The organism is Nocardioides soli (genome assembly GCF_014191495.1).
Taxonomy (GTDB): domain Bacteria; phylum Actinomycetota; class Actinomycetes; order Propionibacteriales; family Nocardioidaceae; genus Nocardioides; species Nocardioides soli.
Genome location: NZ_JACHWR010000005.1, coordinates 112,412 through 227,127, shown reverse-complemented (window position 1 = coordinate 227,127; position 114,716 = coordinate 112,412). Strand labels below are relative to the sequence as shown.

General features: G+C 72.5%; 101 protein-coding genes (2 of these 101 running past the window's edge). 49 read left to right on the top strand and 52 right to left on the bottom strand.

Going from position 1 to position 114,716, the window contains the following annotated elements; translation table 11 throughout:
* A protein-coding gene (locus FHU40_RS25270) for a N,N-dimethylformamidase beta subunit family domain-containing protein (protein WP_183595268.1) crosses the window boundary here: on the top strand, positions 1-4,556 show its 3' portion. 2,050 nt of this gene lie to the left of the window's left edge; only the last 4,556 of its 6,606 coding nucleotides appear in the window; its start codon lies off the left edge, out of view; the stop codon is at positions 4,554-4,556.
* Positions 4,557-4,572: 16 nt separating this feature from the next.
* Here FHU40_RS25270 and FHU40_RS25265 read toward each other — a convergent pair whose 3' ends face one another.
* Positions 4,573-5,121: a TetR family transcriptional regulator gene (locus FHU40_RS25265; protein ID WP_183595267.1), complete on the bottom strand. Its 549-nt coding sequence runs from the start codon at positions 5,119-5,121 to the stop codon at positions 4,573-4,575.
* Between the two features lie 120 nt (positions 5,122-5,241).
* On the opposite strand from FHU40_RS25265, the gene FHU40_RS25260 reads away from it, so the two are divergent.
* Positions 5,242-6,726: an MFS transporter gene (locus FHU40_RS25260; protein WP_183595266.1), complete on the top strand. Its 1,485-nt coding sequence runs from the start codon at positions 5,242-5,244 to the stop codon at positions 6,724-6,726.
* 126 nt (positions 6,727-6,852) lie between these two features.
* Complete coding sequence (locus FHU40_RS25255; protein WP_183595265.1) at positions 6,853-8,319, top strand: glycoside hydrolase domain-containing protein; 1,467 nt, start codon at positions 6,853-6,855, stop codon at positions 8,317-8,319.
* Positions 8,320-8,522: 203 nt separating this feature from the next.
* On the opposite strand, the gene FHU40_RS25250 is transcribed toward FHU40_RS25255, so the two are convergent.
* Genes FHU40_RS25250 through purS form a run of 3 tightly spaced genes read right to left on the bottom strand, consistent with a single transcriptional unit; the run spans position 8,523 to position 9,891 of the window.
* The gene (locus FHU40_RS25250; RefSeq protein WP_246391531.1) at positions 8,523-8,978 is read right to left on the bottom strand and encodes a DUF3817 domain-containing protein; all 456 of its coding nucleotides are present in this window, start codon (positions 8,976-8,978) and stop codon (positions 8,523-8,525) included.
* Entirely contained in the window at positions 8,975-9,643 is a 669-nt protein-coding gene (purQ, locus tag FHU40_RS25245; protein ID WP_183595264.1) for a phosphoribosylformylglycinamidine synthase subunit PurQ, read from the bottom strand. Before purQ ends, FHU40_RS25250 begins: the two co-directional genes overlap by 4 nt.
* A complete protein-coding gene (gene purS / locus FHU40_RS25240; RefSeq protein WP_183595263.1) occupies positions 9,640-9,891 on the bottom strand; it encodes a phosphoribosylformylglycinamidine synthase subunit PurS in 252 nt (83 codons plus the stop codon). The genes purQ and purS overlap by 4 nt, the downstream gene beginning before the upstream one ends.
* Before the next feature lie 106 nt (positions 9,892-9,997).
* On the opposite strand from purS, the gene FHU40_RS25235 reads away from it, so the two are divergent.
* A complete protein-coding gene (locus tag FHU40_RS25235) occupies positions 9,998-10,495 on the top strand; it encodes a YflT domain-containing protein (RefSeq protein WP_221200308.1) in 498 nt (165 codons plus the stop codon).
* A 156-nt stretch (positions 10,496-10,651) separates the two neighbouring features.
* On the opposite strand, the gene FHU40_RS25230 is transcribed toward FHU40_RS25235, so the two are convergent.
* Positions 10,652-12,250: a long-chain-fatty-acid--CoA ligase gene (locus FHU40_RS25230; RefSeq protein WP_183595261.1), complete on the bottom strand. Its 1,599-nt coding sequence runs from the start codon at positions 12,248-12,250 to the stop codon at positions 10,652-10,654.
* Positions 12,251-12,331: 81 nt separating this feature from the next.
* On the bottom strand, positions 12,332-13,228 hold the full coding sequence (locus tag FHU40_RS25225) for a phosphoribosylaminoimidazolesuccinocarboxamide synthase (RefSeq protein ID WP_183595260.1): 897 nt from the start codon (positions 13,226-13,228) through the stop codon (positions 12,332-12,334).
* Positions 13,229-13,299: 71 nt separating this feature from the next.
* Here FHU40_RS25225 and FHU40_RS25220 point away from each other — a divergent pair, with 71 nt between their 5' ends.
* The 4 genes from FHU40_RS25220 (at position 13,300) to FHU40_RS25205 (ending at position 19,742) form a co-directional block, all read left to right on the top strand.
* On the top strand, positions 13,300-16,848 hold the full coding sequence (locus FHU40_RS25220) for a fibronectin type III domain-containing protein (protein WP_183595259.1): 3,549 nt from the start codon (positions 13,300-13,302) through the stop codon (positions 16,846-16,848).
* Between the two features lie 66 nt (positions 16,849-16,914).
* On the top strand, positions 16,915-17,529 hold the full coding sequence (locus tag FHU40_RS25215; protein WP_183595258.1) for an HIT family protein: 615 nt from the start codon (positions 16,915-16,917) through the stop codon (positions 17,527-17,529).
* 204 nt (positions 17,530-17,733) lie between these two features.
* Positions 17,734-19,176: an MFS transporter gene (locus FHU40_RS25210; RefSeq protein ID WP_343058050.1), complete on the top strand. Its 1,443-nt coding sequence runs from the start codon at positions 17,734-17,736 to the stop codon at positions 19,174-19,176.
* Positions 19,173-19,742, top strand: a complete 570-nt coding sequence (locus tag FHU40_RS25205; RefSeq protein ID WP_183595257.1) for a carboxymuconolactone decarboxylase family protein — start codon at positions 19,173-19,175, stop codon at positions 19,740-19,742. The genes FHU40_RS25210 and FHU40_RS25205 overlap by 4 nt, the downstream gene beginning before the upstream one ends.
* Here FHU40_RS25205 and purB read toward each other — a convergent pair.
* The 3 genes from purB to FHU40_RS25190 all read right to left on the bottom strand — a co-directional run bounded on the left by purB (position 19,739) and on the right by FHU40_RS25190 (position 23,817).
* Positions 19,739-21,166, bottom strand: coding sequence for an adenylosuccinate lyase (gene purB, locus FHU40_RS25200; RefSeq protein WP_183595256.1), 1,428 nt, complete (start codon positions 21,164-21,166; stop codon positions 19,739-19,741). The genes FHU40_RS25205 and purB overlap by 4 nt on opposite strands.
* A 79-nt stretch (positions 21,167-21,245) precedes the next feature.
* Positions 21,246-22,511, bottom strand: a complete 1,266-nt coding sequence (purD, locus tag FHU40_RS25195; protein WP_183595255.1) for a phosphoribosylamine--glycine ligase — start codon at positions 22,509-22,511, stop codon at positions 21,246-21,248.
* 10 nt (positions 22,512-22,521) lie between these two features.
* Positions 22,522-23,817, bottom strand: coding sequence for an adenylosuccinate synthase (locus FHU40_RS25190; protein ID WP_183595254.1), 1,296 nt, complete (start codon positions 23,815-23,817; stop codon positions 22,522-22,524).
* 114 nt (positions 23,818-23,931) lie between these two features.
* Here FHU40_RS25190 and FHU40_RS25185 point away from each other — a divergent pair, with 114 nt between their 5' ends.
* Positions 23,932-24,861 carry a diacylglycerol/lipid kinase family protein gene (locus FHU40_RS25185; RefSeq protein WP_221200277.1) on the top strand — a complete coding sequence of 310 codons (930 nt, stop codon included), beginning with the start codon at positions 23,932-23,934 and terminating at the stop codon, positions 24,859-24,861.
* Between the two features lie 83 nt (positions 24,862-24,944).
* Here the strand turns inward: FHU40_RS25185 and FHU40_RS25180 are convergent, their stop codons facing one another.
* Positions 24,945-25,928, bottom strand: a complete 984-nt coding sequence (locus tag FHU40_RS25180) for a helix-turn-helix transcriptional regulator (protein WP_183595253.1) — start codon at positions 25,926-25,928, stop codon at positions 24,945-24,947.
* Positions 25,929-26,261: 333 nt separating this feature from the next.
* Between FHU40_RS25180 and lysS the strand changes: the two genes are divergently transcribed.
* Entirely contained in the window at positions 26,262-27,977 is a 1,716-nt protein-coding gene (gene lysS, locus FHU40_RS25175; RefSeq protein ID WP_183595252.1) for a lysine--tRNA ligase, read from the top strand.
* A gap of 335 nt (positions 27,978-28,312) precedes the next feature.
* Here lysS and FHU40_RS25170 read toward each other — a convergent pair whose 3' ends face one another.
* Complete coding sequence (locus tag FHU40_RS25170; RefSeq protein ID WP_221200276.1) at positions 28,313-29,305, bottom strand: YeiH family protein; 993 nt, start codon at positions 29,303-29,305, stop codon at positions 28,313-28,315.
* Positions 29,306-29,406: 101 nt separating this feature from the next.
* On the opposite strand from FHU40_RS25170, the gene FHU40_RS25165 reads away from it, so the two are divergent.
* Positions 29,407-30,303: a LysR family transcriptional regulator gene (locus FHU40_RS25165; protein ID WP_183595250.1), complete on the top strand. Its 897-nt coding sequence runs from the start codon at positions 29,407-29,409 to the stop codon at positions 30,301-30,303.
* Between the two features lie 45 nt (positions 30,304-30,348).
* Here the strand turns inward: FHU40_RS25165 and FHU40_RS25160 are convergent, their stop codons facing one another.
* Positions 30,349-30,780: a DUF3151 domain-containing protein gene (locus FHU40_RS25160; protein WP_183595249.1), complete on the bottom strand. Its 432-nt coding sequence runs from the start codon at positions 30,778-30,780 to the stop codon at positions 30,349-30,351.
* A 38-nt stretch (positions 30,781-30,818) separates the two neighbouring features.
* Between FHU40_RS25160 and FHU40_RS25155 the strand changes: the two genes are divergently transcribed.
* Positions 30,819-32,309: a DHA2 family efflux MFS transporter permease subunit gene (locus FHU40_RS25155; protein WP_252274807.1), complete on the top strand. Its 1,491-nt coding sequence runs from the start codon at positions 30,819-30,821 to the stop codon at positions 32,307-32,309.
* 89 nt (positions 32,310-32,398) lie between these two features.
* Here the strand turns inward: FHU40_RS25155 and fbaA are convergent, their stop codons facing one another.
* Complete coding sequence (gene fbaA, locus FHU40_RS25150; protein WP_183595248.1) at positions 32,399-33,430, bottom strand: class II fructose-bisphosphate aldolase; 1,032 nt, start codon at positions 33,428-33,430, stop codon at positions 32,399-32,401.
* Between the two features lie 108 nt (positions 33,431-33,538).
* Here fbaA and FHU40_RS25145 point away from each other — a divergent pair, with 108 nt between their 5' ends.
* Positions 33,539-34,045 (top strand): LOG family protein, encoded by a 507-nt coding sequence (locus FHU40_RS25145; RefSeq protein WP_183595247.1) that lies wholly within the window; start codon positions 33,539-33,541, stop codon positions 34,043-34,045.
* Positions 34,046-34,154: 109 nt separating this feature from the next.
* On the opposite strand, the gene FHU40_RS25140 is transcribed toward FHU40_RS25145, so the two are convergent.
* Positions 34,155-34,853 carry a TrmH family RNA methyltransferase gene (locus FHU40_RS25140; RefSeq protein ID WP_425490224.1) on the bottom strand — a complete coding sequence of 233 codons (699 nt, stop codon included), beginning with the start codon at positions 34,851-34,853 and terminating at the stop codon, positions 34,155-34,157.
* 57 nt (positions 34,854-34,910) lie between these two features.
* Here FHU40_RS25140 and FHU40_RS25135 point away from each other — a divergent pair, with 57 nt between their 5' ends.
* The gene (locus FHU40_RS25135; RefSeq protein WP_252274809.1) at positions 34,911-35,672 is read left to right on the top strand and encodes a DedA family protein; all 762 of its coding nucleotides are present in this window, start codon (positions 34,911-34,913) and stop codon (positions 35,670-35,672) included.
* Here the strand turns inward: FHU40_RS25135 and FHU40_RS25130 are convergent.
* Positions 35,623-36,294 (bottom strand): VTT domain-containing protein, encoded by a 672-nt coding sequence (locus FHU40_RS25130; protein ID WP_221200275.1) that lies wholly within the window; start codon positions 36,292-36,294, stop codon positions 35,623-35,625. The two genes, FHU40_RS25135 and FHU40_RS25130, sit on opposite strands and share 50 nt — an antisense overlap.
* On the bottom strand, positions 36,291-36,827 hold the full coding sequence (gene pyrE / locus FHU40_RS25125) for an orotate phosphoribosyltransferase (RefSeq protein ID WP_343058049.1): 537 nt from the start codon (positions 36,825-36,827) through the stop codon (positions 36,291-36,293). The genes FHU40_RS25130 and pyrE overlap by 4 nt, the downstream gene beginning before the upstream one ends.
* A 224-nt stretch (positions 36,828-37,051) precedes the next feature.
* On the opposite strand from pyrE, the gene FHU40_RS25120 reads away from it, so the two are divergent.
* Positions 37,052-38,206 carry a pyridoxal phosphate-dependent aminotransferase gene (locus FHU40_RS25120; RefSeq protein WP_183595246.1) on the top strand — a complete coding sequence of 385 codons (1,155 nt, stop codon included), beginning with the start codon at positions 37,052-37,054 and terminating at the stop codon, positions 38,204-38,206.
* Between the two features lie 13 nt (positions 38,207-38,219).
* Here the strand turns inward: FHU40_RS25120 and FHU40_RS25115 are convergent, their stop codons facing one another.
* Complete coding sequence (locus FHU40_RS25115; protein ID WP_183595245.1) at positions 38,220-39,236, bottom strand: hypothetical protein; 1,017 nt, start codon at positions 39,234-39,236, stop codon at positions 38,220-38,222.
* Between the two features lie 85 nt (positions 39,237-39,321).
* Positions 39,322-41,919: an ATP-dependent chaperone ClpB gene (gene clpB, locus FHU40_RS25110; protein ID WP_183595244.1), complete on the bottom strand. Its 2,598-nt coding sequence runs from the start codon at positions 41,917-41,919 to the stop codon at positions 39,322-39,324.
* A gap of 234 nt (positions 41,920-42,153) precedes the next feature.
* Here clpB and FHU40_RS25105 point away from each other — a divergent pair, with 234 nt between their 5' ends.
* Positions 42,154-42,939, top strand: a complete 786-nt coding sequence (locus FHU40_RS25105; protein ID WP_183595243.1) for an Ig-like domain repeat protein — start codon at positions 42,154-42,156, stop codon at positions 42,937-42,939.
* Positions 42,940-43,032: 93 nt separating this feature from the next.
* Here FHU40_RS25105 and FHU40_RS25100 read toward each other — a convergent pair whose 3' ends face one another.
* The 6 genes from FHU40_RS25100 to FHU40_RS25075 all read right to left on the bottom strand — a co-directional run bounded on the left by FHU40_RS25100 (position 43,033) and on the right by FHU40_RS25075 (position 48,780).
* The gene (locus tag FHU40_RS25100) at positions 43,033-43,470 is read right to left on the bottom strand and encodes a heat shock protein transcriptional repressor HspR (protein WP_183595242.1); all 438 of its coding nucleotides are present in this window, start codon (positions 43,468-43,470) and stop codon (positions 43,033-43,035) included.
* Positions 43,471-43,474: 4 nt separating this feature from the next.
* Positions 43,475-44,665: a molecular chaperone DnaJ gene (gene dnaJ, locus FHU40_RS25095; RefSeq protein ID WP_183595241.1), complete on the bottom strand. Its 1,191-nt coding sequence runs from the start codon at positions 44,663-44,665 to the stop codon at positions 43,475-43,477.
* Positions 44,666-44,707: 42 nt separating this feature from the next.
* Complete coding sequence (gene grpE / locus FHU40_RS25090; RefSeq protein WP_343058048.1) at positions 44,708-45,313, bottom strand: nucleotide exchange factor GrpE; 606 nt, start codon at positions 45,311-45,313, stop codon at positions 44,708-44,710.
* Entirely contained in the window at positions 45,310-47,187 is a 1,878-nt protein-coding gene (gene dnaK / locus FHU40_RS25085; RefSeq protein WP_183595240.1) for a molecular chaperone DnaK, read from the bottom strand. Before dnaK ends, grpE begins: the two co-directional genes overlap by 4 nt.
* A gap of 163 nt (positions 47,188-47,350) precedes the next feature.
* Positions 47,351-48,124 carry a TSUP family transporter gene (locus FHU40_RS25080; RefSeq protein ID WP_183595239.1) on the bottom strand — a complete coding sequence of 258 codons (774 nt, stop codon included), beginning with the start codon at positions 48,122-48,124 and terminating at the stop codon, positions 47,351-47,353.
* 5 nt (positions 48,125-48,129) lie between these two features.
* Positions 48,130-48,780, bottom strand: a complete 651-nt coding sequence (locus FHU40_RS25075) for a FadR/GntR family transcriptional regulator (RefSeq protein ID WP_246391530.1) — start codon at positions 48,778-48,780, stop codon at positions 48,130-48,132.
* Between the two features lie 146 nt (positions 48,781-48,926).
* On the opposite strand from FHU40_RS25075, the gene FHU40_RS25070 reads away from it, so the two are divergent.
* Positions 48,927-50,282, top strand: a complete 1,356-nt coding sequence (locus FHU40_RS25070) for an SLC13 family permease (protein WP_183595237.1) — start codon at positions 48,927-48,929, stop codon at positions 50,280-50,282.
* A 22-nt stretch (positions 50,283-50,304) separates the two neighbouring features.
* Here FHU40_RS25070 and FHU40_RS25065 read toward each other — a convergent pair whose 3' ends face one another.
* On the bottom strand, positions 50,305-50,736 hold the full coding sequence (locus tag FHU40_RS25065) for an NUDIX hydrolase (protein WP_183595236.1): 432 nt from the start codon (positions 50,734-50,736) through the stop codon (positions 50,305-50,307).
* Between the two features lie 608 nt (positions 50,737-51,344).
* Here FHU40_RS25065 and FHU40_RS25060 point away from each other — a divergent pair.
* On the top strand, positions 51,345-52,541 hold the full coding sequence (locus FHU40_RS25060; RefSeq protein ID WP_246391529.1) for a DUF222 domain-containing protein: 1,197 nt from the start codon (positions 51,345-51,347) through the stop codon (positions 52,539-52,541).
* Positions 52,542-52,680: 139 nt separating this feature from the next.
* On the opposite strand, the gene FHU40_RS28665 is transcribed toward FHU40_RS25060, so the two are convergent.
* The gene (locus tag FHU40_RS28665) at positions 52,681-53,181 is read right to left on the bottom strand and encodes a MarR family winged helix-turn-helix transcriptional regulator (RefSeq protein ID WP_183595234.1); all 501 of its coding nucleotides are present in this window, start codon (positions 53,179-53,181) and stop codon (positions 52,681-52,683) included.
* Between the two features lie 5 nt (positions 53,182-53,186).
* A complete protein-coding gene (locus FHU40_RS25050; RefSeq protein WP_183595233.1) occupies positions 53,187-53,681 on the bottom strand; it encodes a universal stress protein in 495 nt (164 codons plus the stop codon).
* Between the two features lie 40 nt (positions 53,682-53,721).
* On the opposite strand from FHU40_RS25050, the gene FHU40_RS25045 reads away from it, so the two are divergent.
* The gene (locus tag FHU40_RS25045; RefSeq protein WP_183595232.1) at positions 53,722-54,645 is read left to right on the top strand and encodes an EamA family transporter; all 924 of its coding nucleotides are present in this window, start codon (positions 53,722-53,724) and stop codon (positions 54,643-54,645) included.
* Positions 54,646-54,649: 4 nt separating this feature from the next.
* Here FHU40_RS25045 and FHU40_RS25040 read toward each other — a convergent pair whose 3' ends face one another.
* Both FHU40_RS25040 and FHU40_RS25035 read right to left on the bottom strand, forming a co-directional pair.
* On the bottom strand, positions 54,650-55,225 hold the full coding sequence (locus FHU40_RS25040; RefSeq protein ID WP_183595231.1) for a hypothetical protein: 576 nt from the start codon (positions 55,223-55,225) through the stop codon (positions 54,650-54,652).
* Between the two features lie 82 nt (positions 55,226-55,307).
* The gene (locus FHU40_RS25035) at positions 55,308-55,769 is read right to left on the bottom strand and encodes a nuclear transport factor 2 family protein (RefSeq protein WP_183595230.1); all 462 of its coding nucleotides are present in this window, start codon (positions 55,767-55,769) and stop codon (positions 55,308-55,310) included.
* A gap of 45 nt (positions 55,770-55,814) precedes the next feature.
* Between FHU40_RS25035 and FHU40_RS25030 the strand changes: the two genes are divergently transcribed.
* The 4 genes from FHU40_RS25030 (at position 55,815) to FHU40_RS25015 (ending at position 60,066) form a co-directional block, all read left to right on the top strand.
* Entirely contained in the window at positions 55,815-56,693 is an 879-nt protein-coding gene (locus FHU40_RS25030; RefSeq protein WP_183595229.1) for a TIGR03619 family F420-dependent LLM class oxidoreductase, read from the top strand.
* Positions 56,694-56,829: 136 nt separating this feature from the next.
* Positions 56,830-57,987 carry a hypothetical protein gene (locus tag FHU40_RS25025; protein ID WP_183595228.1) on the top strand — a complete coding sequence of 386 codons (1,158 nt, stop codon included), beginning with the start codon at positions 56,830-56,832 and terminating at the stop codon, positions 57,985-57,987.
* Entirely contained in the window at positions 57,984-58,835 is an 852-nt protein-coding gene (locus FHU40_RS25020; protein WP_221200272.1) for an SDR family oxidoreductase, read from the top strand. Before FHU40_RS25025 ends, FHU40_RS25020 begins: the two co-directional genes overlap by 4 nt.
* A 73-nt stretch (positions 58,836-58,908) precedes the next feature.
* Positions 58,909-60,066: a sulfotransferase family protein gene (locus FHU40_RS25015; RefSeq protein ID WP_246391528.1), complete on the top strand. Its 1,158-nt coding sequence runs from the start codon at positions 58,909-58,911 to the stop codon at positions 60,064-60,066.
* An 81-nt stretch (positions 60,067-60,147) separates the two neighbouring features.
* On the opposite strand, the gene FHU40_RS25010 is transcribed toward FHU40_RS25015, so the two are convergent.
* A complete protein-coding gene (locus FHU40_RS25010; protein ID WP_183595227.1) occupies positions 60,148-61,080 on the bottom strand; it encodes an AraC family transcriptional regulator in 933 nt (310 codons plus the stop codon).
* 86 nt (positions 61,081-61,166) lie between these two features.
* Between FHU40_RS25010 and FHU40_RS25005 the strand changes: the two genes are divergently transcribed.
* The gene (locus tag FHU40_RS25005; RefSeq protein ID WP_183595226.1) at positions 61,167-61,622 is read left to right on the top strand and encodes an anthrone oxygenase family protein; all 456 of its coding nucleotides are present in this window, start codon (positions 61,167-61,169) and stop codon (positions 61,620-61,622) included.
* Positions 61,623-61,798: 176 nt separating this feature from the next.
* Here FHU40_RS25005 and FHU40_RS25000 read toward each other — a convergent pair whose 3' ends face one another.
* Complete coding sequence (locus tag FHU40_RS25000) at positions 61,799-62,275, bottom strand: RrF2 family transcriptional regulator (RefSeq protein WP_183595225.1); 477 nt, start codon at positions 62,273-62,275, stop codon at positions 61,799-61,801.
* A gap of 100 nt (positions 62,276-62,375) precedes the next feature.
* On the opposite strand from FHU40_RS25000, the gene FHU40_RS24995 reads away from it, so the two are divergent.
* The 4 genes from FHU40_RS24995 (at position 62,376) to FHU40_RS24980 (ending at position 66,058) form a co-directional block, all read left to right on the top strand.
* Positions 62,376-63,095, top strand: a complete 720-nt coding sequence (locus tag FHU40_RS24995) for an SDR family oxidoreductase (RefSeq protein ID WP_183595224.1) — start codon at positions 62,376-62,378, stop codon at positions 63,093-63,095.
* Positions 63,096-63,171: 76 nt separating this feature from the next.
* Complete coding sequence (locus FHU40_RS24990; protein ID WP_183595223.1) at positions 63,172-63,459, top strand: DUF1540 domain-containing protein; 288 nt, start codon at positions 63,172-63,174, stop codon at positions 63,457-63,459.
* Positions 63,460-63,612: 153 nt separating this feature from the next.
* Positions 63,613-65,331 (top strand): MFS transporter, encoded by a 1,719-nt coding sequence (locus FHU40_RS24985; RefSeq protein WP_183595222.1) that lies wholly within the window; start codon positions 63,613-63,615, stop codon positions 65,329-65,331.
* Positions 65,324-66,058 carry a DUF2652 domain-containing protein gene (locus FHU40_RS24980; protein ID WP_183595221.1) on the top strand — a complete coding sequence of 245 codons (735 nt, stop codon included), beginning with the start codon at positions 65,324-65,326 and terminating at the stop codon, positions 66,056-66,058. Before FHU40_RS24985 ends, FHU40_RS24980 begins: the two co-directional genes overlap by 8 nt.
* Here FHU40_RS24980 and FHU40_RS24975 read toward each other — a convergent pair.
* Positions 66,042-67,439, bottom strand: a complete 1,398-nt coding sequence (locus FHU40_RS24975) for a cytochrome P450 (protein ID WP_183595220.1) — start codon at positions 67,437-67,439, stop codon at positions 66,042-66,044. The two genes, FHU40_RS24980 and FHU40_RS24975, sit on opposite strands and share 17 nt — an antisense overlap.
* Before the next feature lie 132 nt (positions 67,440-67,571).
* On the opposite strand from FHU40_RS24975, the gene FHU40_RS24970 reads away from it, so the two are divergent.
* Positions 67,572-68,372, top strand: coding sequence for a hypothetical protein (locus FHU40_RS24970; protein ID WP_183595219.1), 801 nt, complete (start codon positions 67,572-67,574; stop codon positions 68,370-68,372).
* A gap of 13 nt (positions 68,373-68,385) precedes the next feature.
* The gene (locus FHU40_RS24965; protein WP_183595218.1) at positions 68,386-68,844 is read left to right on the top strand and encodes a YbjN domain-containing protein; all 459 of its coding nucleotides are present in this window, start codon (positions 68,386-68,388) and stop codon (positions 68,842-68,844) included.
* 62 nt (positions 68,845-68,906) lie between these two features.
* Here the strand turns inward: FHU40_RS24965 and FHU40_RS24960 are convergent, their stop codons facing one another.
* The 15 genes from FHU40_RS24960 to FHU40_RS24890 all read right to left on the bottom strand — a co-directional run bounded on the left by FHU40_RS24960 (position 68,907) and on the right by FHU40_RS24890 (position 86,180).
* Positions 68,907-69,803, bottom strand: a complete 897-nt coding sequence (locus FHU40_RS24960) for an alpha/beta hydrolase (protein WP_215525538.1) — start codon at positions 69,801-69,803, stop codon at positions 68,907-68,909.
* Entirely contained in the window at positions 69,800-70,393 is a 594-nt protein-coding gene (locus FHU40_RS24955; protein ID WP_183595217.1) for a TetR/AcrR family transcriptional regulator, read from the bottom strand. The genes FHU40_RS24960 and FHU40_RS24955 overlap by 4 nt, the downstream gene beginning before the upstream one ends.
* On the bottom strand, positions 70,390-71,718 hold the full coding sequence (locus FHU40_RS24950; RefSeq protein WP_183595216.1) for a flavin-containing monooxygenase: 1,329 nt from the start codon (positions 71,716-71,718) through the stop codon (positions 70,390-70,392). Before FHU40_RS24950 ends, FHU40_RS24955 begins: the two co-directional genes overlap by 4 nt.
* A 145-nt stretch (positions 71,719-71,863) precedes the next feature.
* The gene (locus tag FHU40_RS29785) at positions 71,864-72,775 is read right to left on the bottom strand and encodes a sucrase ferredoxin (RefSeq protein ID WP_183595215.1); all 912 of its coding nucleotides are present in this window, start codon (positions 72,773-72,775) and stop codon (positions 71,864-71,866) included.
* The gene (locus FHU40_RS24940) at positions 72,772-73,887 is read right to left on the bottom strand and encodes a JmjC domain-containing protein (protein ID WP_183595214.1); all 1,116 of its coding nucleotides are present in this window, start codon (positions 73,885-73,887) and stop codon (positions 72,772-72,774) included. The genes FHU40_RS29785 and FHU40_RS24940 overlap by 4 nt, the downstream gene beginning before the upstream one ends.
* Positions 73,888-74,115 carry a hypothetical protein gene (locus FHU40_RS24935; RefSeq protein ID WP_183595213.1) on the bottom strand — a complete coding sequence of 76 codons (228 nt, stop codon included), beginning with the start codon at positions 74,113-74,115 and terminating at the stop codon, positions 73,888-73,890. It lies immediately after the preceding gene.
* 111 nt (positions 74,116-74,226) lie between these two features.
* Positions 74,227-75,159 carry an ABC transporter permease gene (locus tag FHU40_RS24930; protein WP_215525542.1) on the bottom strand — a complete coding sequence of 311 codons (933 nt, stop codon included), beginning with the start codon at positions 75,157-75,159 and terminating at the stop codon, positions 74,227-74,229.
* Between the two features lies 1 nt (position 75,160).
* Positions 75,161-76,252, bottom strand: a complete 1,092-nt coding sequence (locus FHU40_RS24925) for an ABC transporter permease (RefSeq protein WP_215525543.1) — start codon at positions 76,250-76,252, stop codon at positions 75,161-75,163.
* Positions 76,245-77,822 carry an ATP-binding cassette domain-containing protein gene (locus tag FHU40_RS24920; RefSeq protein WP_183595212.1) on the bottom strand — a complete coding sequence of 526 codons (1,578 nt, stop codon included), beginning with the start codon at positions 77,820-77,822 and terminating at the stop codon, positions 76,245-76,247. The genes FHU40_RS24925 and FHU40_RS24920 overlap by 8 nt, the downstream gene beginning before the upstream one ends.
* Positions 77,819-78,817 carry a BMP family protein gene (locus tag FHU40_RS24915; protein ID WP_183595211.1) on the bottom strand — a complete coding sequence of 333 codons (999 nt, stop codon included), beginning with the start codon at positions 78,815-78,817 and terminating at the stop codon, positions 77,819-77,821. The genes FHU40_RS24920 and FHU40_RS24915 overlap by 4 nt, the downstream gene beginning before the upstream one ends.
* A gap of 317 nt (positions 78,818-79,134) precedes the next feature.
* Entirely contained in the window at positions 79,135-82,089 is a 2,955-nt protein-coding gene (locus FHU40_RS24910) for an AAA family ATPase (RefSeq protein ID WP_183595210.1), read from the bottom strand.
* A gap of 79 nt (positions 82,090-82,168) precedes the next feature.
* Positions 82,169-82,339 (bottom strand): hypothetical protein, encoded by a 171-nt coding sequence (locus FHU40_RS24905; protein ID WP_183595209.1) that lies wholly within the window; start codon positions 82,337-82,339, stop codon positions 82,169-82,171.
* A gap of 111 nt (positions 82,340-82,450) precedes the next feature.
* Positions 82,451-83,605, bottom strand: a complete 1,155-nt coding sequence (hutI, locus tag FHU40_RS24900; protein ID WP_183595208.1) for an imidazolonepropionase — start codon at positions 83,603-83,605, stop codon at positions 82,451-82,453.
* A complete protein-coding gene (locus FHU40_RS24895; RefSeq protein ID WP_183595207.1) occupies positions 83,602-84,960 on the bottom strand; it encodes a formimidoylglutamate deiminase in 1,359 nt (452 codons plus the stop codon). The genes hutI and FHU40_RS24895 overlap by 4 nt, the downstream gene beginning before the upstream one ends.
* Positions 84,957-86,180, bottom strand: coding sequence for an allantoate amidohydrolase (locus FHU40_RS24890; RefSeq protein WP_343058046.1), 1,224 nt, complete (start codon positions 86,178-86,180; stop codon positions 84,957-84,959). The genes FHU40_RS24895 and FHU40_RS24890 overlap by 4 nt, the downstream gene beginning before the upstream one ends.
* A 22-nt stretch (positions 86,181-86,202) precedes the next feature.
* Between FHU40_RS24890 and FHU40_RS24885 the strand changes: the two genes are divergently transcribed.
* The 11 genes from FHU40_RS24885 to FHU40_RS29780 all read left to right on the top strand — a co-directional run bounded on the left by FHU40_RS24885 (position 86,203) and on the right by FHU40_RS29780 (position 95,774).
* Positions 86,203-86,850: a nitroreductase family protein gene (locus FHU40_RS24885; protein ID WP_183595206.1), complete on the top strand. Its 648-nt coding sequence runs from the start codon at positions 86,203-86,205 to the stop codon at positions 86,848-86,850.
* A 104-nt stretch (positions 86,851-86,954) separates the two neighbouring features.
* On the top strand, positions 86,955-88,280 hold the full coding sequence (locus tag FHU40_RS24880; protein WP_183595205.1) for a M20/M25/M40 family metallo-hydrolase: 1,326 nt from the start codon (positions 86,955-86,957) through the stop codon (positions 88,278-88,280).
* Positions 88,277-89,719, top strand: a complete 1,443-nt coding sequence (locus FHU40_RS24875) for an MFS transporter (protein ID WP_183595204.1) — start codon at positions 88,277-88,279, stop codon at positions 89,717-89,719. Before FHU40_RS24880 ends, FHU40_RS24875 begins: the two co-directional genes overlap by 4 nt.
* A 90-nt stretch (positions 89,720-89,809) precedes the next feature.
* Positions 89,810-90,403, top strand: a complete 594-nt coding sequence (locus FHU40_RS24870) for an apolipoprotein A1/A4/E family protein (protein ID WP_183595203.1) — start codon at positions 89,810-89,812, stop codon at positions 90,401-90,403.
* Between the two features lie 56 nt (positions 90,404-90,459).
* On the top strand, positions 90,460-91,017 hold the full coding sequence (locus FHU40_RS24865) for a DnaJ family domain-containing protein (protein WP_183595202.1): 558 nt from the start codon (positions 90,460-90,462) through the stop codon (positions 91,015-91,017).
* Positions 91,014-91,871 carry a 3-hydroxybutyryl-CoA dehydrogenase gene (locus FHU40_RS24860; protein WP_183595201.1) on the top strand — a complete coding sequence of 286 codons (858 nt, stop codon included), beginning with the start codon at positions 91,014-91,016 and terminating at the stop codon, positions 91,869-91,871. The genes FHU40_RS24865 and FHU40_RS24860 overlap by 4 nt, the downstream gene beginning before the upstream one ends.
* A gap of 100 nt (positions 91,872-91,971) precedes the next feature.
* Entirely contained in the window at positions 91,972-93,060 is a 1,089-nt protein-coding gene (locus FHU40_RS24855; protein ID WP_183595200.1) for an HpcH/HpaI aldolase/citrate lyase family protein, read from the top strand.
* Positions 93,057-93,926 carry an HpcH/HpaI aldolase/citrate lyase family protein gene (locus FHU40_RS24850; RefSeq protein WP_183595199.1) on the top strand — a complete coding sequence of 290 codons (870 nt, stop codon included), beginning with the start codon at positions 93,057-93,059 and terminating at the stop codon, positions 93,924-93,926. The genes FHU40_RS24855 and FHU40_RS24850 overlap by 4 nt, the downstream gene beginning before the upstream one ends.
* 10 nt (positions 93,927-93,936) lie before the next feature.
* Complete coding sequence (dtd, locus tag FHU40_RS24845) at positions 93,937-94,368, top strand: D-aminoacyl-tRNA deacylase (protein WP_183595198.1); 432 nt, start codon at positions 93,937-93,939, stop codon at positions 94,366-94,368.
* An 86-nt stretch (positions 94,369-94,454) separates the two neighbouring features.
* Complete coding sequence (locus FHU40_RS24840; protein WP_183595197.1) at positions 94,455-94,598, top strand: hypothetical protein; 144 nt, start codon at positions 94,455-94,457, stop codon at positions 94,596-94,598.
* Positions 94,599-94,658: 60 nt separating this feature from the next.
* Positions 94,659-95,774 carry a matrixin family metalloprotease gene (locus FHU40_RS29780; RefSeq protein ID WP_183595196.1) on the top strand — a complete coding sequence of 372 codons (1,116 nt, stop codon included), beginning with the start codon at positions 94,659-94,661 and terminating at the stop codon, positions 95,772-95,774.
* A gap of 111 nt (positions 95,775-95,885) precedes the next feature.
* On the opposite strand, the gene hutU is transcribed toward FHU40_RS29780, so the two are convergent.
* The 3 genes from hutU to hutH all read right to left on the bottom strand — a co-directional run bounded on the left by hutU (position 95,886) and on the right by hutH (position 101,261).
* Positions 95,886-97,610: a urocanate hydratase gene (gene hutU / locus FHU40_RS24830; protein WP_183595195.1), complete on the bottom strand. Its 1,725-nt coding sequence runs from the start codon at positions 97,608-97,610 to the stop codon at positions 95,886-95,888.
* Between the two features lie 393 nt (positions 97,611-98,003).
* Positions 98,004-99,611 (bottom strand): methyl-accepting chemotaxis protein, encoded by a 1,608-nt coding sequence (locus FHU40_RS24825; protein WP_343058045.1) that lies wholly within the window; start codon positions 99,609-99,611, stop codon positions 98,004-98,006.
* Between the two features lie 93 nt (positions 99,612-99,704).
* Positions 99,705-101,261: a histidine ammonia-lyase gene (hutH, locus tag FHU40_RS24820; protein ID WP_343058051.1), complete on the bottom strand. Its 1,557-nt coding sequence runs from the start codon at positions 101,259-101,261 to the stop codon at positions 99,705-99,707.
* 167 nt (positions 101,262-101,428) lie between these two features.
* Here hutH and FHU40_RS24815 point away from each other — a divergent pair, with 167 nt between their 5' ends.
* The 7 genes from FHU40_RS24815 to FHU40_RS24785 all read left to right on the top strand — a co-directional run bounded on the left by FHU40_RS24815 (position 101,429) and on the right by FHU40_RS24785 (position 112,135).
* Positions 101,429-102,724, top strand: a complete 1,296-nt coding sequence (locus tag FHU40_RS24815) for a choice-of-anchor P family protein (RefSeq protein ID WP_183595193.1) — start codon at positions 101,429-101,431, stop codon at positions 102,722-102,724.
* 75 nt (positions 102,725-102,799) lie between these two features.
* Entirely contained in the window at positions 102,800-104,011 is a 1,212-nt protein-coding gene (locus FHU40_RS24810) for an MFS transporter (RefSeq protein WP_343058044.1), read from the top strand.
* Between the two features lie 79 nt (positions 104,012-104,090).
* A complete protein-coding gene (locus tag FHU40_RS24805; RefSeq protein WP_183595192.1) occupies positions 104,091-104,459 on the top strand; it encodes a hypothetical protein in 369 nt (122 codons plus the stop codon).
* Between the two features lie 36 nt (positions 104,460-104,495).
* Positions 104,496-105,257 (top strand): IclR family transcriptional regulator, encoded by a 762-nt coding sequence (locus FHU40_RS24800; protein WP_183595191.1) that lies wholly within the window; start codon positions 104,496-104,498, stop codon positions 105,255-105,257.
* A gap of 162 nt (positions 105,258-105,419) precedes the next feature.
* Positions 105,420-106,346 carry an EamA family transporter gene (locus FHU40_RS24795; protein ID WP_343058042.1) on the top strand — a complete coding sequence of 309 codons (927 nt, stop codon included), beginning with the start codon at positions 105,420-105,422 and terminating at the stop codon, positions 106,344-106,346.
* 19 nt (positions 106,347-106,365) lie between these two features.
* A complete protein-coding gene (locus FHU40_RS24790) occupies positions 106,366-108,786 on the top strand; it encodes an amidohydrolase family protein (RefSeq protein WP_183595190.1) in 2,421 nt (806 codons plus the stop codon).
* Between the two features lie 145 nt (positions 108,787-108,931).
* On the top strand, positions 108,932-112,135 hold the full coding sequence (locus tag FHU40_RS24785) for a (Fe-S)-binding protein (RefSeq protein ID WP_183595189.1): 3,204 nt from the start codon (positions 108,932-108,934) through the stop codon (positions 112,133-112,135).
* A gap of 151 nt (positions 112,136-112,286) precedes the next feature.
* On the opposite strand, the gene FHU40_RS24780 is transcribed toward FHU40_RS24785, so the two are convergent.
* Positions 112,287-112,544 carry a hypothetical protein gene (locus FHU40_RS24780; protein WP_183595188.1) on the bottom strand — a complete coding sequence of 86 codons (258 nt, stop codon included), beginning with the start codon at positions 112,542-112,544 and terminating at the stop codon, positions 112,287-112,289.
* Positions 112,545-112,554: 10 nt separating this feature from the next.
* Positions 112,555-114,282, bottom strand: coding sequence for a sodium:solute symporter family protein (locus FHU40_RS24775; protein WP_183595304.1), 1,728 nt, complete (start codon positions 114,280-114,282; stop codon positions 112,555-112,557).
* 202 nt (positions 114,283-114,484) lie between these two features.
* On the opposite strand from FHU40_RS24775, the gene FHU40_RS24770 reads away from it, so the two are divergent.
* Positions 114,485-114,716 carry the 5' portion of a pilus assembly protein HicB gene (locus tag FHU40_RS24770; protein WP_183595187.1) on the top strand. 311 nt of this gene lie beyond the right edge of the window, so the window shows 232 of its 543 coding nt (coding positions 1-232); the start codon lies at positions 114,485-114,487; its stop codon lies off the right edge, out of view.

The following is a 114,716-nucleotide window of genomic DNA, read 5'->3' as shown; positions in this document are numbered from 1 at the left end:
GCATCCGCTACTACAAGCCGACCCAGGCGACCGGCACGCACGTCGGCACGCTGTGGACCGGCACCGGCACGAAGCTGGCGACCGCGACCTTCACCAACGAGAGCGCGAGCGGTTGGCAGCAGGCGAGCTTCCCGAGCCCGGTGGCGGTAACGGCGAACACGACGTACGTCGCGTCGTACTTCGCGCCGTCCCGCTACGCCGTGAGCTCGGCGTACTTCACCTCGGCCTTCACGCGGGGCCCGTTGACCGCGCTGCGCGACGGGGCCTCCGGCGGCAACGGCGTCTACCGCTACGGCAGCACCGCGGGGTCGTTCCCGACGGGCACCTACAACAGCGAGAACTACTGGGTCGACGTCGTCTTCGACAACGGCCCCGACACCACCAAGCCCACCGTGACCGGCCGCACCCCCGCCAACGGCGCCACCGGCGTCGCCGTGGGCGTGGCCCCCACCGCGACCTTCAGCGAGCCGGTGACCAGCGGCTCGATCGGCTTCACGCTGCGCAACGCCGCCGGCACCCAGATCACCGCCACCACCGCCTACAACGCCGGCACCCAGACCGCGACCCTCACCCCCAACGCCGCCCTCCAGCCGTCGACCACGTACACCGCCACCCTCACCGGCGCCACCGACGCGGCCGGCAACACCATGGACCCCACCTCCTGGAGCTTCACCACGGCCGCCGCCGACACCACCAAGCCCACCGTGACCGGCCGCACCCCCGCCAACGGCGCCACCGGCGTCCCCACCTCCGTCGGCCCCACCGCGACCTTCAGCGAGCCCGTCACCAGCGGCTCCATCAACTTCGTGCTGCGCAACCCCGCCGGCACCCAGATCACCGCCACCACCGCCTACAACGCCGGCACCCAGACCGCGACCCTCACCCCGAGCGCGGGCCTGCAGCCGTCGACGACCTACACCGCCACCCTCACCGGCGCCACCGACACCGCCGGCAACACCATGGACCCCACCAGCTGGAGCTTCACCACCGCCGCCACCTCGAGCGCCTGCCCCTGCACGATCTGGCCCGCGACGGCGACGCCGGCGGCGACGGACCCCGACACGGCGTCGGTCGAGCTCGGGGTCCGGTTCCGCACCAGCCAGGCCGGCTACATCACCGGCATCCGCTACTACAAGCCGACCCAGACCAGCGGCACGCACGTCGGCACGCTGTGGACCGGCACCGGCACGAAGCTGGCCACCGTGACATTCGCCGGCGAGACCGCCAGCGGCTGGCAGCAGGCCACCTTCGCCAGCCCCGTGGCCGTGCAGGCGGGCACGACGTACGTCGCGTCGTACTTCACCCCGTCGAGGTACGCCGTCTCCTCCGGCTACTTCAGCTCGGCCACGACCCGGGGCCCGCTGACGGCCCTGGCCAACGGCACCGACGGCGGCAACGGGCTCTACCGCTACACCGGAACGGCCGGGGTCTTCCCCAACAACACCTATAACAACGAGAACTACTGGGTCGACGTGGTCTTCCAGGAGACCGCGGCGGACACGACCGCTCCGAACCTGATCGACCGGTCGCCCGCACCCGGGTCGACCGGCGCCCCGACCAACGCGGTGGTGTCCGCGACGTACGGCGAGCCACTGCAGGCCGGCACCGGCACCGTCGAGGTCCGCAACCCGGCCGGCACCCTCGTCAGCGGCACCACGACGCTGGACTCGGGCGGCATGCGCCTGGTCTTCCAGCCCGCGCTGGCACTGGCGTCGTCGACGACCTACTCGGTGCAGGTCAGCGGGGCCGGCGACGCGGCCGGCAACGTCGCCCCGCAGACGACCTGGTCCTTCCAGACCGCCGCGCCCGCGCCGCCCGCACCCGACCAGGGCCCGGGCGGCCCGATCGCCGTCGTGACCAGCGCCGGCAACCCCGTCTCGACCTACCTCGCCGAGATCATGCGGGCCGAGGGGCTCAACGAGTTCGCCACGGTCGGCCCGGCCGCGCTCACGGCGAGCGGCCTCGCGTCGTACGGCGCGCTCATCGTCGGCGAGGTGCCCGTGACCGACGCCCAGGTGGCGGCGGTGACCGACTGGGTGACGGCCGGCGGCGACCTCGTGCTGATGCGCCCGGACAGCCGCTTCCTCGGGCTCGCCGGCCTGACGGCCCAGTCCGGGACCGTCGCCGACGGCTACCTGGCCGTCGACCCGGCGACCGCACCCGGCGCCGGCATCACCAGCGAGACCATGCAGTTCCACGGTCCGGCCAACCGCTACGCCCTCGCCGGGGCGACCGCGGTCGCCGCGCTCTACTCGTCGGCGACGGCGTCGACGGGCCTGCCCGCCGTGGCCTGGCGGAGCGTCGGCCCCAACGGCGGCCAGGTCGCCACCTTCGCCTACGACCTCGCGCGGTCCGTCGTCCAGACCCACCAGGGCAACCCGGCCTGGGCCGGGCAGGAGCGCGACGGCCAGGCGCCGATCCGCTCGGACGACCTCTACTTCGGCGGCAGCGGCACGTCCGACTGGGTGAACCTCGACAAGGTGCAGATCCCCCAGGCCGACGAGCAGCAGCGGCTGCTGGCCAACCTGCTCACGGTGATGCGCCGCGACCGGATGCCGCTGCCCCGCTTCTGGTACTTCCCCGACCGGCACAAGGCGGTCGTGGTCGCCACCGGCGACGACCACGGCACCGGCGGCACCGCCGGTCGCTTCGACGCCTACCTCGCCGCCAGCCCGGCCGGCTGCTCGGTGGCCGCGTGGACGTGCCCACGGTTCACGTCGTACGTCTACACGTCGACGCCGCTGAGCAACGCCCAGGCGACGACGTACCAGGGCCAGGGCTTCGAGGTCGGGTTGCACCACACGACCGACTGCAACGACTTCACCTCCCTCGCCAACCTGCAGAGCGGCTACAGCTCGCAGCTGAGTGCCTGGCGGTCGAAGTACGGCGGGGTCCTCGCACCGGCGACGACCCGCACCCACTGCATCGTCTTCAGCGACTGGAGCTCGCAGCCGAAGGCCGAGCTCGCCAACGGCATCCGCCTCGACACGAACTACTACTTCTGGCCGGGCAGCTGGGTGCAGGACCGGCCCGGCTTCATGAACGGCTCGGGTATCCCGATGCGGTTCACCGACACCGACGGATCGATGGTCGACGTCTACCAGACGCAGACCTTCATGACCGACGAGTCGGAGCAGAGCTTCCCGTTCACCCCGAACACGCTGCTCGACCGGGCCCTGGGCGCACCGGGCTACTACGGCGCGTTCACGGCCAACATGCACACCGACGCGGCGACGACGTTCGAGAGCTCGCAGCTACTCGCGTCGGCGCAGGCCCGCGGCGTGCCGGTGATCTCCGCCCGGCAGCTGCTCACCTGGACCGACGGGCGCAACGGGTCGTCGTTCGCCGACCTGGCATGGTCGGGCTCGACGCTGTCGTTCTCCATCCGGGTCGGCAGCGGAGCCTCCCGACTGACGGCGATGCTGCCGACCTCGGGACCCGGCGGGACGACGCTCAGCGGCCTGACGCGCGACGGCGCCGCCGTCCCCGTCACGCCGATGACCGTGAAGGGCCAGGAGTACGCCACGTTCGCGGCGTCGGCCGGATCGTGGTCGGCCTCGTACGCCGCCGGCGGCTCCGCGAGCCCCGCGGCGGCCCGGGTCGCGTCGACCACCGCCGACGGCACCACCGTCGCCTGGCGCACCGGCACCCCGGCGACGTCGACGGTGCGGTACGGCACCAGCGCCGGGTCGCTGGACCGGGTCGCGTCGACCGCCGATCGGACCACTCGCCACCGGCTGACGATCCCGGGCCTCGTGGCCGGGCGCACCTACCACTACCGCGTGGTGTCGCGGGCCCCGGACGGGCGGACCCGGGTCTGGCCGCGGGCGGGGCTGCCCCCGGCGACCTTCCGGACGGCGGCGCTCGACCGGCGCGCGCCGACGCCGTCGCGCGTGCGCGCGCTGTCGCTGCCGGACGGCACGGCGCGGGTGACCTGGTCGACCCGCACACCCGCCGCCTCCGTCGTGCGCTTCACCCAGCCCTCGACGCTGCGCGTGCGGTCCCGAGTCGACGACCGGCTGGTGCGGCGCCACGAGGTCGTGCTGACCGGGCTCCGGCCGAGGAGCACCTACTGGCTCACCGTCGGGAGCACCGATGCCCGCGGCCGGAGCGCGTCGAGCCGCCCGGTGGCGCTGCGCACCCGCGGCCCGGGGGTCGCCCTGCAGACGGCCCTCGACTTCCGGACCGGGCGGGTCGCCGGCGACCTGCGGATCGGCGACGCCGGGTTCGGACGGCTGGTGCTCCCGGCCGGCGGGTCGGGCACGTTCTCGTCGGCGGTACAGGACGCCCGCGCCAAGGTCCACTGGACCTCGGCGGTCGTCCAGCGTTCGGGTGCCGCCCGGCTGGTGCTGAGCGTGCGGACCGGCGACCGGCCGCGGCCCGACCACACCTGGTCGGCATGGCGCCGCGTACGGGCGAGCGAGCTGGACCGTCCCGGTCGCTACCTGCAGCTGCGACTGCGGCTGACCGCACCGGCCGGGGCGCGGGCCTCGGTCAGCGCCGTGGGGTTCGCGCACGACGGCGCGGCCCCCGCCCCGATCGGCGAGGTGTCGTAGGGCTCTCCGGGGCGGGCTACCTCAGCAGGCCGTCCGCGACGACCTCCAGCATCGGGCGTACGGCGGGGGCGTCCAGGTCGCCCTGGTCGGCGACCGTCGCGATCCCGCCGACCAGCCGGCAGACCTGGAGCGTCTCGATGTCCTCGCGCAGGGCGCCGCCCTGGCGCAGCCGGTCGATCACCCGCTGGTTCGCCTCGGCGAGCACCTGGCACTTGGTGATGATCGGGGAGTCGGGATCGCCCATCGCCGAGGTGATCTTGGCGGGGCCGCCCTTGTGCTGGCTGATCAGCGCGACGTACTCCTGGAACCAGTCGAGCAGCAGCTCGCGGTCCGGGCCCTCGTGGGCGAGCGCCTTGTCGGCGGCCTCGGTCACCCGGTCGACCCACGACTGCATAATCGCGTCGAGCAGGTTCTCCCGCTGGGGGAAGTGCCGGTAGAGCGTGCCCGGGCCGACGCCCGCGCGCTTCGCGACCTCGTCGAGGGAGGCGTCGTACCCCTGCTCGCGGAAGACCTCGCGCGCCACCTCGACGATGCGGTCGTAGTTGCGCTTCGCGTCGGCACGCACGGAAATCTCACCCAGACCCTTGCTAAACGGAGACTATCTCCGTATCGTCGTTCGGGAAGCGGAGCCACCCTCCGGATCTACTGTACCTCGGCCCATCCGGCCAGAACAGGACCACCACCCATGTCCTCTCGCCCCACCCTGCCCACCGAGCTCCCGCCGAACGCCGGCCGGGCCGCCACCGGGATCGCGATCGTCCTGGTCGCCCAGCTGATGATCGTGCTCGACGCGACGGTCGTGAACGTCGCCCTGCCCCGCATCGACGCCGACCTGGGCTTCGACCCGGCGTCCCTCTCGTGGGTCCTCAACGCCTACACCCTCACCTTCGGCGGGCTGCTGCTCCTCGGCGGCCGGCTCGGCGACGTCCTCGGCCGGCTCAAGGTCTTCGAGGTCGGCCTGGCCGTCTTCACCCTGGCCTCCGCGCTGGGCGGTCTCGCCCAGACCCCGGGCCAACTGGTCGCCGCCCGCGCCTTCCAGGGCGTGGGCGCCGCGCTGGCCGCACCGAGCGTGCTCGCCCTGCTCACCACCAGCGCCCCCGACGAGGCCGCGCGGCACCGCGCCTTCGCGCTGTTCGGCGCCGTCTCCTCCGGTGGCGCCTCCCTCGGCCTGCTGCTCGGCGGCGTGCTGACCGACGTCGGCTCGTGGCGATGGACGCTGTTCATCAACGTGCCGATCGGCATCGCCGTCCTGCTGATCGCGCCGCGCTTCGTCGACGAGACCCAGCGGCGCCCCGGCCGCTTCGACGTCGTCGGCGCGGTGACGGCGACCTTCGGCGCGGTGTCCCTGGTCTGGGCCCTGATCGGCACGCCGGAGCACGGCTGGCTCTCGGCCCGCACGATCGGCGGCTTCGCGCTCGGCCTGGCCCTGCTCGCCGTGCTCGCCGGCACCGAGCGCCGCGTGGCGCACCCGATGATCCGGCCGCACCTGCTGCGCAGCCGGAGCCGGCTCGGCGCACTGGCGGTGATGGCGCTGGTGGTCGGCGGCCAGTTCTCCATGTTCTTCCTGGTCGTCCAGTACCTGCAGACCGTGCTCGGACTCGGCCCCCTGGCCTCGGGCTTCGCCTTCCTGCCGCTGACCCTGGGCATCTTCGCGGTCTCGCGGGTCACCCCCGCACTGCTGGCTCGGTTCGGCCCGCGCACCCTGATGGTGGCCGGCACCGCCGGACTGACCGTCAGCTTCGCGCTGCTGAGCTCGGTCGGCACCGGCGACACCTACACCGGCGCCGTGCTGGTGCCGATGCTGCTCAACGGCGTCAGCGCCGGACTGGTGTTCATGCCGGTCACCGTGCTCGTCCTCGGCGGCGTCGAGCCCGAGCACGCGGGCGCCGCCTCGGGCCTGCTGCAGACCACGCAGCAGCTCGGCGGTGCCGTCGGTGTCGCGGCGATCGTGTCGGTGTACGCCGCGGGCGCGGTGCCCGGGCGGTTCGTGCCCGGCCTCCAGGCGGCCTTCCTCACCTCGGCGTCCTTCGCGGCGCTCGCCCTGCTGGTGTCCCTGGTCGTGGTGCGCACCCGACGGGGCCCCGCCCCGGCCGCTGCCCCCGCCCCGGAGCCCGCCCCGGAGCCCGCCCCGGAGCCGGAGGTCGAGGTGGCGGTTGCCGACGCTGCCTGAGCGCGACAATTACAGCGTTGTAGTTACCCAGGAGGCCTGTTACTCGTGTGATTCGTGAGGTTATGGTGACGTGGCCTCGCCGCGAGGCACCGCCGTCCTTCCCCTGGCTTTCTCTGGAGCAACCTCATGCCTCGCCCGGCCCGCACCGTCGCCCGCCGTACCTCTCGCCTCCGTGCCGCCGCGCTGGCGGGCGTGCTGGCCGCCAGCACGCTCGCCGTCGTCGCGGGCTCCGGCGCCGGATCGACCGCGGCGTCCGGCCCGGTCGTCTCGGCGGCCTCCGCCCCCGGCTCGAGCGCCCCGGCGCGGCAGGCCCGGAAGGCGCAGCGCCAGAACGTCGTGACGCCGGGCAACTTCACCGGCTACGGCTTCGACCAGTGCCACGCGCCCAACCAGGCGACGATGGACACCTGGCTGCAGAGCTCGCCGTTCCTGGCGGTCGGCATCTACATCGACGGGGCGTCGCGGTTCTGCCGCGAGCAGCCCAACCTGACGCCGCAGTGGATCAGCACCCAGCTCGCCAACGGCTGGAAGCTGCTGCCGATCACGCTCGGTCCGCAGGCCTCCTGCCAGCCGCGGTTCCCGCGGTGGGGCAACGACCCGACGATCGACCCGACGCGCGACCCGGCGACCGGCACGTTCGTCAACGCCTACAACCAGGGTGTCGCCCAGGCCACCCAGTCGGTCGGCGTCGCCGGCGGGCTGGGCATCGTGGCGGGCAGCACGCTGTGGTACGACCTCGAGGGCTTCAACATGGCGAACACGCCGTGCCGCGAGTCGGCGCTGTCGTTCCTCAGCGGCTGGAGCACCCAGATCCGTGCCCTCGGCTACGTCTCGGGCGTCTACTCCAGCGCCGGCTCGGGGATCAAGATGCTCGACAACGCGCGGGTCAACCGGCCCGCGGCGTACGCGCTGCCCGACCAGATCTGGATCGCCCGCTGGGACGGCGCCGCCAACACCTCCACGAGCTACATCCGCCCCGACGGCTGGGCGAAGGCCCGGGTGAAGCAGTACCAGGGCGGCCACAACGAGAAGTGGGGCGGCGTCACCATCAACATCGACCGCAACTACCTCGACCTCGGCACCGGCTCGGTCGCCGAGCGGGAGGTCAACTGCGGCGGCGTGCGGCTCGTCTCCCGCGCCTACGCGGCGCTGAAGCCGGCCACCGCGACGTACGTCCCGGCGCGCCGGCAGGTCAAGGCGCTGCAGTGCCTGCTCCAGCAGCGCGGCGTGTACGCCGGCACGATCCACGGCCGCTACGGCAAGGCGACCGTCGCCGCCGTCAACGCCTGGCAGGCCCAGCACGGCCAGAAGGTCCGCCCGGCCTGGACGAAGCGCAGCTGGGTCACCCTGCTCAGCGCCGGGGACACCCCGGTCGTGAAGTTCGGCTCGACCGGCCCGGCGGTCCGCCGTCTGCAGCGCGCCCTCGTCGCCGCCGGCCGGGGCCAGGCCGAGTTCCGCGCCGTGCGCGCCACCGGCGTCTTCGACCCGACCACCGACCGGGCGCTGCGCGCCTGGCAGCGCAAGGTCAAGGTCGAGGTCTCCGGCGTCGCCGGCACCCAGACCTGGACCGCCCTCCAGGCCGGCAAGCGCTGAGCCCCGCCACGGTGGTTGAGGTGCGAAGGCGCCCTGGCGCCTGAGCCTCGAAACCACCGTCTCCGCAGACGGGGCGCTTCATCAAGGGATGACGGTGGACCGACGCCTCCCCAGGTGAGCTCAGCCGGGGAACCGCGACGTCGCCCTCATCCCTTGATGAAACCCCGCCACGCCACTCACCACCGCCCGTGCCGGGTGCGGCGTCAGCTGGCGGGCGGACCGACCAGCAGCGCGACGCCGGTGAGGGCGACGACGGCGATCACGCCGGCGACCGCACCCCGGGCCGGGTTACGCAGCAGCCAGGACACCGGGCGGTCCAGGCCGCCCCGCGGCTCGGAGGCGGTGAGCCGCCAGGCGGTGCCGAGCGCGCCCCGCTTCTCGGCGTACCGGTCGAAGAGCACCGTGAAGAACGGCGGGACGGCGGCGGCCAGGCCGAGCAGGGCGCGACCCGCCGACCAGCGCTGGTCGACGGCGACGACCACCGTGGTCAGGCAGTAGGCGACGAACACCACGCCGTGGGCCATGCCGAAGATCCGGACGCCGAGCTCGGTGGTCTCGGTGACGTACTTGAGGAACATGCCGACGAGCAGCAGCGCCCAGGTGACGGCCTCGGCGATCGCGACCCGCCGGAAGAGGCGGAGCGGACTCATGGTGCTCATGCGAAGGCCGCCTCGACGAGGCCGGTGAAGAAGCCGAGCCCGTCGGTGCCGGCGCCGGTCAGCGACTCGACCGCGTGCTCGGGGTGGGGCATCAGGCCGACGACGTTGCCGCGGTCGTTGGCGATGCCGGCGATGTCGCGCATCGAGCCGTTGGGGTTGACGTCGAGGTAGCGGGCCACGACCCGCCCCTCCCCCTCGAGCCGGTCGAGAGTGTCGGCGTCGGCGACGAAGCCGCCCTCGCCGTTCTTGAGGACGACGGTGATCTCGGCGCCCTCGTCGTACGACGAGGTCCAGGGCGTGCGGTTGTTCTCGATGCGCAGCCGCTGGTCGCGGCAGACGAACTTGCGGTGGTCGTTGCGGATCAGCGCACCCGGCAGCAGGTGGGACTCGCAGAGGATCTGGAAGCCGTTGCAGATGCCGAGCACCGGCATGCCCCGGCCCGCCGCCTCGATCACCTCGGCCATCACCGGGGAGAAGCGGGAGATCGCGCCGCAGCGCAGGTAGTCGCCGTACGAGAAGCCGCCCGGGAGGATCACGGCGTCGACACCGCGCAGGTCGTGGTCGCCGTGCCACAGCGCGACCGCCTCGTGGCCGCCGATGACGACCGCGCGCTGGGCGTCGACGTCGTCGAGGGAGCCGGGGAAGGTGACGACGCCGACCTTCACGCCGTCTCCTCCACCCGGACCACGTAGTTCTCGATCACCGGGTTGGAGAGCAGGGTCTCGGCCATCTTCTCGACCTCGGCGAGCACCGCGTCGTCGACGTCGCCGTCGAACTCGAGCTCGAAGCGCTTGCCCTGGCGGACGTCGGTCACCCCCTGGAACCCCAGCCGGGGCAGGGCGCCGAGGACGGCCTTCCCCTGCGGGTCGAGGATCTCGGGCTTGGGCATCACGTCGACGACTACTCGCGGCACGCCGCCAGTCTACGAGGGCCGCCCCGCGCCGGGCGGCACGGGCTCGGAGCGGGAGGTACGGCGCGGGCAGGACACCGGGAACTCGGGCACACTGGGAGCCATGAGCATGTCGACCGGTGTCCCCGGAGCCAACCCGCTGCGACTCGAGTTCCCGCAGTCGTTGGCGGTGTACGACGACTACGCGGCCGCCCAGAAGACCGTGGACTTCCTCGCCGACAACCAGTTCCCGGTGCAGCACCTGATGATCGTCGGCACCGACCTGAAGCGGGTCGAGCGGATCACCGGACGGCTGACGACCGGCCGGGTGGCCCTCGGCGGCGTGCTGTCCGGCCTCTGGCTCGGGCTCTTCGTCGGCCTGATCTTCTCGTTCTTCGTCGACGAGAACGTGCTGGCGATGATCCTCTCGACCGTCGCCCTCGGCGCGGTCTTCGGCGTCATCTGGGCGCTGCTCGGCTACGCCCTGACCCGCGGGCGGCGGGACTTCTCCTCGATCACCCAGGTCGTCGCGACCCGCTACGAGGTGCTCGTCGAGCACAAGGTCGCCGCCCAGGCGCGAGAGCTGCTCGCCAAGCTGCCGGGGGCGCTGCCGAACCCGTTCGAGTAGACCGCCTGCGGTGGTTTCGAGACGGTTGCTAGCGCAACCTCCTCAACCACCGTGATCCACGTGTCCCGGCGCCTGTCTCGAAACCACCCGGTCCACGCTGGGGATCACGGTGGTTGAGGAAGGCGCCCTAGCGCCTGTCTCGAAACCACCGGCCCCCTACGACAGCTCGCGCTTGAGGATCTTGCCGGTCGAGGTCATCGGGAGCGCGTCGACGAAGGCCACGATCCGCGGGTACTTGTAGGCCGCCATCTGCTCCTTGCTCCAGGCGACCAGCTCGTCCTCGGTGATCTCGGCGCCGGGCGCCTTGATCACGACGGCCTTGATCTCCTCGCCGTGGCTCTCGTCGGGCACGCCGATCACCGCGGCGAGCGAGACCGAGGGGTGGCTCATCAGGACCTCCTCGATCTCGCGCGGGTACACGTTGTAGCCGCCGCGGATGATCATGTCCTTCGAGCGGTCGACGATGTAGTACCAGCCGTCCTCGTCGCGCCGAGCCAGGTCGCCCGAGCGGAACCACCCGTCGTCGATCGCCTCGGCGGTCTCCTCGGGGCGGTCGTGGTAGCCCTTCATGATGTTGTGGCCCTTGATCGCGATCTCGCCGATCTCGTCGGCGCCCTCGACGTCGCGCCACGCCCCGCGCGTCGACGCGGGGTCGATCAGCTTCATCTCGACACCGGGGATCGGCACGCCGATCGAGCCGACCCGCACCGGCTCGCCGTGCTTGGAGAACGACGCCACCGGCGAGGTCTCCGAGAGCCCGTAGCCCTCGAGGATCGTGACGCCGAAACGCTTCTGGAACTCCTTGTGCACCTCGACCGGCAGCGCCGACCCGCCCGCGACGGCGATCCGCAGGTTGTCGGCGAGCTGGGTCACGTCGAGGCCGTCGGCCTGGGCGCTCTCGAGCGCGCCGAGCAGGCCCCAGTACATCGTCGGCACCCCGGCGAAGAAGGTGATCCGCTCCTGCTTCATCAGGTCCAGCGCACCGCGCGCGTCGAAGCGCGGCAGCATCACGATCGTGCCGCCGTACCCGAACGGACCGTTCTGGCAGACCGTCTGGCCGAAGGAGTGGAAGAGCGGCAGCACGCACAGGTAGGTGTCCGGGCGGTCGGCGCTGGCGCCGAAGAGCGCCTCACCCGAGAGCGCGTTGTCGCGCATGTTGCGGTGTCGCAGCTCGGCGCCCTTGGGCTGGCCGGTCGTGCCGGAGGTGTAGAGGATCACCGCGGTGTCGTCCTCGTCGGTGGCGACCGCCTCGAACGTGGCCGGCTGGCCGCCCATCGCCTGGGCCATCGTCTCGACGCCCTCGATCGGCGACGGAGCCGCCAGGTCGGCGGTGATCACGAAGAAGTGCTCGCAGCCGTCGGCCTGCTGGAACCCGGCGTACCCCTCCTCGCCCATCGGGAGCTCCGGCGTGCCCTCGAAGCAGAAGTACGCCCGGGCGTCGGAGTCGCCCAGGTGGTAGGCGACCTCGCGCGCCTTGAGCAGCACGTTGAGCGGCACCACGGCCGCGCCGGCCTTGAGGATGCCGTAGTAGACGACGGTGAAGTAGGGCAGGTTCGGACAGGTCAGCGCGACCTTGTCTCCCGGACCGATCCCGCGCGAGACCAACAGGTTGGCGACCATGTTGGCGAACGCGTCGACCTCGGCGTAGGACAGCCTCCGGCTCGGCCCACCGGGAGGGGCGAACACGATCGCCGCCCGGTCCGGGTAGCTCGCCGCACTGTCCTCGAGGAGGCTCGCCAGGTTGTACGTCGTCATGCCGTCAACCTACTCACGAGTCACGAAGGTCGACCAGCACTCCGCCGACACTTCTCGACCCGACTCCTCCGGAGTCGGCTCCTACCAGCGCTGGCCGGTGAGCAGCTCGTACGCCTCGACGTACCGACTGCGGGTGCGCTCGACCACCTCGTCGGGCAGCGCCGGCGGCGCCTCGCCGGTGGACCGGTCCCAGCCGGACTCGGGCGAGAGCGCCCAGTTGCGCACGATCTGCTTGTCGTACGACGGCTGGGTGCGGCCCGGCCGCCACTCGTCGGCCGGCCAGAAGCGGGACGAGTCGGGGGTGAGCACCTCGTCGGCGAGCACGGTGGTGCCGTCGGGGCGGGCACCGAACTCGAGCTTGGTGTCGGCCAGGATGATCCCGCGCTCGCGGGCGATCGCCTCGGCGCGCCCGTAGACCGCGAGCGTGAGGTCGCGCAGCTCCGCGGCCCGCTCGGCGCCGATCGTCGACGCGACCGCGTCGTACGACACGTTCTCGTCGTGGTCGCCGAGCTCGGCCTTGGTGGCGGGGGTGAAGATCGGCTCGGGCAGGCGACTTCCGTCCTCCAGGCCCTCCGGCAGCGCGATCCCGCAGACGCTGTGCCCTTCCTTGGCCGTCGCGCGGTAGTCGAGCAGGCCGGAGCCGGTGAGGTAGCCCCGCGCCACGCACTCGACCGGGTACATCGACAGCCGCTCGCACACCACCGCACGGCCCCTGACCGCCTCGGGGACGTCGGTCGAGATCACGTGGTTGGGCACCAGGTCGGCGAGCTGGTCGAACCACCACAGCGACATCCGGGTCAGGATCTCGCCCTTGTCGGGGATCGTCGTGTCGAGCACGAAGTCGAAGATCGAGATCCGGTCGCTGGCGACCATGAGCAGCTCGCCGCCGGGCAGCTCGTAGAGGTCGCGCACCTTGCCCGAGTGGAGGTGGGTGGCCCCCTCGATCGCGGGCGCGGGCGGGATGTTCAGGTCGGCCACACCGCGGATTCTAGGGCCGCGGTGGTCCAGACCAGTGAACCGGTCGGGCGCCCCGACGCAACAGACGATTCGTGACCAGCAGATCCCGACACACGAGTTCCACGACGCCCACCCACGCCTGGCGACGACTGCTGTCCGGCGGCACGCTCGGCCTGGTCGTGGCGCTCCTGCTGGCCACCCTGACCACCGGGACGGGCGCGTACGCCGCCTCCCCCACGGCGGCGTCCGTCCCGGTGTCCACCGCCGCCGGCGACTGCGGCTGCACGGAGAAGGGCGACTACGAGACCCCGGCCGGCCTCGTCGCCCCGAACGTCGAGCTCGACGGCAGCTCGTCGGCGCCCGGTGAGGACCACCAGCCGCGCTACCGGGTCACCGCCACGGGCGCACCGCCCACGACCACCCTCACCGTGCGCCGGGTCGACGACTCGTCCACCGTGCTCACCCTCACCACGGCGGCCACGAAGTGGGGGTTCAGCCCCGACGAGCAGCGGTTCGTCACCCATCGCGTCGTCGGCGGCCTGCTCGAGGTCCAGGTCTACGACCTGACCGCGACCAAGCCCGCCACCGCGGTGATCCAGCAGACGGTGCAGGTCGGCGACGCCGCGCTGGGCTTCAGCCCCGACGGGGCCTACTTCGGGATCATCCACCTGTGGAGCACCAGCGGCACCACCACCAGCGTCCTGGTGTTCGACGCGGCGACCGGGCGCACGGCGTACAGCACCACCTACTCGTTCTCGGTGCCCGGCAGCGCCGGCAAACGCTTCGGCGCCGCCGGCTGGGGTTTCAGCCCCACCGGGCACGGCTTCCTGCTCGCCTACGTCAGCGGGCAGAGCTCCGTCGAGGCCACCCTGGTCGACCTGCGCGGGGGCCGCGCGGTCCTCTCCGAGACGCTCACCGGACCCGCACACTGGCACTTCAGCCCCTGCGGGTCGATGTTCGCGCTGGTGACCCAGAACGACGCCAGCTTCATGACCAGCCGCCTCGTCCGCGTCGCCGACGGCGAGGTGCTCGCCACCCGCACCGACCCGGTCGGCGCGATCTCGTTCGAGGCCACCGAGACCTCCCACGTCGCCCAGGTCGGCGGCACGACCCGCGTGCTGGCGCCGAACCCGGGCTGCTCCGCGGAGCACCCGCCGACCTGGCCGTCCGGCTCCGAGCTGACCGCCACCGACGTGGAGGCGCGGTCGTTGACCCTCTCCTGGACCGCCGCCACCGACGACGTGGCGGTCACCGGCTACCGGGTACGCCGCGGCTCGACGACGGTCGCGACGGTCCCCGGCTCGCAGCGCACCCTCCGGGTCACCGGCCTGCAGCCGGGCACGACGTACACCGTCTCCGTGGAGGCCGGCGACGCCGGCGGGGGCTGGAGCACGGGCGGGCCGACGCTGCGGGTCACGACGGCCGCGACCGTCCCGACCTGGCCGGACACCACGCGCCTGGTCGCCCGTGACGTCACCAACACCTCGGTCACGCTGCGGTGGACGGAGGCGGCGACCGACGAGCAGGGCGTCACCGGCTACCGCGTCTTCCGGGGCGACACCCAGATCGCGACACTCGACGCCGCGGCGCGCACCCACGTCGTCGACAGCCTGGCCCCCGGCACGACGTACACCTTCACCGTGCAGGCGGTCGACGGGGACGACAACCTCTCCACCGACGGCCCGCAGACCACGGTGACCACCGACGACTTCGAGCAGCTCGACGTCCCCGAGATCCGGGGCACCATCTACGACGACGCGAACCTCAACGGCAGGCGGGACGACGGTGAGCGGGGCATCGATGCCCACACCTACCCCTACGTCGGGTTCTCCGCGTACCGCCTCGACGGCACCCGACGCCTCGAGCGCACCTGGACCGGGACCGACGGGGTCGGCCGCTTCACCTTCGACGGCCTCGCCGACGGCACCTGGCTGATCGCCCTCGGCGTCGGACCTCGCATCCAGACGACGCCGGCCGACCTGCAGCCGCAGGTGGTCCAGATCCGCAACGGCGCCGGCTGGGGGAAGGTCGACTTCGGCCTGACCGACCGTCGCCCCTTCCCCGAGGAGGGCGACGCCAAGGTGCGGGGCGTCGTGTACGAGGACGCCGACCGCAATGGCGTTCGCGACGCCGGCGAGGCTCCCCTCTCCGGCCTGGAGATCGCCTGCGTCAACATCCCGATGGGCGGCGCGTGCCACCCCGACTCCGTGACCAGCGGGAGCGGCGGGGGCTACGAGATCGGGTCGCTGATCGCCGGCACGATCGATCTCCACCCCTCACTGCCGGAGGGCTCCTACTCGACCGGCCATCGCGTTGCCGCGGTCTCGTCCGACGAGACCGTCGAGGAGCTGGACCTCGGCGTGGTCACCGGCACCGCGACCGTGACCGGGCAGGTCTTCCACGACCGCGACCGCGACGGCGCGCGCGACGCCGGTGAGCCGAGTCTCGCCGACACCCGGGTGTGTGCGGTGGACCGCCACTTCAAGGCCGACCACTGCATCTTCACCGACGACGACGGGACCTACCGGCTCCCCGCCCTCCCCCACGGCACCATCGAGCTCTCCGTGTCGCCCTGGCACGGCTGGGACCAGACCACCCCGGCGTCCGCAGCCGTGGTCGACGTCGGCCGCAACGGCACCGGCACCGTCCACCTCGGGGTCGACGGTCCCGACGGCGTGGTGCGCGGCGTGGTCTTCCACGACCGTGACCGCGACGGCGTGCGCGACGCCGGCGAGCCGGTGCTCCCGGGCGCCGAGGTGTGCGTGCGCTCCCCCGCGCTCGAGTGGTACCCGTGCTCCGACACCGACGACCAGGGCCACTACCGGATCGAGCGGCTGGTCAGCGAGTCCTACAGCTTCCGCCACTACGCGCCCGCCGGCTACGTGTCGACGCTCGACGAGGAGTCCCTCGCCTTCGAGCTGGGCGAGGACGAGGACCTGGTCGTCGACCTCGGCTACGCGACCGAGCAGGAGGCCGCCCCGCCCGGCGCCCCCCGCGACCTGCGCGCCGAGCCCGGCGACGGCACGGTGACGCTCACCTGGACGGCGCCGGAGGACGACGGCGGCACCCCGGTCCTCGGCTACCACGTCTCCCGGTCCACCGACGGCGAGCAGTGGGACCGGGTCGCCCGGGTCACCGCCGCGGAGCTCACCTGGACCGCCACCGGACTGGCGAACGACACCGAGGTGCGGTTCCGGGTCACGGCGTACAACGCCGAGGGTCCCGGCTGGTCCTCCGACCCGGTGTCGGCCGTCCCGACCGCGCCGGAGACCTCGCCAGGCCCCGACCCACAGCCCGACCCGCAGCCCGAGCCGCAGCCCACCCCCGGGCCCCAGCCGCAGCCGGAGCCGACGGCGGTCGCGCCGTCCGCCCCGCGGTCGCTGAAGGCCACCGTGCGCGGCCGCAGCGTGCAGCTGCGCTGGACGGCACCGGCCACCACGGGTGGTGCCCCGGTCACCGACTACGTGGTGCAGCGCCGGTCGGGCAAGCACTGGGTGACCGTGCGCGACGGCCGCTCCGCGCGACTCGCCGCCACGGTGCGGACGCCGAAGCGCGGCGCGCACCACTTCCGGGTCGCCGCCGTCAACACCGCCGGGCAGGGCTCCTGGACGGCGGCGATGCGGGTTCGCGTCCGGCGCTGACCGGGGCGGGGCGGGATTGTCCGGGGTCCCGTCCCGCCGCCGGCGACCGGCTGGCAGAGTGAGGTCATGCCGGAGTCCGCACCCGAGATCCACGCCCGCGTCGTGGCCGCTGCCGCCGATGGTCGCCTGCCCGCTCCCGAGATGAGCGGATGGGACATCTTCCCCTGGGAGGTGGTCGACGGCGCGGTCGCGCCCAAGCCGCTCTCCGCACCCGCGCCCGAGGCACCACGGCTGGGCGACGAGGGCGGTGGTCCATGCCCAGCGTGCGCGGGCTTCGCACCGGAGCGGGTGGTCTGGGAGGACGAGAACTGGCAGCTCCTCACCGACCCCACGCCGTCGGGACTGCCGCTGGTGCTCACGCTGTGGAGCCGCGACCACCTCGACACCGGCGACCTCGACGACGACCAGGCAGCCGAGTTCGGCCGGATCGCCAACCGCCTGGTCCGCATCATGCAGGGGCTGCCCCACGTCGGCCGGGTGCACGTCAACCGCTGGGGTGACGGCTGCTCGCACTTCCACGTGTGGTTCCTGGCGCGGCCGGAGGGCTTCTCCCAGATCAAGGGCTCGTACGCCGTCGAGTGGGACGACATCCTGCCGCCGGTCGACGAGGCGGTCTGGCGCGCCGACCTGCACGCGGTCGCGACCAAGCTCGCCAACTGGGGTGGGCACGCCCGGGCCTAGCGACCCGAACTTGAAGTCCGCACCCAATGTCGCACCCCGAGCACGCCCCTCGCTGCGTTGGCAGAGCTTGAGATGCGCCCGGTAGCCCTGCGCTCCGCCGCCTGGCGAGGCACGCACTCGGAGCACGACCTATGGCACGGATTTCGCGTCCGGGTCACGAGCGCTCCTGGCATGCCGTCCGGGTGACCGGGGAACGAGGACGGGGTGACCGAGGAGCCCCTGGCGACCAGCACGGCCACCGGGACCGACGCACCGCATCCCGATCGCTGGCGGATCCTCGGTGTCTCGCTGGTGATCGGGTTCATGGCGCTGCTCGACGTCACGATCGTCAACGTCGCGCTCCCCTCGATCCGAGACGGGCTGCACACGTCGTTCGCGACCGTGCAATGGGTGGTCTCCGGGTACGCGCTGGCGTTCGGACTGACGCTCGTCACCGGCGGCCGCCTCGGCGACGCCTACGGTCGGCGGCGGCTGATGCTGATCGGGCTCGCGGGGTTCATCGTGGCGAGCGCCGGCGTCGGGCTGGCGCCGAACGCCGCCTGGGTGGTCGTCGGCCGCCTCGTCCAGGGTGCCAGCGCCGGGCTGCTGACCCCGCAGAACTCCGGGCTGATCCAGCAGCTGTTCCGCGGCCAGGAGCGGGCCCGGGCGTTCGGGCTGTTCGGTCTGGTGGTCTCGATCTCGTCCGCGACCGGCCCCGTGCTGGGCGGACTGATCATCGGGGCCTTCGGCGAGGAGCACGGGTGGCGCTACATCTTCCTCGTCAACGTGCCGATCGGGTTGGCCGCGATGGTCGCCGTCGCCCGGCTGGTGCCGCAGCGACCGCGCGAGCGCCGCGAGACCGGGGCCCGGCTCGACCTGCTGGGCGCCGCCCTGCTCGGCGCCGCGGTGCTGTGCGTGCTGCTGCCCACGGTGGCGGTCGAGGGCGGCGACCGGCTGCCGCTGCTCCTCCTCGTCGGGGCGGTCCCGCTCGCGTGGCTGTTCATCCGCCGCGAGCTGCGGCTGGTGCGCACCGGCGGAGCCCCGCTGCTCGACATCGCGCTGCTGCGGCGTACCCCCGGCTACGCCAACGGCGTGGCCGTCGGGACGCTCTACTTCACCGGCTTCACCGGCTTCTTCCTGGTGCTGTCGATCCACTACCAGGAGGACCTGGGGCTCTCGCCGCTCGAGGCCGGACTGCTGATGTGCCCCTTCGCCGTCGGCTCGGCGATCACCGCGCCGCTCTCGGGCCGGATCGTCTCGACGCTGCACCGTCGGGTGACGGTGCTGGCGCTGCTCACGATGATGGCCGGCGTCGTGCTGGTCGCCCTCCTGGTCCCGGACACCTCGCTCGACCGGCTGTGGCTGGCCGCGGTCCCGGCGACCTTCCTGGCCGGCCTGGGCGGCGGCGGGGTGGTCTCCCCCAACATGACGCTCTCGCTCGAGGAGGTGCCGCCGCGCATGGGCGGCGCCGCCGGTGGCGCGCTGCAGACCGGGCAACGGATGGGCGCCTCGATCGGCGCCGCCCTGGCGATGACCGTCTACCAGCTCACGGCCGCGGCGTACGACGGCGGCGCCGGGCTGCGCGCCGCCCTGCTGACCGGGCTGGTGCTGCTCTCCGCCTCATTGGCGATGGCGGTGCGCGCGCTCCGCCATCACACTGAGGCATGAGCTTCCTGAGCGAGCCGGCGCCGACGCCGCGGGTCCGGGCGCTGTACGACGCCGACGTCCGCGACTACGGCTACGTGATGAACCTGAACCGGGCGTGGGCCCATCACCCCGACGCGCACGACGCCCTCTTCGAGCTGCTCGGCGCGGTCGCCCGCCAGGGCGGCCTGACCATGCGCGACCGCGGGATCCTGGTGACCGCGTGCGCGGCCACGCTGGGCGACTCCTACTGCTCGCTCGCCTGGGGCCGCAAGCTCAGCGAGGAGGCCGATCCCGAGCTGGCCGCCGCGGTCCTCGCCGGGTCCGACGAGCGCCTGAGCGACTCCGAGCGGGCGATGGCTCGCTGGGCCCGGCAGGTCGCCCGGGACCCGAACGGCGCGACCGCCGACGACGTGCAGGCGCTGCGCGACGCGGGGCACGACGACGCCCGGATCTTCGCGATCACGACGTTCGTGGCGCTCCGGATGGCCTTCTCGACGGTCAACGACGCGCTCGGCTCCGAGCCCGACGACGAGCTGCGGGAGAGCGCGCCCGACGCGGTCCGCGACGTCGTGACCTGGGGGCGCTAGAGGATCGCGCCGGGGGCGTAGGCCGCGGCCTCGGGGTGCCGCGCGGTGACGTCGGCGATCCGGCGCACGACGGCCTCGACCTGGCCGACCGCGGCGCCGGTGAACGTGATCGGGTCGGCGACCAGGCTGGCCAGCTGCTCGGCGGTCAGGCCGAGCCGGTCGTCGGCGGCGAGCCGGTCGAACACGTCGTTCTCCGCCTGTCCCCGGCGCAGGTCGAGGGCGGTGCCGACCGCGGCCTCCTTGATCGCCTCGTGGGCGGCCTCGCGGCCCACGCCGTTGCGTACGGCGGCCATCAGCACCTTCGTGGTGGCCAGGAACGGCAGGTAGCGGTCCAGCTCGCGCTGGATCACCGCCGGGAACGCCCCGAACTCGTCGAGGATCGTCAGGAACGTCTCGAACAGCCCGTCGGCGGCGAAGAACGCGTCGGGCAGCGCCACCCGGCGTACGACGGAGTCGGAGACGTCGCCCTCGTTCCACTGGTCGCCCGCGAGCTCGCTGACCATCGAGAGGTGGCCGCGGAGCACCACGGCGAGGCCGTTGACCCGCTCGGCGGAGCGGCTGTTCATCTTGTGCGGCATCGCCGAGGAGCCGACCTGGCCCTCCTGGAAGCCCTCGGTCACCAGCTCGTTGCCGGCCATCAGCCGGATGGTGGTCGCCAGGTTGGACGGGCCGGAGACCAGCTGCACCAGGGCGCTCACGACGTCGAAGTCGAGGCTGCGCGGGTAGACCTGGCCGACGCTGGTGAGCACCCGCTCGAAGCCGAGGTGGTGGGCCACCCGCTCCTCGAGCCGCTCCAGCTTCGACGCGTCGCCGTCGAGCAGGTCGAGCATGTCCTGGGCGGTGCCCATCGGACCCTTGATGCCGCGCAGCGGGTAGCGGGCGATCAGCTCCTCGACGCGGTCGAGGGCGATCAGCATCTCGTCGGCGACCGTGGCGAACCGCTTGCCGAGGGTGGTCGCCTGCGCAGCCACGTTGTGGCTGCGGCCGGCCATCACGGTCGCCTCGTGCTCGGCCGCCAGCCGACCCAGCCGAGCCAGCGCCGCGACGGCTCGGTCGCGGACCAGCTCGAGCGACTGGCGGACCTGCAGCTGCTCGACGTTCTCCGTCAGGTCGCGGCTGGTCATGCCCTTGTGGATGTGCTCGTGCCCGGCGAGCGCGGAGAACTCCTCGATCCGCGCCTTCACGTCGTGCCGGGTGACCCGCTCGCGCGCGGCGATCGAGTCGAGGTCGACCTTGTCTTGGACCTCGCGGTAGGCCTCGATCGCCCCCTCCGGCACCTCGATGCCGAGGTCGCGCTGCGCCTCCAGCACCGCGATCCAGAGCCTCCGCTCGAGCCGGACCTTGTGCTCCGGAGACCAGATCTCCGCGAGCTCGGCGGAGGCGTAGCGAGTGGCGAGGACGTTGGGCACGATCACGTGCCTCATCCTCCCATGACGGTTGAGTCGGGACTGCTGCCGGTTGAATCGGGAGAAGAGTCCGGACTCAACCGGCAGAAGTCCCGATTCAACGGACGGAGGCACCCTCGACGACACCGAGCGGCTCGGCGGCGATGTCGCCGCGCCGTTGCAGACCGTCGAAGGAGACCAGGTCGGCGGCGGCGTACGCCTTGGCGCGGGCGTCGGCCACGTCGGTGCCGACCGCGCGGACGGCGAGCACCCGGCCGCCGGCGGTGACCAGGTCGTCGCCCGCACGGGCGGTGCCCGCGTGGATCACGTCGACACCGGGGCCGGCTGCGGCCCGGTCGACGCCGGTGATGACGTCGCCCTTCGACGAGGACTCGGGGTAGCCGGCGGAGGCCAGCACCACGGTGACGGCGGCGGCGTCGCGGAACCGCGGCGGCGGTACGTCGGCGAGCCGGCCGTTCGCGGCCGCGGCGAGCAGCTCGCCCAGCGGCGACTCCAGCACCGCGAGCACCGGCTGGATATCGGGGTCGCCGAAGCGGACGTTGAACTCGATGACCCGCGGGCCGGTCGCGGTCAGCGCCAGTCCGACGTACAGGCAGCCGACGAACGGCGCGCCGCGACGCGCCATCTCGGCCAGCGTCGGCCGGACGACCTGTTCGAGCACGACCGACGCGAGGTCGGGCTGCGCCCAGGTGAGCGGTGTGTAGGAGCCCATGCCGCCGGTGTTGGGCCCGCGACCGCCGTCGAAGATCCGCTTGAAGTCCTGGGCCGGCTGGAGCGCGTAGGCGGTCGTGCCGTCGCAGATCGCGAACAGCGAGACCTCGGGTCCGTCCAGGAACTCCTCGACGACCACGCACCCGCAGGCGTTCGCATGCGTGAGCGCCTCCGTGCGGGCGCGCGTGACGACGACGCCCTTGCCCGCGGCGAGCGCGTCGTCCTTGACGACGTGCGGCGCGCCGAACTCGTCGAGCGCCGCCGCCACCTCGGCCGGGGTCGTGCAGGTACGGGCCCGGGCCGTGGGCACCCCGGCCGCCTCCATCACGTCTTTGGAGAACGCCTTCGAGCCCTCGAGCCGGGCCGCCGCGGCCGATGGGCCGAAGACCGCGATGCCGCGGTCCCGGACGGCGTCGGCGACGCCCGCGACCAGCGGCGCCTCCGGGCCGACGACGACCAGATCGACGCCCAGCGACAACGCCAGGTCGGCGACGGCGGTGCCGGACATCGGGTCGACGTCGTGCAGGGTCGCGACCGCCGCCATGCCCGGGTTGCCGGGCGCGGCGTGCACCTCGCGCACCGCGGGGTCTCGCGCGAGCGCCAGGGCCAGCGCGTGCTCGCGGCCACCGGTGCCGATGACGAGGGTCTTCACGCCGGCGGCCTCAGATCAGCTCGTGCCGGACGACGGTCGCGGCGCGCGACGGGCCGACGCCGACGGCCGAGATCCGGGCTCCGGACATCTCCTCGACGGCCTCGACGTAGCGCCGCGCGTTCGCGGGCAGGTCGGCGAAGGTGCGGGCCCCGGAGATGTCCTCCCACCAGCCGTCGAGGTACTCGTAGATGGGTACGGCGTGGTGGAAGTCGGTCTGGTTGACCGGCATCTCGTCGTGGCGGGTGCCGTCGACGTCGTAGGCGACGCAGACCGGCACCCGCTCCAGGCCGGTGAGCACGTCGAGCTTGGTGAGCACGAAGTCGGTGACGCCGTTGACGCGCGCGGCGTAGCGGGCGATCACGGCGTCGTACCAGCCACACCGGCGCGGCCGGCCGGTGGTGGTGCCGAACTCCGCGCCGACCTTGCGCAGGTGCTCGCCCGCGTCGTCGTGCAGCTCGGTCGGGAAGGGGCCCTCGCCGACGCGCGTCGTGTAGGCCTTGACGATCCCGATGACCTGCTCCAGTCGGGTCGGCGGGATGCCCGAGCCGGTGCACGCGCCGCCGGAGGTCGCCGACGAGGAGGTCACGAACGGGTAGGTGCCGTGGTCGACGTCGAGCAGGGTGGCCTGGCCCGCCTCGAGCAGCACGGTCTCGCCCCGGTCGAGGGCCTGGTTCAGCAGCAGGCCGGTGTCGGAGACCATCGGGGCGAGGCGCTCGGCGTACGCCAGCAGCTCCTCGACCGTCTCGTCGACGGTGGCCGGTCGGCGGTTGTAGACCTTGGTGAGGATCTGGCCCTTGAGGTCGAGGACGCCCTCGACCTTCTGGCGCAGGATCTTCTCGTCGAAGATGTCCTGGATGCGGATCCCGACCCGGTTCATCTTGTCGGCGTACGTCGGGCCGATGCCCCGCCCGGTGGTGCCGATCCGGCGGGAGCCGAGGAACCGCTCGGTCACCTTGTCGAGGGTCCGGTTGTAGTCGGCGATCACGTGCGCGTTGGCGCTGACCCGCAGCCGGCTGGTGTCGACGCCGCGGGCGTCGAGCCCCTCGAGCTCCTCGAACAGCACCGCGAGGTCGACGACGACGCCGTTGCCGATCACCGGCGTGCAGCCGGGCGTGAGGATGCCGCTGGGCAGCAGGTGCAGGGCGTACTTCTCCTGCTTGTCACCCCGGTCGATGACCACGGTGTGGCCGGCGTTGTTGCCGCCGTTGAACTTCACGACGTAGTCGACGCGGCTGCCGAGGAGGTCGGTCGCCTTGCCCTTCCCCTCGTCGCCCCACTGGGCTCCGATGATGGCGATCGCCGGCATGCGTTCTCCCTCTAGAAAACGAAGCAGCCCCGGCACAAGTGCACCGGAGCTCTTGCGGCCACACGCTACCAAAGGATGGTTCGGGAGCCCGAGCCGTCGGTTAGGGTCCGCGGAATGGACCCGCTCCTGGTGATCACCAACTCCGAGGCCGGCACCTCGGACGAGGAGCGACTGGCGCCCGCGCTCGCCGTGCTCCGCGAGCGGGCGTCGGTCGAGGTCGCGTCGACGAGCAAGCCCGGAGAGCTCGACGGCGTGCTGCACCGGGCCGGCTCGCGGCGGATCGTCGTCGCCGGCGGCGACGGCAGCCTGCACGCGGTGGTCTCCGCGCTGCACCGGCGCCGGGAGCTCAAGGACGCCGTGCTCGGGCTGATCCCGCTCGGCACCGGCAACGACTTCGCCCGCGGCACCGGCCTGCCGCTCGAGCCCGCGGAGGCAGCTCGGGTGGTGCTGGCCGGTGCGCCGCGGCCGATGGACCTGGTCGTCGACGAGGTCGGCGAGGTCGTGGTCAACAACGTGCACGTCGGCGCCGGCGCGGAGGCGAGCCGGCGGGGCGCGGCCTGGAAGAACCGCCTCGGCTCGCTCGGGTTCGGCCCGGTCAACCTCGGCCGGCTCGGCTACCCGATCGGCGCGGTGCGGACCGCGATCGACCCGCCGACCGTACGGCTGCGGGTGGAGGTCGACGGCGAGGTCGCCTGCGACGTCGACGAACCGGTGCTGATGGTCGCCGTCGGCAACGGTCCGTCGGTCGGCGGCGGCACCCGCCTGACCCCCGAGGCCGACCCGTTCGACGGCCGCCTGGACGTGATGATCTCCCGCTCGACCGGCCCGCTGGCGCGCGTGCTCTACGGGCTCCGACTCGGGTCCGCGACCCATCACCACCGCGACGACGTCACCTACCTGCGCGGCGAGCGGGTGTCGGTCTCCGGCGGCCCCTTCTGGTGCAGCGCCGACGGCGAGATCTACGGCCCGGAGCGCCAGCGCACCTGGCGCGTCGAGACCACGGCGTACCACCTCCTGCTGCCCCGCGACCGCGACCGCGACTAGAGCCCGGCCCGCCGTCCCGATACCCAGTGACGATCTGGTTGTTCCGGTCGCCTGGGAACGACCAGATCGTCACTGGGTATCGCTCAGAGCCAGCCGCGCCGGGCGGCCTCGACCCCCGCCTGGAACCGCGAGTCGGCTCCGAGCTCGGTCATCAGCGCGGCCACGCGGCGCCGGACCGTGCGCAGGCTGATACCCAGCTTCCGCGCGATCTGCTCGTCGTGCGCGCCCTCGGCGAGCTGCTCGAGCAGGAACCGGCGCAGGTCCACCAGCGGCTCGGCCTCCTCCAGCGCGGGGACCGCCGCGCGCCCCCAGAGCTCCTCGAACCACATCCGCATCGCCTCGATCACCCCTCGCTGGCGCAGCACCGAGAGCGGCAGGTCGGCCAGGCCGACGGGCTCGGGGATCACGGCGTGGGTGTCGCCGACGACGAGCAGGCGGGTGGGCAGCTCGGGCAGCACCCGCACCTGCTCGCCCACCCGGAGCCGGGCCGCCAGCACCTCGGGGGCGTCGTGCAGCGCGCGGATCGGGTAGATCGCCCGCGACCGGCGGCCCCGGGCGACGACGGTCGCGACCAGGTCGATCATCCGGTCCTCGCGCGGCCCGCGCCACTGATCGGGCCGCAGCCAGAGCAGGTCGCCGTCGTGGTCGAGCAGCAGGCTGCGCACCCGGCTGAAGACGTCGCCGCCGACCCACAGCTCGCCGCGCACCGGCTCGGTGGTCGCGTCGTCCGCGCTGGACGACAGCTGCTGCTCCGCCGCAAGCACCTCGATCGCCTGGCCGACACTGTCGAGCAGGCGCTGGGCGCGACCGGCGGACGCCGCCTGGGACTCGACGACGCCGCGCAGCACCTCGACCGGGGCGGCCACCTCGAGCCGGCCGTCGTCCAGGTGGACCAGACCGGCCTCGACCAGCGGGCCGGCCTCCGCCATCAGCTCGTCGGGGGTGCGGAACATCGCCGCGGCGACCCGGTCCAGGTCGCGGCCCGACTGCGGCCGCAGCCGCTGGTAGAGCCGGTCGACGTCGGCGGCGTAGCCCAGCGCACTGAGCAGAGTCCGGTGGCGGGCCATCCTGGCATGTTAGTGCCAGCGGCCACTTTGCTCGGGCTGGCACGGAGATGTCAGTGCCATGATCCCGCCACGCGCGCAAGCGCCGTGAGGTGGGGCCGCGAGGTTCATCTCGGGGCGCGACCACGCCGCACGACCCACATCGGGGGATGAGGTCGAGCGGGGCTTCGGCGCGTGCAGGAGGTGCCGGGACTGCCACTGGGCGGTGGTCCCGGCACTCCGTCATTCAGGGCCGTGCCCCGGGTCGGGTCCCGGGTCATGTCCGGGTCATTTCCGGACCGGGGCGACCGGTAGCGTTGAGGCCCCGACGTCCCCACCACAGCAGGAGCAGCACCGATGGCACGAGGCGCGCAGTCCGGCGAGCCGCACGACTGGGTCACCCGCGCCGCCGACGACGCGATCCGCCACGCGCACGAGACCGGGGGCGCCGACCGCCGGATCACCTGCGCGTCCGGCGCCAGCCCGTCGGGCCCCATCCACCTGGGCAACCTGCGCGAGTTCATCACCCCGCACTTCGTCGCCGAGGAGATCCGCCGCCGCGGCGTCGCCGTGCGTCACCTGCACAGCTGGGACGACTTCGACCGCTTCCGCAAGGTGCCCGCCGGCGTCGACCCCTCCTGGGCCGAGCACATCGGCCGCCCGCTCTCCGCCGTGCCCGACCCGTGGGAGTGCCACGAGTCGTGGGCCGAGCACTTCAAGGCGCCGCTGCGTTCGGCGCTCGCCGAGATGGGCATCGAGATGGAGGAGGTCTCCCAGACCGAGCAGTACCGCTCCGGCGCCTACACCGAGCAGGTCCTGCACGCGATCCGGCACCGCGACGTCATCGAGGAGGTGCTGGGCAGGCACCGCACCAAGAAGGCCGAGCCGGTCGCCGAGAGCGACCAGGAGGCCGCGGCCCTCGAGGAGTCCGTCGCCGAGGAGGACGAGCAGACCGGCACCGGCGACCTCGCCCGCTTCCCCTACAAGCCCTACTGCCGCGAGTGCGGCCGCGACACGGTCGAGATCACGGCGTACGACGACGAGACCACCGACCTGTCCTACACCTGTTCCTCGTGCGGGTTCGCGGGCGTCACCAACGTCGCCACCCAGCACGAGGGCAAGCTCGTCTGGAAGGTCGACTGGCCGATGCGGTGGGCCTACGAGGGCGTCGACTTCGAGCCGGGCGGGCTCGACCACTCCACCCCCGGCTCGTCGTACACCGTCGGCAAGGAGCTGGTGAAGCGGGTCTTCGACTTCCGCGCCCCGTCGTACGTCGCGTACGCCTTCGTCGGCTTCGCCGGCGTGCAGAAGATGTCGTCCTCGGCCGGCGGCGTACCGACCGCGGCCGACGCGCTGAGGATCCTCGAGGCGCCGATCCTGCGCTGGCTCTACGTGCGCCGGCAGCCCAAGCAGGCCTTCAACATCGACTTCGGACCCGAGGTCGTGCGGCTCTACGACGAATGGGACGCGCTCGGTCGCAAGGCCGACGACGGGGTGAAGCGCGACGCCCAGGTGCTGGCGTTCGAGCGGGCCTCGGCCACCGCCGCGGCCGGCACGCTGCCGACCCCGCCGGTCGTGGTGCCGTTCCGGCTGCTCTCGTCGGTCGCCGACGTCACCGCCGGGAGCGCGGAGCTGATCAGCCGGATCGTCGGCGACGTCGGCCACGCGCACGACTCGGTCACCGACCTGCAGCCGCGGCTGGGCAAGGCGATGGCCTGGATGGCCGACTTCGTGGCGAGCGAGGACCGCACGACGGTGCGCGAGACCGCCGACGCCGAACGGCTCGCGGCACTCTCCGAGGACGAGGAGCTCTGGCTGGGCCAGCTGCTCGACCGGCTGCCCGACCACCTCGAGCTCGAGCCGACCACCGAGCTGATCTACGGCGTGCCCAAGCTCGCCCGCGGCCTCGGCCTCGACGACGCCCCGACCGACCAGGTCAAGCAGGACCAGAGGGACTTCTTCCGGCTGCTCTACAACCTGCTCGTGGACGCCGACCGCGGGCCGCGGCTGCCGACGCTCTTCCTCGCGCTGGGCGCCGACAAGGTGCGGTCGCTGCTGACCCGGCCGGCCTAGCCTCAACACCCTCGTGGTCATCGCTGTTGATACGGCGGGGGTATCCGTGCTCAGGGTGCGTGCCTCGCAAGGCGGCGGCGCGACGGCATACCTGGTTGTCTACCGAGCGTCGCCAACGCGGCGAGGTGCGTGCACTGGGTGCGTAGACCCTTGGTGAATCAACGGTGATGGCCACTAGATGACTCATCCCAAGGGATCGTGCAAGCGAGCGGCGCTCAGCGCCGCTCCGGCAAGGCGCCGATGCGTCGGCAGACTGGACGTCTTTCAAGCGTCGGCAACGCCGCCGGAGCGGATGATGAGCGTCGCGCAGCGTGCGAGGCCTTGGAATTAGTCATCTAGCCAGCGACGAGCGCTGCCGGCAGGCCGAGCAGGGCCACCAGGCCGGTCGCCGCGGCGGCCAGGCCCAGCAGCCGGCCGCCGGTGCGACGGAGCACCGCGACCTCCAGCGCGCACCCGAGGGCGAACATCGCCGCGGCCAGGGCGCCCGACTGCACCAGTGCGGCGGCGTCGAGCACCCCGGCGGGCACCGGCGCGGCGGTGCGCAGGATCGCACCCGCCACGAAGACCAGCACGAACCCCGGCACGAGCGGCGGCCGGCGTACGCCGTCGTGGGGGGTCCGGCGCGACCGCCACGAGAGGGCGGCCAGCACCGGCGCGAGCATCAGCACCCGGCCGAGCTTGACCGCGACCGCCACCTGGAGGGCGACGCCGCCCACGAGGCCGCCGGCCACCACGACCTGGCCGACCTCGTGGACCGAGGCGCCGGCCCAGGCACCGGCCGCCGTCGCCGAGAGCCCCAGCGCGACGGCGCCGAGCGGCAGCGCCAGCATCGCCACGCTGCCGAAGACGACCACCAGCGACACGACCGTTGCGACGTCCTCGTCGCGGGAGCGGCGTACCCCCTCGACCGCCGCCACCGCCGCGGCCCCGCAGATCGAGAACCCGCAGGCGACGAGCAGCGCCCGCTCCGGAGGTACGCCGAGGGGCCGGGCCAGCGCCAGCGTGCCGGCGATGCCGAGCAGCACGACGCCGGCGATCACCACGAGCATCGGCCAGCCCAGCGCGAGGATCTCCGGCAGCACCAGTTGCAGACCCAGCAGCGCGACGCCCACCCGCAGCACCCGGCGGGACGCGACCCGCAGCCCCGGCCGCATCGTGCTCGCGACGCCCCCTCGGCCCGCGAGCACGATGCTGCTCCCGATGCCCAGCACGATCGCCACCAGCGTCGGACTCAGCTGCGGCACCGCGGCGTGCGCCGCCAGGGCGACGGCGCCACCGCCGGCGGCGAGACCGAGACCCGGCAGGGCGGCGACGTGTCGGCTGAGCATGGCTCCAGCCTTCCGGCGGAGCCCGGTCGGCGGTAGCCGTCGATCCGGCCTCGACCCATGCTCTGCTGATATGAGTCGACCGCTGGACATATCATCGGCGCATGCCTGAGCGCCCGGACCTGACCGCCCTGGACCTGCTGGTCCGGGTCGCCGAGACCGGCTCGCTCGGTGCCGCCGCCCGCGCGGTCGGCATGGCCCAGCCCAACGCCAGCCGCTCGCTGAGCCGCCTGGAGCGGCAGCTCGGGCTGCGACTGCTGGTCCGTACGCCCGGCGGCTCACGGCTCACCACCGAGGGCGAGGTCGTGGTCGCCTGGGCCCGCGACGCGCTCGCCGGGGTCGACCGGGTCACGCTCGGCGCGCGCTCGCTGGCCGAGGCCCGCGCGGCGCACCTGACCGTCGCGGCGAGCCTGACGGTGGCCGAGCACCTCGCTCCGGCCTGGCTGGCGCGCTTCCGCAGCACCCACCCCGACCTGCGGGTCAGCCTCGAGGTCGGCAACTCGGTCGAGGTGCTGGCCCGGGTGGGCAGCGGCGAGGTGCCGCTGGGGTTCGTGGAGTCGCCGACGGTGCCGCGCGCGGTCGCCGCGACGACGGTCGCCCGGGACGCGCTCGTGGTCGTCGTGGCACCGGGGCACCCCTGGGCCCGCCGGCGCACGCCGGTGACGCCCGAGCAGCTGGTCGCCGGCGACCTGGTGCTGCGCGAGGAGGGCTCGGGCACCCGCGACACCCTGGTCCGCGCGCTGGCGCTCGCCGGGCACGACCTCGGCGCGTCCCGGCTGGAGCTGGCGAGCACGGCGGCGGTCAAGGCCGCCGCCGCGGCCGGCACCGCGCCGGCCGTGCTCAGCGAGCTCGCGGTCGCGGCCGAGGTCGCGACCGGCCAGCTGGTCCCGGTCGCGGTGTCCGGGCTCGACCTGTCCCGCGAGCTCCGCGCCGTCTGGCTCCGGCACCGACGGCCGGCCGGCGCGGCCGCCGATCTGATCCGGGTCGCGAAGGGCGGCTAGGAAACTGCCGAACAACGCGTTGTTCAGCAGTTTCCTAGCGGTTTCCTAGTCCTGGTCGCCGAGCAGCTCGTCGTACGCCGTCGGGCTGGAGTCGCGCAAGAACGTCGAGCAGCGCTCCCACTCGGCGTCCTCGCCGATCGCGCGGGCCGCGAGAGCGAGCAGCGCGAGGCAGGTGAGGAAGCCGCGGTTCGGCTCGTGCTCCCACGGCACCGGCCCGTGGCCCTTCCAGCCGTTGCGCCGCAGCAGGTCGAGGCTGCGGTGGTAGCCGACCCGCGCATAGGCGTAGATCGTCACCGGGTCGTCCTCGGCCTCCGCGGCCGCCGTCGCGAGCGCGGCCCAGGCGTACGGCGACTCGGGGTGCCGGCGGGCGACGTCCATCGCATCCGCGCCGGGCACCAGGTCGGCCGCGGCCGGGTCCTCGGGGAGCAGCGTGGGCGGCGGTCCCGCCATCAGGTCCTGACCACTGAGAGAGCTCATGGAGCCAATTGTCCATGGTCGGGTGTTGACTGGCCGTTGTGACCGAGACCCCCACCGCCGCCCCGATCGAGCTCGTCGGCGGCAAGCGGCCCTGGCCGGCGCTCTACGCGCTGTGCCTCGGCTTCTTCATGATCCTCGTCGACATGACGATCGTCTCGGTGGCCACGCCGGCGATCATCACCGATCTCGGCGCCGACGTGAACTCCGTCCTGTGGGTGACCAGCGCCTACCTGCTCGCGTACGCCGTGCCCGTGCTGATCACCGGCCGACTCGGCGACCGGTTCGGCCCCCGGCGCATCTACCTGATCGGCCTGGCCGTGTTCACGGCCGCCTCCCTGGCCTGCGGGCTGACCTCGACCGTGGAGTCGCTGGTCGTGGCGCGCGTGGTCCAGGGCCTCGGCGCGGCGATGATGACACCGCAGACGATGGCGGTGATCACCCGGATCTTCCCGGCCGCGCAGCGGGGCAAGGCGATGGCGCTGTGGGGCGCCACCTCCGGGGTCTCGATGGTCGTCGGGCCGCTGCTCGGCGGCGTGCTGGTCGACGGGCTGGGCTGGGAGTGGATCTTCTTCATCAACGTCCCGGTCGGCATCGTCGGCTTCGTGCTCGCGCTGCGGCTGGTGCCGGTGCTGGAGACCCACCAGCACTCCTTCGACTGGCTCGGCGTCGCACTGTCCGGCGTCGGCATGTTCCTGCTGGTGTTCGGCATCCAGGAGGGCCACCAGCACGCCTGGTCCGGATGGATCATCGCGATGATCGTCGGCGGACTGGTCGTGCTCGCGGCGTTCGTGCTGTGGCAGCGCCGCAACACCCGCGAGCCGCTGGTGCCGCTGGGCCTGTTCGGCGACCGCAACTTCTCGCTGTCGAACGTCGCGATCAGCGTGATGGGCTTCTCGATCACCTCGATCGGCTTCCCGTTCATGATCTACGCCCAGGCCGTGCGGGGGTACTCCCCCACCGAGGCCGCGTCGCTGCTGGTGCCGATGGCGATCATGGTGATCGTGCTGGCCCGGCCGGTCGGCAGGCTCACCGACGCGGTGCACCCGCGGGTGATCGCCGGCTTCGGCTTCACGATGATCGCGACGTCGTTCTTCTGGCTCTCGACCCAGATGACGCCCGACGCCCACCTGTGGCAGCTGGTGCTGCCGATGATCCTGATGGGCGTCGGCAACGCCACGATCTGGTCGCCCGTCTCCGCGACCGCGATGCGCAACCTGCCGATCCAGCAGGCCGGCGCGGGCGCCGGGGTCTTCAACGCCACCCGCCAGGTCGGCGGCGTGCTCGGCGCGGCCGCGATCGCGGTGCTGATGGACTCCCGACTGGCGCACTTCGGTCTCAGCGGGGCCGGCAGCCCCGAGGCGGCCGGCTCCGGGGCGATGCCGGCGCAGGTGATGGACGACTTCGCGTCCGCGATGGCCCAGTCGATGCTGCTGCCCGCCGCCGTGCTGCTGGTCGGCCTGGTCGCCGTGCTCTGCTACGAGCGGCCCCGACACACCGGCTTCCCGGCCGCGGCGGCCTCCCCCGAGTAGGCCGGCCGAGACCCCGCAGACGACGCAGGGCGGCGACCGCGGTCGCCGCCCTGCGTCGGGTCACCGGGTGAGCCCGGCGCGGTCCTCGGTCACCCGATCGACTTGCCCGCCGAGCGCAGGTTCTCGCAGGCCTCGACGACCCGGGCGGCCATGCCGGCCTCGGCGGCCTTGCCCCACGAGCGGGGGTCGTAGGTCTTCTTGTTGCCGACCTCGCCGTCGACCTTGAGCACCCCGTCGTAGTTCTGGAACATGTGCGCGGCGACCGGGCGGGTGAAGGCGTACTGGGTATCGGTGTCGACGTTCATCTTCACCACGCCGTAGTCGACGGCCGCAGCGATCTCCTCGGCCGACGAGCCGGAGCCGCCGTGGAAGACCAGGTGGAAGGGCTTCGAGCCGGCCGGGAGGCCGAACTCGCCGGCGACCGCGGCCTGAGCCTCCTGCAGCACCTCGGGACGGAGCTTGACGTTGCCGGGCTTGTAGACGCCGTGCACGTTGCCGAAGGTCAGCGCGGTCATGTAGTAGCCCCGGTCGCCGTGGCCGAGCGCCCGCGCGGTGGCGATGGCGTCCTCGGGGGTCGAGTAGAGCTTGTCGTTGATGGCGTTCTCGACGCCGTCCTCCTCGCCACCGACGACGCCGACCTCGATCTCGAGGATCACCTTGGCCTTGAGGCAGCGGTCGAGCAGCTCCTCGGCGATGATGAGGTTCTCGTCGAGCGGCACCGCCGAGCCGTCCCACATGTGCGACTGGAACAGCGGCGCCTCGCCGCGCGCGACCCGCTCCTCGCTGATCGCGAGCAGCGGCCGGACGAAGCCGTCGAGCTTGTCCTTGGGGCAGTGGTCGGTGTGCAGGGCGATGTTGACCGGGTAGTTCTTGGCGACCTCCGCGGCGTACGCCGCGAACGCGACCGAGCCGGCGACCATGTCCTTCACCGACGGGCCGGAGAGGTACTCCGCGCCGCCGGTCGAGACCTGGATGATGCCGTCGGCCCCGGCGTCGGCGAAGCCCTTCAGGGCCGCGTTGAGGGTCTGCGAGGAGGACACGTTGATCGCCGGGAACGCGAACGCTCCTCCCTTCGCGGCGTCCAGCATCTCGGCGTACTTCTCGGGGGTGACGATGGGCATCTGACTGCGCTCCTCGGACGGACGTCGAATCTCTGCCACCGACCCTAGTGGCTACCCCCCGGTCGCCCGGCAGGCCGTCTCGGGCGGGCGGGGTCGTAGCGTGGCGCCATGGTCCTCAACGGCCGGTACGTCGCCGTGGTCGGCCCGGCCGACGGCGCCCGGGCCGCCGACCTCCGGCACGCCGAGGTCGCGGGCCGCCTGCTGGGCGAGGGCGGGGCCGTGCTCCTCACCGGAGGTCACCACGGCGTGATGCAGGCCGCCGCGCGCGGCGCCCGGGACGTCGGTGGGGTCGCGATCGGACTGATGCCCGGCACCGACCGCGCTGCCGGGATTCCGGAGCACACCTACCTGCTGCCGACCGGGCTGGGCGAGCTGCGCAACGGGCTCCTCGTCCGCGCCGCGGACGCCGTGCTGGCGATCGGGTGCAGCTGGGGCACGCTGAGCGAGATCGCCCTCGCCCGGCGCACCGGCGTCCCGCTCGTGCTCGTCGATCCCTGGGAGCTGCCCGCCGACGTGGGCACCGTGGTCGCCGACGGGGCTGCCGCGATCGCGGCGATCCGCGATCTTCTCGACCATCGGGCGCCCGACGCATCGGGGGCGGCCGGCGATCGGTGATCGCTCCGCGTCTCGACGAAGGAGTGGGTCTACGCGTTCACGCCGGTCGACCGCACCTCCTTCGTGGTGGTGTGCGCGGCCAAGACCCGCCGCTGACCGGGGCTGGGACTCACCCCCGCCAGGCGTCCTCGCCGGACAGGTCGGCGTGCTGCCGCACCCAGGAGTGCATGGCGATCGCGCCGGCGGCGGAGGCGTTGATCGACCTGGTGGAGCCGAACTGCGCGATCGAGAACGTCGCGTCGCAGGCCTCCCGGGCCGCATCGGACAGGCCGGGCCCCTCCTGGCCGAACAGGAAGCAGACCCGGCGCGGCAGCGAGGTCGTCTCCAGGTGCAGCGAGCCGGGCAGGTTGTCCACGCCGTACAGCGCAACCGGGCCGTCGGGGTGCTCGCGCAGGTACGCCGCGAGCTCGGCGGCGGTCACGTGGTGCCGCACGTGCTGGTAGCGGTCGGTCACCATCGCGCCGCGGCGGTTCCACCGGCGGTTGCCGACGATGTGCACCTCGGCGGCGAGGAAGGCGTTGGCGGTGCGGACGATCGTGCCGATGTTGAAGTCGTGCTGCCAGTTCTCGATCGCGACGTGGAAGTCGTGCCGGCGGTTGTCGAGGTCGGCCACGATCGCCTCGACCGTCCAGTACCGATAGCGGTCGACGACGTTGCGCCGGTCGCCCTCGGCGAGCAGCCGCGCGTCGTACCGCTCCCCCTCCGGCCACGGCCCGGCCCACGGCCCGACGCCGACCTCGGCGGGGCCGTGCGGCATCGGGTCGTACGGCGCACGTTCGTCGTCCTGCGCATCGCTCTGCACCGCCATGGGTGAAAACGCTAGGCGATGGCGGAGCGGTCAGGGCCCGACAGGTACGGTTATCGCGTGATCGACGTCCTGCTCGCGCAGCCGATGCTGCTCGGGATGGACTGGATGGACCCCAACTGGCTCCTCGACCGCTTCGGGGGCGCTTTCTACTGGGTCAGCCTGGCGATCATCTTCGTCGAATGTGGGCTGTTCTTCCCGTTCCTGCCCGGCGACACCCTGCTCTTCGCCCTGGGCCTCTTCCTGAACTCGGGCCGCATCGACATGTTCGGCACGCCGCCGATCGTCGAGCTGCTGATCGCGTTCGTGCTGCTCACGATCGCGGCCTTCCTCGGCAACGTCGTGGGCTACGAGATCGGGCGCGCGATCGGGCCGCCGCTCTACGAGCGCGACGGCCGGCTGCTGAAGAAGAAGTACTTCGACCAGACCCACGCGTTCTTCGAGAAGCACGGCAACAAGGCGCTGGTGATCGGCCGGTTCGTGCCGTTCGTGCGCACGTTCATCACCGTCGTCGCCGGGGTGACCCGGATGGATCGGCGCCGGTTCTTCGTGTGGAGCTTCATCGGTGCCGTGCTGTGGGTGGGCAGCATCCTGCTGCTCGGCTTCACCCTCGGCCAGGCCTTCCCGAGTCTCGGCGAGAACATCGACAAGGCGATCCTGGTGATCCTGGCCTTCACCGTCGTGCCGATCGCCTACGAGTGGTGGCGGCACCGCCGTACGTCGGGCAAGCGGGCCGAGGACAACGACGGCGACGGCGTCCCCGACCTCGACATCATGGGCCTGCCGACGACCCACCATCCGCAGCAGAACGACGGCGCCTGATCCGCAGCACCAGCCACCACGCCCCCGCCGCGACGACCGCGGCCACGACGGCGAGCTGGAGCCAGCCGGCGACCTCCTCGATGCGGTGCCACTCCTCGCCGAGAAGGTAACCGCCCAGGATGAACGCGGTGTTCCAGAGGGTGCTGCCGGCCAGGGTGAGCAGCACGAACCGGCCGTACGGCATCCGCTGGGTGCCGGCGGGAATCGAGATGAGGCTCCGGAAGAGCGGCACCATCCGGCCGAAGAAGACCGCCTTCTGGCCGTGCTCGTCGAACCACGCCTCGGTGCGCGCGAAGTCGTGCTCGTCGACCAACGGCAGCCGGAGCCAGATCGCCAGCACCCGGTCGCGGCCGAACCGCCGGCCCGCCTCGTAGAGCAGCAGCGCGCCGACCATGGACCCGATGGTCGCCCAGGCGAGCGCGGCGATGAGGGAGAAGGTGCCCTGGTTGGCGGCGAAGCCCGCGAGCGGCAGCACGATCTCGCTCGGGATCGGGGGGAAGACCGCCTCGACGGCGAGCAGCACCCCGACGCCCGGCGCGCCGATCGCCGCCATCAGGTCGACGGCGGCCGACCCGATGACGCCGAGGTCCTCGCCGCCCTGGGCCGCCGCCGCGAGACTCACCCGCGAGCGGCGTCCAGCTGCGCCTTGGTGAGCACCGGCCGCACCTCGAGACCGATGTCCGCGAGCGGGTTCGCGCCCTCCGGGCTGCGGTCGATCGCGCAGACCACGACCTCGACGACGGCGCCGGCCGCGCGCAGCGCGGTGGCCGCGTCGCGAACGGCGCCCCCGGTGGTGATCACGTCCTCGATCAGGGTGACGCTGCGGCCCGCGACGTCGGGCCCCTCCGCCAGCTTGCAGGTGCCGTACTCCTTGGCCTTCTTGCGCACGAAGAGCGCCGGCCGACCGGTGAGGCTGCTGACCATCGTCGCGATCGGGACCCCGCCGAGCTCGAGCCCGCCGAGCAGGTCGGTGCCGGCCGGCAGCAGCTCGACCATCTCCCGGGCCACGCGCAGCAGCAGGTGCGGGTCGGCCTCGAAGAGGTACTTGTCGAAGTACTCCGTCGCCTGCTGGCCCGAGCGGAGCGTGAACTCCCCGGTCAGCCGGCACCGGGTGTCCACGTCACGGGCAAGGTCGGTCGTGAGGGTCTCGTCCACGGGCCCGAGCGTATCGGCGTCCCGGCCCTCGCCTCGACGCGCCGTCGCGCCTCTCACTGGCTCGGCCGCAGGCTTGCTCAACCTGCCTCCCCACGCGACGACTGCAACCGCATCCGCGACTGGGTTTCGACGCGCCGTCGCGGCCTCGTCCCTCGGCCGCGGGCTTGCTCAACCTGCCGACCCTAGCCGGACACTCGTACCTCGTGTCCGGCTAGGGTCGGCACATGCTCGCGCATCGCCTCGAGGGCATCCCGCCGACGATCTTCTCCGAGATGTCGGCGCTCGCCGCCCGCACCCGGGCGGTCAACCTCGGCCAGGGCTTCCCGGACGTCGACGGGCCGCCCGAGGTGATCGCCCGCGCCGTGCAGGCACTCGAGAACGGCCACAACCAGTACGCGCCCGGGGCCGGCGTGCCGGCCCTGCGCCAGGCGATCGCCCGGCACCAGCAGCGCCACTACGGGATCGAGCTCGACCCGGACCGCCAGGTCGCCGTCACCACCGGCTGCACCGAGGGCGTCGCGGCCGCGCTGCTGGGCCTGGTCAACCCCGGCGACGAGGTCGTCGTGCTCGAGCCCTACTACGACTCCTACCCCGCGATGCTCCAGATGGCCGGCGGCGTCCGACGCCCGGTCACGCTGCGCGCACCCGACTTCCGGCTCGACCCCGACGAGCTGCGGGCGGCGGTGACGCCGCGGACCCGGTTCGTGCTGCTCAACTCGCCGCACAACCCCACCGGCACGGTGCTCACCCGCGCCGAGCTGCAGGCGGTCGCCGACGTCGCCGTCGAGCACGACCTGGTGGTGATCACCGACGAGGTCTACGAGCACCTCGTGTACGACGACCACGTGCACGTCCCGCTGGCCACGCTGCCCGGCATGTTCGAGCGGACGCTGACGCTCTCCAGCGCCGGGAAGTCGTACTCGTTCACCGGCTGGAAGGTCGGCTGGGCGAGCGGCCCGGCCGAGCTGGTGGGTGCGCTGCTGGCGGCGAAGCAGTGGCTGACCTTCACCTCGGGCTCGCCGCTCCAGCCCGCCGTCGCCTACGCGCTCGACGAGGCCGCCGACTTCCCGGTCGCGCTGGCGGCCGAGCTGCGCGAGAAGCGCGACCTGCTCTGCTCCGGGCTCGCCGAGGTCGGCCTCGACGTCCGCGTGCCCGAGGGGACGTACTTCGCCACCACCGACATCGCGGACCTCGGCTGGCCCGACGGCCGGGCCTTCTGCCAGGCGCTGCCCGAGCGGGCCGGCGTGGTCGCGATCCCGGCCCAGGCCTTCTACGACTCCGACGCCGGCCGGCACCAGGTCCGCTGGGCCTTCTGCAAGGAGTCGGCGGTCATCGAGGAGGGCGTGGCCCGGCTGGCGAAGGCCGACCTGGCGCGCTAGCGGTCGCGCCTCGTCAGAGGGCATCCCGCCGCGCGAACCACTGGCGGGCCTCCGGTCGCACCAGCAGCGCGGCGCACAGCACGCTGGCGAGCAGCGGCAGCACCAGCAGGATCGCGCCCATCACCGTGCCGAGCAGGCAGAGCGCGGCGGCGGTCACGGCGGAGACGATCAGCACGATCCGCGCCCAGTCGACCCTGCGGAGCACCAGCACCGCCAGGACCGCCGCCGACAGGCACCAGATGACGACGCCGGCGATCAGCAGGTACGTCGCGGCGATCAGCAGGTCGTCGGAGATCCCCTGCTGGGCCAGCTCCGGGCTGTCGCGGTGCACCTGGTCGAGCATCTCGTCGGGCGAGATCGCCAGCACCACGGCGCTCGCGACGAGCGCCACGATCGTGGCGGCCGTGCAGACCCAGGTCAGCACGCAGGCCAGGACCACGATCCGCGGGCGCGGAGCCGGGCCGCCCGCGGGCGGCGGGGTGGCGGCATGGATGGCGGGCTGGGCGACGGGCGGCATGGCGGCCGTCGGGGCCAGCGGAGCCGACGAGGCCGGCGGGACCGGCGAGGCCGACGGCGCCGACGCCGTACGACGCTCGGGCGCGGTGGTCCCGTCGAACCACGAGCGCGCCGGCTGGAGCCACAGGATCGTCGCCGACGCGGCGACCACCGAGGTCAGGAACCCGCCGGTCACCAGTCCGGCGAAGAACAGCGGCACGGCCAGGACGGTGACGACCAGCCGGGCGGCGCGGCTGCGCTGCAGCACCTGGTAGCCCAGGATCGCCGCGGCGGCCGCGCAGCCGCCGGTGACCATCGCGAGCGTGCGCATCAGCGTGATCACGGCGTCGGAGGACAGGCCCAGGTCGGAGCCCGGCGGCTCCGACAGGAAGCGGTCGACCGCCGCCTGCGTCTCGAGCGAGTGCAGGCCGGCGACGCGCTGGTAGACCAGCACGACGACGAGGCCCGAGCCGATCATCAGCAGCCAGCCCGCCAGGGTCACCTGGCGGGGGCGATCGCGGGTCGGCTCAGTCACGCGGCCCATTCCATCACGCGCCCGGGCGCCGCCCGACGGGTCGTCCGCCTCCGGGTGTGGACACCCCGGAGGCGGACGACCCGGCTCAGGCGGTCGCGGTGATCGTCAGGCCCTCGTCGGACCGGTCGACGGTGACGCTCCCGCCGTCGGCGACCTGTCCACCGATCAGCATCTTCGCCAGCGGGTCGCCGATCGCGGTCTGGATCAGGCGGCGCAGCGGCCGGGCGCCGTACGCCGGGTCGTAGCCGGTGTCGGCCAGCCAGCGCTTCGCCGGGTCGGTGACCGAGATCGTGATCCGCCGGACGGCGAGCCGCTTCTCGAGCAGGGCGAGCTGCAGGTCGACGATGTGGGTGAGCTCCTCGCGGGTCAGCGCCTCGAAGATCACGACGTCGTCGAGCCGGTTGAGGAACTCCGGCTTGAACGACGCGCGCACCGTCGCCAGCACCGACTCGCGCTTCTTCGCGGCGTCGAGCGTGGGGTCGACGAGGAAGTTCGAGCCGAGGTTGCTGGTCAGGATCAGCAGCGTGTTGCGGAAGTCCACGGTGCGGCCCTGACCGTCGGTGAGCCGGCCATCGTCGAGCACCTGGAGCAGGATGTCGAAGACCTCGGGGTGCGCCTTCTCGACCTCGTCGAGCAGCACGACCGAGTACGGCCGACGTCGCACGGCCTCGGTCAGCTGGCCGCCCTCGTCGTACCCGACGTAGCCCGGAGGGGCACCGACGAGACGGGCCACCGAGTGCTTCTCGGAGTACTCGCTCATGTCGATGCGCACGATCGCGCGCTCGTCGTCGAAGAGGAAGTCGGCCAGCGACTTCGCGAGCTCGGTCTTGCCGGTGCCGGTCGGGCCGAGGAAGAGGAACGAGCCCGTGGGCCGGTTGGGGTCGGAGAGCCCGGCCCGGGAGCGGCGTACGGCGTCGCTGACGGCGGTGACCGCGGCCCGCTGACCGATCAGCCGCTCGCCGATGACCTCCTCCATGCGGAGCAGCTTGGCGGTCTCGCCCTCGAGCATCCGGCCGACCGGGATCCCGGTCCAGGCCTCGACGACCTCGGCGACCTGCTCGGCACCGACCTCCTCGCCGACGAGCGGGGCGCTGTCGGTCTCGGCCTTCTCGGCGTCCGCGGCCTCGTGGATCCGGCGCTCGAGCTCGGGGATCCGGCCGTAGAGCAGCTCGCTGGCCTTCTCGTACTCCTGGTCGCGCTGGAGCTTCTCGGCCTCGACGCGGAGCTGGTCGAGCTGGCGGCGCAGCTCGCCCTCGCCCTCGAGCGAGGACTTCTCCCGCTCCCAGCGGGCCTCGAGCCCACGCAGCTGCTCCTCCTGGTCGGCCAGGTCCTGGCGCAGCGCGGCGAGCCGCTCGCGGGAGGCGTCGTCGCTCTCCTTCTCGAGCGCGAACTGCTCCATCTTGAGTCGGTCGACCTGGCGACGCAGCTGGTCGATCTCCTCCGGGGAGGACTCGATCTCCATGCGCAGCCGGGACGCCGCCTCGTCGACGAGGTCGATCGCCTTGTCGGGCAGCTGGCGCCCGGTGATGTAGCGGTCGGAGAGCGTCGCGGCGGCGACCAGGGCGGCGTCGGTGATCCGGACGCCGTGGTGCGCTTCGTACTTCTCCTGGATGCCGCGCAGGATCTGGATGGTGTCCTCGACGCTGGGCTCCCCGACGAAGACCTGCTGGAATCGGCGCTCCAGCGCGGGGTCCTTCTCGATCCGCTCGCGGTACTCGTCGAGCGTGGTCGCACCGATCATGTGCAGCTCGCCGCGGGCCAGCATCGGCTTGAGCATGTTGCCGGCGTCCATCGCGGAGTCGCCGCCGGCGCCCGCGCCGACGACCGTGTGCAGCTCGTCGATGAACGTGATGACCTGTCCCTCGGCCGACTTGATCTCGTCGAGCACGGCCTTGAGCCGCTCCTCGAACTCCCCGCGGTACTTCGCGCCCGCGACCATCGCGGCCAGGTCGAGGCTCAGCACCCGGCGGCCCTTGAGCGAGTCGGGCACGTCGCCGGCGACCACGCGCTGGGCGAGCCCCTCGACGACGGCGGTCTTGCCGACGCCGGGCTCGCCGATCAGGACCGGGTTGTTCTTGGTGCGCCGGCTCAGCACCTGGACGACCCGGCGGATCTCGGCGTCGCGGCCGATGACCGGGTCGAGGCGGCCCTCCTCGGCGGCGGCGGTGAGGTCGACGGAGTACTTCTCGAGCGCTTCGTACGTCGACTCGGCGTCCTCGCTGGTCACCCGGCGGTTACCGCGGACGGCGGTCAGGCCCTCCCGCAGCCCGTCGGCGGTCAGGCCAGCGTCGATCAGCACCCGCTGCGCGGGGCTCTCGACGGTGGCGATCGCGATCAGCAGGTGCTCGGTCGCGACGTACTCGTCGTTGAGGCTGCCCGCGAGGTCGAGCGCGCTCGCCAGCACCCGCGTGAGCGCCGGCGAGCCCTTGGGCGTCTGCACGCTCGCACCGCTGGCGGTCGGCAGGCCGTCGCGGACGGCGACCGCCGCGCGCACCAGGGCGGCGGGGTCGGCACCGGCCTTGCCGACCAGCGACGCGGGGGTGCCGCCCTCCTGGAGCAGCAGCGCCACCAGCAGGTGGACGGGCTCGACAGTGGAGTTGCCCGCGGTGGTCGCCGCGACCTGGGCGGCCTCGATCGCCTCGCGGCTGCGGGTGGTGAACTTCTCGGCGCCGAACTGGCTCATGGGCGTGATTCTCCTGCTGATCTCGTGCCTCGGCCACCGTTTCGTGGCCATTCACTGAAGCAACGTCAACAAACTTGAGTCCATTCCACTCAAGTTCAACCCCAACGGACAATTCTTGTCCGAAGTGGTCTAGACCACCCGTTTTGACTAGTCCGCCCCGGGGCAAGCACCGGGGGTCTCGGGGGAGGACAGCCCTCGGGGCGTCCGATCACCCGAGCGTAGAGAGCCTCCAGCATGAACCTCATCAGTCGCACCGCCACCGCGGTCGTCGCGGCGCTGGCCCTGAGCCTGCCGACCGCCGCCCTCACCTCCGCCCAGGCAGCGCCGTCGAGCGCCGGCCAGGCCGGCGCCACCCAGGCGGCCCAGCACAGCCAGGCCGTGGCCAAGAAGGCCAAGAAGGCCAAGAAGAAGATCAAGCTCAAGCTCCAGCGCTCGCAGTCCTACTCGCACTACGGGCAGGACGGCGTCAAGGTCACGGCGGTCGTCAAGAAGGGCAAGAAGAACGCCAAGGGCAAGGTCACCTTCTCCCTCAACGGCGCCGCGGTCGCGACCAGCAAGCTGAAGAAGGGCAAGGCGTCCTACCGGATGGCCTCGACCAACGCGCCGGGCCAGTACGTCGTCTCGGCGAAGTACAAGAGCAAGAAGAAGTCGACCAAGGTCCGGGTCTACAACTCCGCGATCGCGCTGTCGGGGACCGCGTTCACGATCTCCGCGGCCACCAGCAGCTGGGACCTGCCCGCGCTGACCGGCACCGTCCAGTACAAGGACGCGCCGGCGACCAAGGGCTACGTCGACATCTACCTGAACGGCAACGTCAAGGGCGGCAGCTCCTCGCCCGACTACTGCTGCATGGCGAGCGTCGACGGCGCCGGCAACTTCCAGTTCGCCGGCTCCACCTTCCTCGGCAGGGTGCAGGACAAGGGCCCCGGCACCTACACCTACCAGGCCTTCTACACCGACGGACCGGCCTTCGCCGACTACATCTACTCGACCCCGATCACGGTGACCGTCACCCCCTGATCGAACCCTGCCTGCGCAGCGCGAGGGCCCGCCGACATCGTCGGCGGGCCCTCGTCGTATCTGAGCGTGGCCTCGGAGCGTGGTCTCGGAGCCTCAGCGCCCGCGGCGCCAGACCACCACCGACTGGCCCGGCTCCGGCTGGCGCAGCGCGGGCAGCCGACTCGGCGACGAGTCGGAGGTCCGGGCCACGGCGGCCTGCCGCAGCGCGTCGCGGGCCGCGGCCAGCTCCGCCTGGAGCTCCTCGTTGCGCTGCACGAGCGCGGCGACCCGGTGCTCGAGCTCGAGGATCCGGCGTACCCCCTCGATCCCGATCCCGGAGGAGGTCAGGTCGCTGATCTCGCGCAGCAGCTCGATGTCGCGGTGGGTGTAGCGACGACCGCCGCCGCCGGTGCGCGCCGGGACGATCAGGCCCATCCGCTCGTAGGTGCGCAGGGTCTGCGGGTGCAGTCCGCTCAGCTCGGCCGCCACGCTGATCACGAAGACGGCGGCGTCGGGGCCGGGCGGCTGGAACGGCGGTCGCTTGCCGGCCACGACGTCACGCCTCCTCGAACAGCTTGGTCCGCAGCGGGCGCCCGGCGGTCGCGGACCGGTACGCCTCGACCGCCTCGCGGGCCGGTCCGTCGACGCTCGCGGGCACCTGGACCTCGACGGTCGCGAGCAGGTCGCCCTTGCTGCCGTCGGACTTCGGCGCCCCCCGGCCCCGGACCCGGAAGGTCCGCCCGTTGGGCGTACCGGCCGGCACCTTGAGGGTCACCGGCGTGCCGCCCAGCGTGGGGATCCTGATCTCCGCGCCGAGCGCGAGCTCGTCGAAGGAGACCGGCACGTCGATGGTGAGGTTGTCGTCCTTGCGGCCGAAGAGCCGGTGTGGGGACACCTTCACGGTGACGTAGAGGTCGCCCGCCGCGCCGCCGTTCTCGCCCGGTGCGCCCTTGCCCCGCAGCCGGATCCGCTGGCCGTCCTTGACGCCCGCGGGGATCCGCGCCTGGATGGTGCGCGCCGAGAGGCCGCGACCGCTGCCGTGGCAGGTCGGGCACGCCTCGTCGTAGATGAGCTGACGCCCGCCGCACCTCGGGCAGGTCTCGTTGATCGAGAAGGCGCCGCCCGCGGACGCCACGACGAACCCGGCGCCCTCGCACTCGGGACACACCCGCGGCTTGGTGCCGGGCTTGCCGCCCGTGCCCTTGCAGTCCGGGCAGGCGGAGTCGGCGGTCAGCCGCAGCGACACGGTGACGCCGTCGATGGCGTCGGTGAAGCTGATCGTGGCCGAGGTCTCGACGTCCGCGCCCTTCTGGGCCCGCGAGGCCCGGCGGGCGCGGCCGCCCTGGCGGCCCGCGCCGCCGCCGAACAGGTCGCCGAACATGTCGCCGAAGCCGCCACCGGACCCGCCGGCCCGGTCGCGGAGCAGGTCGTTGAGGTCGAAGCCGCCCTCGCCGCCCGGGAACCCGCCGCCACTGAAGCCGCCGCGGAAGCCGCCGGCGTAGGCCGACCGCATCTCGTCGTACTTCTTGCGCTTCTCGGGGTCGCCGACCACGTCGTAGGCCTCGGCGACCGCCTTGAACTTGTCGTGCTTGGCGGTGTCGCCGGGGTTGGAGTCGGGGTGGTTGGCGCGCGCGAGCTTGCGGTAGGCCTTCTTGATCTGGTCGGCCGTGGCGTCCTTGGCGACGCCGAGCTCCTGGTAGAAGTCCTTCTGCGCCCAGTCGGCCCGGAAGCCGTCAGCGTTGCTCATCGCGCACCTCCCTTCCCTCGTTCCATCCGGTGCTCGGCGCCGTCACGCAGTCGGGCCGCTCGGCGGGTCGACCACCAGCACCTGGGCGGCGCGGACCACCCGGTCGCCGATGCGGTAGCCCGCCTTGGCGACCACCTTGCAGGTGGTGACCTCGACCTCGGGATCCTCCCCGATGTGGCTGAGCGCATCGTGGAACGTCGGGTCGAAGGCGTCGCCCCGCGCGCCGAACTTGGTCAGCCCGACCCCGGAGACCACCCGCTCGAGCTGGTCGGCGACGGCCTTGAAGCCCGGGTCCAGCTCGCCGTGCTCGCGGGCCCGGTCGACGGCGTCGAGCACCTCGACGATCGGCGCGAGTGCGGCGTACGTCGCGTTCTCCTTGACCAGCTCGCGGTCCCGCTCGACGCGGCGCTTGTAGTTGACGAACTCGGCCTGCAGCCGCTGGAGGTCGTTGGTCAGCTCGGCGACCGTGGCCTCGAGGCCGGCGTCCGCCGGCGGTGCCCCTTCCACGCCCTCCTGGTCGGACTCGGTGGGCCGGCCACCGCCGCTCGGGGCGGCACCGGCCGGGCCGCCGGCCGGCGGTGCCTGGTCCACCGTCTCCTCGACGGGTTCGGTGGACTCCTCACCGCCGACCGAACGCTCCTCGGTCACTTGGTCTCGCCCTCCGGGTCCTCGTCGACGATCTCGGCGTCGACGACGTCGTCGTCGGACTCGCCGGTCGAGCCGCCAGCGCCCGCAGTGCCACCGGCGGCGGCCTGGTCGGCCTCGGCCGCGGCGTACATCGCGGCGCCCATCTTCTGGCTGGACTCACCGAGCTTGGTGATGCCCGCCTGGAGCTCCTCCGCGGTGGCGTCGGCGTTCTCGAGGACGGCCTTGAGCGCGTCGACGTCGGCCTGGACCTCGGTCTTCACGTCGTCGGGCAGCTTCTCGGCGTTGTCGGCGAGGAACTTCTCGGTCGTGTAGACGAGCTGGTCGGCCTGGTTGCGGGTCTCGACCGCGGCGCGCCGCTTGGCGTCCTCCTCGGCGTACTGCTCCGCCTCCTTGACCATCCGGTCGATGTCGTCCTTCGACAGCGCGGAGCCGCCGGAGATCGTCATCGACTGCTCCCGCCCGGACGCCTGGTCCTTCGCGGTCACGTGCACGATGCCGTTGGCGTCGATGTCGAAGGTGACCTCGATCTTCGGCACGCCGCGCGGGGCCGGCGGCAGACCGGTCAGCTCGAAGTTGCCGAGCGGCTGGTTCTGCGACCACATCTGGCGCTCGCCCTGGGCGACCTTGATCTCGACCGACGGCTGGTTGTCGTCGGCGGTCGTGAAGATCTCGGACCGCTTGGTCGGGATGGTGGTGTTGCGCTCGATGAGGTTGGTCATCACGCCGCCCTTGGTCTCGATGCCGAGGCTCAGCGGGGTGACGTCGAGGAGCAGCACGTCCTTGACCTCGCCCTTGAGCACGCCGGCCTGGAGCGCGGCGCCGACGGCGACGACCTCGTCGGGGTTGACGCCCTTGTTGGGCTCCTTGCCGCCGAGCAGCTCCTTGACGACCTCGGTCACCGCGGGCATCCGGGTCGAGCCGCCGACGAGCACGACGTGGTCGATCGCGGAGACCGCGACGCCGCCGTCCTTGAGCACCGACTGGAACGGCGCCTTGGTGCGGTCGAGCAGGTCGGCCGTCAGCTTCTGGAACTCGCTGCGGGAGAGCTTCTCCTCGAAGTGCAGCGGGCCGGACTCGCCGTGGGTGATGTACGGCAGGTGGATCGTGGTCTCGGCGGACGAGGACAGCTCGATCTTCGCCTTCTCCGCGGCCTCCTGCAGGCGCTGCTTCGCGATCTTGTCGGCGCCGAGGTCGACACCGTTGTTGTCCTTGAACTTCTTGACCATCCAGTCGACGACGCGGGCGTCCCAGTCGTCACCACCGAGGTGGTTGTCGCCGGACGTCGCCTTGACCTCGATCGTCGCGAAGCCGTCGTCGTCCTTGCCCACCTCGAGCAGGGACACGTCGAAGGTGCCGCCGCCCAGGTCGAAGACGAGGATGGTCTGGTCGCCCTCGCCCTTGTCGAGGCCGTAGGCCAGCGCCGCCGCGGTCGGCTCGTTCACGATGCGCGAGACGTTGAGGCCCGCGATCTCGCCGGCCTCCTTGGTGGCCTGGCGCTGCGCGTCGGAGAAGTACGCCGGGACCGTGATCACCGCGTCGGTGACGGTCTCGCCGAGGTAGGCCTCCGCGTCGCGCTTGAGCTTCTGCAGGACGAACGCGCTGATCTGCTGCGGGGTGAAGGACTTGTCGTCGATCTTGACGTTCCAGTCGGTGCCCATGTGCCGCTTGACGGACCGGATGGTCCGGTCGACGTTGGTCACGGCCTGGCGCTTGGCGACCTCGCCGACCAGCACCTCGCCGGACTTGGCGAAGGCCACCACCGACGGGGTCGTCCGGGCGCCTTCCGCGTTCGCGATGACGGTGGGTTCGCCACCCTCCAGGACGGCGACGACGCTGTTCGTCGTGCCGAGGTCGATGCCGACCGCACGTGCCATTTCTTTCCTACCTCCGGTGTTGGGTCCTGCTACGCGGCCATCGTCCGCCGCCGCAGCGAGTTTGACAAATAAGTTGAGTCTGATCAACTCAACTTTGGTTACTTGTCCCAACGCAAGTGTCGGGCGGGTCATTCCCGCCACCGCCCGACCGCTCGGAGAAGGGTCAGCCGAACAGCAGCGCCCCGGAGGCGACCACCCCGGCGACCACGACCAGGCTGCGCAGCAGGGAGACCGACATCCGCCGGGCGACCCGGGCGCCGACGTACCCGCCGACGATCGAGCTCACCGCGAGCAGTCCCACGACCGCCCAGTCGACGTCGGCGACGACGGTGAAGATCACCGCGGCGACCAGGTTGGAGGCCAGCAGCGAGGCGGTCCGGATGCCGCCGATGACCCGCAGGTCGATGTCGAGCCCGAGCGCGAGCGTGGCGATCATCATCACCCCCGCGCCGGCGCCGAAGTAGCCGCCGTAGACGCCGGTCAGCAGCACGAAGAGGATCGTGACCGGCGACAGCCGGACCCGCGGCGACCCGTCGTGGCCGGCCCGCTCGCGGCGTACGGCCAGCCAGCGCGAGATCCGCGGCTGGGCGCCCACGACCAGGCAGGTCACCAGGATCAGCCACGGGACGATGGCCTCGAAGACACCCGGCGGCAGGGCGAGCAGCAGCGCCGCTCCCACCGCGCCGGCGACCCCGGTCAGGGCGATCACCTGCCGGGTGATCGCCGGCTCGGCGCGCAGCTCCTCGCGGTAGCCGACCGCCCCGCCCAGGCCGCCGGGCACCAGGCCGATGGTGTTGCTCACGTTGGCGGTCACCGGCGGCAGGCCGACGGCGAGCAGGAACGGGAAGCTCAGCAGCGAGGCGACCCCGACGCTCGAGGTGAGGATCCCCGCACCGAAGCCCGCCAGCACCACCAGCGCCTGGTCGACACCGTCCACCGCGATCAGACCCCCGGGCCGTCGGGCGGTCCGGGATCGCCGAGCAGCCCGGCGCAGGCGATGGCCGCCGCGCTCGCGTCGCCGCGGATGATCGCCTCGGCGACCGCGTCCAGCCCGGCGCGCACCTCGACGCCGTCGAGGGGATCGGGGGCGTGCGCGGCGAGCAGGTCGTCGAGGTCCGCGAGCAGCGGCGACTCCGCGAGCCGGCGGATGCAGCGCCAGGTGTGCTCGAACGAGCGGGGCCGCCCGTCGTCGGCGAGCATCGCCAGCCGCAGCGACTGCTGGGGGTTCACTGCCGCCGCCCGGGCGATGCCGGCCAGCATCGCCTCGCGGGCCGCCACCGCCTCGGCCCGGGGACGTGCGGCCACGGCGGAGTCGAACCGGTCGCCGGCCGCCTCGCCCGCCGGCTCGCGCACCAGCGCCCCCACGCCGTGCCGGACCTCGATGCGGCCCCGGGTCTCGAGCGCCGCGAGCGCGCGGGACAGCGTGGCCCGGCTGACCCCGAGCTCGGCGGCGAGCTGACGCTCGGGCGGCAGCCGGTCGCCGCCGACCAGCCCCTGGGCCTCGATGAAGTCGGAGATGTGCGCCGCCAGGCTCTCGTAGAGACGCTCACGACGCAGCGGCGGCAGGCTCGCGCGGGACCCCGGCTCGGACATGCGGCACAGCATAGGGGATGGAGGCTCATTGGACAGGTGGCCTAGCCACTGGTAACAATCACCCCGTTATGACGCGGGTCACGGTCCCGCCTCTGCTGCGGATCGGCCCGCCCGGTCGCCGGAGCCCCTGACTCGGAAAGGGAGCCATGTCCCACGAAATCGTCTCGCTGGCGGTCCTCGCGATCGTCTTCCTCGTCGCCACCCTGCGCGGGGTCAACATGGGTGCCCTCGCCCTGGTGGCCGCCTTCATCGTGGGCCTCGGCGTCTACGACGTCTCCACCGACGACGTCCTGCTCGGCTTCCCGAGCGACCTCTTCGTCATCCTGGTCGGCGTCACCTACCTCTTCGCGCTGGCGAAGAACAACGGCACCGTGGACTGGATCGTGCACGGAGCCGTCCGCGCGGTCGGCGGCCGGGTGGCGCTGGTGCCGTGGGCGATGTTCCTGGTCTGCGCCGTCGTCACCTCGATCGGCGCGGTGAGCCCGGCTGCGGTCGCGATCGTCGCGCCCGTGGCGATGGGGTTCGCGGCTCGCTACCGGATCCACCCCGTGATGATGGGGATGATGGTCGTCCAGGGCGCGACCGCCGGCAGCTTCTCCCCGATCGGCATCTTCGGCTCGATCACCAACGGCGTCGTCGACGACAACGACCTGCCGGGCAACCAGCTGTTCCTCTTCGTCTCCACCTTCCTGGCCGCCACGCTGATCGCACTGGTGACCTACCTGGCCTTCGGCGGCCGCCGGCTGCTGGCCCGCGGTCGCGACGAGGCCGCGCTCGCGCGGATGGGCGCCGAGGCCGAGCAGGCGTCGTACGCCGCCACGCACGGCCGGTCCTCCGGCACCCCGCACTCGGCCGTCGAGGCCCGCCGCACCACCGCCGGCTCCGGGGGCGACGACGACGTCACCCGACTCGACCCGCAGCGCTCACTGACGCTGCTCGGCCTGGTCGCCCTGATGATCGGCGCTCTGGGCTTCGACCTCGACGTGGGCTTCACCGCACTGACGATCGCCGTCGCGCTCACCCTGGTGTTCCCCGCCTCGGCCAAGGGCGCCGTCGAGAAGATCAGCTGGGGCACCGTGCTGCTCATCGGCGGCATCGTCACCTACGTCACGCTCCTCGAGAACCAGGGTGTCGTCGACTGGCTCGGCGACGGCGTCGCCGACGTCGGGGCACCGCTGCTGGCCGCCCTGCTGGTCTGCCTGATCGGCTCCGTGGTCTCCGCGTTCGCGTCCACGACCGGCATCATCGGTGCGCTGATCCCGCTCGCGGTGCCCTTCCTGCTCACCGACCAGGTCAGCGCGGTCGGGCTGATCGCGGCGCTCGCGATCTCGAGCTCGGTGGTGGACTGCAGCCCGTTCTCGACCAACGGCGCGCTGGTCGTCGCCAACGCCGACGCCGACCAGCGCGAGATGGTCTTCAAGCGGCTCATGCAGTGGGGCATGTCGATCGTGGTGATCGCGCCGGTCGTCGCCTGGGCGGTGCTGGTGATCCCGACCGCCTGAGTCCCCGGACCTCGCGGCCGGGTCAGCCGACGAACTTCCGCACCAGGCCGACCCGGCGCAGCGTGGCCACCTCGTCGCGAGGGAACCACCGCGCCTCGTCGGTGGTGCCGTCCACCTCGGCGGTCAGCTCGCCACCGACGATGCGGGCCTCGTAGACCACCCGAACCCCCTTGTGCCAGCGATCGGTCCGGGTGATCCGGTCGTGCGGCGCGATCACCATGGTGTCGACGCCGAGCAGCCGGCCGGGCTCGACGTCGTACCCGGTCTCCTCGCGCACCTCACGCACCACGCCGTCCAGGAGCGCCTCGTGCAGGTCGACGCCGCCGCCCGGGAGCGTCCACAGCGGCTCGTCAGGCTCGTTCCACAGCGCCAGCAGCACGCGGTCACGGTCGTCGACCACCACGGCGTACGCCGCGAGCCGGGTGTCGTACTCGGTGAACTCGGGAGACTCCATGGTCCCGATCCTGCCCTGGGGGATGCTCGCCCCCCTCGTGGGGGATGGAAGAGTCATGCGCGTTCCGACCGTCACCCTCAACGACCAGACCACCACCCAGCACCCGACCCGCCGCATCCGCCGACACAGCGGGGTTTCGAGACGGTTGCTAGCGCAACCTCCTCAACCACCGTCGCCGGGACCACGGTGGTTGAGGAAGGCGCGCTAGCGCCTGTCTCGAAACCACCCGTCGGGACGCCGAGCTGTGGTCGGGACCGGGTCGCGTTGGTCGTGGTGGTTTCGAGACGGTTGCTAGCGCAACCTCCACAACCACCGTCGCCGGGGGTCACGGTGGTTGAGGAAGGCGCGCTGGCGCCTGTCTCGAAACCACCCGCGCCGGGACACGGTGGTTGAGGTGCGAGGGCCGCCAGGCCCGAGCCTCGAAACCACCCTCCACAGGACATCGATCCGGGTGTGGACGAGCGCGCTGGATCGTGACCTGTTCGTGACCCAAACCCCTGTGGAACAAGGGGATCCAGGGACCTTGAGTGTCGGTGGCGGGTGCTTGAGTAGGTGGCATGACAGCACAGGCCACACCGCGACACCAGGTGTCAACGACGACCGCGCAGATGCGCGATCTCGCCGACTCGGTGGCCGATGCGTCGGTGTGGTCCATGGACGCCGCCGAGGCCGGGGCCACGCTGGTCGAGCTGACCCGGCTGGCGGCGCAGGTCGCCGAGCTGCAGGCCCGGGTGGCCGCGCACGCCGACACCATCCATGTGGGCCAGGACGTGGGTGCGTCCAGTGCGGCGAACTGGCTGGCCCACACCACCAAGACCACCCGGGCGGCCGCGTACGGCGCGGTGCGGCTCGGCCACGACCTCGAGCAACACCCGTCCACCCGGGAGGCGCTGGCGGCCGGGGAGATCGACGTCGAGCAGGCCCGGGTCGTCATCCGGTGGGTCGACCGACTCCCCACCGACCTCGGCCCCGAGACCCTCGCCAACGCCGAGGCGCACCTGCTCGCCGAGGCCCGCCACCACGACGCCAAGGCGCTCGGTCGGCTGGGTCGGCGGCTGTGGGAGGTCATCGCCCCCGAGGAGGCCGACGCCCACGAAGCCGACATCCTGCAACGGCAGGAGGCGGCCGCACTGCGGGCCTGCTCGCTCACGATGGCCGACGACGGGGACGGCACCACCCGGGGCCGGTTCGTGCTGCCGACCTACCACGCCGCCGCCCTCAAGAAGATCCTGATGGCGCTCGCCGCACCCAAGCACCTGGCGGCCACCCAAGGCCCCGGCATCGAACGCCGACCCGGACCCGAAGCACTCGGCCGGGCGCTGTGCGAGCTGATCGAGCGCTACCCGGTCGACCGACTCCCGACCACCGGCGGGGTCAACGCCACGCTGCTGGTGGTCATCGACGAAGACACCCTCACCGGGCGGCTGGAGAAGGCCGGCGTCCTCGACACCGGCGACCAGATCAGCCCCGCCATGGCACGGCGGCTGGCGTGCGAGGCCGGGATCATCCCCGCCGTCCTCGGCAGTGCCTCGGTCCCGCTCGACCTCGGGAGACGGAGCCGGTACCACACCGAGCACCAGCGCATCGCCATGTTCCTGCGCGACCGCGGTTGCCGCGCCGAGGGCTGCGACCGCACGGCCGGCCTCCACGCCCACCACCAACAGCACTGGACCGACGGCGGCCACACCAACCTCACCGACAGCGCCTCCCTCTGCGCCTGGCACCACAACACCCTCATCCACGACCCCACCTACGACACGACATACCTCCCCACCGGCAAGAACCGATTCCACCGACGCACGTGAGGGCCACTGGATCGCGGAACTCGAACCGGGCTCGTCCGGATCACCGGTGCCGCGGCACGCTGACGGGCGTTGGTGGTTTCGAGGGCCTCGGGCCTGGCGGCCTCACACCTCAACCACCGGCGTGCAGGATCCTCCGCGCTCAGGCGTCGAGGGCCCGGCCCCACTTCTCGAGGAGCTGGGCGAGTCGGGTCCGCTCCGCCCCGTCGAGCATCGCGACCAGGCGGTGCTCGTTGGCCATGTGGGCGCCGAACGCCTCGTCGATCAGCGCCACGCCCGCCGGGGTGAGCGCGACCATCCGGCCCCGGGCGTCGCTGTCGCTGACCCGGCGGGTCACCCAGCCCTGCTCGACGCAGCGGTCGACCCGCTTGGTCACCGCGCCCGACGAGACCATCGTCTGGGTGGCGAGCTCACCGGGCGTGAGCTCGTACGGCGCACCCGAGCGGCGCAGCGTGGCGAGCACGTCGAACTCGCCCTCGCCCAGCCCGAAGCGCCCGTAGACCGTGACCAGCTCGTCCGTGAGCCGGGCCGCGAGCCGGTGCAGCCGGCCGATGACGCCCTGCGGGGTGACGTCGAGGTCGGGCCGCTCCCGGGTCCACTGGGCGACGATCCGGCCGACGTGGTCGAGCTCGGGCTGGTCCACCGGGGTCAGGCCCCGAGGCCGCCGTCGAGCTGCCGCGAGCGCTCGATGTCGGCGGAGTGCTCGTCCCGGATCACCACGACCGGGCAGGCGGCGTGCCGCACGCACTGGTCGCTCACCGAGCCGAGGGCGAGGCCCCGGAAGCCGCCCAGCCCGCGGGCGCCGACGACCAGCAGGTCGGCGTCGCGGGAGGCCTCGACCAGGCCGTTCGCGGGTGCGCCGCGGTAGCCCTCGAAGGTGACGTCGACGTCGACCCCGCGCTCGGCGACCACCCGGGCACCGTCGCGCTCGAGCTCGGCGACGACGGCCGCCTCGAACTCCTCGATCGGCGGGATGTAGCCACCGCTCATCGAGGCGGGCCGCGGTGCGGTCGAGATCGACCAGCCGCGGATCACCCGGACGTCGGCGCCGACGCTCCCGGCGTAGTCGAGCGCCCAAGCCAGGGCCAGGTCGCTGGTGGACGAGCCGTCATGGCCCACGATCACGGTGCGCTCAGCTGCCATGGACTGGAATATATCTCACCCGGAAACTATTATGTCTTCCATGGAAAGTAACTGGCGCGTCCTCGGGCTCGCGGCGATCGCCCCCATCGCCTGGGGGTCCGGCTACTACGTGACCGAGACCTTCCTGCCACCGGACCGCCCGCTCTTCGGCGCGATGATGCGGGCGCTGCCCTTCGGACTGCTCCTGCTCGCCTTCCGCCCGCACCTCCCGACCGGGGTGTGGTGGTGGCGCAGCCTGGTGCTCGGCACGCTCAACATCGGCGCCTTCTTCGCGCTGATCTTCGTCGCGGCCTATCGGCTCCCCGGCGGCATGGCCGCCACACTCACCGCCACCGCGCCGATCATGATCATGCTGGTCGCGTGGCTGCTGGTGGGCGAGCGACCGCGCCTCGCCTCGCTCGGCGGCGCGGCGGTCGGAGTCGTCGGGGTCGCCCTGCTCGTGCTGCGCGCGGACTTCGCGGTCGACCCGATCGGCGTCGCCGCATCGTTCGGCGCCGTCGCCATGTCGTCGCTGGGCTTCGTGCTGATCAAGCGCTGGACGCCGCCGGTGGACCTGCTGACCTTCACCGCCTGGCAGCTGGTCGCCGGCGGTCTGGTGCTGCTGCCGGTCGCCATCCTCGTCGAGGGCACCCCGCCACCGATGGACCTGCCCGCGATCGGCGGCTTCCTCTACCTAGGCCTGGTGGGCACCGTCGTGGCCTACGTCGTGTGGTTCCGCGGCCTGCGCCGGCTGCCCGCGGCCGCCGTCTCGCTGGTCGGCCTGCTCAACCCGGTCGCCGGCACGGTCATCGGCGTCGCGCTCGCGCGTGAGGCATTCGGCACCGCCCAGGCGCTCGGACTGCTGCTGGTGCTCGCCGGCATCCTGGCCGGCCAGCCGGCCGTGCTCGACCGGTTCCGCCGGCGTACGGCCCCGGTCGAAACCCTCTCCGAAGCGGCACCCGAGGCGGCATTCGCCTGCCGGTGACGGCTCAGCCGGTGATCGTCACCCGCACCTCGCCCGACTTCAGGCCGGAGTCGGAGTCGACGACGCGGAACCGGTTCACCCCCGGCAGGCTGGCCTGCACCGGGATCTGGAACTGCTCGCCGGCGACCGAGCCGGTGGCCGGGAAGTCCACCCAGCCGCCGCCCTCGAAGCGCTGCACGGTGAGGATCGCGCCCTCCCCCTGGGGATAGACGCCGGTGAGCTCGAACTGCTGCATCGGGGACACCTCGGTCACCGACGCCGACAGCGTGATCTCGCGCTCGGGCGACTCGCTCGGCGACTCCGACGGGGAGACATCCGAGTTCGAGGGCCCGACGCCGGGAGCGAGGGTGATCTGGGGGTCGCTCGAGGCGGTGGTCTTCACCGGCGTCGGCAGGTACATCGTGGCGTGGCCGTCCACGCCGGACTCCTCCGAACCGCCGCCCAGGCCGAGCACCTTGGTGCCGGCGAACACCACGAGGCCGAGGACCAGGCCGACGACGACGCCGACGCCGACCAGGGCGATCAGCCCGGCAGCGATCGGGTGCTCCTCGAGCGGTCGCTCCGGCAGTCGCTCCGGCACGTGGTCTCCTCCCGGAAGGTGTGCTGTCCTCCCCATTCTCCGGGAGCGGCACAACCCGACCAAGCGGGGGCCTCGGCCCCGCTCAGATCCCGCGCTTCCAGACGATCTCCTCGTGCAGCTTGCGGCTGCGCCAGCCGTCGGCGGTGCGCTCCAGCGTGTGGTGGTAGAGCCCGCCGAACTCGGCGACCTTCTCACCGCGGCCGTCGGCGTCCCCCGTGCCGGGCAGCGGCATCGGGTTGTGGAAGTACGCCGTCGCCAGCGCCTGGTCGCCCGGACTCCCCTCGCCCGCCTGCTCCGGGAAGCTGATCGCGACCTGCGCGAGCGTGTGCATCCGCTTGGGGAAGAACGCCGGCAGCACCTCGGCCAGCCAGGCCTTCACGGCGGGGTAGGTGTCGGCGATCCCGCCCGACTCGGTGTAGTCGATCTCGGCATCGGAAGTGAAGACGGTGTCGAGCACGTCCCACTCGCCGGCGTCGATGGCACGGGTGTAGCGGATGAGCACGCCCTCGATCTCGAGGCGGTCGCTGATCTCCTGAAGGTCCACGACTGAACTCTGGCACGAAATTGGAACACGTTCTAGTGTGTGCTCATGCGATTCAGCTACGCGGAGGCGATGACCCGCGCGGAGTACTACGCGCCCCTGGCCCAGGCCGCCGAGGCCGCGGGCTACACCAGCATGACCGTGGCCGACAGCCTGATCTATCCGAAGGACTCCGACTCGAAGTACCCCTACACCGACACCGGGGACCGCGAGTTCCTCGAGGGCAAGGAGTTCATCGAGACCATGGTGCTGTGCGCACACCTGTTCGCGCACACGACGACGCTGCGGCTCACGCCGTTCGTGCTCAAGCTCCCGATCCGGCCGCCGGTGCTGGTCGCCAAGCAGGCGTCGTCGCTGGCGTTCCTGTCGGGCAACCGGCTCGGACTCGGCGTGGGCATCTCGCCGTGGCCCGAGGACTTCGACGCGCTCGGCGTCTCGTGGGACAAGCGCGGCAAGCGCATGGACGAGTGCATGGACATCCTGCGCGGGCTGACGGGCGGCGAGTTCTTCGAGTACCACGGCGACTTCTACGACGTCGACGCCCTCAAGCTGTGCCCGGCCGCACCGGAGCCGGTGCCCCTGCTGGTCGGCGGCCATGCCGACGCCGCGCTGCGCCGCGCCGTACGCAAGGGCGACGGCTGGATGCACGCCGGCGGCGACGGCGAGGAGCTGGACCGGCTGCTGACCCGCCTCGCCGAGATCCGCCGGGAGGAGGGCGACACCCGCGACGACTTCGAAGTGCACGTGATCTCCTACGACGCCTACACCCTCGACGGCATCAAGCGCCTGGAGGACCAGGGCGTCACCGACTGCATCGTCGGCTTCCGGATGCCCTACATCAAGGGCCCCGACACCGAGCCACTCGAGAAGAAGGTCGAGCACCTCGAGCGGTACGCCGAGAGCATCATCGCCAAGGTGGACCGATGACAACAGCCACGCGCCCGAGCCGAGTCGGCGCCAGTTTCCAGAGGAGCGAAGCGGGGGCGGAAACTGGCGCCGACTCGGCGATCGTCCTACGGTCCGCCGGCGGCCTGCGGACCCTGACCCACGGGGGTTTGGGGCAATGAGCAGCGCAAGCCTGGATCTGACCAAGGTCCTCCAGGACGCGATCGCGGAGGCCGAGGAGCTGGTCGCGAACGCGCCGTTCATCAGGACCGAGCAGGACCGACTGGAAGGCTACGACTACCTCGCCGGGCGGATCCGGATGGCCATGCAGATGGCCTTCGACCACGACCTCGACCGGCCGCTGTTCATCAACCCCACCCACCAATTCTCCCGGCAGGCCCTGGACAACCCCGACGCGATCTACTTCAACGCCTACGTCAAGGAGGGCGTCGAGTACGTCGTGCGCGGCCGCCGCGGCACGAGCGCCGACCTGTCCTTCCAGGTGATGGGCGGGTCCTACTCCGCCGACTCGGCGGCGTCGTCGCTGATGGCGTTCGACGACCGGGAGCTCGACATCGCGGCCGACGGCAGCTTCGAGTTCCGCTACGTCGCCGAGCCGGGCGCGAAGACGCTGATCGTGCGCGAGGTCTTCAACGACTGGGACACCGAGGAGCGCGGGCTGCTCACGATCGAGCGGGTCGACACCCTCGGCCGGCCCGCGAGGCCGCTGGAGCGGAACCGGCTCGCCAAGCGCTACGAGGTGGCGGCGCGCAGCCTGGTCGGCTCCATCCAGGCCTGGTTCGCGTTCCCGCACTTCTTCCAGTACCAGGAACCGGCCAACCGGCCGACCGCCCCGCAGTCGACGCCCGGCGGGCTGTCGTCGCAGCGGTCCTCGATCGGCCACTACGACCTGGCCGAGGACCAGGCACTGGTGATCACCGTGCCGGAGTGCTCCGACTGCGCCTACCAGGCGATCCAGATCGGCTCGGACTGGTACGCCTCCACCGACTACGAGACCCACCAGACCTCGCTCACCAAGGCGCAGGCGGTCACCGACCCCGACGGCATGATGCGATTCGTGATCTCGGAGACGCCGCCCGGCGGCACGCCGATCGCGAACTGGCTCGAGACCACGGGCCACCGCACCGGAGCGCTCATGCTGCGCTGGCAGCGCCTCGAGCGCGACCTCGGTCCCGCGGACGGCCCGGTGGCCGAGGTGATGCCGCTCGCCGACGTACCCACCCGACTCCCGCACTTCACCCCCCTCACCGCCGAGGAGTACGCCGCGCGGATCACCGCCCGGCAGCGCTCCGTTGCCCGAAGGATGCTGAGTTGACCCAGAACTCGACCGAGCTTGGCTACGCCCAGGCCCACGACACCTCGATCGAGGAGCGCTACCAGCCCGTCCCGCTGCTGAAGGACAAGGTGATCGTGCTGTCCGGGGTCGGTCCCGGACTCGGCCGCGCGCTCGGCGAGGAGGCGGCCAGGCTCGGCGCCGACCTCGTGCTCGCGAGCCGCACCGCCTCGCGCCTGGAGAAGATGGCGTCGGTGGTCGAGTCGCTCGGCCGGCGCGCCGTCGTCGTCCCCACCGACATCACCGACGAGGCGTCCCGCGCGGCGCTGGTGGAGAAGTCGCTCGAGGCGTTCGGCAGGGTCGACTGCCTGCTGAACAACGCGTTCGCGATCCCGCCGATGGACCCCATCACCCAGATCAAGCCCGAGGACCTGGCCCGGGCCAACGAGACCAACGTGTTCGCGCCGCTGCGGCTCTCGGCACTGTTCGCCGACGCACTGTCCGCGTCGAAGGGCTCGATCATCATGCTCAACTCGTGCGTCTCCTTCTCCTCGCAGCCGGAGTACGCCGGCTACAAGCTGTCCAAGGGCGCACTGGAGCACCTCGCCTCGTCGCTGGCCACCGAGCTCGGCCCGCGCGGGATCCGGGTCAACAGCGTGGCGCCGTCGTACATCTACGAGGACGTCAACCGCGGCTACTTCGACTTCCTCGCGGCGGTCGAGGGCACCACGCACGAGGAGGTGTACGCCGCGAAGGCCGCGCCCACCGATCTCAAGCGGCTGGCCTCGGCGCAGGAGGTCGCCCGCGCGACGCTCTTCCTGGCCAGCGACCTCGCCTCGGCGGTCACCGGCCAGATGCTCACCGTCGACTGCGGCGAGTTCCACGACTGACGACCACCGTGGACGTCATACGGACAGTGTGTCCCCCTCCACCGTCCGCATGACGTCCCGAGGAGGGGCACCGATGAGCGACAACATCATGACCCGGGAGCGCCCGGACGTCGGCAGCTACGACGACATCGTCGCGGCCGCCGTCCGGACCACCGGCATGGACGACTTCGGGAGCGGCGAGCACGAGGACGGGCTGCGGGTCCTCGTCGACGACCTGTCGTCGCCGGAGGCCGGGCTCACGCCGCGCGGCAACTACTTCCAGCGCTCGGAGGTGAAGAGCGCCCTCGTCGGCGTACTGCTCACCCAGGCGCAGTTCGCGGCCCACCCGGAGCACCGCGACGTGCCCATCGAACGGCCGATCTTCGTGACGGGCCTGCCGCGCACCGGTACCACCGCGCTGCACCGGCTGCTGCACGCCGACCCGATGGCGCAGGGCCTGGAGATGTGGCTGACGCAGTACCCCCAGCCACGGCCGTCCCGGGAGACCTGGGAGCAGGACCCGATCTTCCTGGCCATGCAGCAGGCGTTCTCGGCGCACCACGTCGAGAGCCCGGAGTACATGGGCATCCACTACATGGACGCGACCACGGTCGAGGAGTGCTGGCGGCTGCTGCGGCAGACCGGCAAGTCCAACTCCTACGAGTCGCTCGCGAACGTGCCGCGCTACACGTCGTGGCTGCAGCAGCAGGACTGGACGGACGCCTACACCCGGCACAGGCAGAACCTCCAGCTGGTCGGGCTCAACGACCCCGAGAAGCGCTGGGTGCTCAAGAACCCGTCGCACATGACCGCGCTCGACGCGCTGATGACCGCCTACCCCGACGCGCTGGTCGTCTACACGCACCGCGACCCGGTCGTGTGCATCGCGTCGTCGTGCTCGCTCTCGGCCGAGACGACCGCCGGCCACAGCACGACGTTCATCGGCCGCACCATCGGCGAGACCCAGCTGGACCTCTGGTCGCGGGGCTACCACGCCTTCCACGACGCGCGGTCGCGCTACCCCTCGGACCAGTTCGTCGACGTGTCCTTCTCCGACCTGCGGGCCGACCCGCTCGGCGTCACGCGCGGCGTCTACGAGGCGTTCGACCTCGACTGGACCCCGGACGCCCGGACCGCCATCGAGGAGATCGACCGCGAGGCGAGATCGGGCAAGGCCGCGCCGTCGCACTCCTACCGACTCGAGGACTACGGACTGACCGAGGCCGAGGTCCGCGCGGCGTTCGATCGCTAGCAATTCTGGATAGTCCGTCACGTTCCGGTTGCCTCGAGCGCGCATCGGCAACCGAAACGTGACGGACTATCCCAGTTGCCCTCACGCGGTCGCGCGGTGCTCGCGCGGGCTCACGCCGTACTCACGCTTGAAGGCGGTGCTGAGCGCGAACGGCGTGGAGTAGCCGACCAGGCGGGCGACGCTGGCGACGGTGACCGCCGGGTCGCGCAGCAGGTCGGCGGCGAGGGCCAGCCGCCAGCCGGTGAGGAACGCCATCGGCGGCTCGCCGACGACGTCGGTGAAGCGGCGGGCGAACGCCGCGCGCGAGACGCCGCCGGCGGCGGCCAGGGACGCGACGGTCCACGGGTGCTCCGGGTGGTGCTGGAGCAGGCGCAGGGCCGGCCCGACGACCGGGTCGGACTGCCCGACGTACCAGGACGGCGGCGCCGCCTCGGGGCGGGAGAACCACGCGCGCAGCACCGCGATCAGCACCAGGTCGAGCAGCCGGTCGAGCACGGCGTCCTGGCCGGGCGCGTCCTTGACGATCTCGTCGGCGAGCAGCGGCACGAGCGGTGAGCCGAGCTCGTCCTCGGTCAGCACGACGAAGCGGGGCAGCGCGCGCAGCAGCCGCCGGCTCACCTCGCCCTCGAGCGCGTACGCGCCGGTCAGCATCACGGTCGAACCGGTGGCGCTGTTGCCCCAGCTGCGCACCCCCTGGTGCATCTCCTCCGCGAGCGGCCGGCCGTCGGGCGTCGTGCAGTGCTGCCCGGGGTGGATGACCGCCTGCACCGGCGTGGTCGGGGAGTCGGCGATGGTCCACCGGTCGGTGCCGACGGTGACGACCACGTCGCCCGGCCCCAGCCGGAAGGGCGGGCCGTCGTCGGGCACCGCCCACGCCTCTCCGCCGACGACCGCCGTCACGGTGAGCGGCGACTCGTCCTCCAACCGCACCGACCACGGCGGCTCCATCAGGCACCGCAGCAGGAACGCGCCGCGGGCCCGGGGGCCGTCGAGCAGGGCCGCCAGTCCATCCATGGTCCGAGCGTAGGTCTGGACGCTCGCGTATGGAAGAGTGCCGTACGACGATGGATCGTCTCGGCCGGCGGCGGTTGGCTGACGTCATGACCGATCTCCTGGACCAGCTCCGCAACCCGATCCTGCTCGCCGCGACGCTCGCCACCGGGCTGCAGGCGGGCACCTACTACACCTGGGCGAGCGGGGTGATGCCCGGACTCGCGCGGGTCGACGACCACACGTTCGTGTCGTCGATGAACCACATCAACGTCGCGATCGTGAACCCCGTCTTCCTGGCCACCTTCCTCGGTGCACCCGCGCTCGCGGCCGCGGCGGTCGCGGTCGGCCCGCCCGGCGCCCGGGGCTGGGCGGTCGCCGGCCTCGTGCTCGCGCTCGGCACCGTCGCGATCACGGCGGTCGGCAACGTCCCGCTGAACGACACCCTGGCGGCAGGTGGCTCGCGCACCGACTTCGAGACCGCATGGGTGCGGTGGAACGCCGCGCGCGCCGTCACCTCGACCACGTCGCTGGCCTGCCTCGCCTGGGCGGCACTGCGCGCCTAGATGACTAATTCCAAGGTCTCGCACGCTACGCGACGCTCAGCATCCACGCTGGCTGCGTTGCCAGCGCTCGAGAGACATCCAGTCTGTCGTCGCGCCGGCGCCTGGCCAGCGCGGCGCTGAGCGCCGCTCGCTTGCACGATCCCTTGGAATTACTCATCTAGCCCAGCGAGGGTGCGTCACGACGCGCTCAGCCACTCCCGCAGCCGCACGAACGTGTCGGGGCCGGCGTCCACGAGGACGCCGGCGGCCAGGTCGGCGATCGTGACGCCCCTCAGCGACTCGCGCCAGGCCTGCTCGGCCGCGTGCATCGCCCGCGCGACGCCGCAGGCCCGCTTGCAGGCGGCGGGCGAGGCCGGGAGCGGTCCGTTCTGCCGGATCTCGGTGCACCGGAAGGCCGGCTCACGTCCCTCGATCGCCAGCACCACGTCGAGCACGGTGATCTGCTCGGCCGGGCGGGTCAGGACGTAGCCGCCGACCCGCCCCTCGGTCGAGCTCACCAGGCCGTCGCGGGAGAGGTGCTGGAGGTGCTTGGCGAGGTAGGTGCGCGAGATGCCGTGGAACTCCGCGAGTCGCGGCGCGGGCACCGGACCGTCGGCCTGACTGAGCAGCACGCAGCAGTGGATCGCCCACTCGACCCCACCGGACATCTTCATGGCGCCCATCGTAGGACAAATTCACGGATGACAACTGTCCGCGTTAGTGATCTAATCACGGATATGTCATATCCGCGTTAGATGCCAAAAGGAGCCCACCATGAGGATCGCCGTCGCCGGAGCCACCGGCCGGATCGGCTCGCAGCTCACCGCGCTCGCCCGCCGGGAGGGACACGACGTCGTCGAGCTGTCCCGAGGGACCGGCTTCGACCTGCTCGCCCCCGCCGGCCTGGAGGCCGCGCTCTCCGGGGTCGAGGCCGTCGTCGACGTGACCGCCTGTCCGGTCGAGCAGGCGGGCTCGTTCTTCCCCGCGGTCGCCCGCAACGTGGGCGCGGCGGCGACCGCTGCTGGCGTACGCCGCAGCGTCGTCCTCTCGATCGTCGGGGTCGACCGAGCGCCCGACTACGACTACTACGTCGCGAAGCTCGCCCAGGAGGCGGCCTACCGCGAGGCCGCGCCGGGTGTCGTCGTGCTGCGGGCGACCCAGTTCTTCGACTTCGCCGGCCAGATGCTGGAGTGGAGCACCCAGGACGGTGTCGCGCACATCATCGACGTGCCCACGCAGCCGGTCGCGACCCCCGAGGTGGCGCGGCTGCTGCTCGACCTCGCCACGGGCGCGGTCGAGGGCGATGTCGACCTCGCCGGCCCGCAGGTCGAGAGCCTCGTCGACCAGGCGCGCCGGCTCGTCGCACGGACCGGCGCCGACGTACGGGTGGAGCCGAGCCCGGCACCCGCCAGCCTCGCCGGCGGCGCAATGCTGCCCGGTCCGGGGGCCCTGCTGCGCGGCGGGAGCTGGGGCGACTGGCTGGCCGCAGGGTAGGTAAGGCTCACTTGGCTGGACACGGTCCGCGGGTCGGGTCCACGGTGGTGCGATCGGACCGTCTCGGAGGATCGCCATGACCACCATGCAGCTCCCGATCATCAGCATGTGCAGCGTCGACGGCTGCTCGTACAACCACGACCACGACTGTCACGCCGGGGCCATCACCGTCACCGACGGCACCAGCTGCGGGACGTTCGTCTCCAACGGCGCCCACGACGCGGGCGTCGCCGCGCACGGCCAGGTCGGCGCCTGCCACCGCAGCGACTGCATCCACAACGACAAGCTCGAGTGCCGGGCCGCGAGCGTCAACATCGGGGCCGGTGACGACCCGGCCGACTGCCTGACGTTCGCGACGGCCTGAGGGTTCGGTCCGCCGAGAACCGCCAATTGTGGTGATCCTCCGCGACGGCGGCCGTTCCACCATTGCCGAGTATGAGCGTGCCGCAGCGGCCGGTCCCCGCGTGGAGCCGGCTGCGGCGCGCTCGAGCACGAGAGCGCGCGAGCGTTGGCTGACGTGCGGCCACGGGAGCCCCGGCCCCGCGGCAGGCTGAGCCGGGCCGCGGCCGCGATCGCCAGCAACGCGCGCAACCCCGACCTCCGCCGGGCACAGCTCAGCTTCCTCGGCGCCTGGACGGCGGAGTGGGCGTTCACCGTCGGGCTCGGGATCGTCGCCTACCGCGACGCGGGCGCGACCGCCGTCGGACTGGTCGGGCTCCTCCGCATGGCGCCGGCCGCGTTCGTGGCACCCCTGCTCTCGCCGCTGGCGGACCGCGGACGCCGGGAGCGGCTGCTGATCGTGGTGTCCACCCTGCGCGGTGTCGCCACGGCCGCCGCCGCGCTCGTCGTCGGACTCTCCGGCCCGACGTACGTCGTCTACCTGCTGGCGGTGCTGTCCACGATGGCCGCGACGCTCTACCGACCCGCGCACTCGGCGCTGCTCCCGTCGCTGTGCCGTTCGGGCTACGAGCTCGCCAGCGCCAACGTCGTGCGCGGGCTGCTCGACTCCACGGCCACCCTGGCGGGACCGCTGCTGGCGGCGCTGCTGCTCGAGCTCGCGGGCGTGACCGCGGTGTTCGCGGTGGCCTCGGCCGCGTCGCTGTGGGCGGCCCTCCTGCTGCTGGGGCTGCGGTACGACGCACCCCCACGCACCGCCGCCCCGCAGGACGACGGCCTGCTGCGCTCCGCCGCGACGGGGATCCGGGCCGTCCGCCGCAACGGCGACCTCGCGCTGATCATGGCCCTCGCCGTGGCGCAGACCCTGACCCGCGGCGCGCTGACGGTGCTCACCGTCGTGGTCGCCATCGACCTCCTCGACACCGGGGAGACCGGCGTCGGCCTGCTCACCGCCGCGATCGGAGCGGGTGCCGTGCTCGGCTCGCTGGCCGCGTCGCTCCTCGTCGACACCCGGAGCCTCGGGGGCTGGTTCGCCGTCGGGGTCGCCCTGTGGGGCACGCCGGTCGTCCTGATCGGCCTCGTCCCCCGGCAGGCGGCGGCGCTGGGCCTGCTCGCCTGCGTCGGGGTCGGCAACGCCCTGATCGACCTCGGCGGCTTCACCCTCCTGGGCCGGATCGCCCCCGACGAGGTCCTCGCCCGGGTCTTCGGAGTCCTGGAGAGCCTGGTCGCGGTGTCGATGGGTGTCGGCGCGATCGTGACGTCGCTGGCCGTCGACCGGGTCGGCGTACGGCCGACGCTGGCGCTCGTCGGGGCGCTGTGTCCCGTGTGCGCCGCGCTGGCCTGGCCCCGACTGCGGCGGATGGACCGGTCCATCCGCGTGCGCGACCGCGAGATCGCGATGCTGCAACGCGTGCCGATGCTGGGCGCCCTCCCCCTGCCCGCCATCGAGCAGCTCGCGCGCGGCCTGGAGCCGCTCGAGGTGCCCGCCGGCGCCACGGTCTTCGACCAGGGCGATGTCGGCGACCACTACTTCGTCATCGAGTCGGGCGCGGCCGAGGTGGTCGGCGACGGCAGCGTGATCACGGCGCTGGGGCCAGGAGAGGGGTTCGGGGAGATCGCGCTGCTACGGCGGACCGCCCGGACGGCGGCCGTCCGGGCCACCCGCGCACTCCGACTCCAGGCCCTGCGCGCCGAGCACTTCCTCGCCGCCGTGCAGGGCTTCCCGCCCAGCGCCACCGACGCGAGGACGACGGTCGACTCGATGCTCGACCGGTTCACTCCCCGCAGCGGCGTCGGGGAGCCACCGACCGCCCCACCCTCAGGAGGCACGCATGACTAGGTCCCACGAGTCGGCGACGCAGAGATCGCTGCTCCTCATCGCCGACATCGGCGGCTACACCGACTACATGCGGACCCACCGGATGAGCCTGGCGCACGCCGAGGTCAACACGTCGAGGCTGCTGGAGCGGGTGATCGACGCCGCGCCCGGGTTCGACCTGATCGAGGTCGAGGGCGACGCCGCCTTCCTGGCCCTCCCGGCCGACACGTTGGCCCCCGCCGCCGCGGTCGCCACGACCTTCGAGGTCGCCACGGCGATGCACCGCGCCTTCCACCTCGAGCGCCGGTACGTCGCCCGGAACCTGTGCCCCTGCCAGGGGTGCACCGAGGTCGACCGGTTGAGGCTGAAGTTCACCGCGCACATCGGCGAGGTGGCCACGCAGACGATCAGGCAGCGGCGCAAGCTCGTCGGGATCGACGTCATCCTCGTGCACCGCATGCTCAAGAACCGGGTGGACATTCCCGAGTACGTCCTGCTGTCCGAGGACCTCCACGGGCTTCAGGACGAGGCGTCCTCCGTGCCCGAACGCGAGGTCCTCGACGACCTGGAGGGCATCGGGCCGACCCGCGCGTACGCCGTGGACATGGCCGACCTGGCCGGTCCGGTGACCGAGCAGGTCGCGGACCCGTCCCTGCTCGCGCGGCTCGGCAGGACCCTGACCGTGGCCGGCTCCGGCATGCCGTACCTGCTCGGGCTACGGCGCCGTCGGGTCACCTCCGCGCAGTGACCCGGATCTGCGCGCCGTACCGCGGGACGCTGGTGATGTTGCGGACCTTGGGCTGGTCGCGGCGAACCGTCTCCACGTCGTACGCCGTGAAGACCTCGCGCAGCACGGCCACCCCCTCCATCAGCGAGAAACCGGCGCCGATGCAGCGGCGTACGCCGCCGCCGAAGGGGATCCAGGTGTTCGTGGGCGGGTTGTGGCCGAGGAACCGCTCGGGCCGGAACTCCCACGGGTCGTCGTGGTTGTCCTCGCGCTGGTGGGCGATGATGATCGACGGCCCGACGGTGGCGCCGCGGGGCAGTTCCCAGCCCGCGATCGTGACGGGTGCCATCAGGGTGCGCACCACCATCGGGATCACCGGGTGCAGGCGCATCGACTCCTTCAGCACCGCCTCCAGGAAGTCGTCGTCGCCCTCGGTCGCGGCGCGCTGGCAGCGGCGCAGCAGCTCCGGGTCGCGGCCGGCCTCGTACAGCGACCACGCCAGCGCCGTCGCCGTCGTCTCGTGACCGGCGAGCAGCAGGGTGACGAGCTGGTCGCGCAGCTCGCTGTCGCTCAGGCGGTCACCGGGCTGGTCCCCGCTCTCACCCTGGAGGATCAGCTTGGAGAGCACGTCGGTGCGGTCGGCCAGGTCGGGCGCCGCGCGCCGCTCGCGGATCTCGGCGTACATCAGCCCGTCGAGCTCGCGCTGGTTGTCGACGGTCGCCTTCCACGGGCCGAACCGCTGGAGCCGGGGGTAGCCCCACCCCAGCAGGATCGCCGGGCTGATGTTGACGGTCGCGTTGACGCGCGGGCGCAGCTGCGCGAGCCGGCTCTCGTCGGTGACCCCGAAGACGACGCGCAGGATCACCTCGAGGGTGAGCGCGTTCATCCGGTCGAGCGAGCGGAAGGACTCGCCGCTGCGCCAACCGCCGACCTCGGCCCGGGCGACCTCGGTGACGAGCGACTGGTAGTCCCGCAGGGCATGGCCGTTGAACGCCGGCATCAGCAGCTTGCGGGCGCGCTTGTGCTCGGCGCCGTCCTGGAGGAGCAGCGAGTGCTCGCCCATGATCGGGCCGAGGATGCCGTTGGCCTTGCCGGCGTGGAAGATCTCCGGGTCGCCGGCGAAGATCTCCTTCGCGTGCTCGGGCCGGGTGAAGAACACCAGCGGCCGACCGCCGGGGGCGAGCCGGACCGTGAAGACGTCGCCGTACCGGCGGCGCAGGTAGGGGTGGAACCGGTGCCGGAAGCGCAGCAGCCCGGCGGTCTGGATCAGCACCGGCCAGCGCGGGCCCGGCGGGAGCACGGCGGGGTCGACGGGCGGCAGCTTGTCCTGGTTGCCGGGGCTCATCTTCCGGAAGCGCTCGTCGGTCAGGGCCCGGGTCTCGGACGTCTGCACGGTGGCCATCACCTCATGGTGGACCCCTTGTTGAACATCCGTCAACAAGGGTGGAGAGCGGGAATCGGGATTCTCCGGTCCCGGGCGCCGCGGCGCCCTAGGCTGGCCTGCGGGAGAGCGGGCCGATCTCGAGGAGGACCCATGACCCAGCACCAGGTGCCGTCCACGACGCACGATCGCGCGGGCAGGCCCGCCGCTGACGAGCGGTCCGCCACGAGCGCGAGGTCGACTCCGGCGAGCCCGGTGCCCCTCGCCGTACGCCGCAGCCACGACGCGCCCGCCGGTGTGCCCGAGCACGCCGAGCACCCTCTCGGGCGACTGCGGCGCGCAGTGACGCCCGGCGTCGGCGGCATCATCCGGCGCGACAAGACCAAGACCAAGGTCAAGAAGAAGACGCCGCAGGAGCTCGCCGACGAGCAGAAGCCCCAGTCCGGCACGACGTACACGCTCGCCGAGGCCCGGGCCAAGCTGAAGTCGTTCGACCACAACCAGTCCGGCGTCCCCTTCCGCAAGCAGATCGCCGGGGCGTGGGCCGACTACATCTTCGCGACCTTCTCCACCCTCAAGGCGGGGGTCGTCCGCGACACCTACAAGAGCTCCTTCGACAAGGGTCACGTCGACGAGTTCTCGGTGAGCCAGGAGATCGACGGGATCCCGGAGATCGTCATCCATGCCCACATGGACAAGGACGGCAAGCCCAAGCCGGGCAACGGCGTCCACTGGAAGTGGGAGGACGGCGAGAAGGTGGCCGAGAGCTACGAGATGAGCTCGGCACTCGTGGCCAAGCTGCTCGACTCGGCCAAGGCCAAGACCAGCTGGACCACCAAGGTGTCCCTGCCGACCGGCGGCGGCACGGGCACGCCCACCCCCACGCCGACCACACCGACTCCGCCCACGACACCGGTGACGACTACCGTCACTCCCACCCTGCCCACTACGTGAGGAGCATCCCGCCGTGTCCGACGCGCAGGAGAGCATCGATCGCACCGTCGAGTCCATCCAGGCGGCGATCACCCAGGTCGTCCTGGACCGCGGGTGGGGCCTGACCCAGATCCCCGGCAAGCTGATCTGGTCGCTCGAGCTCCAGGGCGAGCGCACCTACCAGTGCTACATCCAGATCGAGGCGGACGAGGGCCAGGCGCTCTTCTACGGCATCGTGCCGACCACGGTCGCGCCCGACGCCCGCACCGAGGCGGCGGTCGCGGTGACGGCGATCAACTACGGGCTCGCCGTCGGCAAGTTCGAGCTCGACCTCACCGACGGCGAGGTGCGGTTCTCCACCGGCATCGACGTCCGCGGCACCACCCTCGACCCGGTCGTGTACGCCCGGATGGCCGACCACACGATCGAGATGCTCGACGCCTACACGCCGACGCTCCTGGAGCGGATCCCGCTGCCCGACCTGGGTGGCTAGGCGGGATAGTCCGTCACGTTTCGGTTGCCTCCGGGCTCCCAGGACAACCAGAACGTGACGGACTATCCCGGTCGGCCGAGCACCCGACGCAGGAACGCCACCTGGTGCTCGACGGCCGGGCCGTGCCAGGCCTTGCCCGGCCAGACGTCGAAGTGGTCGCAGGGGTAGTGCCGCACCTGCGCGCGGCCGGCGAAGGCGGCCTTGGCGGCGGCCCGCGGCGGCGCGCTGCGGTCGTAGTCGGCGATCTGGACGAGCAGCGGGGCGCGTACGTCGCGCGCCGATCGCCCCGGCCGGTGGTTGCCGAGCTCGAGCCCGACGGCGGCGTCGACCTCGTTGCGCCAGGTGGGGCCGGCGATCGAGAGGTAGTCCTCCAGGCAGCCGTCGAGCGTCAGTGCGCCGAGCGCGCCGGGGCGGGCGACGACCGGCATCGTCCGCGGCCTGCCCAGCCTCGACCGGAGGCCGAGCACCGTCGAGCGGGCCAGCGCCGAGGGTCGGTGGTGCGCCAGCGCGTGCCGGCCGGCGGCCCGGCCGTCGACGAGCGGCGTCAGCGAGACCACCGCGGCGACGTCGTCGCGATGGGCGGCCGCGGCGAGCACGTGCCCTCCGGAGAGCGAGACTCCCCAGAGCACCAGTCGTCGGGGATCGACTCCGGGCAGCCGTGCGGCGGCGGCCATCGCGGCACGGTAGTCGTCGAGCTGGCCGGCCATCGAGACGGTCTGCCGCGGCTCGCCCGCCGAGGCCCCGAACCCCCGGTAGTCGAAGGCCAGCACGTCGAGACCGGCGGCGGCGAGCGCCTCCGCGAACGGCATCAGGCCGGAGTCGACGGTGCCGCCGAGCCCGTGTGCCATCACGACCACCGGGCGACCGGCATCGGTCGCGAGGCCGTCGCCCGCACCGGTGACGTGCGCGGCGTGGCACGCGACCCCGGCGGAGCGGAACGTGACGTCGTGGTGCTTCACGTGGTCCTCCCGTAGATGCTGGCCAACCAGACGTGCACGACCGCGTCGAGGTGCCCGTCGAGGTCGAGGCCGTCGCCGGCGTGGACGACCCGGGCCAGGGTGCGGTCGTTGAGGTCGAGCAGCGCGGTGGCGACGGCGCGCGCATCGGGACCCTCCGGCGCGGCGCCGGACTCTCGCTCCGCGACGATCAGCTCGGCGACGACGTCGGCGTACGACGCCTGGAACGCGTCCCACTGGTCGCGGACCGCCGGGCTGACGGCCCGTGCGTCGAGGATCGCCCGGTAGAGATGCGTGCGCTGGCCCCAGCCCGCGACGATCGCCCGGATCGCCATGGAGATCCGGTCGCGCACGGTGCCGTCACCACCCAGTACGGCGGCCGCGTCGAAGCCGTCGGCGTACATCTCCTCGTAGAGCGCGGCGACGGCGGCGGCCTTGTTCTCGAAGTAGAAGTAGAACGCCGAGCGGGTGACGCCGGCGCGGCGCGAGATGTCCGCGATGTTGATGGCGTCGAGCGAGCTGCCGTCGCACAGGTGCTCCTCCAGCGCGGCCAGCAGCGCCGTACGCCGCTGGTCTCCCTTGGTCGCGGTCACGACGCCCGCCTCGCGTGGGCGCGCCGGCGGCCCTGCGGCAGCTCCTTGGTGCGCATCTGGTGCTCGTAGACGAAGTAGTCGAGCTGGTGGGTGTGCCGCGGCCGGTCGAGCATGTGCCCCATGTAGCGCTCGTCGTCGGCCCTGATCTCGGCGTACATCTCGGCCTCGGACGGCGGGGCGTACTCGCCGATGGCGTACGCCGCGATCAGCCGCGCCTGGCTCTCCACGAACGGGAACAGCGTCGGCGTCGCCTGCGCGAAGCCGGCGAAGAGCAGGTCGTCGATGCCCGGCCTGATGATCCGGCGGTAGAGGTCGATCCGGTTCTCCGGCGCACTGATGAAGTCGGGGTCGAAGAACGGGAAGGTCAGGTTGTAGCCGGTGGCGTAGACGATGACGTCGAAGTCGGCACTGGTGCCGTCCTCGAAGTGCACGGCCTCGCCGTCCAGCCGGGCGATGTTGCCCTTAGGTGTCACATCGCCCGACTTCAGGCGCAGGGGCAGCTCACCGGACTGGGTCGGGTGCGCTTCGAAGAACTTGTGGTTCGGCTCCGGCAGGCCGTAGAGCGTCGGGTCGGACGCCGTGAACCGCTGCCCCCACTGGGCGAACCTGCGCTGCCATGAGAGCGGGAGCTGCGGGATGGTCCGGTAGCTCATGTCGGCGGCCTTGCCGTACAGCAGCTTCGGCACGATCCAGGCGCTGCTGCGCGTGGACAGCGTGACCTCGTTGCGCAGCGCCCGTTGCGAGAGCTCGACGGTGATGTCGGCGGCGCTGTTGCCGAGGCCGACGACCAGGATCCGCTGGTCCATCAGGTGCAGCGGCGTCCACGGGTCGATGTAATGGTGGGAGTGGATGGTCTCTCCGGAGAACTCCCCGGGGAAGTCGGCGGTCCGCGGGTCCCAGTGGTGGCCGTTGGCGACCACGAGCAGGTCGAAGCGCCGGGTCTCGCCGCGCTGGGTCCGCAGCTCCCACCCGCCGCCCGGCAGCCGGTCGGCGTGCACCACGCCGTTGCCGAACTCGATGCGCTCGCGCACGCCGAACGCGTCGGCGTACGCGTCGAGGTAGTCCTTGATCAGGGTGTGGTGCGGGAAGTCCGGATAGTGCTCGGGCATCGGGAAGTCCTGGAAGGACAGTTGGTGCTTCGAGGTGTCGATGTGCAGCGAGCGGTAGGCGCTGCTGTGCCCGTTCGGGTTGCCGAAGGCCCAGTTGCCGCCGACCCGGTCGGAGGACTCGAACGTGGTGTACGGCACGCCGTAGTCGCCCAGCATCTTGCTGGCGGTCAGGCCGCTGATGCCCGCGCCGATGACCGCCGTCGTAGGTCGCGCCATCGGCTCTCCCCCCGCAGTGGAACGTGTTCTATTCGGGACGGTAGGGCCTCGGATTGACACGCGTCAACTCGTCCGGGGAGCTCCGCCCGGACGTCATACGGACAGTGCGTCCCCTTCCTCCGTCCGTATGACGTCCCGGCGCGGCCTACGAGCGGCGCGCCGCGCTGACCAGCTCGTGCGCCGGCACCGGGCTGTCCCGGCCGGCCTTGCAGGTGAGGCGGGTCGCGGTGCTCGGCTCGCGCGAGGTGCGCACCACCACGTCGTACGTCGCCCCCGCGACCGCGAACGTCGCCCGGGTCAGGTCGCCGTCGGTGGACCGCTCGACCAGCGCCACGTCGTCGATGCGGGTCGCGCCGAGCTCGCGGCGCAGGAAGGCCTCGGCGGCCTGGACGCCCATCGGGTGGGAGGCGCGGCCGCGCAGGTGGTCGAGGTCGAGCTCGCCGGACAGGTGGGCGCCGGCGACCGCGATCGACGACGCGGGGTCGAGCCGGCCGTAGTAGAGGCCGTGCGGGAGCACCACCAGGTTGGCGGCGAACCGGTCGCCGCCGATGTGCGAGACCTCCCAGGTCTCCTCGGGGCGGGCGCGGTCCAGCGCCCGCGCCACCGGCCGGCCCCGCTCGGCGCAGCAGACGTCGTGGCGGCCGTTGGTGCAGACACCGAAGATCGAGCCGGCGTACGCCGCGAGGCCCGACGTGCCGCCGCGACGCAGCGATCCGAGGTCGACGTCGAGCACCTCGCGCGGGTCGGCGAGGAGGCCCGACTCGAGGCGGGGGCGCACCGGGTCCGCGTACGCCGCGAACGCGCGTACGCCGTCGGGCGAGTCGGGCTTGGAGCTGAACCGGCGGATCAGCAGCACCTTGGCGCGGTGCTCCCTCGCGCGCCGCTCGAGCTCCGCGCCGAGGCCCTCGGGGAGTCGGGCGTCCCGCAGCGCGCGGTCGCCCCATGGCCCGACGTGCTCGAGCAGCAGCCAGGTGCGGACATGGGTGGCGGTGCCGGCCACGGGCTCGTCACGCAGCAGGCTCTGGGCCGCGCAGCGCGGCTCCGGTCGGGTCGTCACCCGATCTCCAGCAGCCCTTCGCGGACCAGCCGGCGACACAGCACCAGGCTGCTCTCGGGGTCGAGCGGCAGATCGCCCGGGGTGAGCTTCTCGCGGCCGCGGACCTCCTCGAGCGCCGGACGGATCCGGGCCGGCACCGTCAGCGACCGGTCGCCGAGCAGAACCTCGACGGTGTCGTCGCGGTCGAGCAGCACGCAGGGATGGCCCGGCCGGCGGCGCAGGGTCGTGGTCGCGACGATCGCGTCGCGATCGAGGACCTCGTGCAGGCCGCCGGCGAGGCGCGGCGGCCGCGAGGTGAGGAAGCGGCGTACCTCGGCCTCGACCGCGGCGTCGGCGTCGAGGGCGCGGACGGCGTCGGCGAGCCGTTCGAGACGGCTCGCCAGGCCCGGGGCCAGCAGCGCCGGGTCGTCGAGGAAGCCGGCCGGCAGGTGCTCGTCGCGCACCTCCTCGAGCACGGGCGCGATGGTGCGCTCGAGCAGCCCACGCCAGGTCAGCTGGTTGATGCCCAGCGTGATGTGCAGCGAGACGGTCTCCTGCGCGCGGGCGGCGTGCGGGGTGCCGGTGGGCAGGTACATCGACACCCCGGGCTCCAGCAGCACCTCCTGGGCACCGTCGTCGCCGTGCACCTCCCACAGCTTGGAGCCCGCGGTCTGGAGGACGAAGACGTCGTGGGAGTCGGCGTGCACCGCGAAGCCCTGAGCGCCCGGCGGCGTCAGGTAGGCGTTGGCCTGGCAGGGGTGGCCGAGCTCGAGCTCGAGGTCCGCGAGGAGGCGGGTCAGGGGCGGCCAGTAGCGGTGCAGCCCCTGGAAGACGACGGTCGCGCCGTCGTCGAAGAGCGCCAGCGCCTTGCGGACGTCGACCAGCCCGGACAGGGCCCTGCCGGCGATCGTGGCGCTGCGGGTGTACGTCGCCTCGGGCAGCACGCTGCCGTCCTTGGCCATCCTGATCGACGGCGTGCGGATCGCGGTCGCGGTCAGCAGGTGGTCGGCGTCGTCGAGCGAGAGGAGCCCGATCAGGTCCGCCGGGTCGGTCCGGTGGAGATGGACGCGGGACGCCCAGACCGAGGTCCGGAAGGTCCGGGCGTCACCGCTGAGCAGGTCGAGTGCGCTCACTCAGGCGTCGGTGCCGTCGCTGTCCGAGCCGTCGCCGTCGGTGCCGTCACCGTCCGTGCCGTCACCATCGGTGCTGTCACCGTCGGTCCCGTCGCCGTCCGAGCCGTCGCTGTCCGAACCATCACTGTCGGAGCCATCGGTGCCGTCGGCGTCGCCGCCGACCCCACCACTCCCGCCGGGACCGGTGGTCGTCATCTCGTCGTCGCTGAGGGGCTCTTCCGGGGTCATCGCGTCCTCCTGGGTCGGGTACCGCTTGTGTGGTCAGTCTGCTGCGCAGCGGACCGACCCACAAGCGGTACCCGAGCCGACGATCGCCTACACCAGGACGCGCGGCCGGGCTCAGCCGACCAGGCGGCTCTCCCGGTCGTAGTTGCGGCCGAGGAACGCCGGCTGCCGGGCCCAGCGGAACGCGAACACCATGACCAGCAGCGTGGCGACGTACGGGAGCATCAGCACGAACTGGTGCGGGATGCCGATCCCGGCCACCTGGGCCCGGAGCGCGAGCACCTCCATGCCGGCGAGGAACGCCGCGCCCGCGACCACGAGGTGCGGACGCCAGCCGCCGAGGAACGCCAGCGCGATGACCAGCCAGCCGCGGCCGGCCACCATGCCCTCGGTGTAGAGGCCGGTGTAGACCATCGGGAGGTACGCACCCGCGACACCGACCAGGCCCGAGCCGACCACGGTCGACCAGGTGCGCGCCCACGTCACGTTGATGCCGAGGCTGTCCGCGGCCTTCGGGTTCTCACCGATCGACCGGAACGCCAGCCCGCTGCGGGTCTTGTACATGAACCAGTAGATGACCGCGGAGATCAGGAACGCGGCGTACACGACCAGGTCGTGGTCGAACAGCACCTCGCCCAGGAACGGGATCTTCGACAGCAGCGGGATCGGGTAGTCGTCGAGCGTCGGGATCAGCGGCGGCTCCATGGTCACGCCGATCACCTCGCGGTAGAGGAGACCGGCGGCACCCAGTGCGGCGAAGTAGAGCGCGAGGCCGACGACGAACTGGTCCAGCCGGAGCTGGGTCGTCATGTAGGCGAGCACCAGACCGAACAGGGCGGCGATCGCGAAGGCGGCGCCGAGACCGACGGTGTTGCTGCCGACCTTGAAGCTGACCAGGAAGCCGACGGCCGCGCCGAGGACCATCAGGCCCTCCTGCGAGACGTTGAAGACGCCGGCCCGGCCGCTCAGCACGGTGCCCTGCGCGGCGAGCAGGAACGGCACCATCGCCGGGATCATCAGCGTGAGGAACTCGGTGATCTCACCCATGTCACTGCCCCCGGATCTTCGCGCGGACGATGTCGGACAACAGCAGGAACAGCAGGATCAGCGCCTCGATGATCAGCACCATCTCGACGGGCACCTGCGCGGTCCGCTGCATGGAGCCCGCACCGACCTCGAGCACGGCGATGCCGAACGCGACGACGGGGAGGGCGAGCATGCTGCCGCGGGACATCAGTCCCACGATGATGCCGAGGATCAGGAAGTTCGACTGCATCCCCTCGAGCATCTTGCCGTGCACTCCGGCCACCTCGATGGCACCGGCGAGGCCGGCGACCGCGCCGCCGACCACGAGGCCGGCACCGGCGAGCCGGGAGGTCTTGATGCCGTGCACCTGCGCGGCGCGCAGGTTGGCGCCGACGGCGCGCAGCTCGAAGCCGGTCGGGGTACGCCGCATGAAGACGGCGATCGCCACGACCAGGACCAGCGTGATGAGCACACCGGAGTGGAACGGCGGCGCCTCGCCGATGCCCGGCAGCAGCGCGCCGTCACCGACCCGGACGGTCGCCGGGTGACCGGCGCCGCGGTCGGGCCAGACGTGGCTGGCGACGTAGTCGATGAGCTGGAACGAGATGAAGTTGAGCACGACCGTGCTCAGGATCTCGTTCACGTTGAACTTCACCATCAGGAACGCCGCGATGCCCGACCACAGCGCGCCACCGAGGGCGCCCGCGATCAGCACGCAGGGCAGCAGCACGATGGTCGGCAGGTCCGACCAGAGGATGCCCAGCGCGACGCCACCGGTCGCGCCGACCAGCAGCTGGCCCTCGGCGCCGATGTTGAACTTGCCGGTGGCGAGCGGGATCGCGAAGGCATAGGCACACAGCAGGATCGGCACCCACTTGTGCAGCGTCTCCACGGTGCCGAAGCGGGTGTTGAAGCTGGTGGTCAGCACCGACTCGAACGCCGCCATCGGGTCCCGGCCGATGGCCAGGATGATCAAGCCGCCGACGACGAAGGCCAGCAGCACCGACACCGCGTACGGCACCAGCAGCCAGAGCGCCTCGACGACGCGGTTGGTCGGTCGCGCAGCCGGCGGCGCGGGGGCCGCCGGTGGCGCGGGGGTCATGGTCTCAGACACGCGCTTCTCCCAGTCCGGTCATGCTGCGGCCGACTTCGTACGCGTCCACCGAGCCGTGCGGCCACTCGCCGGCCTGTGATCCCTGGTAGAGCGCGATCACCCGATCGGACAGGGCGATCACCTCGTCGAGATCCTCGGAGATGAGCAGCACCGCACACCCGGCGGCCGTCGCGGCGCGGACCTGCTCGTAGACGAAGCGGGTCGAGCCGAGGTCGAGGCCGCGAGTGGGGTTGTGCAGGATCAGCATCCGCGGCTGGTGGGCGAACGCCCGCGCGAGGATGACCCGCTGGATGTTGCCGCCCGACAGGTCGCCGGCCGGCGTGCCCGGTCCGTTGGCGCGCACCGAGAACTGCTCGATGGCGTCCACGGCGCGCTGCTTCGCGGCGCCCCAGTCGATCAGTCCGTGCTTGCGGATGCGCGGACTGCGCTGCGAGCCCAGCACCAGGTTCTCGGTGATGCTGGCGGTCGGCAGGATGCCGTCGCGGTGCCGGTCCTCGGGCACGTAGGCCACTCCGTGGTCGAGCCAGGCCGCCGTCGGCAGGCCGCACATCGACCGGCCGCCGACCTGGACCGAGCCCGACCGCACCGGGCGGACGCCGGCCAGTGCCTCGGCGAGCTCGACCTGGCCGTTGCCGGCGACGCCGGCGATGCCGACGATCTCGCCCTCGCGGATGTCGAGGTCGAAGCCGCGGATCAGCTCGTGGCCCTGGTCGTTGACCACGACCAGGCCCTGAGCCGTCACACCGATCTCCTCGCGGACCGACGAGACGACCGTCTCGACCTCCTCCGCGTCGACCGCGCCGAGCGCGGTCGCGTCGATCAGGTCGCCCGGATCGGCCGAGCCGCCCACCATGACCTGGGCCAGGTGGTCGGCGTCGGTGTCCGCGCGCTCGATGGTCTCGACCCGTCGGCCGTCGCGCATCACCGTCATCCGGTCGCAGACGCTGAGCGTCTCGCGGATCTTGTGGGTGATGAGCACGACGCTCATGCCGTCGTCGACCATCGCCCGCATCGACCCGAAGAGGTCGTCGACCTCCTGGGGCGTGAGGTTGGTCGTCGGCTCGTCGAGGATCAGCAGCCGCGCCCCGCGGTAGAGGGCCTTGAGGATCTCGACCCGCTGCCGGACGCCGACCGGGAGCTCCTCCACGACGGCGTCGGGGTCGACCGTCAGGCCGAACCGGGTGCTGAGCTCGCGGATCCGCTCCCGCGCCTCACCGAGGTCGAGGCGGAGGGGGCCGGACACGTCGGTGCCGAGCACGATGTTCTCGGTCACCGTGTAGTTGTCGACCTGGAGGAACGTCTGGTGGACCATGCCCACGCCGGCGTCGATGGCGTCCCGGGGTGAGCCGATGGACACCGGCGCACCGTCCAGGAGGACCTCGCCGGCGTTCGGGCGGTAGAGCCCGTAGAGGACGTTCATCAACGTCGTCTTGCCGGCGCCGTTCCCTCCGAGCAGGCCGTGCACCTCGTTCCGGCCGACCTCGAGGTCGACCGAGTCGAGGGCCACGACCGGCCCGAAGGTCTTGACGACGCCCCGCATCTCCAAGCGGGGCGGCTGCTGCTCGGTCACTTCACTTCGGCCTGGTCGAGCTCGACCTCGATCGAGCCGTCGGTGATGCCGGCGACAGCCTCGTCGACCGCGGCCTTGACGTCGTCGGGGAGCTGGTCGCCCATCTCCACGCTCGCGCCCTTGCCGAAGCCGATGACGTAGTGGCCGGTCGTCGTGTCGGCCTCGATGTCGTCGAGGATCTCCGTGAGCGGGCCGGTGAAGTCGTAGAGCACGGTGGCCGCGTAGTGGTCGGGACCGTTCTGCGACTTGTCCGTGTACTTGACGGTCAGCCAGGCCGAGCCCGGGTCGGTGTCGTTGACCGCCTTGAAGGCGCCGACCACACCGAGGTTGAGCGAGGTGATGACGACGTCGTTGCCGCCGGAGAGGAGCTGGGTCGTCAGCTGCTGCGCCTTCACGGTGTCGTTGAAGTCACCGCTCCACACCGGGTTCAGGCTGACGGACTTGCCGCTGTCCTCGAAGGCCTGCTCGACCGCGTGCACCTCGGCGTAGGAGAACGGGAGGCTGAGGCCGCCCAGGTAGCCGACCTTGCCGCTCTTGCTGAGGTTCGCAGCCAGCGTGCCGATCGGGTAGAAGACCGTGTGGAAGTTGCGGTCGATGACCCAGACGTTCTCCGGCTGGCCCTCGGGCGCACCATCGAACTCGCCGATGAAGTTCACGTCCGGGCTCTGGCCGGCGATCTTGGCCGTGGCCTCGTAGAACTGCGAGCCGTGCGTCCAGATCACGTCGTAGCCGTCCGCGACGTACTCCTGGAGGACCCGCTCGATGTCGGGGACCGCGACGCTCTCGGAGTACGACACCTCGGCGCCGTCCTTCTCCGCGACCTTCAGCGCCTCCAGGCCCAACGCGTTGTAGTCGGCGTCGGTGGTCGGGCCGGAGAAGATCGCGGCGATCTTGAGCTCGCCGTCGTCCGATCCGCCGCCGCTGTCGCCGCCGCACCCGGCGACCACGAGTGCCACCGCCGCCAGTCCCGTCAGATTCCGAAGTACTCCGCGCATTGCCCGCCTCCTGGTCGTGCCCGACCTCGGAAACCGCAGGAGGCGGTGGTGTCGGGCATCACTGTGCGGACATCGTGCGGGCGACGCGGATACGCCTACATCGGCGCTCTTCGCTCAACCGACCGATGGTTGTTGGGCAAGACCTGACCACATCGGTCGGAACCGTAACGATTGGCGCGAACCCGGTTGAAGTCACCGCGGCGACAGGCGAGTATGTCGGGCCCACCCAAGACCGCCCGAGAACTGTGACGAAGGTCTCGGTCGTCCGGCCGCGGACGGCCGCGGCAGGGGTCAGGTCGGCCCTGGCCAGACCGTGCCTAGAGCAGGTCGCGACGCCGCGCGATCGCGGCGGCCTCGGTGCGACTGGCGGCGTCGAGCTTGGCCAGGATGTTCGAGACGTGCACCGACACCGTCTTGGCGCTGATGAACAGCTGCCGGGCGATCTCGCCGTTGGAGCGTCCGTCGGCGACCAGCGCGAGGATCTCGGTCTCGCGCGGCGTGAGCGCGTCGGGCGCCGACTCGGAGCGCACCGGCGCCGAGCCGATCGCCAGCAGGTCGTCGAGCAGGGGCCGGGCCCCGAGCTCGTGGGCGACCGCTCGGGCGAGGTCGCCCTGCTCGCGGGCACCCGCGGTGTCGCCGGTGGCGCGCAGGATCCCGGCCAGCACGGTGCGCATCTGGGCCAGCTCGTGGACGTGGCCGAAGTCCTCGAAGCAGGTGACCGTCTCGCGCCAGCTGCCGACCAGCACGTCCTGCGGCGGGGCGTCGACCCCGGCCAGCCATCGCACCCGCAGCGTCTCGGCGTCGAGGCGCTTCTTCCAGGCCCGCCCCTCGGGTCCCCAGTGACCGGACGGGTCGTCGTAGCGCTGCACCACGATGTGGCCGTCGTCGCTGATCCGCTCGACCTTCTCGAGGTACGCCGACCGCTCGGCCGCGGACATCGTCGTCATCGCCCGGGCGACGGCGCCCGCGGCGATTGCGCCGAAGCGGATCCGCGCGCTGAACCACTCGTGCCAGGTGCGGCCGAGCACGGCGACGACGTCGTCGTACACCTGCACCGCGCCCGCGGCGTCGCCGGCGCGCCCGGCCTGGACCATCTCGAGGGCGGCCGAGTGGATCGCGACCGCGCCCTCCCGGGCCCAGAACCGCCGCAGCTTGCGGGCCTCGGCCGCGACGTCGGCACCCCGGCCCTGCTCGACGCTCATCCGCAGCGCGGACAGGATCGCCCGCGGGATCGGCGGCGGCGTCTCCCCGCGCAAGTCGGTCAGGTCGAGCACGTCGTCCCAGGCCCCGCGCACCCAGCGGATCCAGGCCAGCTGGACCCGGGACTCGAGCGCGTACGGCGCCCAGGTCAGGCCCGTGCCGACCGCCCTCTCGATGGCGCTGCGGAACCACTGCTCCGACCCGTCGAACTCCGCCCAGTCCTCGAAGGATCGGCCGAGCAGGAAGCGGGCGCGCAGCTCCGCGTGCACCGCGTCGGCCTCCTCGGCGCGGGCGACGGCGTCGACGAGCGCCTCCCGCAGCCCCTCCTTGGGGCCGGTCTTCTTCAGGCCGGAGAGGGTCGTGATCGCCTCGGAGGCGAGCTGGTTGAGGTCGAGCCGCTCGTCGAGGGCGAGCGCCTCCATGCCGGCGGCCTGGGCCTCGTCGTAGCGGCCCATCCCGGCGAGCACCCGGGCATGCGTCGTCAGCGCGCGGGCGCGCCAGTGGTTCTCGCCCTCGGGCGCCAGCGCCAGGGCCTCGGCCGAGATCTCCGCCGGGTCTTCGTCGGTGTCGACCACGATCAGGATGCCGGCCCGGGTGGTGAGCATCCGCGAGCGCCACTCGGGCGGCGCGTCGTCGGGCAGCCGGTCGAGCTGCTCCTGGATCAGCGCGACCGCCCGCTGCGGGTCGCCGCTCTCGCTGAGCGCCTCGGCGGCGCTGGTCACCAGCTTGGACACGTCGACCTCCGCCCGCTCGCACCGCCGCGGGTCGCCGAGCAGCTCGAGCGCCTGCTGGTAGTGGTACGCCGCCTCGTCCGGCCCGCCGACGTCCCACGCCTCGCGGCCGGCCTGGATGCTCGCGGTGAGCGCGGTGTCGAGGTCGGTGGCCAACCGGGCATGGCGGGCCAGCGCGGCGGCCGTGCCGCGGGCGGCGCCGCTCTGGAGCGCCTCGGCGTACCTGGCGTGCAGCCGGACCCGCTCACCGGGCAGCAGGTCGTCGTACACCGCCTCGCCGAGCAGCGCGTGCCGGAAGGCGTAGCGCTCCCCCTGGGGGACCAGGACGTTCATCTCGACGGCCCGGCGCAGGCCGTCGTCGAGCGCGTCCGCCTCGAGGCCGGCGGTCGCGACGAGCATGTCGTGGGAGACCCGGCGGCCGGCGACGCTGGCGGTGCGCACCACCTGCCGGGCGGTCTCGTCGAGACGGTCGAGCCGGACCAGCAGCACGTCGGCGAGGTCCGCCGGCACCCAGCGCCCCGGCTCGGCGGCGGCGCTGGTGAGCTCCTCGACGAAGAACGCGTTGCCGTCGGCGCGCTCGATGATGTCCGCGAGCTCCTGCTCGGCCAGGCCGTCCGGGACGAGCTCCTGGATCAGCGCCCGCACCGCGGACTCGGGCAGCGGGGAGAGCGCCAGCCGCTGCACCCCCCGGATGCGGGACCACTCGGCGACCTGGCGGCGCAGCGGGTGCCGCCGGTGGAGGTCGTCGGCGCGGTACGACGCGACCATGGCGACCGGCCCCTCGAACGGGCGGGAGAAGAGGAAGCTGAGGAGGTCGCGCGTCGACTGGTCGGCCCAGTGGGTGTCCTCGACGACGAGCAGCACCGGCGCCCGGCCGGCCGCGGTCTCCAGGAGCGTGTGCACGGCCTCGAAGAGATCGGCACGGTCGAGAGCCGCCGCCTGGTCGGTGGCGATGTCGGAGGAGCCCAGGACCCGCCGCCCCGGCTGGAGCCGGGCCAGGGCGGGGTACTGGGTCGCCACCTGCTCGACCGCGTCGGGCAGCTCCGCCGCGATCCGGCCGAGGACCTCCGAGAAGGGGAGGTAGGGCAGCGCGGAGTCGCCGAAGTCGAGGCAGTGCCCGGCGAAGACCTGCCAGCCGGCCGCGAAGGCGAGGTCGCGCAGCTCGACGAGGAGCCGGGTCTTGCCGACGCCGGCGTCGCCGGCGAGGAGCACCGCGGCGCCCGGCGTACCGCCACCGCCCGGCGCGCCACCGCCCGGGAACGAACGGACGCCGAGCAACGAAGAGAGCTCCGTCAGCTCGGCGTCTCGCCCGACCAGGGTCCGGCTGGTGTGTGCTGCCACGCCTCCCATGATCTCGTGTTCGGTGGTGTCGTGCTCCTGAATAGTCGCCGGAGCGGCGCCGCTCATGGCGGGCGGCCGGTCAGCGGGCCCGCGGGCTCGTCACGTCGCCGGCGTCGTCCGGCCAGGTGTCAGCGTGCCGGCGCGACAGCGCGCGGCGCTGGCGGCGGCCTGCGATGTCGGCGCGGATCCGCCCCAGGCGGTACTCCATCTCGGTCTTCACGTAGTCGCGGTGGACGGTGTTGTCGTACATGGTGTGGGCTCCTCAGCTCCTCGTTGATGCTGACGAGGTTCGCCGTCTGAGGTAGGCCCGCACATCGGGTAGGTGCCTTATCCGGGGCGGTGGGTGCCTTAGGTCGTGGGCCTACGTGGGTCGGCCGCCCACCCAGGTGGCGGTCACCAGCGGTACGCCGGGCCGGTAGGCGAGGTGCACGTGGCTCGGGGCGTCGAGCACGACGAGGTCGGCCCGGCGGCCGGGCACCAGCGCACCGACGTCGTCGCGGTCGAGCGCGCGGGCGCCGACGTACGTCGCGGCGTGGACGGCCTCGGCCGGGGTCATCCCCATCTCGCGCACCGCGAGCGCGATGCAGAACGGCACCGAGCTGGTGAAGCAGGAACCGGGGTTGCAGTCGGAGGCGAGCGCGACGTCGACGCCGGCGTCGAGGAGGCGGCGGGCGTCCGGGTAGGGCTGGCGGGTCGAGAACTCGACGCCGGGCAGCAGTGTGGCGATGGTGCCGCTGTCGCGGAGCGCCGCGACGTCGGCGTCGCTGAGGTAGGTGCAGTGGTCGACCGCGACCAGCCCGAGCTCGGCGGCGAGCCGGACGCCCTCGCCGTACGTCAGCTGGTTGGCGTGCAGCCTGCCCCGGAGCCCGGCGGCCGCGCCGGCCCGAAGGATCGCCCGGGCCTGGTCGGCGTCGAACGCGCCCCGCTCGCAGAAGACGTCGATCCAGCGGGCGTGGTCCTTCGCCGCGTCGAGCATCGGGCCCGTGACCAGCTCGACGTACTCCTGCGGGTCGCCCTCGGGCACCACGTGGGCGCCCAGGAACGTCGTCTCCTCCGTGAACTGCCGCGCCACCGCCAGGCTGCGCGCCTCGTCGTGGACGCTGAGCCCGTAGCCGCTCTTGATCTCGACCGTCGTCGTGCCCTGCCGGCGCATCTCGGCGACCAGCCGGGCGACGTGGCTGGTGAGCTGCTCGTCGGTGGCGGCACGGGTCGCGGCGACCGTGGTGCGGATGCCGCCCGCGGCGTACGGCGTGCCCGCCATCCGGGCGGCGAACTCCTGGGCGCGGTCGCCGCCGAACACCAGGTGGGAGTGGGAGTCGACGAAGCCCGGCAGGACGGCGCGGCCGCCGACGTCGACGCGCTCGTCGGCGGCCGGGGCGTCGGCGGCGGGCCCGACCCAGCCGACCTGCGTGCCGTCGACGACGAGGGCGGCGTCCGGTCGCGTCCCCAGCAGGTCGTCGGCCTCGGGGTCGTTGGTGACCAGCTCGCCGATGTTCGTGATGAGGGTGCTGCTCACTGCTCGTGGACCTTCCCGATCGCGGCCGCGAGCTCGCGGCCGATCTGCTCGTGGTCGTCGCGGGTGGCGATCACCCGGCCCCCGGCGACGACGTGGGTCACGTCGGCGGCGGTGGCGGCGAACGCGGCGGCGTGCTCGTCGGCGCCGGTGCCGGCCGTCCTGATGGTGCTCGTGTCGATCGTGACCAGGTCGGCGCGCCGGCCGACCGCGATCGCCCCCGCGTCGTCGAAGCCGAGGCTGCCGTGGGCGGTGGCCGCCGCGAGGAGCTCGGCGGCGGTCCAGTGGCCGCGCTGCTGGGTGGCGAGCCGCTCGTCCATCTCCAGCGCGCGCATCTCCTCGAAGAGGTCGATGACGGCGTGGCTGTCCGACCCGAGCGTGATCGTCGCCCCGGCCTTCGCCAGGGCGCGACCGGGGCCGATGCCGTCGCCGAGATCGCGCTCGGTCGTGGGGGTGAGGCAGGCGTTGACGCCCGCCTCACCGAGGTGGGTGATGTCGGCCTGCGTCAGGTGGGTGGCGTGCACCGCGCTGGTGTGCGCGCCGAGCGCGCCGGCGTCGTGGAGCAGCCGCGTCGGCGTGACGCCGTACGTCGCGAGGCAGGCGTCGTTCTCGGCGACCTGCTCGGACAGGTGCACGTGCAGCGGTCCGCCCGTCGCCGCCTCGACCACGGTCGGCAGCTCCTCGCGGGGTACCGCCCGCACCGAGTGGATCGCGGCGCCGATCACGGTGCGGTCGTCTCCGTTCAGTTGCGCGGTTCTGGCGGCCCAGGCCTCCGCGGAGCCGTCGGAGTAGCGCAACTGAACGGATTCGACCGGCCGCCCGAACCCGCTGCTGAGGTAGCACGTGTCCAGCAGCGCGATCCTGATCCCGGCCTCGGCGGCCGCGGCGATCAGGGCATGGCCCATCGCGTTGGGGTCGGCGTACGGCGTGCCGTCGAGTTGGTGGTGGAGGTAGTGGAACTCCCCCACGGTCGTGATCCCCGTGGCCGCCATCTCGCGGTAGGTCGCCCGGGCCAGCTCGAAGTAGCTGTCCGGGGTGAGTCGCTCCGCCACGCCGTACATCTGGTCGCGCCACGTCCAGAACGTGCCCCGCTCCCGCTGGGTGCGTCCGCGCAGTGCCCGGTGGAAGGCGTGGCTGTGGCAGTTGGCGAGGCCGGGGAGGGTGAGGCCGGGGAGCCTGCGGGTTTCGGCTGCTGACAGCCAAGACCCGCGCGACTCGCCGTCATGCTCCGGCGTGTCGTGCGGGTTTCGGCTGTCGGCAGCCGAAACCCGCACGAACCGCCCGTCCACGATCTCCACCAGCACGTCGTCGCGCACGGCGCCGTCGACCCAGGCCCGCTCCAGCAGGTAGGAGGTCACCGGGTCAGCCTCTCGAGGGTGTCGGCCAGGGCGGACACCCCCACGAGGCAGTCGGCGATGGAGGCGTGTTCCTCGGGCGAGTGGGAGACGCCGGTCGGGTTGCGTACGAAGAGCATCGCGGTCGGGATGCCGGCGGCGGAGAGGATGCCGGCGTCGTGGCCGGCCTGGGTCGGGATGATCGGCCAGTCGCCGCCCTCGTGGTCGGCGGCCACGGCCGCGGCCAGGTCGGGCGAGAAGACCACCGACGACGACACCGACTCCGCCGTGACGGCCAGCGCCGTCCCGTCGCGGCCGGCGCGGTCGGAGGCCTGCTGGGTGATCGCCTCCACCAGCGTGGCCAGCGCGTCGTCGCTCGAGCAGCGGGCGTCGAGCCAGGCGGTGACGCGCGACGGCACGGCATTGGTGCCGTTGGGCTCGACGGCGACCCGCCCGAAGGTCGCCCGCTGTCCGGCCAGCCGCGCCTGCTTGTTGGCGGCGAGCGCGGTCATCGCGTAGGTCAGCATCGGGTCCTGCCGGTCCTCCATCCGCGTGGTGCCCGCGTGGTTGGCCGCACCGGTGAAGTCGAACCGGTAGCGCCCGTGCGGCCAGATCTCGCTCGCCACCCCGACCGCTGCGCCCCGGTCGACCAGGTCGCGACCCTGCTCGACGTGCAGCTCGACGAACGTCCCGACGTCGGCCAGCAGCGACGACGAGCCGCCCGCCACCACGTCGCCGAGGGCCACGCCGTCCCGGTCCCGCAGCGCCCGGGCCGTCTCCCACGACACGGCACCCGTCGCGAGCCGCGACCCCAGGCAGGCGAGCCCGAAGCGCGACCCCTCCTCCTCGACGAACACCGAGACCCCCACGGGTCGCCCGGGCGTCACGCCGCGCGAGCGCATCAGGTCGACCGCGGCCAGCGCGGAGACCACGCCGAGCGGTCCGTCGTACGCCCCGCCGTCGAGTACGGAGTCGAGGTGCGAGCCGGTGAGTACGGCGGCGGGCCCGGGGTTTCGAGACGGTTGCTGCGCAACCTCCTCAACCACCGGGAGGTCCCACCAGCCGACCACGTTGCCGAAGTCGTCGCGCTCGACCCGCAAGTCCCGCGCCCGGCACTGCTCCTCGAACCACGCCGCGAGCTCCCGCTCCGCCGTCGCGAACGGCTGCCGGAAGTAGCCCCCGGACGCCGCCGACCGCCCCACCGGGGCGAGGTCGCTCCACATCCGCTCGAAGTCGTCAGGCACGGCTCTCCTCATACTGGTCGGCATGGAGTTCCAGGACGTCGTACGTCACCGCAAGATGGTCCGCAACTACGCCACCGAGCCCGTCGACCCCGCGATCATCGAGCGCGCGCTGCGCAACGCGACCCGCGCACCGAGCGCCGGCTTCAGCCAGGGCTGGGCCTTCCTCGTGCTCGACGAGCCCTCCGACGTACGCCGCTACTGGGAGGCCACCGCCGACGACGTCGACGACCCCGACGAGTGGCTGACCGGCATGATGCGGGCGCCGGTCGTGATCGTCCCGTGCTCGAGCAAGGCGGCGTACCTGCGCCGGTACGCCGAGCCCGACAAGGGCTGGACCGACCGCGACGAGGCGCGCTGGCCGATGCCGTTCTGGCACATGGACGCCGCCATGGCGGCGCTGCTGATCCTCCAGACCGCGACGGACGCCGGGCTGGCGTCGTGCTTCATCGGGGTGCCGACGCCACGGGTGGACGCCGTCCGCGCGGCGTTCGGGATCGATCCCGACTTCGACCCGATCGGCGTGGTCACGATCGGGCACCCGGCCGACGGCGGAGCTGCCGGGTCGCCGACCCGGCGGGCCCGCAAGCCGGTCGCGGACGTCGTGCATCGCGGGCGCTGGGGACGCCAGGGTGGACATCAGGAGGGACACCAGGCCAGTCCATCGGCGTAGCGGTCGGGGGTCAACGCACGCCGGGCCGCTATGGTCTCGCATCCGAGACCCGCCGCACGACACTAGCGACCCGGATTTGAGATCCGGGTCACTAGTCTCCGAACGTGACGACCCATCGCGCCGTGGCGAAACTGCAGTCCCTGATCCGCATCCCGACGGTCTCCTACCCCGACTGGAGCCTGGTCGACTCCGGGGCGTTCGACGAGTTCGTCGCCGAGCACGAGCGGCAGTTCCCGCTGCTGCACGAGCGCCTCGAGCTGACCCGGATCGACACCCACGGCCTGCTCTTCCACTGGCCCGGGCGCGGCGACGACCGCCCGGTGGTGCTGATGGCGCACCTCGACGTCGTACCCGTCGACGACGGCGCGCCCTGGCAGCACCCGCCGTTCGGCGCGGAGATCCACGACGGCGCGATCTGGGGCCGCGGCACCCTCGACGACAAGGGCCAGCTGGTGGCGGTCTGCGAGGCGGTCGAGACCCTGCTCGAGCAGGGGTTCGTGCCCGCGCAGGACGTGTGGCTGTCGTTCGGCTGCAACGAGGAGGTCTCGGGCCGGGCGGCGCCGCTGGCCGCAGAGGAGCTGACCCGCCGCGGCGTACGCCCGTGGTTCGTCCTCGACGAGGGCGGCGCGATCGCCGCCGAGGCGTTCCCGGGGGTCGCGGCACCGGTCGGCGTCGTCGGCGTCACCGAGAAGGGCGTGACCTCGCTCGAGCTGCGCGTCGACGGCCGCGGCGGCCACGCGTCGACACCGGCCCGCAACGGTCCGACGGTCCGGCTGGCGAAGGCGCTGACGCGGCTCGACAAGCACCAGATGGCCGCGAGCGTCCCCGACCCGACCATCGAGCTGCTGAGCAGGATGGCGCCGCATGCGTCGCGTGCGCTGCGACCGTTGCTGGCCAACGCCGCCCGGCTGCGTCCGGTGCTGACCCGGGCGTTGATCGCCGCCGGACCGGAGCCCGCGGCGATGACGCGTACGACGTTCGCGATCACGACCCTCTCCGGCTCGCCCGCGCTCAACGTGATCGCCTCGACCGCCCGGGCCGGCGTGAACATCCGGATCATGGTCGGCGACACCGTCGCCGGCGTGCTCGAGCACGTCCGCACGACGATCGCGGACGACCAGGTGCAGGTGAGCGTCGTCGACCAGAACGAGCCGAGCCCGGTCTCCCCCATCGACGACGACGCCTTCCGACTCATCGAGGCCACGATCGGCGACGTCTTTCCCGACTCGATCCCGGCGCCGTACGTCATGATGGCCGCCACCGACTCGCGGTTCTTCACCACGATCTGCTCCCGCGTCTACCGGTTCGCCCCGTTCCGGATGACCAAGGCACAGCGCGAGTCGATCCACTCCTACGACGAGCACCTCGGGGTCGACGCCTTCGTCGACGGCGTGCGGTGGTACCAGCGCCTGATCGAGAGGATCCCATGACCGTCACCAGCGATCCGCGGGTCCGCGGCCTCGCCACGATCGTCGGCTTCCTGGTCTGCGTCGAGCTGGCCAGCGGCATCCTGCAGGGCTACTACACCCCGATCTTCAGCGACATCGCCGACCACCTCGGCATCGCGGACGCCGACGTCAACTGGTTCGAGGCCGCGCAGCTGATCGTCTCCGCGCTCGTCGTACCCCCGCTCGCCCGGATGGGCGACATCGTCGGCCACAAGAAGGTGCTGCTGCTCTCCACGGCGGTGACCGCGCTCGGCTCGTGGGTGATGGCGTTCGCGCCGTCGTTCACAACGTTCCTGATCGGCTCCGCCCTCCAGGGCGCGTACGTCGTGTGGCTGCCGCTCGAGGTGGCGATCATCCACCGGCGCACCGCCGGCACCGGCCGCCAGCACCAGCTCACCCGGCGGGCGGCGGGCATCCTCGTCGGCGCGCTCGAGCTGGCTGTGATCATCGGCGCCCTCACCAGCGGGGCGCTCGTCGAGGCGACGTCGATGACCGTGCTGCTGATGCTGCCGGCGATCGCCGTGACGGTCTGCTTCGCCGTGATCTGGTTCGGCATCGAGGACATGGAGGGCACCTCCTCCGGCGGCCTCGACTGGGGCGGCCTCGGCCTCGTCTCGGCCTCGCTCGGCCTGGTGATGGCCGGCCTCATCGTGGTGCGGCTCGACGGCGTCGGCAGCCCGCTCGCCTGGCTGCTGGTGGTCGCCGGGCTGGCGCTGCAGGTGCCGTTCGCCCGCTACGAGCTGCGCCAGGCGGAGCCGATCATCGACGTGCGCCTGCTCCGCGCCCCGGGCCAGTGGCCGGTGCAGCTCACGGCGTTCCTCTTCGGCATGTCCGTGCTCGGCGCCCAGATCCCGCTCTCGACGTTCGCGCGCACCGACCCCGACGTCGCCGGGTACGGCCTCGGCGCCAGCGCGGGCTTCGTGTCGACGCTGATCGGGATCTACGTCATCTTCATGGCGATCGGCGCCTTCTCGCTGCCGCTGACCGCCCGCGCCTTCGGGCCCCGGGGATCGCTCGTGGTGTCGTCGCTGCTGGTCGCGGTCGGCTACGCCATGTGGCTGCCGCTCCACGACACGACGCTCCAGGCGCTCGTCAACATGGCGGTGATCGGGCTCGGGTCGGGCGCGCTGGTCGCCTCGCTACCGGCCGCGGCCGCCGCGGCGGCGCCGCCCGAGCGCACCGGCTTCGCCACCGGCATGACGAACGCGACCAAGACCGTCGGCGGCGCGATCGCCTCGGCGATCTTCGCGATCGCGCTGTCGGCCACCGGCTCCCTGGACGACCCGGAGGAGGGCCACGCCGCCCTCTCCGGCTACCTCACCGTCTGGGCGGTCTGCGCGGTCGCCGCCCTGCTCGCCGCCGTCGTCCTCACGATGCTGCCCCGGCACGTCGCCGAGGAGCCGAACCCCGCCCTGCGCTGACGTCGTCCACAGGCGACGCCGACGGCATCGCGCCGTATGGGCGCCGATGGCAGACTGCATCCAGGAGCCGAGCCGAAGGGAGCGCCGGGCATGACCGACACCCAGTCATGGACGCTCATCATCGGGTTCCTGACCGCGACCTTCACCCTGCTCGGCATCGTCACCACCTCCTTCCACCGGGTGCTGCGCTCCGAGATCGGATCGCTCCGCTCCGAGATCGGCTCCGTCCGCTCCGAGATGGGCGTCGAGGTGGGATCACTCCGTGACGTGATGACCACCGAGGTGGGATCGCTCCGCTCCGAGATCGGCTCCGTCCGTTCGGAGATGGGCGCCGAGGTCGGGTCACTCCGCGAGGTGATGACCACCGAGGTGGGGTCACTCCGTGACGTGATGACCACCGAAGTGGCGTCACTCCGCTCCCACGTGGGCGCCGAGGTCGGCTCACTCCGTTCGGAGATGGGCGCCGAGGTCGGCTCACTCCGCGACGTGATGACCACCGAGGTCGGATCACTCCGCGACGTGATGACCACCGAGGTCGGATCACTCCGCGACGTGATGACCACCGAGGTCGGATCACTCCGCGACGTGATGACCTCCGAGTTCCGGCGCATCGACCAGCGACTCGACCACCTCGACCGCGACGTCCAGGCCCTGACCAAGCACGTCTTCGACCGCCCGGCGTGACCGATCGGCGCTGGCAGCGGCTCGCTATCGTCGACAGGGCAGGAGGTGAGAAGCCCATGCCCGAGAGCGAGGAGAGGCCGGAGGGCAGGCCCGCGCGCGTCGGCCGGCACACCGGCTCGGCGGCCGCCGCCGCCCGGATCCGCCAGCAGCACACCTGGGTGGACCTGCAGGTGCAGCAGGCGATGGAGCGGGGCGACTTCGACGACCTGCCCGGCGCGGGCAAGCCGATCCAGGACCTCGGCACCCACCACGACCCCGACTGGTGGCTGAAGAAGCTCGTCGAGCGGGAGAAGATCACCGTCCTGCCGCCCAGCCTCGCGCTGCGCAAGGAGGACGCCGAGCTCGACGACCGGCTCGACGCCGTCAATGACGAGGCCGAGGTGCGCCGGGTGCTGGAGGACTTCAACGAGCGCGTGATCCGGGCCCGCTACTCACTGCAGGAGGGGCCGCCGCTGATCACCATGCCCCGCGACCTCGACGCGACCGTGGCCGCATGGGAGGTCCGGCGGGCGGCCCGCGCCGCGCTGCGTGTCCCACGGACCGGCCCCGCCGACGCGCCCCGTCGCCGGCACTGGTGGAATCGACGCAGCACCCGTCGAGAGGGAGACACATGAAGAACGTGGCAGTGATCGGTGGCGGCCTGATGGGGTCGGGCATCGCCGAGGTCAGCGCTCGCGCCGGCCACGACGTCGTCGTGGTGGAGTCGAGCGACGACGCCGCCAAGGCCGCGCTCGGCCGCCTCGAGAAGTCGCTGGAGCGCGCCGAGGCGAAGGGCAAGCTCGGCGCCGCCGAGGGGACGGCCGCCGACGTGCTCGCCCGGATCCGGGTCGAGACCGATCTGGACTCGACCGCCGACCGCGACATCGTCGTCGAGGCGATCGTCGAGAGCGAGGCCGCCAAGGTCGACCTCTTCAAGCGGCTGGACTCGATCGTGGCGGCACCCGACGCGATCCTGGCGTCCAACACCTCCTCGATCCCGATCATGAAGCTCGGCGTGGCCACCTCGCGCCCCACCCAGGTGATCGGCATCCACTTCTTCAACCCGGTGCCGGTACTCCAACTCGTCGAGCTCGTCCCCTCGCTGCTGACCTCGCCCGATACGACCGAGCGCTCGCGCGCCTGGGTCGAGGGGTCGCTGAGCAAGCAGGCCATCGACTGCCAGGACCGGGCCGGCTTCGTGGTCAACGCGCTGCTGGTGCCGTTCATCCTGTCGGCGATCCGGATGTACGAGTCCGGCTTCGCCTCCGCCGAGGACATCGACCGCGGCCTGGTGCTGGGCGCCGCCCACCCGCAGGGCCCCCTCGCCCTCGCCGACCTGATCGGCCTCGACACCACCAAGGCCGTCGCCGAGTCGCTCTACGAGGAGTTCAAGGAGCCCCTGTACGCCGCGCCGCCGTTGCTGCAGCGGATGGTCGACGCCGGCCTGCTCGGCCGCAAGACCGGCCGCGGCTTCTACACCTACAGCTGAGTCCCATCCGTTGCGGGTTTCGGCGGCTGACCGGTGAAACCCGCAACGGTGTCAGATCGGTCATACCTGCGAGTAGCGATCCGCTGCTACGTTCCGCGCCATGAGCGGACCGCGCAGCGCGAAGGACTTCTTCCGACCCTTGGCCGTCGGGGCGCCGACGCCCCTGACCGAGATCCCCGCCAGGCCGAGCCGGGCGATCCACTTCTTCGACCCGAGCAACCCGAAGATGGCGGCGAAGATCCCCGACATGGTCGGCACGGTCGACGTGCTGCTGGGCAACCTCGAGGACGCGATCAAGGCCGACAACAAGGTCGCGGCGCGCGAGGGCCTGGTGCAGATCGCCCGCCAGACCGAGGGGCTCGGTGGGCCGGCCGCGAAGACCCAGCTCTGGACCCGGATCAACTCCCTCGACAGCCCGTGGGTGCTCGACGACCTGACGACGCTGATCCCGGCGATCGGCGACCGGCTCGACGTCGTCATGGTGCCGAAGGTCCAGGGCGCCGAGGACATCCACTACGTCGACCGGCTCCTCGCCCAGCTCGAGGCGAAGGCCGGTCTGACGCGGCCCATCCTCGTGCACGCGATCCTCGAGACCGCCCGCGGCGTCGCGAACGTGGAGGAGATCTGCGGCGCCAGCCCGCGCATGCAGGGCGTCTCCCTCGGCCCGGCCGACCTGGCCGCCGACCGCCGGATGAAGACCACCCGCGTGGGCGGAGGGCATCCGGGATATCTGGTGCGCGGTGATCGGGACGTCGACAACCCCGACGCGCCACGGCCTTCGTACCAGCAGGACCTCTGGCACTACACGATCGCCCGCATGGTCGACGCCTGCGCGATGCACGGGATCTACCCCTACTACGGCCCCTTCGGCGACATCGCCGACGTCGTCGCGTGCGAGGACCAGTTCCGCAACGCGTTCCTGCTCGGCTGCGTCGGCACCTGGAGCCTGCACCCCAAGCAGATCGCGATCGCCAACCGGGTGTTCTCACCCAGCGTCGAGGACGTCGCACACGCCCGCCGGGTGGTCGCCGCCATGGGCGACGGCACCGGCGCGGTGATGCTCGACGGCAAGATGGAGGACGACGCCTCCCTCAAGCAGTGCCTGGTCATGGTCGAGCTCGCTGAGCAGCTGGCCGCGATCGACCCCGAGCTCAAGAAGCAGTACGACGCCATCGAGGTCCAGGCATGAGCGACTTCACTCCGCTGCGCAGCGTCCTCTACATGCCCAGCTCCAACGAGCGGGCGCTGGAGAAGGCCAAGTCGATCGCCTGCGACGGCCTGATCCTCGACCTCGAGGACGCCGTCGCCCCCGACGCCAAGTCCGCCGCCCGCGAGGCGGCGGCCGCGGCCGCGCGGAGCGGCGAGTACGGCCGGCGTACGCTCACCATCCGCATCAACGGCAGCGGCACCGAGTGGCACGAGGCCGATCTCGCCGCCGCGGCCCAGGCCGGGCCCGACGCGGTCGTCGTGCCGAAGGTCGACAGCGCCGCCGAGGTGCATCGACTCGTCGACGCGCTCGAGCGACACGGCGCCCCCGACCACACGAAGCTCTGGGCGATGATCGAGACGCCGATCGCGATCCTCGACGTGCTCAGCATCGCCCGCGCGAGCGAACGGCTGAGCTGCTTCGTGATCGGCACCAACGACCTCGTCAAGGAGCTGTACGCCGAGCACGTGCCCGGCCGCGCCCCGATCCTGCCCAGTCTGCACACCGCGCTGCTCGCCGCGCGCGCGGCCGGCATCGCGATCCTCGACGGCGTCTACAATGACGTGAAGGACACCGACGGGTTCCTGGCCGAGTGCCGCCAGGGCCGCGAGATGGGCTTCGACGGCAAGACGCTGATCCACCCCGGCCAGGTCGAGGGCGCCAACAGCGCCTTCGCGCCGTCCGAGCAGGCCGTCACGGACGCCCGCGGGCTGATCCGGGCCTGGGAGGACGGCCAGGGCTCCGGCGTCGTCACCTACGAGGGCAAGATGGTCGAGAACCTGCACGTCGAATCGGCCCGCCGCACCCTGTCGATCCACGACGCGATCACGGCGCTCGACGCGCAGTGAGAGACGCGCAGTGAGAGCGGTCGTCCAGCGTGTCCTCGGCGCGAACGTCACCGTCGGCGGCGAGGTCGTCGGCGGGTTCGAGGGCCCGGGGCTGCTGGCCTACCTCGGCGTCACCCACGACGACGGCCCCGCCGACGTGACCTGGGTCGCCCGCAAGATCTGGGACCTGCGGATCCTCCGCGGCGAGCAGTCCGCCTCCGACGTGGGCGCGCCGGTGCTCGTCGTCAGCCAGTTCACGCTGTACGGCGACGCCCGCAAGGGGCGGCGTCCCACCTGGCTGGCGGCGGCGCCGGGCCCGGTCTCCGAGCCGCTGTACGACGCGGTCTGCGGCGCCCTCGAGGGGCTGGGCGCCCGGGTCGAGCGCGGCGTCTTCGGCGCCGACATGCGAGTGGCCTCGGTCAACGACGGGCCGATCACGATGGTCCTCGACAGCCCCCGCTGACACCCGCCCGAGCGTTTGCCCGCGACGACGTCGGGTACCGCCCGTCGTGGCCCACACCCCCGGGCCACGACCAGGGAGGGAAAGACATGATCGTCCTCGGCGTCATCCTGCTGCTCATCGGCCTGCTGGCCGGCATCCCGATCCTCACGACGATCGGAGCGATCCTCGCGATCGTCGGCCTCGTGCTCAACCTCGTCCCGATCGGCGGCACCCGGCGCCGCGTCTACTAGACACGTCTCCTTGTCCGCTCCCGAGGTTTCCTGCCACCGGAGAGCGGGCATGGACGCCCCGTGACTCGTCTCCGGGTGGCACCGCTCGCGTGCCTGCTCCTCCTCGCCACGTCCCTCATCGCCCTCCCGGTCGGCACCGCGGGTGCCGCCGGGCCCGACCCGCTCCAGCGGGCCGGGCAGAAGGTCCGATGGCACCACACGACGTACTCCGACGCCGACGACGTCCGGCTCACCGCCAAGGGCAAGGTGCGCGGCGGCAAGCGTTCGCTGCAGCTGCAGGCGAAGTTCCCGGGTGGCTGGCGCACCTTCGCCCGCGGACACAGCAAGAAGTCCGGGCGGTTCCAGGTGACCGGCACCCTCAAGTGGTACGGCACGCACCGGGTGCGGCTCCACGCCGGCGGACGGCACGCGTTCAACCGAGCGACCAAGGTGCACGTGCGCCCGTCGTGGGAGCCGCGCGGCAAGGCCAAGTTCCACGGCTTCACCAAGACCCGCGGGCACCGGTACCTGTTCAACCCCTGCCAGGTGATCCGCTACCAGGTCAACGACGCCGAGGTCGGCCCGACCGGCCGCGAGCTGGCCAAGCAGGCGATGGAGCAGGTGGCCTGGGCCACCGGCATCAAGGTGAAGTACGCCGGCACCACGAAGGTCGTGCCGTTCCGCCACAAGCGCACCAAGCTGCGCAAGGGCGTCGACCTGGTGATCGCCTGGGCCCGCGAGGACCGGATCAAGCAGTTCCGGGGCACCACGGTCGGTGGCCTCGGCGGGCCGCTGTGGGGCCGGGCCGCCATCGCGCGGAAGGGCCACCGGAAGGTCTGGCTCACCCAGTCCGCAGGCGTCACGCTGAACACCGACCAGTGGTCCAACGGCACCCAGTACCCCGCCTGGGACGGCCCGGCCTTCACCGTCGGCCAGGTGCTGCTCCACGAGATCGGCCACGCCTTCGGGCTGCGGCACGTCAAGAAGCACCCCGACCAGCTGATGTACCCCTCCAACGGCCTGCCGGACCCCGACGGCGTCTTCCGGGCCCGCTACAGCCGCGGCGACCTCGCCGGGATGCAGCAGTCGGGTCTCGCCGCCGGCTGCGTCCGCAAGGCGTACTGGCGGTCGCGGACCGCCCGGGTCGCCCCGGCGCCGATCCCGGAGCCGATGCCGGTCACGACGCCACGGGGATAGCCGGACCGCCGGCGGGGTAGCCGGACCGCCGGCTCAGCCCTCCGGGTTTCGAGACGGCTCGCCGAGCCTCCTCAACCTCCTCGCTCTTCGCTTGCCCCTCGCGAGCTCGGGTCAAGCGAGCTCGGACATAGGGATCCGTACGCCGCGCTCGGCCGCGACCTCGACGGCCCGGTCGTAGCCGGCGTCCACGTGCCGGATCACGCCCATGCCCGGGTCGTTGGTGAGCACCCGCTCGATCTTCTGCGCGGCCAGCTCGGTGCCGTCGGCGACGCAGACCTGGCCGGCGTGGATCGACCGGCCCATGCCCACCCCGCCACCGTGGTGGATCGACACCCAGGTCGCCCCCGACGCCGTGTTGACCAGCGCGTTCAGCAGCGCCCAGTCGGCGATCGCGTCGGACCCGTCGAGCATCGCCTCGGTCTCGCGGTACGGCGAGGCGACCGAGCCGCAGTCGAGGTGGTCGCGGCCGATCACGATCGGTGCCTTCAGCTCGCCCGAGGCCACCATCTCGTTGAACCTCAGGCCGGCCAGGTGGCGCTCGCCGTACCCGAGCCAGCAGATCCGCGCCGGCAGGCCCTGGAACGAGACCCGCTCGCCGGCCATCGTGATCCACTTCCGCAGCCGCTCGTTCTCCGGGAACAGCTCCAGGATCGCGCGGTCGGTGGCGGCGATGTCGGCCGGGTCGCCGGAGAGCGCGGCCCAGCGGAACGGGCCCTTGCCCTCGCAGAACAGCGGTCGGATGTAGGCGGGCACGAAGCCCGGGAACTCGAAGGCCCGGTCGTAGCCGCCCTTGCGCGCCTCGTCACGGATCGAGTTGCCGTAGTCGAAGACCTCGGCACCGCGGTCCTGGAACTCCACCATCGCCCGGACGTGCGCGGCCATCGACGCCTGCGCCGCCTTGGTGAAGCCGGCCGGGTCGGCCTCGCGCTGCGCCTGCCACTCCTCGAACGGCACGCCGACGGGCAGGTAGAAGAGCGGGTCGTGCGCCGAGGTCTGGTCGGTCACGATGTCGATCGGCGCGTTCTGCTCGAGCAGCGCCGGCACCATCTCGGCCGCGTTGCCGAGCACCCCGATCGACAGCGGACGCCGCGCGTCGCGCGCCTCCACCGCCAGCTGCACGGCCTCCTCCAGCGACGCGGCGCGTACGTCGAGGTAGCGGTGGTCGATCCGGCGCTGGATCCGGGTGTCGTCGCACTCGATGCAGATCGCGACGCCGTCGTTCATCGTGACCGCGAGCGGCTGCGCGCCGCCCATGCCGCCCAGGCCGGCGGTGAGGGTGATCGTCCCGGCCAGGGTGCCCTCGCCCTTCGAGACGCCGCTCGTCCCTCGCGGCTCCTCAGGGACCGACGCGGCCCTTCGGGCGAGCTTGTCCGCGACGGCCGCGAACGTCTCGAACGTGCCCTGGAGGATGCCCTGGGTGCCGATGTAGATCCACGAGCCGGCGGTCATCTGGCCGTACATGGTCAGGCCGAGGTCCTCGAGCCGGCGGAACTCCTCCCAGTTGGCCCAGTCGCCGACCAGGTTGGAGTTGGCGATCAGCACCCGCGGCGCCCACTCGTGGGTCCTCATGACGCCGACCGGCTTGCCCGACTGCACGAGCATCGTCTCGTCGTCGGCCAGCGTCGACAGCGTGCGCACCAGGGCGTCGTACGCCTCCCAGCTGCGGGCGGCCCTGCCGGTGCCGCCGTAGACGACGAGGTCCTCGGGACGCTCGGCGTTCTCCGGGTCGAGGTTGTTCATCAGCATCCGCAGCGGCGCCTCGGTCTGCCAGGACCGGGCGCTCAGCTCGGTGCCGTGCGCGGCGTGGATCGGAAGGCGGGGGTTCGAGGTCGGCATGCCTCCAGTGAACGAGGTACGCCGGGCCTCCCGCCAGACCGACCAGCCCCGAGCCGTCTCGGATGCGAGACGCCCCCCGACTGTCACCGGACGATACCCAGTGACGATCTGGTCGTTCCGGACCGCCGGGAACAACCACACCGCCTGTGGCTATCCCCCACCGCCACCCACAAGACCACGCCGACCGGCCGACCTGTACCAGCCGGACCAGCCGAGCAGCCGACCGACAGCCAGCCCTCGGTGCAAGACGCCCCGACCGTCACCGGACGATACCCAGTGACGATCTGGTCGTTCCGGACCGCCGGGAACAACCACACCGCCTGTGGCTATCCCCCACCGCCACCCACAGGACCACGCCGACCGACCGAGCAGCCGAGCAGATAGACGGAGGGGTCAGACGCGGAAGCGGCCGACCGCCTCCTCGAGTTGGGCGCCCATGTCGGCGAGCTCGCCGGCCGCGCGCTCGGCGTCGGTGACGCCGGCGAGGGTCTGGGCCGCCGCATCCGCGATCCCGGAGATGTTGCTGGCGATCCCCTCGGAGCCGTTGGCCGCCTCGAGCACGTTGCGGTTCATCTCGTTGGTGGTGGCGGTCTGCTCCTCGACGGCGGAGGCGATCGTCATCTGGAAGTCGTTGATCTCCGCGATAACGGCGCTGATCTGACCGATGGCCTCGACGGCGCCGCTGGTGTCGGACTGGATCGTCTCGACCCGGCGCGAGATGTCCTCGGTGGCCCGCGCAGTCTCCTGGGCGAGCTCCTTGACCTCGCCCGCGACCACCGCGAAGCCCTTGCCCGCCTCACCGGCGCGCGCGGCCTCGATGGTCGCGTTGAGCGCGAGGAGGTTGGTCTGCTCGGCGATCGAGGTGATCGCCTTGACGACCGAGGCGATCTCCTGCGACGAGGCGCCGAGCTTGCCGACCGTCTCGGTCGTGGCGGCGGCGACGCCGACGGCGTTGCCCGCCACCTGGGCGGCCGCGTTGGCACTCTGCGCGATCTCGCGGATCGCCGACTCCATCTGCTCCGAGCCGGAGGCGACGGTGCCGACGTTGCGCGACACGTCGCCGGCCGACGACGAGACCACTTCGGCCTGCTGGGCGACCCCCTCGACGTTGGCCGCGATGGCGCCGGCGGTGCCGCGCAGCGCCGAGGACGAGCCGGCCAGCCGCTGGGCGAAGTCACGCACCAGCACCATCACCTTGCCGAAGGCGTCCAGGGTCGAGTTGAGCGAACGGTTCATCTCGGTGATCTCGCGGGCTCCGGACTCGGACACCCGCACGGTCAGGTCGCCGTCGGCGACCCGGGCCAGCACCTCGCGGGTCGCCGCGATCGGGCCGGCCACGCTGCGCGCGGCACCGATCCCGAGGCCGACGGAGAGCAGCAGGCCCACGCAGATGATGACGATGGTCGTCGTGCGGGCGGACTCGAACGCCTCCCGCGCGGACGCCGCCTGCTCGGCGGCCTCCTGCTGCTCGGCGGCGTTGGCGGCCGTGATCGACTCCTCGGCCTGCGCGGCGTACGTGTCGAGGTCGGCGAGCGCCGCCGCGAACTCGGCCGGCGGGAGCTCGCCGCTCTTGAGCAGCTGCAGCACGGCGTTGTTGCCTTCGACGGCGGCGGTGAAGTCGCGGATGTTGTCCGCGACGCTGGCCGGCAGGTCCATCGCTTGGACCGCCTGGACCCGCTGCACGAGCGCCTCAGAGGTCCGCTGCACCGCCTGCTGCTCCTTGGCGAGGGTGTCCGCCGGGATCGACTCGATCGCGGTGCGCGCGTCGTGGGCGGCGTACTCCCACCAGAGGACCTGGAGGCCACGGGTCGCGTCGAGCTGGACGGTGCCGCGCTCGTAGACCGCCTCGGCCCGGTCGCTGATGCTGCTCATGCGGGTCAGCGCGAACCCGGCGACGACGACGCTGACCAGGGCGACCACGAGGAACGCGGCGAGCAGCCGCGTGCGCAGCGACAGCCCGGTCAGGCGCGCGAGACGGGGTGCGGACGATGAGTTGGACACAGTGAGACCCTCCTCGCCGGATCGGCGGTCGACCCGGCGCGGTAGGCCCATCGACCGACCCGGCGGCGACCTGAGCGATCGGCCGCCCGAGCGTCAGCGGAGCGGCCCGACCACACCCTCGGCCGCCTCCAGCACCGCGCCCGAGGCGACCAGCGCGACGGCCGCCTCGATCTCGGGCGAGAGATGGCGGTCGGGGCCCGGGCCGTCGATGCCGGACTCCCGGAGGAGCCGGACGACGGATCCGGTGGCCGGCGAGGGGGTCAGCGGGCCGCGCAGGTCGAGCGCGCGGGCGGCGGTCAGCACCTCGATCGCCACCACCCGGGCCAGCCCGTCGACGGCGCGGCGCAGCTTGCGGGCGGCCGACCAGCCCATCGAGACGTGGTCCTCCTGCATGGCGCTGGAGGGGATCGAGTCGACCGAGGCCGGCGCCGCGAGCCGCTTGAGCTCCGAGACGATCGCGGCCTGGGTGTACTGCGCGATCATGTGGCCGGAGTCGACGCCCGGGTCGTCGGCGAGGAACGGCGGCAGCCCGTGGTTGCGGGCCTTGTCGAGGAAGCGGTCGGTACGCCGCTCGCTGATCGATGCCACGTCGGCGGCGACGATCGCCAGGAAGTCGAGGACGTACGCGACCGGGGCACCGTGGAAGTTGCCGTTGGACTCCACGCGCGACTCGTCGGCGAGCACGACCGGGTTGTCCACCGCCGAGGCGAGCTCGCGGCCGGCGACGGTGGCGGCGTACTCCACGGTGTCGCGCGCGGCGCCGTGCACCTGCGGCGAGCAGCGCAGGGAGTAGGCGTCCTGCACGCGGTTGCAGTCGGGGCCGCGGTGCGACGCGACGACCCCGGAGTCCGCGAGCAGCGCCGCCAGGTTGGCGGCCGACGCGGCCTGGCCGGGGTGTGGCCGGATCGCCTGCAGCTCGGGCGCGAAGACCCGGTCGGTGCCGAGCTGCCCCTCGACCGACATCGCGGCGGCGATGTCGGCGGTGCGCAGCAGCATCCGCAGGTCGCGGATCGCCAGGACCAGCATGCCGAGCATGCCGTCGGTGCCGTTGATCAGCGCCAGGCCCTCCTTGGCGACCAGCTCGACCGGGGTCAGCCCGGCCGCGGCGAGCGCGTCGGCCGCGGGCATCAGCGTGCCGGCCGCGTCGCGCACCTCGCCCTCGCCCATCAGCGCGAGCGCGCAGTGGGCCAGCGGCGCGAGGTCGCCCGAGCAGCCGAGGGAGCCGTACTCCCGCACCACCGGCGTGATCGCGTGGGTCAACAGCGCCGCGAGCAGCTCCGCGGTCTCGCAGCGTACGCCGGTGTGGCCGGTCGCCAGCGTCGAGAGCCGCAGCAGCATCAGTGCGCGCACCACCTCGCGCTCGACCTCGGGACCCGAGCCCGCGGCGTGCGAGCGCACCAGCGATCGCTGCAGCTGGGCGCGCATCTCCGTCGGGATGTGCCGGGTCGCGAGCGCGCCGAAGCCGGTCGAGACGCCGTACGCCGGGGTCGGCGCGGCGGCCAGCTCGTCCACGACGGCACGGGCGCGGTCGATGGCGGCGAGGGCGTCACCGCCGATCCGGACCGCGGCGCCGTCGCGGGCGACGGCGAGCACATCGGCGAAGGAGACGGGACCGACGCCGACCTCGACGGTCGGTCGGTCGGGGGTGATACCGGAGGTCATGCCCGCAATCCTCGTCGCCCGCCGGCACCCTCACCAGGGCGCCGGATCCCCTCGCCGTCTGAGATCCGAGACGAAGCCGGAGCGGTCCCATCCGTGACCCCGATCACAGTAACGCGTTCCAGTCCTGCACGTTGACCCGAGCGGAGGGATGCCCCATGCCAGAGCTCAGAACCCGGACCGCACGGACGGGTGTCGCCATCGCGACAGTCGCACTCCTCGCCCCGATCGCGCTGTCGGCACCGACCTGGTCCGCGCGGGCCGCCGGGCCCGCCGCCGATCGAGGCGTCGGGCGGACGCCCACGGAGTTCGCGCTGCGCGGCTCCGGCTTCGCGACCGACGTGAAGGGTGGCCAGCTCCCCGCGGCCGCGGGCGCCACCGCCCTGGCGGTGATCGGCTGCACCACGAAGACCGGCATCGACCGCGGCAACGACCTCGCGTCGGTCCGGATCCCCGGCCTCGGCGCCGTCGCCGGCAGCCGGACCCGCACCTGGACCAGTCGCAGCGGCGGCGAGGTCGCGATCACCACTCGGCACCGGGTCGGCGAGGTCGTGCTCAGCGACTCGCCGCTCGGCACCCTCAGCCTCTCCGCGATCACGACGACCGCTCGAGCCGCCCACGACGGGACCGGCTTCCACGCCGCCACCTCCACCGAGCTCGGCGGGCTGGCCTTCACCCCGCCCGGCGGAGCCCCGCAGGAGCTGAAGCTGCCCCTGCCCGGACACCCGGTCACCATCCCCGACGTCGCGACGATCTCGCTGGCCTCGACCTGGACCCGGGAGCGGAGCGACCGGGCCCGGGCCTTCGCCAACGGCCTGCTGGTGCACCTGCTCCGGACCGACACCCGCGTCCGCGTCGCCCACGCGGGCGCGGAGATCTTCAGCGGGGCCCGCCACGGCGTCTTCGCCGGCTCGGCGTACGGCGTGAGCGGCTCGATCGGCGGCGAGCTGGTCGGCCTCGGCCGCAACCCGGTGCAGCGGGTGCCCTGCCAGGGCACCGGCGGCACGGTCCGGAGGTCCTCGCTGGCAGGTCTCGACCTCGCTGGCCAGATCAAGGTCGGCGCGATGACCAGCGAGGGCCTGGGCGCTCAGACCGGCGCGGAGGCCTGGGGGTTCTCGAGGGCGACGGTGGCCGAGGTCGACCTGGCCGGAGCCCTGCGGATCGAGGGCGTGGTCGCCCAGGCGACCGTCGAGCGGCGGGGCAGGAAGGTCTCCCGCAGCAGCGACGGCTCCTCCCTCGGAGCGGTCACCGTCGACGGTGAGCGGCGGTACTTCCCCGACACCGGTCCGCTCGAGATCCCGGGCGTCGCGAGGCTGGAGCCGCTGATCGTCCAGCGGCTCGCGACCGGCCTGAAGGTGATCGGGCTCCGGGTGACGCTGCTCGACGGCACCGGCGCGGTGCTCGACCTCGCGACCGCCCGGCTGCGGATCGGCAGGAGCGGCAACCCGACCTGAGCGGCAGGACGGCGGCGCGGTCATTCTGCAAGACGGCGCCTGCCCGACCGGCCGACGCGGCGTTGACTGAGGGCTGTGTCCCTTCGTCAGCAGGCCGCGCCGGCCGGCCCCGCCGGCATCGGCACCGGCCGCCGGTGGACGATGCTCGCCACCAGCACAGGGGCGCAGGCCGCGGCGGCGGTGATGGTCCACGGCCCGGCGTTCCTGATCCCCACCCTCCACCGGCAGCAGGGCATGGGCCTCGCCGAGGCCGGCGTGGTGGCCGCGGCACCGTTGATCGGCGTGATGCTCACGCTCGTGGCGTGGGGCTGGGTCACCGACCGGCGGGGCGAGCGGTTCGTGCTGCTCACCGGCCTCGGGTCCACCGTCGTCGCCGGGGTCGCCAGCGCCCTGACCGGCGGCCTCGCCCCGCTCGTCGTCACGCTGCTGCTGGCCGGCGCCGCGGCCGCCAGCACGAACGCGGCCAGCGGGCGGGTGGTCGTCGGCTGGTTCCCGCCCGAGCGCCGCGGACTCGCGATGGGCATCCGGCAGATGGCCCAGCCCGTCGGCGTGGGCGTCGCCGCCATCTCGATCGCGGTGGTCGCCGAGGCGCACGGCGTCCAGGCCGCGCTCTGGGTGCCGACCGTCGCGTGCGCACTCGCTGCGCTGCTCGTCGCCGCGACCGTCGTCGACCCACCGCGTCCGGCACGCCGCGAGGGCGCCGTCGCCGCGAACCCCTACCGGGTCGACTCCTACCTCACGCGCATCCACGGCGTCTCGGTGCTGCTGGTCGTCCCCCAGTTCCTGGTGTGGACGTTCGCCCTGGTCTGGCTGGTCCAGGACCGCGGCTGGTCGACCGCCGCGGCCGGCGTCGTGGTCGCGGTGGCCCAGGTGGCCGGCGCGCTCGGACGGATCGCCGCCGGTCATCTCTCCGACGTCGTCGGCGCGCGGATGCGGCCACTGCGCTGGGTGGCACTGGTCGCATCGGCCGTCCTGGCCCTGCTCGGCCTCGCGGCGGCGCTGGACCTGGCGGTCGCCGTGGTGCTCATGATCGTCGCGACCCTGGTGACGGTCGCCGACAACGGCCTGGCGTTCACCGCCGTCGCCGAGCGCGCCGGGCCGTTCTGGTCCGGACGCGCACTGGGCGCACAGAACACCGCCCAGTACCTCGCCGCGTCTGCCGTGCCACCGGTCGCGGGCCTGGCGATCGCGCACCTCGGGTACGCCGCGGCCTTCGCCCTGGCCGCCCTGTTCCCCCTCGTGGCGGCGCCGCTGGTGCCGGTGCGCGGGGAGCGCCCGCTGTCCTGACCCCGGAGCCCGAGTCCCGGAGGAGTGCGCCGCGCGCCGCGGGGTACGGCGTGGGGAGAGCCTTGCCCGAGGAGGGACCATGACCACCGCCATCGTCATCATCGTCATCGTCGTCGTGCTGCTGGTCGCGGCCGCCGCGATCCTGACCACCCGCCGCCGGCGTACCCACCAGCGCCACCGCGCGGCGCAGGTGCGGGCCGAGGCCGCCGGTCAGGCGGGCGCGGTCCGGGACTCGCAGCGGGACGCGGCCGCCGCGGCGAGCCGGGCGGACATCGCCCGCGCCGAGGCCGAGCGCGCGGAGCAGGAGGCGACCGAGGCCCGCCGCGGGCTGCAGATGGAGGAGGCCCGCCAGGAGGACGCCGTGCGGGAGGCCGACGCCATCGACCCCGACGTCGACCACCGGTCCGACGGCTACCAGCCCGGCACCGGTACCCACCGCGGCACCTGAGCGGGCGCCGGAGCGGCCACGCCGTACCCTGCGGCCATGAGCCAGGTGCCGGCCGCGACCCGCGCGATGCGGGTGCTGCGCTTCCTCGCCGGCCAGCCCGACCCGGTGGCGCTGGACCGGATCATGCGCGCGTGCGAGCTGCCGCGCAGCACGACGTACCACCTGCTCAACGCGATGATCGACGAGGGCTTCGTCGTCCACCTCGCCGACGAGCACCGCTACGGGCTGGGACTCGCGGCGTTCGAGCTCGGCAGCGGCTACGCACGCCAGGAGCCCCTCCAGCGGCTCGCCCGGCGGCCGCTCGCGACGCTCGTCGACCGGGTCGGGCAGTCGGCGCACCTGGCGGTGCTGCACGGTCGCGAGGTGCTGTACGTCGTGGAGGAGCGCGCGCCCGGCCGCCCGCCGCTGGTCACCGACGTCGGTGTCCGGCTGCCCGCGCACCTGACCGCCAGCGGTCGCGCGGTGCTCGCGCGGCTGCCCGCGCCCCAGGTGCGCGCTCTCTACTCCCAGGCCGCGGACTTCGTCGACCGGCACGGCGCCGGGCCGCGCTCGCTGAGCGCGCTGCGCCGCGTGCTCACCGACACGCGCCAGCGCGGGTACGCCGTCGAGGACGGCGAGGTCACGCCCGGGCTCGCCAGCGTGGCGGTCGCGGTGCTCGACCACAACGAGCACCCGGTCGCCGCCGTCGCGGTGACCTTCCCCCGCGACGAAGGGGACCAGCCGCGCCTGGCCGGCGCGGTCACCGCCACGGCGACCGCGCTCACCCGTCGGATCAGCGGGCGCTCCACCGAGCGGTGATCGGGCCCTGTGCCGGGGCGGTGGTTTCGAGGCTCGGGCCTGGCGGCCCTCGCGCCTCAACCACCGACACCTCTCGAGCCCCGACACCTCTCGACCACCGACATCGAGCGACGCGGCCGAAATCGGGGCGACGGCGGGCACCGGGTCGGGTTGGATGGCCGGGTGAGCACGCCGACGCCCCGCGCCGGTCTCGGCCTGGTGCAGATCTGCCTCGCCGGCATCCTGTGGGGCACCGGCGGGCTCGGCGTCCAGGTGATCCGCGACCGGGTGCCGATGTCGGTGCTCACGATCAGTGCCTGGCGGATGGTGATCGCGGCGGCGGTCCTGCTCGTCGTCCTGCTGGCGCTGCGCCAGCTGCGGGGGCTGGGGACGCTCGTGCGCACGCACCCCACCCGGGTGATCGTGACCGGCTGCGGCACCGCGGCGTACCAGGCCCTCTACTTCGGCTCCGTGGTCGCGGTCGGCGTCTCGGTCTCCACCGTGGTCAGCCTGGGCCTGGCGCCCGTGCTGCTGACCGTCGCCGAGTCGGTACGCCGACGCTCGGCGCCGACGCTCGGCCAGGTCGCGGTGCTGGTGCTGGCGCTGGCCGGGCTGGTGCTGGTCAGCCTGGCCGCGGGCGCCCACGACCCCGGCCCGCACCCGACGCTGGGCGTACTGCTGGCGGTCGGGTCCGGCACGACGTACGCCGCGACCACGGCGATCGGGCGCTCCCTGACGCACACCACGAGCCCCCTGACCCTCACGACCGCGACGACCACGGTCGGGGCGGTCGCCCTGCTGCTGGTGGCCGCGCTGGGCGGCTCGCTCACGACCGGCTCCGGCGACGCCACCGTGACGCTGACGCTGCTCTACCTCGGCATCTTCACGATGGCGCTCGCCTACGGGCTGTTCTACGCCGGGCTGCGCACGGTCCCGGGCAGCGCCGCCGTGATCGCCACGCTGCTCGAGCCGGTGACGGCCGCGCTCGTCGCCGCGGTCTGGCTCGACGAGCGGCTCGGCGTCGCCGGCATCGTGGGCACCGCGCTGATCCTGGTCGCGGTCGCCGGCCTCGGACGGCGGCAGCCCGAGCCCGCCGTACCCCCGGGGTAGCCCGCTCGTTGAGTCAGGCGTGACGAACCCGCGCCCCGTCAGCCGTCTCGTGATCGCCGTGGTCGCCGCCGGCGCCCTGCTCACCGGGGCCGCCGTCCTCGGCGGCGCGGCGGGCGTGCGCGAGGGCGCGCTGTCGGCCCGCTACGGCGCGGCCCAGGCCGCGCTCGGCGCCCGGGAGCAGGACCAGAACGCCGTCTCACGGGCCGGCGAGCTGGGCGCGGCGACCCGCGACCCGACGACCGCGGCCGAGCGGACCGCGAGCGCGGCCTACGTCGCGCGAGAGCGGGCGCTGCCCGATCCCGACCTCACCTCGGTGCGGGTCACCCGGCCGCGCACGCAGCACCCGCAGGATCGCTACGCGATGGCCAACGGCTGCTACGACCTGGCCGGCGCCCCGATCTACTTCAAGCCCACCGATCTCGGTGACTACCTTCTCTACGACGCCGACCGCGCCTTCGTGACGGCCGGCGGTGCCCGCGCGGACCGGCCCGGCACCGGGACCGTGTGGACGGCCCGGAAGTCCGGACCCTGGTTCACCTTCACCAACGACGAGGTGCCGCTGAGCATCGACGGCGCCCGCCGCTTCCGGCTGACCCGGACGACCGGATGCACGGCGTACCCCGAGTCGCAGATCGACGTCTCCGGCCGGCCCCACGCGGGCGTCACGCCGTACCAGGAGGTGCGCGGGTACGTCGACGCGCACACCCACGGCATGGCCTTCGAGTTCCTCGGCGGCGCCGCCCACTGCGGCAAGCCTTGGGATCAGTACGGCGCACCGTACGCGCTCGTCGACTGCCCCGACCACACCGCGACCGGCGGGTACGGCGGCGTGCTGGAGTCGGTGCTCTCCGGCGAGCCCCACCACGACCCGGTCGGGTGGCCGACCTTCCGGGACTGGCCGGCGCCGGAGTCGCTGACCCACGAGGGCACCTACTACCGCTGGCTCGAGCGGGCCTGGCGCGGCGGGCAGCGGATCTTCGTCAACCTGCTCGTCGAGAACGACCAGCTGTGCCGGCTCTACCCGCTGAAGAAGGGCCCCGAGTACGCCGCGTGCGACGACATGCGGTCGATCGCCCGGCAGGCCGACGACATGTACCGGCTGCAGGACTACGTCGACGCGCAGTCCGGCGGGCCCGGCCGCGGCTTCTACCGGATCGTGACCAATCCCTTCCAGGCGCGGAAGGTGATCAACGCCGGCAAGCTGGCGGTGGTCATGGGCATCGAGACCAGCGTGCCCTTCGGCTGCACGACGAAGCTCGACGTCCCGCAGTGCGACATCGGGGACATCGACGAGCAGCTCGACCGGGTGCGGGCGATGGGCGTGCGGCAGATGGAGCTGGTCAACAAGTTCGACAACGCCCTGGCCGGGGTGGCCGGCGACAACGGCGCGGTCGGCACGGCCGTCAACGCGGCGAACTTCCTCGAGACCGGGTCGTTCTGGGACATGCGGCACTGCGAGCCCGCCGACGGCGAGTCGCACGACCGCGACCAGGTCGCCATGCCGAGCATCTCCGCGCAGCAGCAGGACGCGCTGTTCGGCGCGATCGGGTCGCTGTTCGGCACCCTGCGCGTGGCGCTGCCCCTCTACGGCCGGGCGCACCACTGCAACGCGCGCGGGCTGACCACGCTGGGCGAGCACACCATCGCGGGCCTGGCGGAGCGCCACCTGCTCTTCGACCCCGACCACATGAGCGTCAAGGCCCGCGCGACCGCGCTCGACCAGATCGACGACCTCGGCTACCACGGCGTGATCTCGAGCCACTCCTGGTCGACCCCCGACGCCTATCCCCGGATCTACCGGCAGGGCGGCTTCATCACGCCGTACGCCGGCGACTCGACCGGGTTCGTCGAGAAGTGGCGTCGGCACGTCGGATGGGCCGACCCTCGCTACTACTGGGGCATCGGGTACGGCGCGGACATGAACGGCCTCGGCGCGCAGGGCGACCCACGTGGCTCCGACGTGGCCAACCCCGTCACCTACCCGTTCCGAGGGCTGGGCGTGGTGAGCGTGGAGCGGCAGCGGGCCGGCGAGCGGGTCTACGACATCAACGTCGACGGCGTGGCGCAGTACGGCCTCTACCCCGACTGGATCGCCGACCTCGGCAAGGTCGCGGAGGCCCAGCGGCGCGGCGACGGCGCCCGGATCCGGGACGACATGGCGCGCGGCGCGGAGGCCTACCTGCAGACGTGGGAGCGCGCGGTGGGCGTCGCGCCCGACTCGTGCCGCAACCCGGAGCTGCGCAAGCCGCTCCGCAGGGTCGAGTCGCGGGTCCGGCAGGGCATGTCGACCAAGGACGTGCTCCGAGCGGTCGGGCAGCCCTACCAGCGGCTCGGCTCGACGTACCGCTTCTGCGCTCGCACCGGGAGTGACCCGAAGGTGCGGGTGACCGTGACGTTCTCCCGGCGCGGGAAGGTCACCGGCCTGACCGCACGGACGTGAGCTCCCAGAAGTTACTTGCAGGTAGGATCATTCTCACGTCCCGCGGGCCTGACGTCGCGGAGCACGGGGAATAGGCTCCACCGAGCGCCGTACGGCGCCGCCCGACTGCCGCCACCGAGCCGCCACAAGGGAGTCCCGCTCCAAAATGCAGACCTTCGCCGTCGTCGTCAGCCTCGGGCTCACCGCGGTCGCGCTCGCGATCCTGGTGCCCGCGGTCCTCAAGATGCTGGGCGTGATCCGGCTCGGCCAACCGGCGGCGGGGCGCACCGACCAGCCGCTCGCCCGCACGCTCACGATGCTCAAGGAGACCGTGCTCCACACGCGGATGCTCCAGTGGACGTGGATCGGCGTCATGCACTGGTTCGTCTTCGCGGCGTTCATCTTCCTCAGCACGGCCGTCGCGGCGGCGTACTTCCAGCTCTTCCAGCCCGACTTCGCCTGGCCGATCATCGGGCACTGGTACCCGTACGAGTGGTTCAGCGAGCTCATCGGCCTGCTGAGCACGGTCGGCATCATCGTCCTGATCGTCTACCGCCAGGTGAAGCACCCGCGGCGCCTGGGCCGCGGCAGCCGCTTCTTCGGCTCGACGCAGTGGCAGGCCTACTTCGTCGAGTACCTCGCCCTGCTCGAGGGCAGCGCGATCCTCTTCGTCCGCGGCGCGGAGTGGCGCCTCGACGAGGAGGCCGGGCGCAGCCACTACCCGATCGCCTCCTGGGTCGGGGACCTGCTCTACCCCGCCGCACCGGGCAGCCTCGAGAACATCATCTACGGCGTCGCGGTGTTCAAGATCGCGCTCGCGATGGTGTGGCTCATCGTGGTCGCCCGCAACCTGACGATGGGCATCGCCTGGCACCGGTTCACGGCCTGGTTCAACATCTGGTTCAAGCGCGAGGGCTCCGGCCGCACCGCGCTGGGCGCCTTGGCGCCGCTGACCTCGGGCGGGCGGCCGGTCTCGCTCGACGACATCGACGACCTCGACGAGGACTCGGTGCTCGGCGCCGGCTCGATCACCGACTTCAGCTGGAAGGGCATCCTCGACTTCACGACCTGCACGGAGTGCGGTCGCTGCCAGTCGCAGTGCCCGGCGTGGAACACCGAGAAGCCGCTGTCGCCGAAGCTGCTGATGATGGGCCTGCGCGAGGAGGCCTACGCCCACGCGGGCGCGCCCGCGGGCACGGCGCCCCGCGCGCTGGTCGGCAAGACCGACGCCGAGGCAGCCGCCGGCGCCGGCGCCGAGGTGACGGACTGGTTCTACAACCCCGCCGACGGCGACTTCGTCATCGACGAGGACGTGCTGTGGTCGTGCACGTCGTGCGGCGCGTGCGTGCAGCAGTGCCCCGTCGACATCGAGCACGTCGACCACATCGTCGACATGCGGCGCTACCAGGTGCTGGTCGAGTCGAACTTCCCCGCGGAGCTCAACGGCCTGTTCAAGGGCCTGGAGAACAAGGGCAACCCGTGGAACATGTCGCCGTCCGCGCGCCTCGACTGGGCCAAGGACCTGCCCTTCGAGGTCAAGGTCGTCGGCGCTCCGTCCGATCAGGGCGGCATCGAGTCGCTCGACGAGGTCGACTGGCTGTTCTGGGTCGGCTGCGCCGGCGCCTACGAGGACCGCGCGAAGAAGACCACCCGCGCCGTGGCCGAGCTGCTCGACCTGGCCGGCGTCTCCTTCGGCGTACTCGGCAACGGCGAGACCTGCACCGGCGACCCGGCCCGGCGCGCCGGCAACGAGTTCGTCTTCCAGGGGCTCGCACAGCAGAACGTCGAGACCTTCCAGGAGTACAAGGTCAAGAAGGTCGTCTCGACCTGCGCCCACTGCTTCAACACGCTCAAGAACGAGTACCGGGAGTTCGGCGTCGAGCTCGAGGTCGTGCACCACACCCAGCTGCTCAACCGGCTGGTGCGCGAGGGCCGGCTGACGCCGGTGCGCGAGGGCGCGGGCGCGCACAAGCGCTCGATCACCTACCACGACCCGTGCTACATCGGCCGCCACAACGGCGTCTACTCGCCGCCGCGCGAGCTGCTCCAGGTGCTGCCCGGCGCTGAGTACGTCGAGATGGAGCGCAACTCCGAGCGGTCCTTCTGCTGCGGCGCCGGTGGCGCGCGGATGTGGATGGAGGAGACGCTCGGCGAGCGGATCAACGTCAACCGCACCCGTGAGGCCGTCGGCACCGGCGCCGACCAGATCGCGGTCGGCTGCCCCTTCTGCCGGGTGATGCTCTCCGACGGGCTCACCGCGCAGCAGGCCGCCGGCGCGGCTCGCGAGGAGGTCGAGGTCCTCGACGTGGCGCAGATGCTGCTGGCCTCGGTGAAGGGCGAGATGGCGACCAAGCTGGCGCCGGGCTCGGCGGCCGCCGCTCCTGCTGCTGCTCCGGCCGCCGCTCCTGCCGCCGCTCCTGCGGCCGTCACCGAGGACACCGTGGTCGAGACCGCCGATGCCGGCCCGGCCGCGAAGGCCAGCGGCGGCTCGTCGCTCTTCGACGACGCCGGCTCGATGTTCGGCGAGGCGCCGGCGACCGCGAGCCCGGAGCGGGCCCCGACCGAGGAGGCCGAGGCCGCGAAGCCCGCCTCCTCCGGCGGCTCGCTCTTCGACCTCGGCGGAGACCAGGCCGCGCCTGCCGAGCCCGCTTCGTCGGGAGGGTCGCTCTTCGATCTGGGTGGCGGCCAGCCCGACGCCGGTCCGGCCGAGTCGGAGGCCCCGCCGGCCACCCCGCCCGCCTCGTCGCCCGCCTCGTCTGGGGGGTCGCTGTTCGACATCGCCACCCCGGAGGCCGCCCCGGAGCCGACGCCGACGCCGACGCCTGCGGCCAAGGCCGAGCCCGAGGCCGCCGCACCTGCGGCCGACCTCGGCGCCGGCGGCTCGCTCTTCGACATCGCCGCCCCCGAGCCCACCCCGGAGCCGACAGCTCCGGCCGCGGCGGCGGGGAAGGCCGACGAGCCCACCGAGGCCCCCGCCGCGACACCGGTGGCCGACCTCGGCTCGGGCGGATCGCTCTTCGACATCGCCGTCCCGGAGGCCGCACCGAAGGCCGCACCGGAGCCGGCGGCGGAGCCCGCTCCCGAGCCGGCCGCGGCGGCGGAGCCGAGTGCCCCGGCCGCGACCGTGATCCCCGAGGGCGGCTCGCTCTTCGACATCGCCGCCCCCGAGCCCGCGGCCGACGACAAGCCGGACCCGGTCGCCCTCAGCCAGGCCGCCACCGCGGCGGCCGGGGACGAGCCCGCCGTACCGGAGCCGGAGGACGAAGCCGAGACGAAGGACGAGGAACCGAAGGCGCCACAGGACGTCCAGGCGCACCAGCCGAAGACCGACGCGGACATCCACGGAGCCGGCTCACTCTTCGACCTCTGACGAGGCCGCCAGGCAAAGCGAGCAGGACACGCCGATCGTCACCGGCGTGTCCCCGTCGCCTTCCCTGACCACCCCCGTGCCCATCGGCGTGTCGTGCTCGTTTCCCCGGCCAGCCGGTGAAACGAGCACAGCGCCCAAACCCCGCGACCGCCTACCCGGCGTCCCGCTCTCCCGACTCCGGATGTTCGGGCACCCGGACCGGCCGCAGCCGCGCCCAGGTGAGGAACGCGATCCCGATGACGAGCATGACCAGGCCGGCCCACAGGTTGGCGTTGACACCACCGGTCTTGTCGAGCTCCTTGTCGCCGAAGATCCCCATGAGCACGAGGATGATCCCGTAGAGGCCGATCAGCCCGCCGATGATGTTGCGGATGTCGAAGGCGCCGGCGGTGTGCTGGGTGCGTGGCATGTCGGGCTCCTCAGAAGATCACGTTCAGAATGATGACCATGACCAGCGCGATGCCGGCGAGCGGCAGGGTCCGCTGGTACCACGGGCGCGACGCCTCCTCGGGATCCACGAGATCCTCCCGCGGCGTCTCCGAGTAGACCAGGCCGCGCAGCTCCTCGACCGGCTTCGGCCTGGTGAAGCCCGAGACCACGACACTGAGCACCACGTCGACGACGAACGCCGCACCCGCGGCGACGAACGACGCGCCCTGGCCGCTGATGCCGATCCAGCCCTGGCTGAGCGAGCCGAGCGCGTCCTCGCTGGCGACGCCGACGAGCACCGCTGCGAGCGTGCCGGCCACCAGGCCGACCCAGCCGGCGGTCGGGGTCATCCGCTTCCAGAACATGCCGACGATGAACGTGGCGAAGAGCGGGGCGTTGAAGAACCCGAACAGCGTCTGGAGGTAGTTCATGACGTTCGAGTAGTTCGACGCCAGCCCGGCGGTGAAGATCGCGATGATGACGGCGGCCACCGTCGCGATCCGGCCGACCACCAGGTAGTACTGGTCGCCGCGGTCCTTGACGACGTACCGCTGCCAGAGGTCGTAGCTCCAGACGGTGTTGAACGCCGACACGTTCGCGGCCATGCCGGCCATGAACGCCGCGAGCAGGCCGGCGATCGCCACGCCGAGCAGGCCGTTGGGCAGCACGTCGCGCATCAGGTAGAGCAGGGAGTCGTTGTACGTCACTCCCTCACCGGAGGCGCCGCCGGCGACCGTCTCGCCCGCCTTGACGTCGGCGATCTCGGTCACGAGCACCGCGGCGATCATGCCGGGGAGGATTGTGATGAAGGGGACGAACATCTTCGGGTAGGAGCCGATGATCGGCGTCTTGCGGGCCGAGGAGATCGAGTTCGACGCCATCGCCCGCTGGACCTCGACGAAGTTGGTGGTCCAGTAGCCGAAGGACAGCACGAACCCGAGGCCGAAGACGATGCCGACGACGGACCAGAAGTCCGAGGAGAAGCCGGTGAGCGCCGTACCGGGCCAGGAGTTCAGCTGGTCGGCGGCCGGCGCGATGGTGTCCGGGTGGGCGTCGGCGGCGCTGGTGATGCCGTCCTTGAGCCCGTCCCAGCCGCCGATCCGGTGCAGGCCGATCAGCGTGAGCGGCAGCAGCGCCGCGACGATCACGAAGAACTGGAGCACCTCGTTGTAGATCGCCGCGCTCAGTCCGCCCAGCGTGATGTAGGAGAGCACGATCGCCGCGGCCACGATCAGCGCCACCCACAGCGGCCAGCCGAGCAGCGCGTGGATGATGCTGCCGAGCAGGAACAGGTTGATGCCGGCGATCAGCAGCTGCGCGACGGCGAACGAGATCGCGTTGACCAGGTGGGCGCCGGTGCCGAACCGCTTGAACATGAACTCCGGCACCGAGCGGACCTTGGAGCCGTAGTAGAAGGGCATCATCACGACGCCGAGGAACAGCATCGCCGGGATCGCGCCGATCCAGAAGTAGTGGACGGTCGGGATGCCGAACTGGGCACCGTTCGCCGACATCCCCATGATCTCCACCGCGCCGAGGTTCGCGGAGATGAACGCCAGCCCGGTCACCCACGCGGGCAGCGACCTGCCCGAGAGGAAGAAGTCGAGGGAGTCGGAGATCTGCCGGCGGGCGAGCAGCCCGATCCCGAGCACTACGGCGAAGTAGATGAAGATCAGCAGGTAGTCGACGAACTGCGCGTCGATGATCGTGCTGGCCATCGCGGTCGGACTCGACATGCGGCCTGCCTTTCGTGCGCCGATCCGGCGGCGAAAGCCCCGGAGGAACCACCGGACGTCGTGCCCAGCAGCCTTCACCGACAAACCCGGCCCCGCCTCGCCCGCACCGGGTGATGTCAACGCGGCGCCAAATGATGTCACCGGAGGGTTGACGTGACATCACAATGGTGTCATCGTGGTGCACATGGACATCACGCCGTACGTCGAGAGCCTCCGTCGCGACCTGCTCGCGGCCGCCGACGCCGCCGGGCCGGAGGCCCGCGAGGTCACCGACCGGCTCGCGTTCGCGCTCGATCCGGCGGCCCGACTCGCGCTGATGGAGGCGATCTCGCAGGCCGCCGCCGAGATCACCGCCGAGCTGCCCTCGGGCGGGGTCGACGTACGCCTCAACGGCCGCGAGCTGGAGTTCGCGGTGC

What these genes read in the sequence shown, in the direction of transcription:
- FHU40_RS25065 (WP_183595236.1), bottom strand. Translation starts at nt 50,736, where the DNA reads ATGGAGTCTCCCGAGTTCACCGAGTACGACACCCGGCTCGCGGCGTAC.
- FHU40_RS25170 (WP_221200276.1), bottom strand. Translation starts at nt 29,305, where the DNA reads ATGCTCAGCCGACACGTCGCCGCCCTGCCGGGTCTCGGTCTCGCCGCC.
- FHU40_RS24870 (WP_183595203.1), top strand. Translation starts at nt 89,810, where the DNA reads ATGACCGACACCCAGTCATGGACGCTCATCATCGGGTTCCTGACCGCG.
- FHU40_RS24850 (WP_183595199.1), top strand. Translation starts at nt 93,057, where the DNA reads ATGAGCGACTTCACTCCGCTGCGCAGCGTCCTCTACATGCCCAGCTCC.
- FHU40_RS24860 (WP_183595201.1), top strand. Translation starts at nt 91,014, where the DNA reads ATGAAGAACGTGGCAGTGATCGGTGGCGGCCTGATGGGGTCGGGCATC.
- FHU40_RS24915 (WP_183595211.1), bottom strand. Translation starts at nt 78,817, where the DNA reads ATGCGCGGAGTACTTCGGAATCTGACGGGACTGGCGGCGGTGGCACTC.
- FHU40_RS24885 (WP_183595206.1), top strand. Translation starts at nt 86,203, where the DNA reads ATGGAGTTCCAGGACGTCGTACGTCACCGCAAGATGGTCCGCAACTAC.
- FHU40_RS24950 (WP_183595216.1), bottom strand. Translation starts at nt 71,718, where the DNA reads ATGGCGCGACCTACGACGGCGGTCATCGGCGCGGGCATCAGCGGCCTG.
- FHU40_RS24775 (WP_183595304.1), bottom strand. Translation starts at nt 114,282, where the DNA reads ATGGCCAGCACGATCATCGACGCGCAGTTCGTCGACTACCTGCTGATC.
- FHU40_RS25105 (WP_183595243.1), top strand. Translation starts at nt 42,154, where the DNA reads ATGAACCTCATCAGTCGCACCGCCACCGCGGTCGTCGCGGCGCTGGCC.
- FHU40_RS25050 (WP_183595233.1), bottom strand. Translation starts at nt 53,681, where the DNA reads ATGGCAGCTGAGCGCACCGTGATCGTGGGCCATGACGGCTCGTCCACC.
- FHU40_RS24865 (WP_183595202.1), top strand. Translation starts at nt 90,460, where the DNA reads ATGCCCGAGAGCGAGGAGAGGCCGGAGGGCAGGCCCGCGCGCGTCGGC.
- FHU40_RS25060 (WP_246391529.1), top strand. Translation starts at nt 51,345, where the DNA reads ATGCGCGATCTCGCCGACTCGGTGGCCGATGCGTCGGTGTGGTCCATG.
- FHU40_RS25185 (WP_221200277.1), top strand. Translation starts at nt 23,932, where the DNA reads ATGGACCCGCTCCTGGTGATCACCAACTCCGAGGCCGGCACCTCGGAC.
- FHU40_RS25030 (WP_183595229.1), top strand. Translation starts at nt 55,815, where the DNA reads ATGCGATTCAGCTACGCGGAGGCGATGACCCGCGCGGAGTACTACGCG.
- FHU40_RS25230 (WP_183595261.1), bottom strand. Translation starts at nt 12,250, where the DNA reads ATGACGACGTACAACCTGGCGAGCCTCCTCGAGGACAGTGCGGCGAGC.
- FHU40_RS25070 (WP_183595237.1), top strand. Translation starts at nt 48,927, where the DNA reads ATGTCCCACGAAATCGTCTCGCTGGCGGTCCTCGCGATCGTCTTCCTC.
- FHU40_RS25045 (WP_183595232.1), top strand. Translation starts at nt 53,722, where the DNA reads ATGGAAAGTAACTGGCGCGTCCTCGGGCTCGCGGCGATCGCCCCCATC.
- FHU40_RS25235 (WP_221200308.1), top strand. Translation starts at nt 9,998, where the DNA reads ATGTCGACCGGTGTCCCCGGAGCCAACCCGCTGCGACTCGAGTTCCCG.
- FHU40_RS25160 (WP_183595249.1), bottom strand. Translation starts at nt 30,780, where the DNA reads ATGAGCTCTCTCAGTGGTCAGGACCTGATGGCGGGACCGCCGCCCACG.
- FHU40_RS25215 (WP_183595258.1), top strand. Translation starts at nt 16,915, where the DNA reads ATGCCGGAGTCCGCACCCGAGATCCACGCCCGCGTCGTGGCCGCTGCC.
- dnaJ (WP_183595241.1), bottom strand. Translation starts at nt 44,665, where the DNA reads ATGAGCAACGCTGACGGCTTCCGGGCCGACTGGGCGCAGAAGGACTTC.
- FHU40_RS24815 (WP_183595193.1), top strand. Translation starts at nt 101,429, where the DNA reads ATGCCAGAGCTCAGAACCCGGACCGCACGGACGGGTGTCGCCATCGCG.
- FHU40_RS24905 (WP_183595209.1), bottom strand. Translation starts at nt 82,339, where the DNA reads ATGTACGACAACACCGTCCACCGCGACTACGTGAAGACCGAGATGGAG.
- FHU40_RS25015 (WP_246391528.1), top strand. Translation starts at nt 58,909, where the DNA reads ATGAGCGACAACATCATGACCCGGGAGCGCCCGGACGTCGGCAGCTAC.
- purB (WP_183595256.1), bottom strand. Translation starts at nt 21,166, where the DNA reads ATGAGGCACGTGATCGTGCCCAACGTCCTCGCCACTCGCTACGCCTCC.
- lysS (WP_183595252.1), top strand. Translation starts at nt 26,262, where the DNA reads ATGGCACGAGGCGCGCAGTCCGGCGAGCCGCACGACTGGGTCACCCGC.
- FHU40_RS24800 (WP_183595191.1), top strand. Translation starts at nt 104,496, where the DNA reads ATGAGCCAGGTGCCGGCCGCGACCCGCGCGATGCGGGTGCTGCGCTTC.
- FHU40_RS24855 (WP_183595200.1), top strand. Translation starts at nt 91,972, where the DNA reads ATGAGCGGACCGCGCAGCGCGAAGGACTTCTTCCGACCCTTGGCCGTC.
- FHU40_RS24990 (WP_183595223.1), top strand. Translation starts at nt 63,172, where the DNA reads ATGACCACCATGCAGCTCCCGATCATCAGCATGTGCAGCGTCGACGGC.
- FHU40_RS24995 (WP_183595224.1), top strand. Translation starts at nt 62,376, where the DNA reads ATGAGGATCGCCGTCGCCGGAGCCACCGGCCGGATCGGCTCGCAGCTC.
- FHU40_RS24840 (WP_183595197.1), top strand. Translation starts at nt 94,455, where the DNA reads ATGATCGTCCTCGGCGTCATCCTGCTGCTCATCGGCCTGCTGGCCGGC.
- FHU40_RS24935 (WP_183595213.1), bottom strand. Translation starts at nt 74,115, where the DNA reads ATGACCCCGGAAGAGCCCCTCAGCGACGACGAGATGACGACCACCGGT.
- FHU40_RS24875 (WP_183595204.1), top strand. Translation starts at nt 88,277, where the DNA reads ATGACCGTCACCAGCGATCCGCGGGTCCGCGGCCTCGCCACGATCGTC.
- FHU40_RS25180 (WP_183595253.1), bottom strand. Translation starts at nt 25,928, where the DNA reads ATGGCCCGCCACCGGACTCTGCTCAGTGCGCTGGGCTACGCCGCCGAC.
- FHU40_RS25010 (WP_183595227.1), bottom strand. Translation starts at nt 61,080, where the DNA reads ATGGATGGACTGGCGGCCCTGCTCGACGGCCCCCGGGCCCGCGGCGCG.
- hutU (WP_183595195.1), bottom strand. Translation starts at nt 97,610, where the DNA reads ATGCCGACCTCGAACCCCCGCCTTCCGATCCACGCCGCGCACGGCACC.
- FHU40_RS25255 (WP_183595265.1), top strand. Translation starts at nt 6,853, where the DNA reads ATGCCTCGCCCGGCCCGCACCGTCGCCCGCCGTACCTCTCGCCTCCGT.
- FHU40_RS25025 (WP_183595228.1), top strand. Translation starts at nt 56,830, where the DNA reads ATGAGCAGCGCAAGCCTGGATCTGACCAAGGTCCTCCAGGACGCGATC.
- FHU40_RS25190 (WP_183595254.1), bottom strand. Translation starts at nt 23,817, where the DNA reads ATGCCGGCGATCGCCATCATCGGAGCCCAGTGGGGCGACGAGGGGAAG.
- FHU40_RS25120 (WP_183595246.1), top strand. Translation starts at nt 37,052, where the DNA reads ATGCTCGCGCATCGCCTCGAGGGCATCCCGCCGACGATCTTCTCCGAG.
- FHU40_RS24975 (WP_183595220.1), bottom strand. Translation starts at nt 67,439, where the DNA reads ATGGCCACCGTGCAGACGTCCGAGACCCGGGCCCTGACCGACGAGCGC.
- dnaK (WP_183595240.1), bottom strand. Translation starts at nt 47,187, where the DNA reads ATGGCACGTGCGGTCGGCATCGACCTCGGCACGACGAACAGCGTCGTC.
- FHU40_RS24980 (WP_183595221.1), top strand. Translation starts at nt 65,324, where the DNA reads ATGACTAGGTCCCACGAGTCGGCGACGCAGAGATCGCTGCTCCTCATC.
- FHU40_RS24780 (WP_183595188.1), bottom strand. Translation starts at nt 112,544, where the DNA reads ATGCCACGCACCCAGCACACCGCCGGCGCCTTCGACATCCGCAACATC.
- FHU40_RS24785 (WP_183595189.1), top strand. Translation starts at nt 108,932, where the DNA reads ATGCAGACCTTCGCCGTCGTCGTCAGCCTCGGGCTCACCGCGGTCGCG.
- fbaA (WP_183595248.1), bottom strand. Translation starts at nt 33,430, where the DNA reads ATGCCCATCGTCACCCCCGAGAAGTACGCCGAGATGCTGGACGCCGCG.
- clpB (WP_183595244.1), bottom strand. Translation starts at nt 41,919, where the DNA reads ATGAGCCAGTTCGGCGCCGAGAAGTTCACCACCCGCAGCCGCGAGGCG.
- FHU40_RS25140 (WP_425490224.1), bottom strand. Translation starts at nt 34,853, where the DNA reads ATGGCGGTGCAGAGCGATGCGCAGGACGACGAACGTGCGCCGTACGAC.
- FHU40_RS25250 (WP_246391531.1), bottom strand. Translation starts at nt 8,978, where the DNA reads ATGAGCACCATGAGTCCGCTCCGCCTCTTCCGGCGGGTCGCGATCGCC.
- FHU40_RS25205 (WP_183595257.1), top strand. Translation starts at nt 19,173, where the DNA reads ATGAGCTTCCTGAGCGAGCCGGCGCCGACGCCGCGGGTCCGGGCGCTG.
- FHU40_RS25165 (WP_183595250.1), top strand. Translation starts at nt 29,407, where the DNA reads ATGCCTGAGCGCCCGGACCTGACCGCCCTGGACCTGCTGGTCCGGGTC.
- FHU40_RS25145 (WP_183595247.1), top strand. Translation starts at nt 33,539, where the DNA reads ATGGTCCTCAACGGCCGGTACGTCGCCGTGGTCGGCCCGGCCGACGGC.
- FHU40_RS25260 (WP_183595266.1), top strand. Translation starts at nt 5,242, where the DNA reads ATGTCCTCTCGCCCCACCCTGCCCACCGAGCTCCCGCCGAACGCCGGC.
- FHU40_RS25000 (WP_183595225.1), bottom strand. Translation starts at nt 62,275, where the DNA reads ATGAAGATGTCCGGTGGGGTCGAGTGGGCGATCCACTGCTGCGTGCTG.
- FHU40_RS24805 (WP_183595192.1), top strand. Translation starts at nt 104,091, where the DNA reads ATGACCACCGCCATCGTCATCATCGTCATCGTCGTCGTGCTGCTGGTC.
- FHU40_RS25075 (WP_246391530.1), bottom strand. Translation starts at nt 48,780, where the DNA reads ATGTCCGAGCCGGGGTCCCGCGCGAGCCTGCCGCCGCTGCGTCGTGAG.
- FHU40_RS25005 (WP_183595226.1), top strand. Translation starts at nt 61,167, where the DNA reads ATGACCGATCTCCTGGACCAGCTCCGCAACCCGATCCTGCTCGCCGCG.
- FHU40_RS24930 (WP_215525542.1), bottom strand. Translation starts at nt 75,159, where the DNA reads ATGGGTGAGATCACCGAGTTCCTCACGCTGATGATCCCGGCGATGGTG.
- FHU40_RS24970 (WP_183595219.1), top strand. Translation starts at nt 67,572, where the DNA reads ATGACCCAGCACCAGGTGCCGTCCACGACGCACGATCGCGCGGGCAGG.